Below are 107,312 nucleotides of genomic sequence, written 5' to 3'. Positions count from 1 at the left end.
CGCCCGCCTGTCCGACCGCTTCCGGGCGAAGGAGTACAAGGACCGGCTCCGAGCCATCGGCCTCGAAGACGGTGAGCGCCCCGAGTTCCTCCCGCCTGTCGAGCCCATCGAAGGCCACGAGGCGATACCGTCCAACGGTGGAGCCGAACCGACGGAATCCGCCGCAAACCCCGATTCCTAACCCCGTTCTCGGCGGCGGCATCGGTGGGTTTAAGCGAACCCAATCCTGAGCATTTCATGTATGAATAGGCGGGACTTTCTGAAGGCTGCCAGCGGCGTTGCCGGAGGCGCTGCAGCAGCGAGCACGGCGGCGTCTGCTGCCGGGCAGGAGGAGACAACGACGACCTCCGGAACGTCCGGCACCGCCACGGGGACCGGCACAGGTACCGGGACAGGTACTGGAACCGGCACCTCTGGTGGCGGCGGCGGAGGTACAGAGACCGTCCAGGTCGGGCCCGGCGGCGAATACGTGTACACACCCGGGACGGACAGCCCCCTGTACATCACGCCCGGGACGACCGTCGAGTTCGTCTGGGAGTCCGACAACCACAACGTGAGTCCGACGAGCGTCCCCGAAGGCGCATCGTGGGAGGGACACACGCCCATCGAGAACACCGGGTTCTCGTTCAGTTCGACGTTCGAGACCCTGGGCACCTACGAGTACCAGTGTGACCCCCACGCCGGCCTCGGGATGGTCGGTTCCATCGTGGTCAACGAGACCGGCCAGGCACCGTCCAGCGGTGGTGGCGGCGGCGAAGCGGACCCCGAACACATGGGCGTCCCGTTCCAGGCACACTGGGTCGGCATCGCGACCATCCTCGCGATCATCGCCTCGCTCATGTTCACGTTCTACGTCATCAAGTACGGCGAATCCGCACACACCAGCAGCCCAGGGAGGAAGTAAACAATGTCAACGAAAGGAAGCAACTACGGTGACATCCACCGCTACGAACCGGCTCGCGAGAGCACGGCCGCAGCAGTCGCCATCGTGCTCCTCACCGTCATCGAGATCGTGTTCGTCGGTCTGTTCACGTTCGGTCTCGTCAACGGGTGGGGCCTCGACGAAGTCGGGAACATGTATCTCGGGTTCCTGCTCGCGATCATCTTCGTCGACCTCGCGTTCATCCTGATGCTGTACCGCAAGGAGTTCCTCCCCGACGTGATGATCGTCAAGAAGCGTCGTCGCAAGTGGGAGGACCTCTACATCCGCGAGGAGGACGCCGATGGCGTCAGTATCGGCGGTGCATCCGCCATGGACACACTCAAGCGTGCTGTCTACCCCTACTACAAGAAATAAACCATGCCAGTCGACGAAGACAAATATCCGGTCGAATCGGACCGTCGCCGCTTCGTAAAGGGCGTCGTGGGCGGTGCGACACTTGCAGGGATTACCACTGCAGGGTCCGCCGCGGTCAACTCCGCGACAGCCCCGAGCGGCCAGGGTGGTGGGACAACCACCTTCCGTGCGGTCGAGAACACGGACGGTCCCGCGCCGCGCGGGATGCCACAGATTCCCATCGAACTCGAACCCATCGATGGCGAAGACGACTACTACATCAAGGGCGTCTGGCCCGAGGTGTCCACCGAGACCCAGCAGGGTCGGGAGGTCAAGGTCGCCAAGCAGGACATCGCTGGCGTTACCTACTCCTCGGAGTGGTTCCAGTACTGTGGCGTCCAGACGTACACTGGCGTGTACCCCGACGCACAGGAGGAGAACTCCGACCTGACGAACTACTTCCGGTACACTGAGAGCTCCCAGTACGAGTGGCAGAGCTCCGACGTCAGCGGCGGCGACCGGATGAAGCTCAGCGACTTCGAGGACTACGAGACCTGGGAGAACGGCGTCGGCACGCCCGGCATCGGGAAACCGGCGACCGGCACCTGGCGCTCCGAGGGGCTCGAACCGGCGGAGACGATGCCGGTCGAGATCATCCGCTCGAAGCGCATCGAGCAGATGGCCAAGGAGAACCCCGACAGCTGGCTCGCCGCCAGTACGGACCAGGGTGTGATGGCACACCTGAACAAGTGTACGCACTTCTGCTGCGTCCCCGGGTTCAAGAAGGAGGGCTCGGCGAAGTTCGCCGCGGCAGACGCGATCTACTGCCAGTGCCACCAGTCGGTGTACGACCCGTTCAACATCGTCGAGAAATCGTTCGTGGCACTGCCACGGCCGGGGAGGGACTGACCCATGAGTCTCGAGAAGAAGGACGAATACGACCACGGCGGGTGGATGCAGACGAAGGACCTCACCCCCGTGGAGAAGACGTATCTGACCGTCCTCATCTGGATGGACCAGCGTCTCCGGCTCGTGGACTACCTGGAGCTCGTCGAGAACCTCTACTACAAGGTCAACTTCCAGATGCCGAAGAGCCACACGGAGCAGTACAACCTCGACAACAAGTTCTGGTACTGGTACCCACTGTACGCGTTAGGGAGTTTCTCGACGATAGCGTACGTCGTCGCGGCACTCTCCGGCGCACTGCTCGGGTTCTACTACTCCCCGGCGACGACGGGCGACCCGTCGACCGCGTACAACAGCATCGTGTTCATCATGACCGACCTGAACTTCGGGTTCATGCTCCGGTCCATCCACCGGTGGTCCGCCCAGGTGATGGTCGCGGCAGTGTTCCTGCACATGCTCCGTGTGTACTTCACGGGCGCGTACAAGGAACCGCGCGAGCTCAACTGGATCCTCGGCATCATCCTCATCTCCCTGACGATGGTGTTCGGGTACACCGGCTACCTGCTCCCGTGGGACCAGCTGGCGTACTGGGCTGGCCAGATCGGCGTCGAGATGTCGCTGTCCATCCCGCTCGCGGGTGAGTGGGTCGCACAGCTCCTGTTCGGCGGCTTCTCGCTGAGCCAGTCGACGCTCCAGCGCATGTACATCATCCACGTGTTCGTGCTGCCGTTCGTGGTGACGACCCTCATCGCCATCCACATCGGCATCGTCTGGATGCAGGGAATCGCGGAACCGCACTAATCGAGAATCATGGCAGACGAAAACAACGAACCTATGACAGACGGCAGCGGTACCGGCATCGTCGCGCCGGACGACGAGGTCCCGACGTGGCGTGAGCGCAAGGAGCGCACGCAGGGCCTCTCTCGGCTGACCTACGAGTACTTCGAGCGCGCGCGCCGCGAGGACCAGGACCTCCGCATGGAGTCCGACTACGTCGAGCGTGACGTGCTCGCGTTCCCGACGTGGCCCCACGAGATGATCCGCAACCTCGCCCTGACGAGCTTCTTCGTCGGGATGATCATCTTCCTCTCGGCCACGCTTCCGCCGCACATCGGCCCGCCGGCGGACCCATCGACGACGCCGGCGATCATCCTGCCCGACTGGTATCTCTACTGGTCGTTCGGCCTGTTGAAGCTCGGCCCGCTCAACCCCGAGCTGAGCATCCTCGGCGGCGACAAGCTGGTGTCCGACCGTACCTACGGTGTTCTCGCGAACGTCGTGGTCGTCGGGTTCATCTCCATCGTGCCCTTCCTGAACAAGGGGAGCGCACGGCGGCCCGTGGAACAGCCGTTCTGGGCAGCGGTCGGTGTGATGGGCGTGGTGTTCGCGTTCACCATCTCCGCGCTGTCGGTCAAGAACCTGCTCCCGATGGACTCCCACCTGCTGTTCGACCTGACGTTCCTCATCCCGCCCATCGCGGGCCTCATCGCGTACGCGGTGTTCAAGTCGATGCAGGAGGGGTACATGTACAGCCTCAACCGGCGCTACTACCGCCTGCGCCCGCCGAAGTAACTTCGCCCGTTCTCTCCTCTCATGGACGATACAGACGAAACACAGTCGCCAGACTCGGCTGGCCCACGCGGTCGCGAGGTCGAGGTGCCACTGCGGGTGTACAAGACGGTGACCGTGGTCGCCACGCTGCTCGCGATGGCCGGCGTCATCTCGGGGTTCATCCTGCTCGATTCGGCGACCAACCGCGCGACGGCCGAACTCTCGGAGGTGAACGTCGTGCTCGCGCTGGTCGGCCTGGGACTCATCGTCTTCGGCGCAGCAGTGTACGCCTTCTCGACACGGTTCCGGACCGCGGGAATGGGAAAGTCTAAAGACGACTCCTCCGAAGATTCAGACAATGGCTGACGAATTTGGCAAGGGCCTCGCCATCGGCACTGGCGCTGGCCTCATCTGGATGGTGCTCGCCGGATGGTACAACACGCCGAGCTTCGAGGGCGCACAGCTGACGGGGGCGGGACCGGAGAACCCCGGCGCGTACGACGCCCTCGGTATCATGGTCAAGAACGGCCTGTTCTGGTTCGCCGTCCTCGGGATGTTGACCTTCTGGGTCGTCCTCCCGGCCGCGAAGGGACTGCGCGCAGAACTGGCAGACTAGGTCGCGGTCGACGTACTTCTCTCCTCTCTGTCGCTCGTCGCCAGCGGCGGGACTGTACAGATAGTGCAGGACACATAGCACAGTACGCACAGCGCAATACGTACAGCACAGCACGCACAGCGCAGCACGAATCGTGTGGCACCGATAGCGCCGCACGGCCAGCCGACAAGCACGGTCATGCGACGAGGGAGTTAGCGGGTCCGAGTGTCGGCGCGGGTCGAGCGGCCGGCTCCGACACGGCGAGGGTTACTCGGGCTCCGTGTGTCGACTGGAGCCGGAGAGATGGACGCGGCCGAACGCGAGTCTCCGAACAGTGACTCCCGTCGCACCGGGTGTGACAGACGACGCCCGGTTTCGGTCCTACCGGTGGCTGTTCGGGGGTGACGGACAGAAGGAAGATGCGACTGGAAGCGCCGGTTCAGATGATGGCCGTCCAGACGCCCTTCACGAGGAAGAACAGGGACTGGTAGCCAGCGTAGGCGAGGACGAACGCGGACGCGCCGAGTGCGCCCTTCGGGGCGCGCGGCTTCGCGTCCTTGCGGACGTCGACTTCGCGGACCTCGAACTCGAAGAAGTCGGCGAGGAACATGCCGACGACGAGCATCGAGAGGACGACGCCGCCGTGTGGTTCGATGGTCGTGTAGTAGAACGTCGCGAGGATGAGCACGACGTTCATGGCCTCGTGGGGCATCCAGCGCGAGAGCGATTCAGTGTCCTCCTGAGCAGCCTGCTTCACGTCGCGCCGATACGCGAGGAAGCGCGTGCCCATGTTGAGCACGACGAGCACCAGCAGCAGGTACTCGATGGCCAGGACCCCGCCGACGACCTCCTGGGCGAGCACCTGGTCGAGGGGTCCGAACATCGTATCTGGGTCCATGGTCGTCACTCTGTCCCCGTTCCATTAGAGTTTTTCCAAAGCGCCCTACCACCGACCGGCACTCGCAGGGGTACAGAGCACCGTGAGGGTGGGGCCGGCAGAGAGCGAGACGGTCACGTCGGGCCCGACCTCGCAGAACGCACGGTCGTCGATTCGGAGCAACACGGCTCCCTCGTCGCGCTCGACCGAGAGCACGAGGTCGTCGTCGTCGACGATCCAGTGGTCGGACTGGATGGCGAACGGCGATATCGGGACGGCGACACCGGTTCCCGTGCCGGGTTCGAGCGTGGGCCCGCCCGCGGCCTTCGCGTAGCCGTGGCTCCCGGTCGGGGTGGCGACGACGACGCCGTCGGCCCGGAACTTCGAGACGAGGTGGCCCCCGGAGCGGACGGCGTACTCGGAGATTCGGGCGGGTTCGGCGGTCACGAGCATGACGTCGAACAGTGCAACTGCACTGTCGCCATCGACAGACACGTCGAAGCACCGGCGCGATTCGGCCGTGGTCTCGCCCGCGACCGCGGCGGCTATCGCCTCGTCGTGAGCGTGGGCCGGGACCGACCTGAGGCCGGCACCGGCATCGATTGGCAGGACTGGAACGTCGACGCCACCGCGGACGAGGTCGAGTACTGCGGCCTCGCCGACCGCGACGACAAACGTCGGCGACGCTTCGGCGAGGGTCGCCGGGTCCTCACGGAGGACGGTCGCGCCGGTGTCGGCGACGGCCGCTTCCACCGCGGCGACGCGCTCTGTGTCCGACTCGCCCGCGACTCCGACCACCGGCGACTGCTCCTCGTCGCCCGCCACGCTGTCCATGTGTCGTACTCGCGTCCCCGCCGACAAAAAAGGCTCCACTCCGTCGCCACGGGAGGTGGCCTACTCCTGCTCGTTGTAGGGCCAGTCACCGGTGATGCGCATCCCTTCGGCGAGGTCTTCGGCTTCGAGGTCGGCCGCGATGTCGTCGGGGTCGCGGTGGGCGACGTCGAACTCGTCGCTGGCGAGGTGGACAGTGAGTTCGCCGAGCAGGATGGCCTGTTCGCGCAGGTCGCGTTTCTCCAGTTTGTCGAGCGTGTCCGCGTGCGTGTGGCCCCAGCCGCGGCCCGTGCCGCTGGTCTCGCCGTAGGCGTGGTAGCCCGGGACGCCCCACTGCGTGAACGGCCAGTGGTCGCTGTGTGGGCCCTGATTCGGGACCGCCTTGAGGGGGTGGTCGAGTCGGTCAGCGACCGCGTCGAGCGCCTCCTCGAGTTCCGGGAACCCGTGGGTATAGAAGCCGAGGTCGCGCGCCTGGACGACGCCGTCGTTGTTGAGGATGGCCTTGATGTCCGCGAAGTCGGCGCGGTCGGCTTCGTACTCGGAGCCGACGAGGCCGACCTCTTCCGCGCCGAAACAGACGAATCGCACGCGCGTGTCGAGTTCGTCCTCGCGGTCGGCGAGCAGTCGCGCGAGTTCGACGACCATGGCGGTTCCCGCTCCGTTGTCCATCGCACCCGTGGCGATGTCGTGGGCGTCGACGTGACTCGTGACGAGGACTTCCTCGTCAGTGTCCGGGCCGAGTTCGGCGTGAACGTTCTGGCTCGTCGCGTCCTCGATGGTCGCCTCGACCGAGACGGACACCTCGTCCCCGTCGTACTTCCGGGCGAGCTGCGCGCCGGTCTCCGCGGAGACGCCCACTGCGGGAATCTCGCCGATGGGGTCAGCCTGGGTCCCGACGGAGCCGGTCGGCGGCAGGCAGCCCTCGACGTGGTTGCGGTAGACGAACGCGGCCGCCCCCGCCTCGACCGCGTGGTAGTACTTCTCGCGGCGGTGGAGGTAGCGGTCGTAGTGGTCCGGGATGTCCGAGCGGACCATGACGACCTTCCCCTCGCAGTCGGCGTCCTCGAAGTCACCTGGCAGGCCGTAGCCGAGGTCGAGGAGGTCTCCGGTCGCTGTCTCGGCCGGACTGCGGGGCAACGCGATGCACTCGTGCTGGAGCGAGAACGTCTCGGCGTCGGCTTCGATAGCACTGCTGCCACGTTCCCACCCCTGGATGTCGAACTCGTCGAGGTGCGCGTCGCGCGCGCCAGCCCCCTCGAGTGCGTCACGGGTTGCCTCGGCGGCGGCTCGCTCTCCTGTAGACCCTGCCATCCGGTCCCCGATGTCGACGAGGGCTTCGAGATGGTCCCATCCCGTGTCACTGACGAACGTACGACCAATCCAGGTAGACATGGTCTGCCGTGTGGCCCCGTGACGCGTAAGGATTGCGACTCCGGCGCATGGCTAACGATTTTTCATTTGAAAGCGGGATACCGTGGGTGATTATCGAAACTCTGCTCCAGAGTATAAGTACTCTGCCGATTATTTCACACCGAAACCGGATTGGGGCGATGTTTTATTACCTATTGGCCCAATCATCCGATAGACCCTCAGGTGGTTCTAATGTCAAGTGAGGCCCAAAATCTCGTTCGTGTTATGTCCCCGGGCGGCTCAGCCGTCGGTGACCGCCAGCTCTCGGAACAAGAGGCGAAGTCCCTCTACGAGACAATGGTACTCGCCCGGACATTCGACGAGAAAGCGATCAGCCTCCACCGGCAGGGGCGCATCGGCACCTACGCCCCCATGCGGGGCCAGGAGGCTGCCCAGATCGGTGCGGCCGCGGCCCTCGCCGACCGTGACTACCTGTTCCCCACGTATCGCGACCACGGGATGTACGTCCAGCGCGGCATCGGCCTCCGTGAGGTCCTGCTCCACCTGCTCGGCGACGGGCAGTACATCGACCGCGAGGACCCGGAGGGACTCACCACCTTCCCCATCACCATCCCCATCGCGACCCAGTTGCCCCACGCCGCGGGCATCGGGATGGCCGCCCAGCTCAAGGGCGACGACGTCGCCTCCCTGGTCTCCTTCGGTGACGGCGCGACCTCCGAAGGCGACTTCCACGAAGGACTGAACTTCGCCGGCGTGTTCAACGCGCCGACGGTGTTCTTCTGCCAGAACAACGGCTACGCCATCTCGGTCCCGCGCGAACGCCAGACCGCGAGCGCGACCATCGCCCAGAAGGCCCAGGCGTACGGTTTCGAGGGCGTCCGCGTCGACGGGAACGACGTGTTCGCCGTCCACGAGGTCGTCTCCGAGGCGCTGGAGAAGGCCAAGAACGGCGGCGGTCCGACGCTCATCGAGGCGGTCACCTACCGTCGCGGTGCCCACACCACGACCGACGACCCCTCGAAGTACCGCGACGAGGACGACGCTGCGGACTGGCTGCAGGAGGACCCCCTCGACCGCTCGCGGACCTACCTCGAAGAGGAGTTCGGCTGGTCCGAGGAGGACGAGGCGGCCGTCACCCAGTGGGCCAAAGAGGAGGTCGCCGCGGCCGTGAAGGCCGCCGAGGAACACACGGGCTACGAGCCCGAGGAGATGTTCGAGCACGCGTACGCGGAGATGCCCGACCACCTCCGCCGCCAGCGCCGGGAGATGGTCGACGAACCGCGCGTCGACCACTGAGCCGGCCGACTACAACAGACCTTCTTCTCGCATCGCTGCAATCACGTCGTCGACGAGTTCGTCGACGGACTCGTACGGAAAAGAGTGGTAGTCGCCGAGCCTGACCGCGAGCTCCATCGCGGTGTAGCGCTCGTCACCGACCTCGAATCGCGTCTGTGGGCCGCCGGGAATCGCCGGGACGAGGTCGAACGGGTCCGCGACGGGATACGTCGCCGGTTCCAGCGCGGCCGTCAGCTGGGCGCGCAGTTCGCGTTCGACCTCGTCGTCCATACGTCGGGTCGGTCGTGGGGGCGGAAAAACGTTCCCCGCCGGCCCGGTTCAGTCCTCGGTGAACTCCTCGAGCAGGGTCTCGAGACTGTAGCTCTGCAGGCCGCGCGGGTCCTCCCACAGCGTGTCGATGACGTAGGTCGAGTTCGTCCGCTGGACCTCGGGCACCTCCTCGAAGTCACGGATGATGCGCCCGACCATGTCGCTGTCGCGCAGGCGTGCGATGGCGATGAAGTCGGTCTCACCCATCGTCGAGAACACCTGTGTGACCCCCTCTATCTCGCGAAGCTGGTCGGAGACCACCTCGTGGGGGCCGCTGTAGTCGGCCAGCACCTCGATGATGATGGTGACGCTCAGGCCGAACGCCTCCTTGTCGATGTCGTAGAGTTCGTTTTCGACCACGCCGGCCTCCTTGAGGTTGTTCAGCCGATAGTGGATGGTCGACACCGGGATGCCCGTCTCCTCGTGAAGTCGCTCGGGACTCCCCGTCCCCAGTTCGGCGATCGCTTTGAGCAAGCGCACGTCGCGTTCGTCCATTGTGAGAGGGGTCTCGCGCCACCGTAATGAACATTCGGCACAAAAGAAATCGATTCTATTTCGATATTCAAACGATATATTGTAGTTATATTTCACTGCTCTCTATCTTCTCGCCATTCAAACCAATTATTCTGTTCCTGTTGCGGAAGTCTTTAATATCGACAATCGACCGTAGTTGCAGATACGAACATGTTTCACGCGAACCTTTGGAGACGACTTTCAGATACGAGCGGAATGTTCCTCATTCTGGCAACGCTCTGGGGCACCTCCTTCGTCGCCATCGAGGTCGGTCTGCATCACTTCCCACCAATCCTCTTCGCCGCATTGCGGTACGACGTGGCCGGACTCATCGTCCTCGGCTACGCCCTCTACTCGACCGACCGCTGGCGGCCCCGCGAGCGCGACGAGTGGCTCCAGACCGCGGTGACCGCGGTCTTCGTCTTCGCCGCCTACCACGCACTCCTCTACATCGGGGAACAGCACATCTCCGGCGCGGTCGCCGCGGTCGTCATCAGCCTCTCGCCCATCCTGACCGCGGGCTTCGGCAGCGTCCTCAAGGTCGACGACCCGCTCCAGCCCCTCGGTGCCATCGGGTTCCTCTGTGGCATCGCCGGCGTCGTGGTCGTCGTCCAGCCCGAACCGGGGACTGCACTGTCGACCAGCCTCCTCGGCGTACTCCTCGTGTTCATCGCGGGGACGAGCTTCGCCCTCGGGACGGTCCTGACGCGCCCGCTGGACTCCGGGCTCCCCGTCCAGACCATGGAGGGCTGGTCGATGCTGCTCGGTGCCGGCCTGCTCCACGTCGTGAGCCTCGGCCGGGGCGAGTCCTTTACGGCCATCGAATGGACCGGCCCCGCCGTGGTGTCCCTCACCTACCTCACGCTGGTCTCGGGTGTCGTCGCGTTCCTGCTCTACTTCGAACTGCTCGACCGCCTCGGACCGACCGAGATCAACCTCGTCGGCTACCTCGAACCCGTCGTCGCGACCGTCGCGACCTGGCTCCTCTTCGGCGACCTCGTCGACAGCACGACCCTGTTCGGGTTCACCATCATCTTCGCCGGCTTCGCGCTCATCAAGCGCCACGCGCTCTCCGGGTACCTCCGGCGGCGGCTGCCGACGGACCGGTTGCCCTGAGACGCAGCCGCGATTGGAAATCTCCAGTTGCGGAAACGCGGGCGTGAGAGCCGGTGTATCGGCCGGATTCGGCCAGCTTTTACGTGTGCGGTACGGCAGTCTCTGGCATGACCTCTTTCGACTTCGATTACGACCTCCTCGTCGAACTCATGGAGACCCACGGAGCGCCCGGGTACGAAGACGCCGTCCGCGACATCGTCCGTCGCGAGCTCGACCCGGAGGTAGACGCCATCGAGAGCGACGGGATGGGAAACGTCGTCGGCACCATCGGCGGCGACAGCGACTACAGCGTCCTCGTCGCGGCCCACATGGACGAGATCGGCTTCATGGTCAGACACGTCGACGAGAACGGCTTCGTCACCATCGACGCGCTCGGCGGCTGGGACCCACAGATCCTCCGCGCCGAGCGGGTGAACATCCGCACCGAGGACGGCGACCTCCCTGGCGTCATCGGCTCGGTCCCGCCCCACACCGGCGGCGAGGACGACGACGAGGAGCGCACGGTCCACGACGTGACGGTCGACCTCGGGCTCCCGGCCGACGAGGTGGACGAACTGGTCTCGGTGGGTGACCTCGTGACGATGTCCCAGCAGACCGAGGTTCTCGGCGACTGCATCTCCGGGAAGTCCATCGACAATCGCGTCTCAGTGTTCATCATGCTCGAACTCGCCCGGCGAATCGACGACCCCGACGTAACGATCCACTTCGCCGCGACGGTCCAGGAAGAGGTCGGGCTCCGGGGGGCAGAGGCGCTGGGCGTCGACGTGGACCCGGACCTCGCCATCGCGCTCGACACCACCGTCGCCAACGACATCACCGGCTTCAAGAAGTGGGACCACATCACCCGGCTCGGCGACGGTGCCGGCATCAAACTCAAGGACTCCTCGGTCATCACGAACCCGAAGGTCCACCGCCGGCTCCGCGCGGTCGCCGAAGACGAAGACATCGAACACCAGTTCGAGGTTCTCCCCTCGGGCGGGACCGACACCGGTGGCCTGCAGTACTCCCACGGCGCACTCCCGGTCGGCGCGGTCTCCATCCCGACGCGGTACCTCCACACCCCGACCGAGGTCGCCCACGCCGAGGATATCGCCGCGTGCATCGACCTGACCGCAGCGTTCCTCGAAACTGAAGACGGTGAACACGACTACACCCTGTGAGCCGTATCGAAGATTTCACTACAACCGACTCCAAAGCGGTCAGTATGAGCCGCGACACAGAGGACGCGCCCGTCTCTCGCCGGCAGTTTCTGAAGGGCGCCGCAGGGGCAGCAGCCGTCGCAGCCACGGCTGACACGGCCAGTGCACAGGAGACCAAGACGGTGACCGTCGGTCCGGGCGGAAACTACGTCTACACCCCCGGTACCGAGGAGCCACTCTACGTTGCCGCAGGTGGCACCGTGGAGTTCGTCTGGGAGTCCGACAACCACAACGTCAACCCAACCAGCGTCCCCGAGGGCGCGTCCTGGGAGGGCCACACGCCCATCGAGAACACCGGGTTCTCGTTCACGTCGACGTTCGACACCAAGGGCACCTACGAGTACCAGTGTGACCCCCACGCCGGCCTCGGAATGAAGGGTGAAATCGTCGTGAACGACACCGGCCAGGCCCCGTCCAGCGGCGGTGGCGGCGGTGGCCCGGTGCTCCCCGACTCGGCGAAGGCAATCGGCGTGGCGACCCTCGGCGCGATGCTGTCGGTGCTCTCGCTCGCCTTCGTCTTCCTCAAGTACGGCGGCGACTACGAGACCCCCGAATAAGCGAGAACGGTACCTTTTCGACGGCGGGTCCTGAACCCGCGCCTAATGTATATCATCATCGTCGGTGCGGGCAACATCGGGACGCCCCTCATCGAGATCGCGACCCGTGACGAGAACGAGGTCGTGGTCATCGAGCAGAACGAGTCGAAGGCGGATGCCGCCGCGCGGCAGTTCGACTGTCTGGTCATCAACGCGGACGCGACGGTCGCGGAGACGCTCGACGAGGCCGGCATCGAGCGCGCCGACGCCATCATCTCGACGACCGACCAGGACGCGACGAACATCATGGTCTCGCTGCTCGCCAAGGAGCGCGAGGTGCCGGCGGTCGTCAGCGTGGTCCACAACCCCGAGCACATGAACCTCTTCGAACGCGTCGGCGTCACGACGATGGAGAACCCACAGCGACTCATCTCCGAATATCTCTACCGGGCGGTCAAGCGCCCCTCCATCAAGGACTACATGAAGGTCGGCGACACCGCCGAGGTGTTCGAGATAACCGTCGACGAAGAGGCACCCATCGCGGGCTACACCCTCGAGGTGGCGAACCGGGAGGGTGTGCTGGACCACGGCATCCTCATCGTCGCCATCGAGCGGAACGGCAACGGCGACCCCATCACCCCGCGGGGCGACACCGTCGTGCAGCCCGGAGACCTCCTCACGGTGTACTCCCAGCACGGTGCGACCCCGGACGTGACCGACATCTTCGGGCACTACGAGGACCACGACCTCGAATAGATGGCCCGCACTCGCACCGTTGCTGGCGTCCCGGCCGACCTCGCGATCATCCTCCGGGACGTGGGTACGCTCCTCCTCATGCAGGCCGGGCTGATGGGGCTGACCGTCCTCGTCGCCCTGGGTTTCGGTGAGTTCTACCCGGCGCTCGGCTTCCTCACCGCCGCGGGCGTCACCGCCCTCCTCGGCGGCCTGAGCCGTCGCGTCTTCACGGACGCTCCCGACCCGATGATGAAACACGGGATGGTCATCGCCGCGGGCGGCTGGTTCGCGACGGCCGTCTTCGGCGCACTGGCGTTCTTCCTCGTCGCCTGGGTGACTCCCGAGACCGTGATGAACGGCTACGTCCCGGCCGCGACCGACACGAGCGACTGGTCGGTGGTCACCGCGGGTGGGCTCGCGACGAAGTCCAGTCTCGGGTACTTCCGGAACCCGCTGCACGCCATGTTCGAGTCGATGAGCGGCTGGACGGGGAGCGGGCTGACGATGGCCATCCACGAACCGTCGCTGCCACACTCGGTCCAGTGGTGGCGCTCGCTCATCCAGTACGTCGGCGGGGTCGGCGTCATCGTCCTCACTGTCTCCATCCTCTCGCGGCCCGGGAGCGGGAGCTACGCGCTGTACCGCTCTGAAGCCCGTGAGGAGAAGATACACCCGAGCGTCGTCTCCACGGTCAGGACCGTCTGGAAGATTTTCGTCAGCTACACGCTGCTCTCCATCCTGGCGCTGTTCCTCGTCATCTGGCTGGCCGAGGGCTACCCCGTCGGGAAGGCGTTCTGGCACGCGCTCAATCACGCGATGACGGCGCTCTCGACCGGCGGGTTCTCCGTGACGGACAACTCGATGGAGTCGTACAACTCGCCGCTCATCGAGTCCGTCCTCCTGCCAGTGATGACACTCGGGGCTATCGCGTTCCCCATCCACTACGCCATCCTCTCCGACGGGCGCTGGCGCGAGCTGTTCGAGGACCTCCAGACGCGCTGGCTGTTCCTGCTGCTGGGCGGGGGAATCGTCGTCCTCGCTGCACAGAACGTGTTCGTGGGCCTCGCGTCGGCGGGGTACGGCGCGACCGTCCCGTCCCCGCTACCCACCCTCTCGACGGCCCAGTTCGACGCCATCAGGGACGCGACGTTCCAGTGGGTGAGCGCGCTCTCGTGTACCGGCTTCCAGTCCTCGCCCATCGGCAAGTGGTCCGACGGCGGAAAGCTGTTGCTCTCGGGCGCGATGACGATGGGTGGGGCCGCCGGGTCGACCGTCGGCGGCATCAAGATAATCCGCGGCTACACCGTCTCGAAGGGCATCCAGTGGCAGTTCTCCCGGGTGTTCCTGCCGTCGAATGCCGTGGTCAACGTCGACATCGGCGACCGGACACTCGGGCGCGAGGAGATGGACCGCGAGTTCTCCGAGGCGGCCATCGTCAGCATGCTCTGGCTCATCCTGCTGCTCGCGACGAGCCTGGTGCTGGTCAACGTCGCCGGACCGGACTTCAGCTACGCGGACGCGCTGTTCGAGGTGGCGAGCGCCCAGGGCAACGTCGGCCTCTCGACGGGCATCACCGGTCCCGACATGCCGGTTCTCGCCGAGGCGATGTTCCTCCTGAACATGTGGGTCGGCCGGCTGGAGATCATCCCGGTGCTGGTGTTCTTCCGGTCGGCACTCAAGGGGCTGAATCCCTGAACAAGGGGCGGACAGGCGGCACCGATTGTACTGGGTCTGTGGTGTCGTCCGCCGGGGTGCCGCACACCCGCGAACCGCCGGACGGCCGTCGTCAGGTCACGCCACGATTGGCCGCGGCTTCCGGGATAAACAGTTGGTCGGCGGTCTCGCGGTCTCAGTCGTCGGCGTAGAGCAGGACGCGACCGCACTCGGGGCAGCACTTGGCGGTCGTCGTCTGCCAGCCGCCCAACCCGAAGAGCCCGCCGTCCTCGGTATCAGGCTTGACGACCAGTTCTTTCGTGCCGGTTCCGACCGTTCCGTCGACGAGTTCGGTACTGCAATCGGGACACTGTGAGGGCGGCATCACCCACGGCTGGTAGGCCAGTGCTATTCAAACTATGGTCGATAGCCGCGGGTGAAAATCGTGTGGAGACGAGTCGCTGACGAGGAGGCTGTGCGTGGTCAGGCGAAGGTCTTGGAGACGTCCGGGTCGTCCTCTTCTTCGGCCTGGATCTTGTCCCACGCGGCTTCGAAGTCGGCCATCGTGATGACGCGGCGGTCGTCACGGATGGCGAACATCCCGGCCTCGGTACAGATCGCTTTCACGTCGGCACCGGAGGCGTTCTCGGCGACCCCTGCCAGTTCGGCGAAGTCGACGTCGTCGGAGACGTTCATGTCGCGGGTGTGGATCTTGAAGATGATCTCGCGGCCCTCGGCGTCGGGCTTGGGAACCTCGATGAGGCGGTCGAACCGGCCCGGGCGCAGGATGGCGCGGTCGAGCATGTCGAAGCGGTTCGTCGCCGCGATGATGCGGATCTCACCACGGTCCTCGAAGCCGTCCATCTCGGAGAGCAGCTGCATCATCGTGCGCTGGACCTCGGCGTCGCCGGAGGTCTTGGACTCCGTGCGCTTGCTCGCGATGGCGTCGATCTCGTCGATGAAGATGACGGCGGGCTCGTGGTCGCGGGCGACCTGGAACAGGTCGCGCACGAGTTTCGCGCCCTCACCGATGAACTTGTGGACGAGTTCGGAGCCGGCCATCTTGATGAAGGTCGCGTCGGTCTGGTTCGCGACGGCCTTCGCCAGCATCGTCTTCCCGGTCCCCGGCGGGCCGTAGAGGAGGACGCCGGACGGCGGGTCGATGCCGACCTCCTCGAAGGCTTCGGGCTTCTCGAGGGGCATCTCGACGGTCTCGCGGACCTCCTGCATCTGTTCTTCGAGCCCACCGATGTCCTCGTAGGTCACATCGGGGCTCTTCGTGACTTCCATCACGCGAGCGCGCACGTCGGTCTCGTTGCTGAGGGTCTTCACGATAGAGAGGGAGTTGTTGACCGCGACCCGCATGTCGGGTTCGATCTGCTCGCGCATCTCCTCGGTGACCTCGGTGAGCGCCTCCTGGTTGTTGCCGTGTTGCTTGATGATGACGCCCTCATCCGTGAGTTCCTGGATGGTGGCGACGAACAGCGGCGACTGCTTGAGCTTCTTGTTCTCGTGGGTGAGACGCTCCAGTTTCTGCTGGTACTTGTTGTTCTCTGCGTTGGCGTCGAGGAGCTTATCACGCATCTCGTCGTTCTGCGACTCGAGCACGTCAAGACGCTCCTGGAGAGCTTCTATTTTCTCCTGCTGGGACGCCTCCTCCTCGTCATAGGGAAGGTCGACGTCGTCCACAGTGTCGGTCATCACAGTGGCATTAGGTTCTGAATCTTAAGAGGCTTCGGGTGAGACACCGAAGCGGTCATCAACTTGTCGGCCGCCGCTGTGTCCGGTGATTCTGGAACGGTGTCCTGTCCAGTAACCGCCACAGAGAAATTACCGATAGGAATAAAATAATACAGCAAGTATTATTAGAGAGTATCCAGAAAGGGAGAGTACGATGAGCGCAACCGAACTGGAACAGACCGATCAACCCGCGGGGAGCTGGGACGACGTTCGCGACCTCCCCCCGAGTGCGAAGCTGGTGGCGAAAGTGCTGGAGTACAACGACACGCTGACCCAGAGTCAGCTCGCGGAGGAGACACTGCTCCCGCCACGGACGGTCCGCTACGCCCTCAACCGTCTCGAGGAAGAGGACGTGGTCCACTCCCGGTTCTCGTTCTCCGACGCCCGCAAGCGACTGTATACGCTGAACATCGAGTAAGCGGCACCACTCGTCGGCGACACCCCGCATCGTCGACCTCGACCGCGGCCCGCACGCGTCTACCCATTCGCGCCGCCGCGGTGTTGCCGTTCCATAGCGAATCCTTCCCGCTCTCCTGTTTTCGACACCGCGACCGGCCGGTCCGTCTCTTCACTTTCACCCCACTCGCGGAACGTCTTTACGGCATCGGGCGATAGTCCCAGCTATGACACGAGTGATCCACACTGGGGACACCCACCTCGGGTATCGCCAGTACCACTCCCCGGCTCGTCGGGAGGACTTCCTCGATGCGTTCCGACGGGTCGTCGCCGACGCTATCGACGACGAGGTCGACGCCGTGGTCCACGCGGGCGACCTCTTTCACGACCGTCGCCCCGGCCTGCAGGACCTGCAGGGGACGGTCGCCGCCCTCCGTGAACTCGCCGACGCCGACATCCCGTTCCTCGCCGTGGTCGGGAACCACGAGGGGAAACGCGACGGGCAGTGGCTCGACCTCTTCGCCGACATCGGCCTCGCGACCCGCCTCGGCCGCGAGCCATACCTGCTGGGAGACACCGCGTTCTACGGGCTCGACTTCGTCCCGCGCTCGCGCCGTGACGACCTGGAGTACGACTTCGCGCCCCACGACACGGAACACGCCATGCTCGTCACCCACGGCCTGTTCGAACCCTTCGCGCACGCCGACTGGGACACCGAACGCCTCATCGAGGAATCGTCGGTCGACTTCGACGCGCTCCTGCTCGGGGACAACCACGCCCCCGGCGTCGAACAGATTGACGATACCTGGGTCACCTACTGCGGGTCGACCGAGCGCGTGAGCGCGAGCGAGCGCGACGACCGCGGCTACAACATCGTCACCGCCGACGACGAGGTGACCATCACCCGCCGGGGCATCCCAGACAACCGCCCCTTCCGATTCGTCGACGTGGACCTCGCGCCGGGCGAGGGCGTCGAGCGCGTGCGCGAAGCGGTCCGCGAGCACGACTGCGAGGACGCGGTCGTCATCGTCTCCGTCACCGGCGACGGCGACCCCGTCTCGCCCGCTGCCGTCGAGGAGTTCGCCATCGACCGCGGCGCGCTGGTCGCCCGCGTCACCGACCGCCGCGAGTTCGACGAGGACGGCGGTGTGGAGGTCTCGTTCGCCGACCCCGACGAGGCGGTCCGCGAGCGGGTCCGCGAACTCGGCTTGAGTCAGGCGGCCCGCGACGTGGACGAGACGGTCCGGGCGAGCAAGGTTGCCGACTCCAACGTCCGCGACGAGGTGAAAGACCGCGTGCAGGCGCTGGTCGACGACGACCTCGGGGCGTTCGAGGCGGTCGGGGCTGCCGACGATGCGACACCGGCCGATGCTTCGACCGACGCCGCCGAATCCGAATCCGAATCCAAATCCGAGCCTGCACCCGCCGAATCCGAATCCGCACCCACCGAACCCGAATCCGCACCCGCCGAATCCGAACCCGCACCCGCCGAGGCGGAGGCGACCGTCGGCGGCGACGACGACGGGCAGGCATCCATGGAGGACTTCGAATGAAGGTCGAACGCGTCCGCCTCTCGAACTTCAAGTGCTACGGCGACGCCGACCTCACGCTCGACCGCGGGGTCACCGTCGTCCACGGCGTCAACGGCAGCGGGAAGTCCAGCCTGCTCGAAGCCTGCTTCTTCGCGCTCTACGGCTCGAAGGCACTCACCGGCACGATGGACGACGTGGTCCGGACCGGTGCCGAGGACGCCGAGGTCGAACTCTGGTTCACCCACGCCGGGTCTGAGTACCACATCGAGCGCCGCATCCGCTACACGACCGACCGCGCCCAGACCGCGAAGTGCGTCCTCGAGGCACCCGAGGGAACGTTCGAAGGTGCGCGGGCAGTCCGCCGGAAGGTGACGGAACTGCTCCGGATGGACGCCGACGCCTTCGTCAACTGCGCCTACGTCCGCCAGGGCGAGGTCAACAAGCTCATCCACGCCTCGCCGTCGGACCGCCAGGACATGATAGACGACCTGCTCCAGTTAGGGAAGCTGGAGGAGTACCGCGAACGCGCCAGCGAGGCCCGTCTCGGCGTCAACGACGTGCTCGACAACGTGCGCGGTCGCTACGAAGGGCTGGAAGACCAGATCGCCGAGAAGGAAGCGAAGGACCTGCACGCGACGCTCAACACCATCGAGACCGACCTGTCCGAGACGAAATCGAAGATCGAGAACTACGAACAGCAGGTGGAGACGGCGAAACAGACCAAACAGGAGGCCGAGGACATCCTCGCCGAGTACGAGGAGAAACGCGAGAAACTCGAGTCGGTCGCGGACGACATCGAGACGCTCCAGTCGAGCATCGCCGAGACCGAGCGCGAACGCGACGAACTCAAAGCCGAACGCCGGGAGCTACGCGAGGAACTGACCGCGGCCCGCGACCGCCGGGACGACCTCGTGGCCGATACCGACCTCGACGCGGAGCCGGACGACGACGCCGTGGCGGCGCGCATCGACGAGGTCACCGCGGACCTCGACGACCTCAAAGAGCGCGTGAACGACCTCGGGAACGAACTCTCGAACCACCGCGAGCGCGCCGACCGGCTCGAGGGGGAGGCCGAGGACCTCGAAGCGAAGGCAGCGCAGAAACGAGAGCAGGCGACCGAACTCGCCGACGAGATAGAGGCGGACGAGGACGCCATCGCGGACCGACGCGAGAAGCTCGACACCCTGGAATCGGACGTGGCTGCCGCGAAGGAGGCGTTCGAGGACGCACCGGTCGACTTCGGCGAGGCCGAGGACCATCGCGACGACCTCCGGAGCGAGCGCGAGGACCTGCGCGAGGAGCGAAACGAGACCCAGACCCAGGTCGAGTTGCTCCGGAACCGCATCGAGGAGGCCGAAGAACTGCTGGCCGAGGGCAAGTGTCCCGAGTGTGGCCAGCCCGTCGAGGACTCACCCCACGTCGACACCATCGAGGACGACCGTGAGGAACTCGACGCGAAACGAGCCGAACTCGAGTCGGTGGAATCGGACCTCGAGGACCTCGCAGAACGCATCGAAGCGGCCGAGGCACTGGTCGACGCCGAGGACGAGGCGACCCAGCTTCGCCAGCGCATCGACCAGATCACCCAGCTCGTCGAGGAGCGGGAATCGTCGCTCGCCGACAAGCGCGACCGTCGCGAGACGTTGCGCTCCGAGGCGGACGAGTTCGACAGCGAGGCCGACGAGAAACGCGAGAACGCCGAGGCCGAACGCGAGGCACTGGAGACCAGCCGCGAAGCCCTCGGCGAAGCGAACGCGGAGAAGGCCACGGTCGCCCAGCGAAAGGAGACGCTGGAATCGCTCGCGGATACCCTTGACGCCATCACCGAGACCGAGAGCGAGATAGAACGCCTCGGCGAGAAGCACGACCTGCTCGGCGAGCAGAACGACGAGCGCCGCCAGACCCTCGCGGACAAGCGCGAGCGCAAGACCGAACTCGAGGACGCGGTCGACGACTCGCAGGTCGAGAACGCCCGGAACGAGAAGAAACGCGCCGCGACGTACATCGAACAGGTCGAAACGAAGCTGGCGGAACTCGCGGAGTCCCGCGACGACCTGCAGGACCGGGCTGGCCGCGTTCGGGGTGAGATCGAGGAGCTCGAGGACCTGCGCGAGAAGCGCGACGCCCTCGGCGAGCGCCTCGACGCACTCGAATCGCTGTACGCCGAGGCGCAGGACCTCCAGGAGATGTACAAGGACCTGCGGGCCGACCTGCGCCAGCGCAACGTCGAGACGCTCGAACGCATGCTGAACGAGACGTTCGACCTGGTGTACCAGAACGACTCGTACTCCCACATCGAGCTCTCCGGCGAGTACGAACTCACCGTCTACCAGAAGGACGGCGAGACGCTCGACCCCGAACAGCTCTCGGGTGGCGAGCGCGCCCTGTTCAACCTGAGCCTCCGGTGTGCCATCTACCGGCTGCTCTCGGAGGGCGTCGAAGGGGCGGCCCCGATGCCCCCACTCATACTCGACGAACCCACCGTGTTCCTCGACTCCGGCCACGTCACGCAGTTGCTGACGCTGGTCGAGACGATGCGGACGGAGTACGGCGTCGAGCAGATCATCGTCGTCAGCCACGACGAGGAACTCGTGGGCGCGGCGGACTCACTGGTCCACGTCGAGAAGGACCCGACGACCAACCGGTCGACGGTCTCTCGTGGTGAGCAACCGCTGGCAGAACTGTACTAATCCTGGGTGCCGCGGAGTGCTGCGACCCCCTCTCGCGCGAGGTCGGTCGCGTCGTACCCGCGCTCACCTGCGATGGTCGCTTCTTCGACCAGCCCGGCCGCACGGAACTCGGTGAGCAGGCCGAGCATGTCGCTCTCGCAGAGGTCGTAGGTGGCGAGCAGGTCGCGGACCGCGATGGGACCGCCGTCGACGAGTTCGACCAGCAGGCCGAGCGAGCGGTCGTCGTGGGTCGCCGTGAGAATCCGGCGAACCGCGGGGGAGACAGCTCCCGCGGCCGTCTCCAGCGGTGTCTCGCCTTCTGCCGGTTCCAGCCGGTCGTTCTCGACGTATCGTTCCTCACCGGTCGCCGGGTCGCGCACGAGGCTGGCCTCACTCGACCGTTTCACGAGGAGGTAGCGGTCGCCCGAATCGTCGCGCACGGTTCGCATGGCTTCGGGTTGGAGAAGGAGGCGTTAGTCGTTGTCGACTGCGTCTTCGGTGTCGGTATCGGCAGTCTCACCGTCCCCACGTCCGAACGTCCGCGTCTGGTAGCGATACAGCCCGTAGAGGAAGAACACGACGCCGCCGAGGAAGAGACGGCCACCGAGCTCCCAGTTGCCCCGGAACAGGATATACATCCCGCCCAGGCTCACGCCGAGGATAGCAGCATTGAACACGAGCACCATCGCCCAGAACTCGTACTTCAGCTCGCTGGGAGCGTCGGCCTCGTCCGGAACCGACGGTGGCTGCGGGGCTTCGGGAATCCGAACCGACGGGGTGAGTTCACCCTCGTAGTCCCGAAGGTCGTCCTCCGGGTCGTACTCGTCCGGTTCGTGCTCGCTACGCTCGTTGAACACTACTTCTAGATAGTTCGGGTTGGGACAAAAGGGTTCTGTGATAGTTCGAGACTGTGCCGATTCGTCTCCCTGTTATGGAGACTGCTATCTCCCTATGTCAGAGACCGTCGTCTCTCTATGTCAGAGACTCTCGTCTCCCTATGCCACGTCTCGCAGCGCAAACGTCTTGGTGGCCTCGAGCCACGCAAGCGGGTTCTCGGCGTCGTAGAATACGACGCTATCCTCCGTCTCGTATGTCTCGATGGATTCCGTTCCATCTGCTGCGCTCTGGTCGGGCGTCGATCCGTCACCGTTACTTGCGTGGTCGGACAAGCCCATTCACCTCGCCCCTTGCTAAGTCGTACCACTGTAAAGGTCTTTTTGCCGGGGCAACGACACCATCCGGAGACGGCAGTGGGATACCGACAGTTCCAGGCGGGCCACGCCGGCCGTCCGCGATGAACCATCCTTTTAATCGGTGGCCGCTAATCCGTCTGCAATGACCGGACAACAGGCGTCCTTCGAGGACTTCGGGGAGTCGTCAGGGGACGCGGGTGCGCAGGCTGACGGTGGTGACGATGCCTACGACCTCGTCGCGGAGGCCGAGGCCGTCACGACACCGGGACTGGAGAACTCAGACATCGTCGAGAGCGACGAGGCACTGTTCCCCGACCCCGAGGGGACCATCGAGCTGGCCGTCATGCAGGTCGACTACACCGTCGAGGGCTCCGGCGACCACGAGGAGCCGGTGATCCACGTCTTCGGCCGGCGTCCCGACGGCACCGCCGAGCACGTCATGGTGTTCGGCTTCCAGCCGTACTTCTACGCGCCGACCGACTCCCTCGACGAGGAAGCACTCGAGAACGAGGCAGTAATCACGGACTGGCACGAGACGAACGACGAGGGCGAACCCTTCGAGAGCATCCGCGGCGAGCACCTGACGAAGATATTCGGGCGCACGCCCCGGGACGTCGGGAACATCCGTGACCGCTTCGACCACTACGAGGCCGACATCCTGTTCCCGAACCGGTTCCTCATCGACAAGGACATCCTGAGCGGGATTCGCCTCCCCGAGCGCCGCGGCCGCAGTGGCGTCCTCCGGGTCCCGCATCAGGAGGTCGAGGCAGCCGAGGTCACCGCGGAACCGCGCGTGAACACCTTCGACATCGAGGTCGACGACCGCAACGGCTTCCCCGAGGACGGCGAGGAACCCATCGTCTGTCTCACCTCCCACGACTCCGTCGACGACGAATACGTCGTCTGGCTCAACGTCGCCCACGAGGGTGACGCCCAGATTCCCGAGGAACTGCCGAACTACGAGCCCATCGAGGGCGACCTCGACGTGCGCGTCGAGACGTTCGACGGCGAGAGCCAACAGGAGGCAGAGATGGCGATGCTCGAAGCCTTCGTCGACTACATCGACGAGACCGACCCCGACGTGCTGACCGGGTGGAACTTCGAGGACTTCGACGCGCCGTACTTCCTCGACCGCCTCGACGTGCTGGACTCCGCGATGCACGAGTACGACCTGGACTCGAATCGCCTCTCGCGCGTGAACGAGGTCTGGCGCTCGGGCTGGGGCGGCCCGGACATCAAGGGCCGCGTCGTCTTCGACCTGCTGTACGCCTACAAGAGCACGCAGTTCTCCGAACTCGAATCCTACCGGCTCGACGCCGTCGGCGAACTCGAACTCGACGTGGGGAAAGAGCGCTACACCGGCGACATCGGCGACCTCTGGGAGCAGAACCCCGAGAAACTCCTCGAATACAACCTTCGTGACGTGGAGATCTGTGTCGAACTCGACCGCAAGCAGGACATCGTCGCCTTCTGGGACGAGGTCCGCACCTTCGTCGGCTGTAAGTTAGAGGACGCCCCGACCGCGGGCGACGCGGTCGACATGTACGTGCTCCACAAGGTCCACGGCAGCTGGGCGCTGCCCTCGAAGGGCAAACAGGAGTCCGAGGACTACGAGGGCGGCGCTGTCTTCGACCCCATCACCGGCGTCAAGGAGATGGTGACCGTGCTCGACCTGAAGTCGCTCTACCCGATGTGCATGGTGACCATCAACGCGAGCCCCGAGACGAAGGTCGACCCCGACAGCTTCGAGGGACCGACCTACAAGGCCCCCAACGGGACCCATTTCCGGAAGGACGAGGACGGGATGATCCGGGAGATGGTCGACGAACTGCTCGGCGAGCGCGAGCACAAGAAGTCGCTGCGCAACGAGCACGAGCCGGGCAGCGAGGATTACGGACGGTACGACCAGCAACAGGCCGCGGTGAAGGTCATCATGAACTCGCTGTATGGGGTCCTGGGCTGGGACCGGTTCCGCCTCTACGACAAGGAGATGGGAGCCGCCGTGACCGCGACAGGGCGCGAGGTCATCCGACACACCGAGAAAGCCGCCAACGAGATAGACTATCAGGTCGCGTATGGTGACACCGACTCCGTCATGCTCGAACTCGGAAGCGACGTCTCGGTGGAGGAGGCCATCGAGCAGTCCTTCCGGATAGAGGAGCACATCAACGCCTCCTACGACGAGTTCGCGCGCGAGGAACTCGATGTCGACATCGAGGGTGGCGAGGGGCACCGCTTCCAGATAGAGTTCGAGAAACTGTATCGCCGATTCTTCCAGGCGGGCAAGAAGAAGCGGTATGCGGGCCACATCGTCTGGAAGGAGGGCAAGGACGTCGACGACATCGACATCACCGGGTTCGAGTACAAGCGCTCCGACATCGCGGCCATCACGAAGGAGGTCCAGCACCACGTCATCGACCAGATCGTCCGCGGTGCCAGTGAGGACGACATCACGGAGTACCTCCACGACATCATCGAGGACTTCCAGGCCGGTGAGATGAGCTACGACGACATCGCCATCCCGGGCGGTATCGGGAAGCGCCTCGACGACTACGACACCGACACAGCGCACGTGCGAGGCGCGAAGTACGCGAACATGTTGCTGGGGACGAACTTCGACCGCGGGTCGAAGCCGAAGCGCCTCTACCTCAAGAAGGTCCACCCCGAGTACTTCCGGAAGCTGGAGGACGCCGGAGAGTTCGACCCGCAGCGCAACCACCTCTACGGCGAGTTCAAGCGCGACCCGGACGTCATCTGCTTCGAGTACGCCGACCAGGTGCCCGAGGCGTTCGAGGTCGACTACGACAAGATGCTCGAGAAGACCCTGAAGGGCCCCATCGCCCGCGTCATCGAAGCCCTCGGTATCTCCTGGGACGAAGTGAAATCCGGCCAACAACAGACTGGCCTCGGAAACTTCATGTAGGGCACGGGGTCGACCGGGTTTCGGTCGACCGAAACTGTGCCACAGTTTACCAACCGAGAAAAATATTTCTGCATTCGAGAATCGAAAGCGGGGCATTACGCAAGCATTATGGGGCCGACCCCCTTTCGCTAGAACGATAAGAGGTAGCTCAGAATGGCACGACTAGAACTCACAAACCTTCACGCGAAGGTCGCAGAAGACGACGGTGAGAAGATTCTCGATGGCGTCGACCTTGAGGTTCGTTCGGGCGAAATCCACGCCCTGATGGGCCCCAACGGCTCCGGGAAGTCCACGACCGCGAAGGTCATCGCTGGCCACCCCGCCTACGAGGTAACGGACGGGAAGGTCCTGCTCCACCTCGAGGAGGGTGACTTCGGCGAGGACTTCGAGATTCCGGAAGACAAGCGCACCTGGAACCTGCTCGACATGGAGCCCAACGAGCGTGCCGCACTCGGCATCTTCCTTGGCTTCCAGTACCCGGCAGAGATCGAGGGCGTCACGATGACGAACTTCCTGCGCACGGCGCTCAACGCCAAACTCGACGAGCGCGAGGAGCTCTTCGAGGACGACGACGGCGAGGAGGAAGAGGAGGAAGAGGCGGGCTACGACACCTCCCCGATGGAGGGTCCCGCCGACGAGGGCGACATCGGCGTCGCCGAGTTCCAGCAGCTCCTCCAGAAGAAGATGGAGCAACTCGACATGGACGAGCGGTTCGCCCAGCGCTACCTCAACGCCGGCTTCTCCGGCGGGGAGAAGAAGCAGAACGAGGTCCTCCAGGCCGCCATCCTCGAGCCGAGCATCGCCGTGCTCGACGAGATCGACTCCGGGCTGGACATCGACCGCCTGCAGGACGTCTCCCACGGCATCAACGCCCTGCGCGACGAGGTCGGCACGGGCATCCTGCAGATCACTCACTACCAGCGTATCCTCGACTACGTCGAACCGGACCACGTCCACATCATGCTCGACGGCCAGGTCGTCATGAGCGAGGGTCCCGAACTCGCCGAGAAGCTCGAAGAGCACGGATACGACTGGGTCCGCGAGGAGGTCTACGAGACCGCGTAACCGGTTCTGGCTAGCACAGGGTAGATACGTACCCACCAGTAATCAACAACCAATCAAATCATGAGTTCAGATCAAGACCACCTCAAAGAGACAGACACCGAGGCCCGTTTCGAGTTCAAGAAGGAACAGAAGTCTGCGTTCCAGACCGAGAAGGGTCTCACGGCGGAGACCATTCGGCTCATCTCCGAAGACAAGGACGAGCCCGAGTGGATGCGCGAGCGCCGCGTTCGCGCCCTGAAACAGTACCAGAAGATGCCGATGCCGACGGACTGGCCCGGACAGCCGGACCTCTCCGAACTCGACATCGGCGAGATCGTCCCCTACATCCGCCCCGACGTGGAGACGCGTGGCGGCGCGGACAACTGGGACGACCTCCCGGACGAGATCAAGGACACGTTCGAGAAGCTGGGCATCCCGGAAGCCGAGCGCAAGGCGCTCTCCGGCGTCGGGGCCCAGTACGAGTCCGAGATCGTCTACCAGAACATGCAGGAGCAGTGGGAGGAGAAGGGCGTCATCTTCTGTGACATGGACAAGGCCGTCCAGGAGCACGAAGACCTCGTCAAGGAGTACTTCATGACGAAGTGCGTTCCCCCGTCGGACAACAAGTTCGCCGCGCTCCACGGTGCCGTCTGGTCCGGCGGTTCGTTCGTGTACGTCCCCGAGGACGTCACGGTCAACATGCCGGTGCAGGCGTACTTCCGCATGAACAGCGAGGGAATGGGCCAGTTCGAGCACACCCTCATCATCGCCGAGGAGGGCTCGGAGGTCCACTACATCGAGGGCTGTTCCGCCCCGAAGTACGGCAGCCACAACCTCCACTCCGGCTGTGTGGAGGTCTTCGTCGGCGAGGACGCCCACGTCCAGTACTCGACGGTCCAGAACTGGTCGAAGAACACCTTCAACCTCAACACGAAGCGTGCCATCGTCGAGAAGAACGGCACGATGGAGTGGGTCTCCGGCAGCATGGGCTCGAAAGCTACCATGCTCTACCCGGCGACCATCCTGAAGGGCCGCGGCGCGACGGACAACCACATCACCATCGCGTTCGCCGGCAAGGGCCAGAACATCGACACCGGCGCGAAGGTCTACCACAACGCGCCCGACACGAAGTCGACCATCGAGTCCAAGTCCATCAGTAAGGACGGCGGCCGCACGAACTACCGTGGCCTCGTCCACATCGCCAACGGCGCCGAGAACTCCTCGACGTCGGTCGAGTGTGACGCGCTGATGTTCGACAACGAGTCCACCTCCGACACCATGCCGTACATGGAGATTCAGGAGTCGAAGGTGGACGTCGCCCACGAGGCAACCGTGGGTAAGATCGGTGACGAGGACGTCTTCTACCTCCAGTCCCGCGGACTGGACGACGACGACGCCAAGCAGATGATCGTCGCCGGCTTCATCGAGCCCATCACGGAGGAACTGCCCATCGAGTACGCGGTCGAACTCAACCGCCTCATCGAACTCGAGATGGAGGGTAGCCTCGGGTAATCCCGAGAATTGACATGAGCACACAGGTACACGCCAATCTCACACGAGACCAGGTGGAGCAGATTTCGACCGAACTGGGCGAGCCCGAGTGGCTCCTCGAGACGCGTCTCGACGCGCTCGAGGCCCTCGAATCGCTCGACATGCCGAGCGTCATCCGGACACCCGGGCGCGACTGGACGAACCTCGCGAACCTCGACTTCGAGGGCTTCGTCGACCCGCTGAACGCAGCGCAGGACAAAGAGCGCGTCAGCGCCGAGGGCGTCTCCGTCCTCGAATGGTCCGAGGCCGTCGACCAGCACGAGGAGCTCCTCAAGGAGCACTTCGGCAGCGTCATCGACCCGCAGGAGAACTACCTCACCGCACTGTCGACCGCGCTGTTCACCGACGGGACCGTCGTCTACGTCCCCGAGAAGGTCGACGCCGAGGACGTGAAGATCCGGACGCACATGAACAGCCAGTCGCTGTTCAACTACACGCTCGTCGTCACGGAGAAGAACGCCTCCGTCACCATCCTCGAGCGCCAGTCCACTGGCGAGGAGCGCGAGGGCGAGCGCTACTACAGCGGGCTGGTCGAGGTCGCCGCAGGCGAGAACTCCCACGTCCAGTACGGGAGCCTCCAGAACCTCGACGAGGAGACGTACAACTACACGCTCAAGCGCGGCACCGCCGGCACCTACGCCACGGTCAACTGGATCGAGGGCAACATCGGGTCCCGTCTCACCAAGTCCAGCGTCGAGACGACGCTCGACGGTGACAGCTCCGAGACCCACATCGTTGGCGCGTTCTTCGGCCACAACGACCAGCACTTCGACGTGAACAGTCGGGTCTGGCACAAGGCCGAGCACACGACCGCCGACCTCGTCACCCGCGGCGTCCTCGACGACACCGCCCGCTCGGTGTACGAGGGCGTCCAGGACGTCGGCCGCGACGCCTGGGACACGTCGAGCTACCAGCGCGAGAACACGCTGATGCTCTCCGACAAGTCCGAGGCCGACGCCTCGCCGAAGCTCATCATCAACAACCACGACACCGAAGCCTCCCACTCGGCCACCGTCGGCCAGGTGGACGCCGAGGAGATGTTCTACATGACCTCGCGCGGTGTCGACCCGAAGTCCGCCAAGAACATGCTCGTCGAGGGCTTCTTCGTGCCGGTCCTCGAGGAGGTCGCCGTGGACGAACTCCGCGACGACCTCGAAGAGCTCATCACCGAGCGCCTGCGCGGGTAAACGCGGACGCGGTTCTTTCTCTCTCTTTCCGTTCTCAGCCTCCCGAGCGACTGCTTTGTTCCGGGCCGAAACCTTTTCTCGCGGTCCCGTGAACGCGACCCCATGACTCGACTCGCGGCACTGCTGGTCGCCGTCGTCGACGCGCTCCCGTTCGCCGTGCTGCTCGGGGCTGTGACGTACTTCGGCGGGCAGTCGTCGCTGGGGGCTACCCGGGCTGGCGCGATGGCCGGGGTCGTAACCGTCGCGTCGGTCCTGCTGTTCGGGCTGGTGAGCTACGCGAAGTATCGCGGCTCGGGTGAACGGTTCTGGTTGGGGAAGATGACGATAGAACTCCTCTGGCTCGTGGGACAGTAGCCAACGGCGTCAGTCCCAGTGGCTCTTGTCGCCGCGCAGCCAGACGTAGTCGCAGCCGTCGAGGAAGAACGTCACGCCGCCGTCCTCGACGTGATAGTCGCCGGGGCCGAGTTCCTGGGTCGTATCGGCGTCTGGCACCTCCCACTGGAGAACCGACTCACGGGGCTCGTCGGCGAAGCTGTGGGCGAAGATGAACGCCGTGTCGTCGGTGTCGAGCCGGTGGACGAACACGTCCTTGTGGCCGGACTCGGCGATGTGGAAGGAGCCGTCAGCCAGTTCGAGGTTGTCCTGTCGGGCCGCGACGATGCGCTGGATGCGCGAGAGAAGCGAGTCGGGATGCTCGCGCTGGGCGGCGACGTTGATGCGCTCGTAGCTGAACTCACCGTGGGCGATGGGCGGGTTGTAGCAGTCCTCGCGGTCGGCGTCGGAGAAACCGCCGTTCTGGCTGTCGTCCCACTGCATCGGGGTGCGGACGGACTCGCGCTCGTCGAGCCAGAGGTCAGAGCCCATGCCGATCTCGTCGCCCGAGAGGATGACGGGCGTGTCGGGGTACGAAAAGAGGAGGCTGTGGGCCATCGCGATGCGGTCGTGGTCGCCGTCGTAGAGGTCGGCGAGCCGAAGGCGATGGCCACGACCGAAGATCCACGAGGAGTCGTCGTCCGGCCCGAAGTACTCGCGGGCGTGTTCGAGCGCCTCGTTGGGGAGTTTGAGCAGGTTCCATTCGTCGTGGTTGCGCAGGAAGTTCGCCCAGTGGCCCACGTCGGAGATGTCGGGGAGGATGTCGTCGGCCCGGTGGAGCGGCCAGGTGTCCCCGACGCCGACCGCGTAGGTCATGTGCGCGTTGAGGACGAAGTTGAACAGCAGGTCGAAGGTGTCGCCGTCGCCGAAGTAGTGGTCGAGGTGCTCGGGTTCGTCGTCCGCCTCGGCGAGCAGGATGGCGTGGTCCTTCTCCTCCTTGACGACCTCGCGCATCTCCTTGAACAACCAGATTCCCTCCTCGGTCCCGTTGTGGCCCTTCTGCATCAACATGGGGTGGGCGGCGTCGACCCGGAAGCCGTCTGCGCCCTTGTCGAGCCAGAACCGCAGGATGTCGTGAATCTCGTCGCGCACTCTGGGATTCGCGACGTTCAGGTCGGGCTGGTGGTGGTAGAACTGGTGGAAGTAGTGCTTGCCCGCCACGTCGTCGTAGGACCAGACCCCGTCCTCGTACTCCGGGAAGATGTTGATGGTGTTGTAGGCGTCCTCGACGTGGCTGGTCCAGAGGTAGTAGTCGTGATATTCGGATTCGGGGTCCTCGCGAGCGTCCTGGAACCAGCCGTGGTCGGTGGACGTGTGGTTGAACACGACGTCGGTGAGCACGCGGATACCGCGCTCGTGGGCCCGGTCGGTGAACTCCTCGAAGTCGGAGAGAGAGCCGAGTCGGTCGTCGACCCCCCGGTAGTCAGCCACGTCGTACCCGTTGTCCCGGAGGGGGCTCGGGTAGAAGGGACGGAGCCAGATGCAGTCGACGCCGAGGTCGTCGAGGTAGTCCAGCTTCTCGATGAGGCCCTGGAAATCACCCCATCCGTCGCCGTTCGAGTCGTTGAACGTCTTCACGTCGAGTGTGTAGACGGTCGCGTCTTCGTACCAGTCCTGTCCAGTCATTGTGCGTACTGACCGGAGCCGGCAGGTTGAGAGTTACGCTCTCGACAGTGTGGCTTACTCACAGGCCACATTCCGGCCACACACCGGCGATACCTCGACCAGAAAGCAGCCACTGACGGCCGACTGGCCGCGTTCGACAGTCAGCAAGAGTTAGGTAGCCCCGTCCCCGCCTTTTCGATATGAGTCTGGGCCAGCGTGTCTCGACCGACCACCAGCTCGCGCGCCTCCTCCAGATCGGCGCGGTGCTCGAAGAGGTCGTCGAGTCGCGTGCCTACCACCATCTCGACTCCTTCGGTGACGAGTCCGAGCAGGTCGACGAGGAGATCCGCGACCTGCTGGAACACGCCGCCGAGGAGTCAGCCGAGCACCGCGACCGCCTCGAGGCACTCATCGAGGACCTCGACGCCGAAACCGTCCCCTACGAGGAGATAAACACCCTCGTCGAGGCCAAGTACGCACAGACGAAACCCGAGGACTTCGACGGGCTACTGTACGACCAGCTCTGCAACGAGGAGACGGCGTACAAGTTCTACGACGACCTCATCGAAGCCATCGAGGCGAGCGACAGCGACTTCAGCATCGACCGCGACCGCGTCCTCGACACCCTCCGGAGCATCCGCGAGGAAGAGGCTGAGGGCGTCGAGGAGGTCGCCACGATAATGGAGGACCGCGAATGACGGGCACTGGCGGACCGCGAACCACGGGGGCAGACCGATGAATACGGCAGACCAATACCTCAAGGCGATCTACCTGGTGCAGCGAATGAACGACGGCCCGGCAGCGACGGGCGCACTTGCCGATATGCTCGACGTCTCACCCGCCAGCGTCAACGAGATGATCGGCAAACTCGAAGACCGTGGCCTCGTCGACCACGAGAAGTACAAGGGGGCGAAACTCACCGACGACGGTATCCTCCGTGCGGAGGACGCCCTGCAGACGTACTGCATCATCGAGCGCTTCCTCGCGAACGTCCTCGAGGTCGAGAACTTCCGGGAGGAGGCCCACGCACTGGAGGCCGTCATCGACGACACGGTGGCCGACCGACTCGACACCATCATCGACCGCCGCTCGGAGTGCCCCGACTGCTTCGACGCCGAGGCCGACAAGTGCTGTCACCTCGAACTCGAGGTCAGCGAAACCGCCGACTGAGAACCACTTTCTCCTTCAGAGCCTGTCCATCTCGTCGGGTGCCCAGGGAACTGCTGGGCGGAGCGATGCGAGTCGCCGACGGAGTCGAACCATGGGCGACGCAGACGACCGGCCGAGCGACGAACTGCGACGACCGGGACTAGCCGAACCGACAGAAATCGACAGCGACGGGAACTGGAACCGGCCGCGAATCCCGCCGCCGTTTCGAGCACTGCGGCCACTGCGTCCCGCCGACCGCAGCCGATACCAGCCGGCGAGCGCGATGAGGACCAGACCGGTCACGACCAGGTAGTACAGCACAGCGCCGAGTAGCGAGTCATCGAAGACGGTCACCTGCACGCTCACCTTGAGCAAGAGCGCACCGACCAGCAGGAGGAGCCTGTTGACCGGCCCGTACAGTCCGGTGAACTCGGCTCCCCGTTCGACCCGCCGGAGCCTCTCAGAGATCATTGTCATCTCACTCACGTTGTGCTCGACGTCACTTCAAAGCCCGTCAGACGGCCGTTAGACGAGTTCTCAGCGTGTCTGAACGTCTCGGTTCGTGGAATGTCTCGGGACAGGGAACGGTGTGGTCGAGCGCATCCCGAATCCCGGGTTGCCGGCCGGTCGGTCGTCGGTGCCAGTGGCCATCACTACTGATAGGAACGCCAACAGGTTCGATTCTCAGAAATCGTGATGAAATTCTACACAACATTTTACTACACATGCGATATTGTAGGCAGTATGCTTGGGATGTTGCGACGTGTCATTCCGCGGTTCATCCGACGGAACTACGCACTGAAGTTCGCCATCGCACTGGTGGTCCTCGGGGTCTCCGTGGGTGGTGTGGGTATCGCGGCCACCGACCAGATGAGCGAACAGATACAGGCAGACGCGAACGAAGAGTACGCGACGCTCGCAGAACAGGAGGCACGCGCCCTGTACGCGTGGAACCAGCAGCAACGCCAGGTCGTCGAGTCGGTCGCGCGCGGCACGCCCACGGGCGACTCGACCGAGAACATCACGAAGTACCTCGAACTGGAGAAGGAGGGGTTCACCGGGTCCGACGCGGGTGACTCGGCGAACCTCCACTACATCGACCTCTCCGCCGGGGAGGTCGTCGCGAGCACGAAGTTCGGGCTCGCGGGGACCTCCGTCTCGGAGCTGAACGGCTCGTGGACCGAGGAGCTCTCCGGTGGCACCGAGACCGTCATGACCGGTGCCTACTCCAGCCAGAGCACCTACGGGTCGAACGTCCCCCGGTACGCCTTCGTCACCACGACGGACCTGCCAGCGGACATGGCGCTGGTGTACGCCGTCCCGCTGCAGGAGTACGTCGGTAACCTGCAGGGCAGCGATGGGAGCGGCACGACCCTCGTCGTCGACCGCTCCGGCTCGGTCGTCTTCGAGGAGACCGGGTCACACCTCCTCACGACCTACGGCGAGGACACCAGCGCGGTCCAGAACGGGCTCGGGCTCGACCCGGGAGAGAGCGGCGCACTCCAGGCCGGGCCGCCGACCGGAGCCGTCCTGACCGACGGCACCGCCTCCGGCGTGAACGGCACCTCCTACGTGGTCGGCTACTCACCCGTCGCCAAGACGGACTGGGTCGTCCTCGTCCACACGCCCACCACGGAGGCCTACGGCTTCGTCGAGAGCGTCTCCCAGTACGGCCTGTACGCGACGGTCGCCGGCGTCGTCCTCATCGGACTCGTCGGCGCGGTCCTCGGCCGCAACACCGCGAAGTCGGTCGACCGTCTCCGGTCCAAGGCCGAGCAGATGGAGAACGGCAACCTGAACGTGGAGTTCGAGACCGGCCGCATCGACAACATCGGCCGCCTCTACGACGGCTTCGCCGAGATGCGCGACGCCCTTCGCGACCAGATCTCCGAGGCGAGAGACGCCAGGGACGCGGCCGAAAGCGCCCAGGCGAAAGCCGAGCGCATGAACACCCATCTGGAGCGCAAGGCGGACGAGTACAGCACCGTCATGGCGGTCTGCGCCGACGGCGACCTCACGGCCCGGATGGACCCCGAGAGCGAGAACGAGGCCATGGCCGACATCGCCGCGGCCTTCAACGAGATGGTCGCCGAGATCGAGGCGACCACCGCCGAGGTCAAGACGTTCGCCCAGGAGGTCGCGACCGCCAGCGAGGAGGTCACCGCCAGCTCCGAGGAGGTCCGCGGGGCCAGCGAACAGGTCACCGAATCCATCCAGGAGATCTCCGACGGGGCCGACCGCCAGAACGAGGAGTTCCAGGCCGTCTCCCACGAGATGGAGAGTCTCTCCACCACCACCGAAGAGATAGCCGCCTCCTCGAACGAGGTCGCCGACCTCGCCGAACGAACCGCCGAGACGGGACGCGACGGCCGCGAAGCCGCCCAGGCAGCCAGGTCCGGGATGAACGACATCGAATCCCAGTCCGCCGCCGCCGTCTCCGACATCGCCGACCTCGCAGACGAGATGGACGAGATCGACGAGCTCGCCGAGTTCATCTCCAGCCTCGCGAAGGAGACCAACATGCTCGCGCTGAACGCCAACATCGAGGCCTCCCGCGGCGGCGAGGAGTCCGGTGACGGCTTCGCCGTCGTCGCCCAGCAGGTCAAAGAACTCGCCGCCGACACCAAGGAGGCTGCCGAAGACATCGAATCCCGCCTCGACCGCATCCAGGCCCAGACCAGCCAGACCGTCGAGGGCGTCGAAGCCACTCGCCGCCAGATCGTCGAGACCACCGAAGCCGTCGACAACGCCGTCGACGCCCTCGACGAGATTTCGGGCTACGCGACCGAGACCAACACCGGCATCCAGGAGATCTCGGCCGCCACCGAGGAACAGGCCGCCTCCACCGAGGAAGTCGTCGCGATGGTCGACGAGGCAGCGACCATCTCCGAGGAGACCACCGCCGAAGCCGAGAACGTCGCCGCCGCCGCCGAAGAACAGACCACCGCCCTCACCGAAGTCAGTGCCAGCGCCAGCTCGCTCAGCGAACAGGCCTCCCGCCTGAGCGAAGCCCTCGACCGCTTCGACACCGAGGTCCCCGACGTCGCCGATGCCGGTGTCTCCAGTGAGTCTCCGGACGCCGCCGACGAGTTCGTGTTCGGCGACACCGACGACCCCGAGATCGTCGACGAACTCGAACCGGATCCCTCCGACGACTGACCCAGTCGTACTCCTCTAACTGTCGTCTCCTGGTTTTTAGTCGATGACGGCGCAGACCCGCCATGGAGTGCCCCACCTGCGGGAAACCACTCGCCACCGAACGAGGGATGCGCCAGCACCACACGAAAGTCCACGGCGTCTCCCTCCCGAACCGGACGTGTTCGGGATGTGGCGACCGCTTCTACGACCCGAAGTCGCGCCGCGAGTTCTGCGACGACTGCAACCCCAACGCGGGCGAACACAACGGGAACTGGCGCGACGCGACGGCGGAGTCGGTGTGCGTACTGTGCGATTCGAGCTTCGAATACTATCCCTCGGAGAAGGAGGGCGTGTACTGCCTCGAGTGTGTTGAGGATGCGAGCGGGTTGCTGCCGGAGAATCCAATGGACGATGTCGAGGCAACCGTCGTCGACTGCGAGTACTGTGGAGAGTCGTTTCCGGCACCACCGTCGCGCACCACTGGAAAATCGCACGGTACGTTCTGTTCGACCCGATGCTACGGGGACTGGCTCTCCGCGAACGTCGTCGGCGAGTCGCATCACCAGTGGGAGGGTGGCCCACTCGTTTACGGGAACGGCTGGTGGCAGGTCCGAGAGCTGGCACTCGAACGCGATGCCTACACCTGCCAGTGCTGTGGGAAGGGTGTCGACGACCTCGGCCAGAATCCCGACGTGCATCACATCGAACGCGTCCGAGAGTTCGATGACCCGAGCGATGCACACGAGCTGGAGAACGTCGTCACACTCTGTCGCCCCTGCCATCGCAAGGTCGAAACCGGTGTGGTAGCCACACCCGTCCCGTCCGACGAAAAGTAATCTTATTGTACGCTGATTTCCAATGCACGACCGCAGCGCGAAGTCCCGTGGTGTAGTGGCCAATCATAATGGCCTTTGGAGGCGCTTGGTTCGTTCCATTCGCTGAAGTGAGCCATTGACGGCGGTTCGAATCCGCCCGGGACTATACATACGTATTCTGCCAAGTATTCGCCCCGTCAGTTCTATCAGTAGGCGTTGGTACCGAAGCCAGCAGAACTAATTGCTGCGGACAGAACCCTTCAGCAGTGAAGCGTCGTGCCCTCCTGGCTGCGCTGGGAACTGGATTGGCTGGCTGTTCGTCGTCGGCCGGAACAGGGACGACGGACAGACAGACGACGCCGGCACGGACGAACCGAGAAACGACGCGGTCGGCGACCACGGAGACCATCGATTCGACTGCCACCGAACCAGGGACGGAGACGACGACAGCCGAACCAGCAGCGGACACCGTTGACGTCGGCGTCGTCTACATCCCCTTCGCCGGGGACAAGTTCGGGAAGTGCACGACCGTCTCGCATCCCGAGGTGGGAACGTACGGCGACCCGATTCCGCAGGGCGTCTCCAGTCAGCACGCGGCGTGGCTCGCCGACGCTGGCGTCTCCACCGTCATGTTCAACTTCGGCGAGTCGAGGAAGGACTACGACCGGCTTCGGACGTTCCTGCAGGCCGACCTCGGCCCGCTGTCGGTCGAACCGTTCTACGTCATCAGTCAGGCGCTCCGGCGTGACAGGGATATCGAGGCCGATTTCGCGTTCCTCCGGGAGACACTGCTCTCGACGGATCGATGCCACAGGCGGGACGGTCGTCCGGTCGTGACGTTCTGGGACTTCGACTTCCTCGCATGGGGTGGAAGCGAGGACTCGAAGGAGGCGAAAGCACTGGTCGAAGAGTACGGTGGGCCCGCGGGGTTCGTCGACTACCTGCGAGAACAGCTCACCGTCGGCGGGACCGAACCGTTCCTCGTCGGCGACTTCTTCGACCACGCCGTCGGTGGGTTCCCGGACGACTACGCCGAACTGAACAGGCACCTCGACGGGGCGACGAACTGGATAACCGCGTTCGGGGCGGACGGAACCGGAGAGTGGCCAGCGGCCCGGGACCGGGTCGCAGAGAGCTTCGCGGCGACCCGGTCGTTCTGTGACGAACACGACATGGCGTACCACCCGATGGCGTTTCCGGGGTTCGACGACCGACACAACTCGTGCTGGGGGTCGGGTCGGTACATCCCGCGGGCCCCAGCACACCTGCGGGAGCTGCTGGAACTCGCACGGGAGTACAGCACAGGGCGCGTGAACGTCGCAAGCTTCAACGACTGGACGGAGGGCCACCAGATCGAGCCAGGGCGATTCCGAGGCACAGCATACGGCACGGACTACCTCGATGTCGTCGCCGAGTTCACGGGCCCGTAATCGACGCGGACAGGGTGGTGGTACCGACCCCCAAAACGGTGCGCAAGCGGACTACTTTTCCGTGGATGGCCGGAACTAGCGAACATGGGTTTTGGTAGCTACGACGAGTCCGAACAACAGGACCAGAACAACGACATCGACGAAGACGATGCGGTCAGTGTCCACGAACACGACCACGACGGGACGGTCGAGTTCGAACCCGACATGTCCAACGAGGAGCTCGTCGACCAGCTCCAGGACATGAAGGGCGGCGACAGCGACGACTGAACGGGCAGGTACTCCGCAGTGGGTCAGGGGTGCGGTGAGTTCGGAGTTCGGGGCCCACGCTGGAGGCGAGCGTCGGTGCAGTCGGTCTTTTCTGGAGGGCATCTCAGCTCGGTTCGTGCCGACCAGCCACGGCTAGTTCTCGTAGAAGCTGTCCGCGCCGTGGTCGTCCTGCCACGCGAACGCGAAGAGTCGGCGAGCCGGGAGTCTATCGAGGGTCCGGCCATCAGCACTCTCGCCGGTCGCACCGTCCCAGGTCGTGCCGTCCCCGGCGAACTGGCCGTCCTCGGCGGGCTCGAAGGAGTAGCCGGGGTCGGCGAAGGCGTGGATTCCGTCGGCAGTCGCGAAGACCACGACTGCCGTGTCGCCGACAGTCGCCGTCGCCACGCCGTCGGCGGCGTCGACGCGGGGGAGCGGGAACCCGAGCGCGTCGTCGCCATCCTCGACGCCGAGGACGACCGTCTTCGCCTCGATGTCGTCGTCGCGGTCCCACTCTCGCCCGCCGGTGCCGCGGTGAGCACCGAGGCCGAACCCGTCCATCTCGAAGTACTGGTCGTACGGGTCGGCGTCGTACGCCGGTTCCGCGGCGTCACCGCCCTTCTGACCGGCCTCGGTCTGGCCGCCAGGGCGGGCGAGGACCTCCCCGTCGGGGTGACGCTCGCGGAATCGGGCCATCGGGAGCATCGCGGCCGGGAGCACCCTGAGGTCGGTCCCCTCGTACTCGCCGGCGATGGCCGTCCCGAGGCTCTGTTTCCACTCGGACTCGGTCTCGCGGTCGTACATCACGAGGTCGTCGTCCGCGAGCTTGCCCGAGACGCCGAAGGTGAGCGTCCGGCCGTCGACCACGCGGTCGTAGACGACGGCGCTGCCACAGAGCGGACACCAGGTGACGGCGATGGGGTCGCCGTCGCGGGCCGTGTTCACGATCTCGTGGTAGTGGAGGTACCGGATGGGATAGGCGCGTGGTGTCTCGCCGTCGACGACGACGACCTCGTCGCTACCGTCGCCATCGTACTCACCCACGGGGAGGAACTCGGGGGCATCGACGCTCGGGATGGCGTCCGGCGGGAGGACCTGTCTCACGTTCATACGCCTGGGTGCGCGGGGAGGTCTGAAAAGGACACCGGGGGCGTGCGGGAAGCGCGCCACCGCGGACGGGACGGGTGTCCTGGCTGCCCGGGCGGCCGCCGTCAGTCCGAGAGTTCGAAGTAGATGCGTTCCTCGCCGCTTCCGCGGGTTTCGCGCCCGGTGACGGTGACGCTCCCGATGTCGCCCGTGTTCGAGACGTGGGTGCCGGCACAGGCCGTCCGGTCGAAGGGCTCGTCGTCGGCTGTTTCACCCGCAATCTCGACGATGCGTAGCTCCGTGATAGAGTCCGGGAGCAGGTCGATACGAGTGCGCTGGGTGTCGAGGCGGTCTTCTGCCTCCTCGCGGTCGAGTTCGTACCACCGGACCGGTCGTTCGTCGTCGACCAGCTCGTTCAGGCGGTCCTCGATGGCGTCGAGGTCCGCGGTGTCGAAACGGTCGTAGGCGCAGTCGAGGCGGGCCCGGTCGGCGTACACCTGGTTGCCGGTCGTCTCGGCGTCGAACTCGTCGAGGAGGAGCGCGGAGAGCAGGTGCTGGGCAGTGTGGTAGCGCATGTGCGCGTGGCGGCGATCCCAGTCCAGTTCCCCGGTGACGGTCGTGCCGGGTTCCGGCGGGGTCCCGTCGACGGTGTGGTAGATGGTGTCCTTCTTCTGGACGTCGGTGACCGTCCACGTCTCGCCGTCCCCTGTCAGGGTCCCGGTGTCGTGTGGCTGGCCCCCACCCGTCGGATAGAACGCGGTCCGGTCGAGAACGACCCGGTCGTCGAGCACGCGTTCGACCGTCGCGTCGAACTGTCGAATCGTCGAATCGTCGAGGAAGAGCGGCTTCGTCATCGTGCGGTCGAAAGCGGCCGAGAAACTTAATTTACGGTGTCGTAACGCCTAAGAGTCGAACAGACCTTTGTACGGGTAACAATGACTACGCAACGCTTTTCGCGGGGTGATTCTCTGTGGGTGTCGAAATAAAGGAATCCCGCGTCACCGACCAGGAGTTCGAGGCGATGAAAGAGTTCGTCTACGACTACCTCCTCGCCAGCGTCGAGAACGAGGACGAGGGCGGCCGGATGCGCTGGTATCCGTGGCACTCTGCTGAATATCGCCACAACCACATCCTGAACGTCGTCGACCTCGCGACCAAGATCGCTCGTCGTGAGGGTGCCGACGTGGACGTAACGCGCGTCGCAGCACTGTTCCACGACATCGCGAAACTCGACGCCGACCAGGACGTCCACGCCGAGGAGGGTGCCCGGGTCGCCCGGACCTACCTCGAATCACAGGGTGAGTTCCCGGCCTCGTTCATCGACCAGGTGTGTCGAGCCGTCGAGGACCACTCCTACCAGGGCGACCTCTCGGACCTCCCGCTGGAGACCCAGTGCCTCATCGAGGCGGACATCCTCGACAAGGTCGGGGCCAACGGGACCGCACTCATGCTGTTGCGGATGGGATACGAAGCCCGGACCCACATGGACTCGGCAGAGATGGTCGACCGCGTGCTCGAACGCGGCAAGGACGCCGCCAAGCGCATCGAATCCGACGCCGCAGAGAGCATCGCCCACCAGCGACTCAAGCGAGTGAAGTGGTTCCGCGAGTGGCTCGAAGAGGAGGTCTCGGAGATGGAACACGACGACCTCGACGTCGAGTTCTAGGCCGGCGTCACCGCGGTCTCACACCGGGTCAGAACAGTCCGACGAGCGTCCCGCTCGCGTCGGCGAGGAAGTAGAGCCCGAACCCGGCCAGCACCACCGCGCTCGCACCGGCGACCACTGGTGCGAAGCGGTCGACCCGCTTCCCGACGGAGACGAGCGTCGCGGGAAACCCGGCGACCCACACCAGGATACCGAGGAAGAAGCCGACGATGAGGGTTGGACTGCCCGCCTGGACGACGAGTGTGCCGGCGAGTTCCTGGCCGACGTAGGGGACGTTCGCGAACACGTCGATGGCCTTGTCGTCGAGCATGTGCACGCCGACGGTGAGCCAGAAGACGATCTGGTACGGGTTCGTGAGCGCGAGGACGAACGCCTTCTGGAAGCCTTTCTGGTCTTCGTCGGTCTCGGCGTCGACGAACGAACTCGCGGAGCGGGCGTCCTCGAACGCGCCGTAGGCGAAGTAGAGCATGAGAACCCCGCCGGTAGCCACCATCAGCCCCTGGAGCAACGCCGACTCGTCGACGATGGCGACGACACCGAGGTACGCCAGCACGAAGAAGCAGGCGTCGGCGGTGAACGCACCGAGGCCCGCCCGAACACCGGCGAGCCAGCCCCGCACGACGCTCTCCTCGGCGATGATGGCGTTCATCGGCCCCGGTGGCGAGGCGAGGGCAAAGCCGAACACCAGCCCGATGAGGCCGGTCGTCACGAGAGTCATGACGGTCATTCCGTCAGGCTGATTGAAAAGCACACCGTCTGCGGGTCGTCCTGCTGGTTGCCCGGGTCACAGCAGCGACACGACCGCGTCAGCGACCGCCACGAACTGGCCCGCGACCAGCCCGACCAGCGTCTCCCAGACGGAGAACCCGGTCACGATGCTCTGGAGCGTGTCGATGCCGAAGAACGCGAACAGCCCCGCCGAGAAGGCGTGGGCGAGACGGGCGTCGAAGGCGTTCGAGAACCGGTAGAACAGCAGCGCGTTCGCGATGCTGACCGGGATGATGGCGAGCATCTCACCGGCCCAGATGGCCGACGTGGCCCCGTACTCGATGGCCAGTCCGATGGTGACGAGCTGGGTCTTGTCCCCGAACTCCCCGGCGGCCATCATCCCGAAGATGGGGAGCCAGCCGCCGAAGTACTGCGGGACCTCGCGGCCGAAGAGTTCGAGGGACCCGTCACCGCCGGGCGTCGAGAACCCGCCGTCGGTTTCGACGCCGCCGGGTCGGTCGGGGCTGCCGTCACCCGTGGTCGCCTCCCCGCCCGACTCAGGCATGGACCGGGAGAGCAGGACGGCGAACAGGCAGAAGAGCAGGCCGCTGATGACACTCAACACGACCGGCGGGAGCGCCTGCTTCACCGCGTTCCCGAACGCGATCTCGAGGGCGGTCCAGCCAGCGAACGCGGTCCCGGCGGCCGAGACGACGACGGCGGGGTGATAGCGCGTCGAGAGCCCGGCGATGATGAACTGCACCTTCTCCCCGGGCAGGACGGCGAGCTGTGCGACGAACGCGATAGCGACGATTTCGAGGTACTCCATCGATGTCGAATCGGTTCAGCGAACGGCTCGGTGACGCAGTGGACGAAGCGGTGACGTGGCTCAGGCTCCGCCGGCGGCGCGTTCGGTCTCGCGACCGACCGGCTTGACGCGAATCGAACTCGCGACCGCGTCCGGGAGGCTCTGTTCGTGCCCGTCGACGGCGACGGTGATCATCCCGAACGGCGCGACGTCGACGATCTCGACGACGGTCCCCGGGACGATGCCGGCCTCCTTGAGGTAGCGTAACTCCTCCTCGTCGCGGTCGCTGACCCGGGCGATCTCGACCCGGGCACCTTCGTCGTGTTCCGAGAGGGCCGTCAGGCCGCCTTCCTCTGGTGGCGAGAGGTCGGCGCTCGGAATCGGGTCACCGTGTGGGTCGACGGTCGGGTTGCCCAGCACGTCGGCGACGCGGCGCTCGAACTCCTCGGAGATGTGGTGTTCGAGCACGTCCGCCTCTTCGTGGACCTCCGACCAGTCGTAGTCCAGGTGCTCGGTGAGATACGCTTCGAGCAGTCGGTGATGCCGAAGCACCTCCAGTGCCACGGTGACACCCTCGTCGGTGAGTTCGACCCCCTTGTACTTCTCGCGGTCGACCAGCCCGCGGTCGTCGAGCTTCTCGACCATACTCGTGACCGTCGGTGGCGTGACGCCGAGGTACTCGGCGATCTGTGATGTCGTGACCGGCGTCCCCTCGTGTTCCTGGAGGTAGTAGATGGCCTTCAGGTAGTCCTCCATGACGTCACTGAGCATTCGTACGTGGGATTAGACCCGTCTAAACCTAAAGTTCTGCGGTAAGCGGACCACCCCGCCGGTGCGGGCCCGTCTGCCAACCCACGCCAGCGTTCTCATACCCTCGGTATGATGGGTACCTTTTATTGGGTCCCGGTCGTGAATCTACAATTGATGAGTAGCACCGGCAACTACCGGTTCGAGTGCCCGGAGTGCGCCGAGAACATCGAGGTCAACGAGTCGATGAAAGAGGCCATCGTGGCCAGTGGCTGCATCATCTGTGGGAACCCGGTCTCGGACGGCTCGTTCGAGCAGTAACTCCCACGTCGAGACGCCGCTCGTGCTACTCCTCGATGTTCCGCGACTGTTTCCCGGTTAGACGTATCGATTCCAGACGGTTGATGCTGAAGTCGAGTTCCTCTTTCGTCTCGTCCCAGATGTCGAACTCCGGCGTCCGGGCATCCCCGAGCGTGGCGACGATCTCGGGAGTCAACTCCTCGCGCGGAATCTCGACGAGGTCACCCGTCGCGATCACGCTCTCGGAGTGCGTGCCGTCCTCGTCGTAGACGACGAGCCGCGCGGGACACGGTTCGTCGACGTAGTCTGTCTTGGTGCTGCCTTCACGGAACCCGAGTCTGAGATAGAACTCGCACGCGTCGGCGTCGTAGCCGTAAGAGACCGGAAAGGAGTACGGAACGTCATCGTCGGCGACGGAGAGGACACCGGTCCCTTCCGTCCCGAGGAACGTGTCCATCTCGTCGCGCGTCATATCGACGGTATCGTTGCCTGCCATCGCTCTCGTCGGTATCTCTGGGAGACGGCTACGTAAATGTGCGGGACTACGTCGGCTCGGGTCAACTCGCCAGGATGGTGCCGAGCAGCTTCGACTGTGCAGCAGCCAGGTGCTCAGACAGTGTCGATCGGGAGATGCCGAGTTCGTCGGCCACCTCGCCGCCGTTGGCACGCTTGGGGTGCTCGAAGTAGCCCATCTCGTGGGCGGTCTCCAGCACCTCCTGCTGGCGGGTTGTCAACTCGCCACGGTCGACGAACACGAGGCTCTCCTCCGACGCGTTCCCCTCCGAGCGAAGCAGGCGCTGCACGTCGAGGCTCGGGTACGCCCCGCGCAGGTCACCGATGACGTCTTGCAGCGTCTCCATGTCCGGCGCGTGGAAGGTGACGAACAGTGCCTCCGCTCGCGCGTGCACGTCCACCACGGGACAGTCGAAGCGCTCGACGCATTCGCACGGACAGAAACGGCCGTGTTCGCGCTCGAACCGGTAGGCGCTCTTCGAGCCGTACGCGAACACTTCGGTCAGTTCGTCGGCGAGGTCGGCCTCCTCGACCACCGCCTCGTCGTCGAGCATGAACTCCTCGGTGACGCGGCCCCCCTCGACCGGGTTCACGGATTTCGAGACCGAGTAACTCGCGGTACCGGTCGCTTCGGTCGCACCCGCGACGGGACACCCCTCGGGGGACTCGATTCGGACCTCCGCACGGATGCCTTCGCCCATGACTGCCCTCTGAACGTCGGTCCCCTTAACGACTGGGTCGTCCGAATGCGGTTTCGTGGTCGCGGGGGCGCTGTCCGGGGGTACTTAAACTACCCCTCATATCGTGGGTAGCGTTCCGTACCCCTCCAGTCGGTACATACAGGTAGAGAAACACCCCATGTCCGTCGAGACTTCCACGTTCGAAGACCCCCGTTCGGTCGGTAGCGCAGACCTGAGAGACGTCGACGCGGATTCGCTCCTCACGGCGTTGAACGACGGCGATTGTCGAGCCATCCTCAAGTCGGTTCGCGAACAGCCGCGGTCGGCGAGCGAGCTGTCGGAGTGCTGTGACCTGCCGCTCTCGACGACCTACCGCAAGCTCGAACTCATGACCGACGGTGCGCTCCTGGAAGAACAGACCCGTATCCGGGCCGACGGAGCCCACGCCAAGGAGTACGAACCGCAGTTCGAGAACCTCACCATCTCGGTCGGCTTCGACGACGAGGACGGTGTGGCGGTCGAACCCGCAGCGGACTGATTTTCGACGGACTTCGCCAGCGATTCCGCTCAGATACCCTTGCCCATCAGGTGCGAGCGAAGGACGTCGTCGTCCTTGTTCCCGGTGCCGGTGTTCATGAGAACGATGGTGTCGTCCTCGCCGAACTCGCCGCGCTGGGAGAGTTCCCACGCGCCGGAGGCGGCGGCGGCACAGGTCGCGCCCATCTCGAGCCCCTCGTTCTGGGCGACCGTGATGGCAGCGTCGAGGATGTCCGAGTCGCTGGTGGCGACGGCACCGCCGTCGGATTCACGGAGCGCCTCCAGGATCCACGGGCTCGCGCCGGGGTTCGGAATCTCGATGCCGCCACAGATGGTGTCCGGATGCTCCCACGGTTCGTGTTCGTCCCGGCCGTCGTCGAAGGCGGTGACGATGGGGGCACAGCCCTCGGCCTGTGCCGCGTAGAACCCCGGAATCCCGTCCGTGAGGTCGAGGTCGCGGAACTCGGTCGCGGCCTTGTACATGCCGATGAGGCCCACGCCACCGCCGGTCGGGTAGACGACCGCGTCGGGGACCTCCCAGTCGAGTTGCTCGACGATCTCGTAGTACATCGTCTTCTTGCCCTCGTGGCGGTACGGCGTCTGGAACGTCTGGAGGGAGTACCAGTGTGCGTTCTCCTCGTCGGCCATCGCGTCCTCGTAGGCCGCGCCCGCCTCGGAGATACGGCCACCGACGACGGTCATGTCGCCGCCGTGGACGTTCACCATCGCCTTGTTCGTAAAGCCTGCCCGGGCCGGCAGGAAGACGTGGGAGTCGAGGTCGGCGCGGGCCGCGTAGGCCGCGGCAGCCTGCCCGGCGTTCCCCGCGGAAGCGAGTGCCACGTCGGACGCGTCGTGCTGGACCGCGGCGGTGACGGCTACGGACTGCCCGCGGTCCTTGAACGTCCCCGTCGGGTTCCGACCCTCGTCCTTGAGGTACACCTGCCCGACGCCGAGTTCGTCGGCGAGGTCGGGGCAGGGCACCAGTGGGGTCGCCCCCTCGTCCATCGAGACGGCGGCCGAGCGCGTGAACGGCAGCAGTTCCTCGTAGCGCCACTGCGAGTCGAACCGGCGGGATTCGAGTTCGTCGCGCCAGAGTTCGAGCGAGTCGTAGTCGTACGCCGGGTCGAGGATGCCCCCACACTCGGGGCACCGGTGGGTGGCCACGTCGGCGTCGAATCGGTCGCCACACGACACACAGTCGAGTCCGACGAAGGCGTCGGTCGTCTCCATACGCCCGGCTTCGGTGGGCGGTAACTAATCGCTGTCCATCGCCCGCTCCCGCGCGACCAAACTGCCGAGGGCAGGGGGGTTTTCACCCCCACTACCCTATCGGTCCGTATGCACGACGACGAGGTCATCGTGGTCGGGGGCGGGCTCGCCGGGTTGGTTGCCGCCCGCCACCTGGCGGACGCGGGGGCAGCCGTCACGCTATTCGAGCGAGAGCCAGCAGTCGGCGGCCGCGTTCGGTCGACACACGAACAGGGGTTCACGTACGACCGCGGATTCCAGGTCCTGTTCACTGCCTACCCGGCAGCACAGCGCGAACTCGATTACGACGCGCTCGACCTCCGCTCGTTCACGCCCGGGGCCTGTATCTGTCGCGAGGGCCATCGCTCCATCCTCTCTGACCCGTTCCGCGACCCCGGCTCGCTGACGGAGTCCATCTTCAACCGCGACGTGACCGTCACGGACAAGCTCAACACGTTGCGACTGAAGCGCGAGTTGCAGAGTCGGTCGACCGACTCGCTCTTCCAGGGACCGGACAGGTCCATCGAAGCCTACCTGAACTCGCGGGGGTTCTCGCGGAAGTACCTCGAGAACTTCGCCGCGCCGTTCTACGGCGGCATCACGCTCGACCGGTCGCTGTCGACCTCGAAGCACGTGTTCGAGTACACCTTCAAGATGCTCTCGGCGGGCAACACCGTCGTTCCGGCCGGTGGCATGGGAGCCATCTCGGCCCAACTGCGTGACCGTGCCGAAGCGGCCGGCGCGACCATCCAGACCGACCGACCGGTCGAGGCTGTCGAGACCGATGGCGATGGGGTGAGCGTCGACCTCGGGGGCGAGACCGTCACCGCCGACGCCGTCGTGGTCGCGACCGACCCGGCCGCCGCATCGTCACTCACCGACGTCGAGGCCATCCCGACCGACGCCCACAGCTGTGTCACACAGTGGTACGCGCTCGAGGACACGGGCGACCTCGACGCTGGCAAGCGACTCATGCTCAACGCCGAGTCCGACGCCCCGAACCAGCTAGTCGACCACACCATCGTCGCGCCCGAGTACGCTCCCGATGGGACGCGGCTGTTGAGTGCGACCTTCCTCGGCGAGCGCGAGGAGTCCGACGAGGAACTCGCGGTGCTGGCACACGACACCCTCGCGTCGTGGTACCCCGAGCGCCAGTTCGCCAGCTTCGAACTGCGACACACCGACCGTATCGAGTTCGCGCAGTTCGAGCAGCCGCCGGGCTTCGCGGAAAACCTTCCAGCGGTGCGAGCGCCCGCTGGCCCCGTCTACCTCGCCGGGGACTACACGCGCTGGTCGTCCATCCAGGGCGCGCTGGAGAGCGGGAAGGTGGCAGCCGACGCGGTCCGCGAGGACCGGCAGTAGAGCTCTTCTCCGTTACAACAGTCGCCTGAACTCCCCGAGCGGCGGGAACCGGAGCGTCTCGTCGCCGGTCTCGTCACGAACGATGGGATGGAACCCATCGGGGGTCGCGACGAACGGTGTCTGGAAGTCCGACCCGCGCATCCGATTGACCGTCATCCCCGCCGCCAGCGTCGTGAACGACGGGAGGACGAGCACGTCATTCCCCCGGTGGACGCCGGGACCATAGAGGAAACAGGGGTACGTCCGTCCCTCGATGTCGATGGTCGGATGGTCGTGCCCGACGACGTAGCGCGTCACTCGCTCGCCACCCGCGTCCGGTTCCTCGTGGCCGTGACAGACGACGGTCCCGTCCGGAAGCCGGTAGGAGTCGTGGACGGGCAGGTCGGTGACCCGGTCGAGTTGCGTGTCGTGGTTCCCCCGCACGAGCACCAGCTCGGCCCGGTCGGTCACCAGGTCGGTGAGCCCGTCGAGCGCGTCGCGAGCCGGCACGGGAACCGTCGTGAACGTGTGGAGTACGTCGCCGGCGAAGACCACCGTCTCGGGGTCGAAGCTGTCGAGCAACGCGGAGAGCCGGTCGGCCATCTCCGTGCCTTCGTTCAGGGGAAAGTCGACGCTGGACGCATGGGCCTTGCCGAGATGGAGGTCGGAGAGAACGAGCGCATCGGCGGCAGGGAGGTAGGCCGCCCGGTCGGCGAATCCGAGGTCAGTCGCCGCCATCGACCTTGCCGCCGTCGGCGCGAATCGGCTCGTTCACGCCGAGGGCGTCTTCGAGGTCGTACTCCTCGCCGGTCGCGACGAACAGCACCTCTTCGAGCACGCCGAGGAGTTCCGGCAGGACGTGGACCACCCCCCAGGTGATGCCCACGAGCGCGAACACCGAGAGGATCTGCGAGAGGACGCTGTGTGCGAACCAGAACGAGGCGTGGCTCCGCTCGACGCCCGCGAGCGCCGCGAACTGGACGACCGGGTCCTGCAGGAACCAGCCCTTTCCGGCCGCGATGGCGACGAACACGTTCCGGATGAGGTTGAGCACCCAGATGACGCCGATGGCCAGCCCGAAGGACTTCAGCTTGCGCGTGAGCGGTGCCTTGACCGCGACGATGAGTCCGGCGAAGATGGCCATCGACCCGATGCCGGTGCAGGCGTAGACGATGTAGGTCGCGAACTCGGAGAAGACGAACATGTTGAGGTAGCCGTACTCCGGACCGGTGGTGAACTCGGGGTTGTAGCCCAGGAGCTGGATACCCCAGTACGTCTCCCTGGCGACCTCCTCGATGAGCACCCGGCGGACGAACGGAATCGCCTGCGTCGGATGGTAGATGAGACCCATCACGCCGACGGCCTTCGAGAGGACCACGAGGCGCTCACGGCCCTTGAGCAGGAGGTAGCCGGTGTACACCGAGGCGGGGACCGCAAAGAGCGCGAGGCCGCCCTCGACGAAACTGCGGACCTCGAACGCGAAGTGCGGGAAGACGGCGAGCCAGAACCCACCGAACAGGACCCACGTCCCGGCGAGCCAGTAGATGGCCAGCGTCCGGTCGTATCTGTCGAGTACCGCGCCGACGAGGAACGCCGCGATGACGACCCACGCGAGCAGGTCCGTCGCAGGCATGCCGAACACCGTCGGCAGGGCGGCGGGAAGGGGGAGCATGTACGGGAGAACGGAGAGAATGCATAAAATCTTGTTGCCATCCTGTCGCTCAGTTACCGGGGCGTTACCGGCCCTCGCTGCCGTTTTCGTCCGGACTCAGTCCGCGGCGTGCTCTTTCGCCGTGGTGTACGCCTCACGAACTCGCCTGAAGGACTCCTCGGAGCCGCCGTGGTCGGGGTGGGTCTCCATGACGCGCTCTCGGTACGCGGCCCGGACCTCCTCCGTCGACGCCGACGGTGGCAGCCCCAGCGCCCTGAAGGCCTGCGTGATGACGTCGCCCTCGTCGGGTTCGTCGATCTCCCAGTCGATGTCGGGTACCTCGAACGGGAGGCGTGCCCCCAGGTGATGGCCGTGCATCTCGTGTTCACAGAGCACCGCGTAGGTGTCGGTCTGCTGGATGCGGAAGAAGGCGTGGGCGTCGAAGGTCACCGCGACGTCTCGGGCCGGGAGGTAGAAGGCGACGGTGTCCCCCGCGACCGGATGGTCCTCGACGAACTGCTCGCCGATGGCGTCGAGATACCAGCGGATCTCCTCGCGGCGGCGGGCCTCGCTTGACAGGTTCCGGTTGCCGGCACGCGTGTACCCTGCCGGCTCCGGAAAGAGGTACTCACCCGCCACGAACATCGTCGCGGAGAGCACCGCGAACAACGCCCCCAGCGAGAGACCGGCCAGCAACCACGACGGGAGCGTCGTCACCCATCCGAACCCGGTGTCTACCACTGGCAGTACCACGGGAGAATGTATGTCACGGTCGGTAAAGAGTTCGTTGGAGGAAGCGACTTCTTCGCCGACGACCTATCAGTTCGACATGGATATCGAACGCCGCTCCCGTCCGGTTCCCACTGCGCCCGAGAAGACGACCGTCGAACCCGCAGAACCGACAGCCGAAACGCCTGCCACGTCGACCACCGGGATGACCCGCCAGGGCGACCGACCGCGGTCCCGGTACCTCGACCTCCGACACGTCCGAGTGCACTACCTCGCTGCCGGCGAGGCGACGGCCCCGCCGGTCGTCCTCCTCCACGGCGGCGGCCTCGACGAGGCGAGCCTCTCGTGGCGACACCTCACCCCTGGCCTCGCCGACTCGCACTACGTCCTCGCACCCGACTTGCCGGGGTACGGTGCCAGCGGCCCGGCCAGCGACCAGCCCTCGTTGGCCTACTACGGGGACGTGCTCGCCGAGTTCCTCGATGAACTGTTCCTCGACCGCGTCTCCCTCGTCGGTATCTCGATGGGTGGCGGCGTCGCCCTCCAGTTCGCCACCGACCACCCCGACCGCGTTGAGAAACTCGTCCTCGTGGACAGCTACGGGTTCGGCACGAGCGTGCCGGGTGGCCGACTTGGCTACTGGTTCACCCGCGCCGAGCGCCTGAACCGCGCCATCTGGTGGGCCTTCCGCCACAGCGAGCGTCTCGGTCGCCTCTCCATCCGCAGCATGGTCGTCGACCCCGACCCTGAACTCGAAGCCGACGTGATCGCCGCCCTTCGCCGGCCAGCGGTGGGTGCGGACTGGCGCGCGTTCCAGCGCCACGAGGTCACGCCGACCGGGCTCCGAACCGCGTTCCTCGACCGCCTCCCGACCCTCGACGTGCCGACCCTGCTCGTCCACGGGGAACGCGACCCGGTGGTTCCCGTCGACTGGGCCATCCGTGCCCACGCCCTGCTCCCCGACGCCGAGCTGTTCGTGCTGCCCGGCTGTGGGCACATGCCCCCGCGTGAACGCCCCGCGGCGTTCGAGGACCGGGTCCGGGCCTTCCTCGGGTGACGAGGCCGCGGTTACTTCCCCCGTTATCGTCATCGCACCCGTATCATCACTGATGACGCTCTCCGAACAACTCTATTCGCTGTTGCTGGTGGCCTGGCTCTCGTTCGCGCTCTACGGCCTCTTCGCGTACCAGCGCGGGACCTGGGCGTGGACCGACATCCGCGTCGGGCTCGTCGGAACCGTCCTCTGGACGGCGTACGCGTCGACCAAGCTCGTCGACGGCGTCCTCGTCCAGGGCGTGGTCCTCTCGGCGGGGCTGGCGCTGGTCGCGCTCTATCTCCGAAACCAGCGCGAGAACGCGGCCGCTGCGCCGCCCGCACTGGAGGCGGCACCCGAACCGGAACCGGAGCCGACTGCGGACTGACCCGCTTTTCGGCGTCATCGCGTCGCCACTCGGCGACCGTCGTCTCAGGAGAACCGAGTCGTCGCTGGTGAGTGACGAGGGCGGCCCCGGTGACGGCGTTACCCGATGTACCGGAGGTCGTCGTCGCTCGGCACGTTCGCCTGCTGCTGCTTCTCCATCTCCTGGATCTTTCCGATGACCTCCTCCATCTCCTCTGCGCGCTCTTCGAGCGAGGCGTAGTCGAGGTCCATCTCGAAGCGCTCCTCGAGGACTTCGAGGACCGCCTGTGCGCTCTTGGGGTCGACGAGGTAGCCGGAGGTCTCGCCCATGAGACACGCGGCGTCGAGGTCACGGCGACGGCCGAGCCCGAGCACGAGGCCGGAGACACCGACGATGCCGCCCGCGGGTTCGTCCTCACGGAACTCGACACCGAGGTCCACGAGGTCGTCTTTCATCTCGTCGTTCGTCGCGGCACCGAGCACCGCGTACTCCTCGATGAGTTCGCCGGTCGGGACGCCGCCGAGGGCGTACGCCTCCGCACAGCCGAACTCCTCGGCGAGGTCGAGAACGGCGCTCGCGAGTCGGTAGTGCCCGTCGTTGCTCTGGGCCTGGTGGTCGCCGGTCAGGACGAGCAGGTCGCGCCCATCCGTCTCGACCGCGTGGAACTCCAGATGCGTGAGTTCGGCGATGCCGTCTTCGTCCACGTCGACCTGTGGCGGCAGGTCGTGCGAGTAGACACGACGGACGAGTTCACCGTCGTGCTGGTCGAGGATGTGCTCGGCCGCGAGCTTGCCGACGTGGCCGACGCCGGGCAGTCCCTCGACGAACACCGGGTCCGAAAGCTCCGCTTCAGCGACGTGCTCGATGTCGAGTGGGTCCATACGGCCTACTCGTGTGCGGCGCGCTTAAGAGCGCGTCGGTACTCGCCGTATGGGTCCGCCGGGTCGAACGGGGCCGGCGCGCTGTTGACAGCATCGGCTCCGCACTCGGGACAGGCGTCAGAAAGCGTGTAAACCGGGCGTTCGTGGCAATCGCGCCACGCCGAACACACCCGGATGTCGGATTTCATTCGTCGTCGGACCGTCGCTCGCGGTGGTACTCGCCCGTGCCGCCGCGACTCTCGATCTCCGCTTTCGCGCGTGCTGCGGCCTCCTCCAGCTCGGACTCGGCCGTCTTGTAGTTCGGAGCCTTGACCTTGATGCGGTACTCCGGCGAGCCGACGTAGGTCACGTCGAGTTCGACCTCGTCGGGCACCTCACCGTTCCCTTCGGCGGCCTTCAGCGCCTCCTTCACATCGTCGACGCCGTCCGGGTTCGGACAGCGCAGGTCGATGTAGCCGGTGACGTTCACGTACGGGACGGAGACGTTCTCGCGGGCGGTCCCCACGACCTTCTCGACCTCCTCTTCGGTCAGGTCGGTGGCTTCCAGCGCGGCCGGGCCGTGGATGGCTGCCTGCTCGAAGCCCTCGTAGAGGCTGCCGTACTCGCCGAGCAGTTCGTTCGCGACCGAGGCGTACTGCTCGTCGCTCACGTCCTCGCCGAACGCCAGCAGCATCCAGTTGTCGGCCTTCTGCTCGTTCTTCCACTCCTGGATCTTATCGGAGCGCTGGTGGTTGTTGACGTCCTTGATGGAGAGGTCTATCTGCTGGGAGTCCTCGTCGACGTCGAGTACCTTGCAGACGACGGTCTGGCCCTCACGGACGTGGTCGCGGACGTTCTTGATCCATCCGCTGGCGACCTCGCTGATGTGGACGAGGCCACGCTTGTCCTCGTACTCCTCGAGGTCGACGAAGACGCCGAAGTTCTCGATCTCGTCGACTTTGCCGACGACGAGCTCACCGGAGTCGGGCCAGCCGCTGTACTTCATCGTGATTCGACCGTCTCGATGATGTCGTGGGGAATCTCGGCCTTCCCGCCGGTCGGCGTGGCGAGCGTCGTCCCGCAGACCGCACAGTTGACGACGGTCGAGGCTTTCCCGAACACGACCTGTTCGTTCTCACAATCGCTGCACTTGACGTTGTAGAAACTTCCTGCCATGGTTTTACTCCTGGAACTCGAGTCGGCCTGTTCGCCATCCCTCGCGGAGATGGGCCTTGCCACACTCGCCGCAGCGGTACTTCAGGTCCGTCTTCTTGGTGGGCTTGTCGCCACCGGGGACCTTCGAGAAGCGACCCGCGTTACCGATGGTCTTCTTCCCTTCGCGCTGTTTACGCTGGTCTTTCTTCATACCGGTCGTGCGACCGGTCCGGACTTTCTCCACTTCGTGCTCGTGGTGTTCGTTACAATGTGGGCAGTACGTGTTGAAGCGTCGGGGCATCTGCATAGATATCGGCCTTACGGTCGATTTGGCCACGGGCCTTTAAAACGCATTTGGTTCGGTCCGGTGAGCGCCGTGCGTGAGTTTCACTCGGTCGCCGCCCGATCGTCGCCGTCGGGGGTCTCGGAGGACCCGCCGCCGGTTCCCTCCGGGAGCCGTCCCTGGAAGGCCTCGCCGAGCTGGTCGCGCCACGCTTCGGTCTCTGCGAGGTCAGCCGCCAGGTCGTCGAGACGGTCGGCCATCGAATCGAGGTCCGCGGACAGCGCGGTCGTCGACTCGGCCAGGTCGTCGTCGACGGTTTCGACCCGGGACCGCACCGTGTCGAGGTCCGTCGCGAGGTCGTCGAGGCGACCGTCCATGGTGGCCAGTCGCTCGTCTATCTGGTCGAACCGACCATCCGCCGTCTCGAACCGGGCGTCCATGGCGTCGAGCCGGTCGTCGATTCGGTCGATGGCGTCGTCGACGCCCGCGAGCCGGTCGTCGACCGTCGTCAGTCGCCCGTCGACCGTCTTGAGTCGCTCCTCGACCGTGTCCAGTCGACTCGCGACGGTCGAGAGCTTGGCTTCCGCGGCGTCGAACCGGGCACCCACGTCCGCGTGCCCGGCACTCGCCTCGTCCAGCCGGTCGGTCGCCGCCGCGAGGTCGTCGCGGACGCGCCCGATGTCCGCCTTGAGTTCGACGACGATGTCGCTCGCGGTCCCGTGTTCGTCGATGAGCGCCTCGAGCCCGTCCGCGTACGCGGAGAAGTCCTCGAGCCGTGACTGCAGGTGGCGGAACCGGACCTCGTCGCTGCGCGCGATAGCGGGCGCGATGTGGTCCCGGAGCGTGTCGAGCTGGTCGGTCTCCACCGCGCCCGAGTCGAGCGCGTCGACCAGCGCGGTCACGACCGTCTCCTCGTCGACCACCGGCGCGATGACCGGTTGCTCGTCGGTGACGGTCTCCTCGGCCGCCTGTCCGTCGCTGTCGGCGAGGCTCGCCCGCGTCCGCGCGCTCGTCGGTTCCACCGGGTCGACCATGTCGATGATCGGCGCTTCGAGGACCGATTCGACCGAGGTCGGGTCGCCGCTGTGGACGACGTAGCTCGTCGTCACGGTCTCCCCCGCGTCGACGATATCGACGAGCGCGAGTCGGCTCCCGCCATCTTCCAGCAGCCAGTCACCGTGGCCCGCGCCGTCGAGGTTCAGACTCTCCAGCGGGAACTCCGCCCCCAGTGGTTCGACCAGTCGAATCGCCGCGGCCCCCTCGCGCTCGGAGGTGACCTGGTAGCGGACCGTCATCCGCTTGTCGCCCGGTGCGATTCCCTTCTCGACCGTGATGCCATCCTGCGAGACCGTCGTGGTGTTGCTTAGTGTCCCTGTGTGTCGCATACCCAACCCCTTATTATCGAACATTCTACCCACTGCTACTTTAATTTCACTACTGTTAGTGTCCGAACATGCCTGTGGGCGAGGGTCGGTCCACGCGTATCGGCGGCTTCGATACGCTTAATTGGACGGTGTGCAAACGCCCGGCTATGAAGCGCCTCATCATCCACGGGGACCCCGGCATCCGGAAGGACGCCATCATCAGCTACGACGGTGGGGAGGAGGTCCGTTGTTTCTCCATCAGCCGCAACGGCGAATGGCACGGCCCAGACGAGGTCCAGCTGTGGTGTGTCGTCGGTGACGAGTCGGAGAAACAGGACTTCGATGAGCGGAAGTACATCCCGCACCATCTGGAGGTCGACCGCGTCGACGCCGAGACCATCGACGTCATCAAGGCCAAAGGCGAGCTGTCCGTCTGACTCACTCGGCTCTTCCTGCTGCTTCGTCGGACGCGTCCGCCGAGACCGCTGACTGGTCGACCGCGTAGACCGTCACGTCACCGAACTGCTTCGCGACCGTGATTCCGGGTGCGTCGGCCAGTCCCGACACGTCGTAGTGTTCGCGCTCGTGCGGGCCGACGTAGATGTACTGCACGTCGTACTTCGCCAGCACGGCCGCCCGGGTCACCGTGTTCTCCTGGTACACCGATTCTCCTTCGTACACCGCCGCAACGTCGGCCATGCGCTCGTCCCACCCCTCCTCGGTGTGGTAGTTCGAGGCGTGGCCCCAGCCCGCGATGGTCGGTAACCCGGTCAGACTGGACACGCCACTGACGAGCGGGGTCGCTGGCCGGTTGACGCTGTAGAGGTGGACGGTGGTCGGGCGCTCGACGACGACCGGGCGACCCTCCGTCGCGTCCAGCCACTCGATGGCGGCGTACTGGTCGGGGTAGTTGGACTGGGTCCACTGCTTGGCGTCCAGGGTGTTCGCATCGTGGGTCTCGAAGTGCGAGGAGAGCGCGAGGCCGCCGTAGATGCTCGTCGAGAGCACGAGGAGCGCCGCGAACGCGACCGCGGCGACACGGGAGAGCCGCGCCAGGTCCGGTCCGCGACTGGCGGTCAGCCGGTCGCCGATGCTCCAGTCGGGCCACTGGCGGGCGACCACGTCCGTCAGCATGACGCCGACCGCGGTGCCCCACAGTATCCACACCTGCATGTAGAACTTGAACACCGTATTGAACCGGCCACTACCGGCGCGCTCGGAGACGTAGACGAACTCCACCATCGTGACCAGCCCGACTGCAGCGACCACGAGGACCGTCTCGTAGCCGAGGTCGCGGTCGAGCCGGAGCAACAGCCAGCCGAGGACGAGCGCGGGCGTGACAACGGCGAGGACGACCGCGTCGAGCGCCCACGCGACCCCGGCGAACACGGCGAAGCCGACGCCCGTAAGCGCCACGACGCGCGTCTCCTCGTCCAGGTCGGAGACGACCGCCCCGACACCGACGAGCAGTGTCGCGCCGTAGATACCGAGACGCTGGACGGTCGGGCCGGTCGCGAGCGCGAGGACGACTGCGAGGCCGTACAGCACCGCACCCGGGACGAGGTCGCCGTCACGAAGCTGCGTGAGCGCGGCGACCCCGAGAAGGGCGACGACGACGGTCGGTATCGGGATCCAGCCAACCAGTGCGTTCCCCACCGCGGCCAGCGCGATGAGCGCGACCGGCGCACCGAAGCCGAGGTCGAGTCGCCTGCCGGGGGCGATTCGCGGCGCGAAGTATGCGAGTGTCACCAGCAGGAACGCCCCGTGGACGAGCACCAGCCCCGCGAGCCCGCTGCGGTCGGGGAGGAAGGCGAGCGACTGGCCGCTCGTCGCGCCAGAGAAGAACGGGATGGCGAACAGGAACCCGCCGACGCCGACCGCGACGCCGACGATTCCGGCCGCGAGCAGTCGCGTGGCTTCGGCGGCGGCCGGCGACCCGTCGATAGCTGCTTCGACCCGGTTCCAGGCGCGGGCCGGGAACACGCTCGCCGGGTGTGCCCCCGCGAAGATGACTGCCAGCGTCGTGATGCCAGCCACGGAGGGGTAGCTCCACGTGTTCACGATGGCGAGCCAGCCCGCGAGCACGGGTGCGCACACGAAGAGGTACACTCGTCGCCGCCACACCTGCGCCTGCGGCGTGAGCCAGTAGGCGAGGCCGACGGCCGCCGTGAGCAAGAGCAGGTGTGTGCTCGTCATGTGCGCGTGGAGGTCGCCGTTGAGGAACGAGAACAGTGGGAACTCGTTGATCGTGCCCGGGATGACCCGCGAGGCGGGCCAGTAGTTGAAGCTGTCCGGGCCGGAGGCGAGACTGAACTTGCTCCAGGTGGCACCGAACGCTTCGACGCTCTCCATCCCGGGCCGGTCCGGGTTCGTGTCGACCGGCGTCTTCATACTGGCCGGAAGCAGCCACACCACGGTCCGGGCGAGCGTCGTGAGGTTGCTCGCGAACCCGACGAAGAAGACCGCCAGCCCCCCGGCCGCGAGCCGGGGCAGGTCGCGCTCGGCCGCGATGTTCCAGGCGAGCCCGAACGCACCGGTGACGAGCGCGCCGTAGAACGTCGCCAGCGAGAGGTTGTAGCTGTAGCGTGCCGCGATGCCGGTCAGGGTCGTCAGCTGAGCACTCACGAGGTGGCCGCCGTAGTAGTACTGGACGCGGTCACCGGCGTACCAGAAGTCCTCCGGGGGCAGACTCGGTGCCCGGAGGAGCGTCTTCAGCAGGCCGAAGTCGAGGTACTTCTCGCCGCCACCGGCGACGACCGCGGGCTGTGCGTTCCGGATGAGGACGACGAGCCCGAACCCGATGGTGAACACGGCCAAGCCCACGCCGACCTGCCGCCAATCAGGGTCGATTCCGCGCGAGAACGCGTACGCGGAGCCGCCACCGAGGACGAGTAACGTCGCGACGATGCCGGGCCAGCCGAACGCGACCTGCCCGACCCAGTAGCTCGTGACGCCGAGGACTGCGAGGGCGAGCGGGAGGGCGAGGGTTCCACCGCGGTCGGAGAGGGGCGAGAAGACGAGCGCGGAGAGCGGGGCGGCGACGACGGTCAATCCGACCATCATCGCGAGCCAGAGGACGACCAGCCCAATTTCCATACCGGTGATACGAGTGGTCGTCGGGTAAGGGCTTTTCCCTTCGACCCACCGGCTGGAAGCGAACCCTTTTACTCCCCGCGGCGACCCTTCACGAAGTAATGCAACGGTCAGTCGGAGTCGTCGTCCCCGCCTACGACCCCGTTGTCGACAGACTCGTCGACTACCTGTCCGCCCTCGATGACCGACTGGACCCCGAGACCCTCCTCGTGGAACTCGACGCACCCGATAGCGAGACGCTCGCCGCGCTCGAAGACGCCCCGTGTACCGTCCACGCCGTCGACGCCCGGCGTGGGAAAGGCGCGGCCATCACCTGCGGCTTCGAGCACCTCGACACCGACGTGCTCGCCTTCGCCGACGCAGACGGTGCGACCCCCGCCGACTCCATCGCGGACGTGGTCGAACCCGTCGTGGACAACCGCGCTGCCCTCTCGGTCGGCTCCAGACGCCACCCCGACGCGGACGTCCGGTCGCACCAGACGGTCGCCCGCCGCTACCTCGGCGACGGGTTCGCGTTCCTCGCCCGGACCTTCCTCAACGTCGACCTGTACGACTTCCAGTGCGGCGCGAAGGCCATCGACCGCGAGGCCTGGGAGCAGGTGCGCGGCCACCTCTACGAGGCCGGCTTCGCGTGGGACCTCGAACTCATCGCGATGACGAACGCCCGGGGCTACCGCGTCGCGGAGGTCCCGGTCACGTGGGAGGACCAGCCAGAGTCGACCGTCTCGCCCGTCGGGACGACCATCGAACTCGCGCTCTCGCTCGTGAAATCGCGCCATCGCGCCAAACGCATCAGCGGGGACCGACTCCACTCGTTCATCTGGAACCGCCGCTCGAACCGCCACCCACTGGTCGACCGCCTCGCCAGGGAGTCAGATGAGTGACGACACCGGCCTCCGGGACACCGTCGACGACCACGTCGACTCGCTGACCTCAGGCGTCCGTTTCGGCAAGTTCGCCTCGGTCGGTGTGGTCGGGGCGATGTTCGACGTGACGACCGCGACAGCCCTCAACGAGCTGAACGTCTTCCCCGAACTCGCCGTGTTCATCGGCATCGAGGTCGCCGTCATCGTCATGTTCCTGCTCAACGACAACTGGACGTTCTCCGAGCAGGGCGCGGGCGGTATCCTCCCGACTCTCAAGCGACTCGCCCGGTCGAACGTCGTCCGGGCCGGCGGCATCCTCGTCCAGCTGGGCACCTTCTGGGTCGTCTTCCGCGTCATCGCGCTGGACCTCGACCTGCTCGGCATCGACGCCTGGTTCGTCTTCGCGAAGGTCACCGGCATCGGCGTCGGGATGGTCGTGAACTACGTCGCCGAGAGCCTGTTCACCTGGCGCGTCCAGCACGACTGAGCGAGCCGTATTTTTCGGGCAGAGGAACCGTGGAAATCGCCGCAGAGCGACAGGCAGAAACTCACACACGGCGCTGTAATCACAACCCTTAACTAGTGCACCGGGTTATGCAAAGATAGCGGGATGGGATAGCCAGGAGATTCCGGCGGGCTCATAACCCGCAGATCGGTAGTTCAAATCTACCTCCCGCTACTTTTCGAGATTCAAACGGTGAGCGAGACGTACGTCGAGCGGATCCTGAATCTCGAAAGTAGAAACGAGAAGATTTGAACCAGCGAGCGGTGCGCGGTTCGGAGCGTAGCGAGAACCGCGACGCGAACGGTGAAACCGTAAGCGAACCGAGTGAGGTTCAAATCTACCTCCCGACGCAGCTCCCCGACCAGCAGCCCGAGATTTTTCACTGAACCAACGGTAGTACTTCGCATGGACCGCCGTCGACGCAAGACGATGCTCGGGTTGGCGATGGTAGTCCTCGGCATCGTTCAGGCAGCGCTCTTCGCGAGTCAGAGCGAGTGGGTCCCGACGGCGTTCGGACTCCTTTACTCTACTATCGGTCTCGTCTACCTATGGGCTGAGGTGTACGCTGTCGAGTAGCCCACGACTGGCTCCGAATCTTAACGAATGTCGCTGACGGAATCGACCTCCAACTCATAACCCTTATCCGTGGGACGGGGATATGCAGAAGTAGCGGGATGGGATAGCCAGGAGATTCCGGCGGGCTCATAACCCGCAGATCGGTAGTTCAAATCTACCTCCCGCTACTTTTGCGACGAACAACGACGAGGAGCAAAGCGACGAGTCCGTGAGTCGCAAAGTAGAAACGAGGAGATTTGAACCAGCGAGCGAAGCGTCAGCGGAGCGAGTGAGGTTCAAATCTACCTCCCGCCATCCGTCCACGAACACCGACGAGAACCGAAAGTCTATACTCCTGTTCTGGCCCTGACTCAGTCCTCCCGTTCGCCCAGCACCGCCTCGACCGCCCCGGTTCCGTCCTCGACGAACCCGCCGTGGTAGCAGAGGGTTCGCTCGAACGAGAACTCCGAGAGCGTCTCGATGGAGTCGACTGCGAGGTCCTCGTCGAGTGGGACTCGCGGGCCATCGATGTCACCGTCGGGAGCGTGAAGGGCGTCGGCAGAGAGGAGCAGTGACGCCTCCTCGAAGTAGAGTGAGATGTGCCCGGGGGCGTGCCCGGGCGTGAACACGACCGCCATCGGCCCGGCAGTCGTCCGGAACCGGTCGCCGTCGGAGAGTTCGACGTCGACCGGGACCGGCGGATATCGCTCGTCGTCCAGCTTGATGGGGTGCTCCCGGCCGTCGACGTAGGGGGCGCACTCGCGGTGGGCGAAGACGACGGGGTCGGCATGCTCGATGACTGCCGTGAGACCGCCGGCGTGGTCGACGTCCTGGTGCGTCAGGAGCACTGCCCAGATGTCGTCCCAGTCGAACCCGGCCGCAGCGAGCGCTGCGTCGAGCTGGTCGACGGTTGGTGGCAGCCCCGTGTCGACGAGGATGAGGCCGCAATCCGTCTCGACCGCGGCTGGGCTGATGGTGAGTTCCTGGTCCTGCACCTCGAGTGTCAACGGCAAGGCGTGGACGCCCTCTGTTATTTTCACGGCGGAAAGATTGGACAACAGACACATAAACGGTTGTGATTCGTGCTAGTGTGGGACAGGCAAACCCGTCGAAGAGCGACGTGACGGTGGTCAGTCGTCCGCCGAGACTTCGGCTTCGGCCACAGTCTCCCCCTCGACGAGGTGGCAGGCGGCGGTATGGTCCTCTTCGACGCGCTCGGTCGCCGGCGCCTCCTGCGCGCATGGTGTCCAGAACGCGTCTGCGAGCAGGTCGGTCGCGGCGTCGGTGTTCTTTGCCAGCACCATGTCGATAGCGTCCGAGAGCGTCGACTCCGCGTCGGCCTCGGCGAGTTCACCGGGCAGGTCGAACTCGGCGCGGAGGGCACGCCGAAGGTCGTCCTGTGAGAGCGCGGTCTCTGACTCACTCCCGGACCGGGCGAGTGCCAGCTCGACCACACCGTCGCGGTCGATGCCGCCGTTCTCGACCTGCTGGCGGAAGTCGAGGAGGCGACGCCACTCCTCCTGCGGGAGGTCGACCTCGTCGGGCTGGATGACAACCGGGCAGCGGGTGTGGAACCGGCAGCCCGAGGGTGGGTTCTCGGGGCTGGGCACGTCGCCGGTGAGTTCCATCCCGAGGCCGCGCTTGCGCGGGTCCGGCTCCGGAATCGACCCGAGCAGCGCCTTCGTGTAGGGGTGCTGTGGGTTCTGGAACAGCTCCTCGGTGGGAGCGACCTCGACGATCTCGCCGAGGTACATCACGGCGACGCGGTCACAGATCTCGCGGATGACTCCCATGTCGTGGCTGATGAACAGCATCGACAGGCCGAACCGGTCCTGCAGGTTGCGCATGAGCGAGAGGATCTCGGCCTGGATGGACACGTCGAGCGCGGACACTGGCTCGTCGGCTACGACGAACTCGGGGTTGACCACGAGCGCGCGGGCGAGGGCGATGCGCTGTTTCTGGCCGCCCGAGAACTCGTGGGGGTAGCGGTCGAAGTCCGACGCAGCGATCCCGACCCGGTCGAGGAGGTCCTCGACGATGGCGCGCCGGCGCTCGGGGTCGTCCATCCCGTGGACGATGAGCGGTTCTGCGACGGACTCGCCGACGGACATTCGCGGGTCGAACGAGCTCGTCGGGTCCTGGAATATCATCTGCCCGGACCGCCGGAACCGCTTCAGCTGGGTGTCCGAGAAGCCGAGCACGTCGCGGTCGTCGCGGTCTGCGTCTGAGTGACGCCGCCCCGTCCCGAAGAGCCCGGCGACTGACGAGCGCCCGCCGTCGTCGCCCGGTACGTCACCGTGGAACAGCACCTCGCCGTCCGTGGGTTCTTCCAGTCGGAGGAGGGAGGTCGCGGCCGTCGACTTTCCGCAGCCAGACTCGCCGACGAGACCGAGGGTCTCCCCGCGGTAGAGCGTGAAGTCGATGCCGTCGACCGCCTTCACGCGGCCGACCTCGCGGCGCAGGAGTCCTTTCGTGATGGGGTAGTGCTTCTTCAGGCCGCGGACGGTCAGCAGCGGGTCGCCCTCTCGTGTCGGCTGTTGCTGGTCGCTCACTGTGTGTCACCTCGGCTGGTCTCGGACTCGCAATCCGCCGCATCGTCGACCTCGGTTCCGCCATCGGTCCGGCCGGTTCCCCAGCCGGTGTTCGCGTCGTCGCTCCAGCCCTCGCTCTCGGCCGCGCCACCGGAGCCGTTTCGGACGGTGCTGGCGTCGTAGCCTGCCTGGTAGTAGACGCAGGCGGCCTCGTGGGTCTGGCTGCCGTCGGCGACGGGCACGAGGGGCGGGTGGTCGCCCTCCCGGCAGGCGTCGATGGCGTGCGGGCACCGGTTCGCGAACCGGCAGCCGTCGGGTGGATGCTTCGGGTCCGGCAGGGTCCCGGGAATCCCCTCCGCGCCGGTTCGCCGGCCGGGGAGGCAGTCGAGCAGCGCCTTGGTGTACGGATGTGACGGGTTCTCGAATATCTCGTACACGCCACCGGTCTCCATCACCTTGCCAGCGTACATCACGACGACGCGGTCGGCGACCTCCGCGACGACGCCGAGGTCGTGCGTGATGAGCAACATCGCCATGCCGTACTCGTCCTGCAGGTCCCGCAGCAGGCGGAGAATCTGGGCCTGGATGGTCACGTCGAGCGCGGTCGTCGGTTCGTCCGCGATGAGCAGGTCCGGGTTCGCGGCGATGGCCATCGCGATGACGACGCGCTGTTTCTGCCCGCCGGAGAACTCGTGGGGATAGTCGTCGATGCGCTCGCCGGCCGTCGGGATGCCGACCCGGTCGAGCAGGTCGATGGCCCGGGTCCGGGCGGCCGCTTTCGAAACGTCCTCGTGGAGTCGAATCGCCTCGATTATCTGCCGACCGACGGTGTATACCGGGTTCAGCGACCCCTGCGGGTTCTGGAACACGTGGGCGATACGGTCCCCGCGAAGCTGGCGGAGTCGCTTCGTCGGAATCCGCGAGAGGTCGTCGCCCTCGAAGCTGACCCGGGACGCCTCGACGCTCCCCGGCGGCTCGCGGACGAGTCGCGTGATGGACTCGCTGGTCACCGTCTTCCCTGAGCCGGACTCACCGACGATACAGACCGTCTCGCCGCGGTCGACGTCGAAGGAGACCCCGTCGACCGCGTGGACGGTCCCGCCGTCGGTATCGAACGTGACCGAGAGGTCGCGGACCTCGAGCAGCGACATCAGGCACCACCTCGCGGGTCCAGCACGTCACGAAGCGCGTCTCCCAGCACGCTGAACGAGAGCACCGTCACGGCGAGGAAGACGACCGGGATGGTCGACATCCACCAGCCGTCGGGGAGGAACTTCAGCGAGATGCTGACGGTCTCGCCCCAGGAGATGAGCATGATGTCGTTCAGGTTCAGGAAGGCGATGGCTGCCTCCGCGAGGATGAGCTGTGGGATCTGCCGTGTCACCGACGTGAGGACGGTGTTCGACACGTTCGGGAGGACGTGGTGGAACATGATCCGCGTCTTGCCGGCACCGGCGCTCTCTGCCGCGGTGATGTAGTCCTCTTCGCGGCGCTGGAGGACCTCCGAGCGCACGAGGCGGGCGGCCCCACCCCACGAGAGCAGGCCGAAGACGAGGACGAGGACGAACAGACTGCGCCCGAACACGTGGACCGTAATCATGTAGACCACGATGGCGGGCACCGTCTGCTGGATGTCGACGTAACTCATGAGCAGGTCGTCGACGATGCCACCGACGTAGCCCGCGACCGTGCCGGTCAGCGTCGCGAGCGGGACGATGAGCACCGACGAGATGAGCGCGACCTGGAGGGCGATACGCATCCCGTCGAACACCAGTTTGACCATGCTCTTTCCGTAGCGGTTCGTGCCGAGCGGTTCGGCCCAGGAGCCGTAACAGCCACCGGAGACGGCCGCGGCCCCCTCGCAGCTCGTGGCGACGACGCCGGTCGCGAGCGGGTCGAAGCCGAGGAAGCCGTAGAGGACCGTCTGAACCAAAGCGAAGCCGGCGACGAACAGGACCGCGAACGCGCCGCCGACCACCGCGAGCCCCCGGAACGTCTCGCTACCCAGCCCGAGGTTGGTTCGAACGGCCCAGGCGGCGACCGCGACGAGGCCGGCGAGAACACCGGCCCCCGCTGCGAGTGTCAGTGGTGCAATCGGGAAGACCGAGAACAGGACGGCCAGTGGCGTCGAGACGAGGAGCGAGACCAGTCCGAACCGGGCGATCGCCCCGGTTATCGGCGCGATGGCTGCCAGTTCGCGGTCACGGTCGAGCTTCGCCAACAGTACCCAGCTGCCGAGCAGCGTCACGCCGAGGAGGACGAGCAGCGTGAACAGGTCGATGCGACCGAGCGGGGTTCCGAACGAGACCGGCGGCTGCGAGGTGGCCGAGACGTCCGTCGAGGGACGGCCGACGATTATCGTGCCGACCACACCGAAGACGAAGAAACAGACGAGGTACCCGAGCGCGAACGTCGCCGACTTGTTCTTGCGGAGTTCGGCCGCATATCGCTTCGTCCGCGCCATGTCGTCGACGAGCGGCGCGACGATGTAGAAGCCGAACACGAGCAAGGAGAGCATGAACACCCAGTCGATGCCACGGACGTCCCAGGTGAAGGGGTCCTGTACCCCCTGTTGCAGCCCGACGTTGTGGAAGAGTGGGTCGGGGGCGGCCACGAACACGTCGTACAACAGAAGCAGGAGAATCGCGGCGACGCTCAGCAGGAACAGCCAGCTCCGGCGGGTCAGGACCCCACCTGTCGGTTCGACCGCGTCCCAGTCGATGGTCTCGAACTGGGCGCGGTCGGACCCGCTACGTGTCGCCATCTCTCTGCACCTCCGATGTCGAGGGACCGGGGCGAACCGTCATTCGTGAGCCAGACATATTGCCCGAACCGTAAAAAGGTACTAAAATGTCAAACTGATATTTAACATTGGAACCACCCAACAGCAGTCGATTTCCAGTGAGCGAGCCAGCTTCGACACCTGTTTTTATTAGTTCAGTGGGTGACCGGTGAACCGAACGATGCTCTCCACCCGCGCGACAGCACACACAGGAGGCGGCCACCCATGAGTATGGGACGAAAGCTCCTCCGGCGGGGTGCCTTCGCACTCTTCTCGACGTATCTCGTCATCAGTATCGCCTTCGGCGTCATCGCGCTCACCAACGACCCGAACGTCGGCTCGGTGGCCTACGGCGCGATGACGACCGGGCAGGACGTGGACAAGGCCATCGCGGCCTACCGCGAGGCCCGCAACCTGAACGACCCGCTCGTCCAGCGCTGGGCGAAGTGGCTCGTCGGCATCTCGACCGGTGACTGGGGAATCTCCTACAGCACCGGGCAACCGGTCCTCGACGTCATCGGCGACCGGGCGGGGATGACACTCGCCTATCTCGTGCCCTCTATCCTCCTCGCCGCGGTGTTCGGTATCAGCTTCGGGGTGTTCGCCGCGTTCCGCCAACACACGTTCAGCGACAGGCTGGTCACGACCGTCGCCTACCTCGGGCTCGGCGTCCCGAACTTCTGGCTGGCGTACATCCTCGTCGACGCCATCGTCAACCAGCACAACATCATCGGGTTCCCCTACCCCATCGAGTCCAGCCAACTGTTCCACCTCGGGTTCACGCTTCACTGGGGCGTCCTGCCCGGGCCCGAACTCACGACCACGCAACAGTACTACCTGCTCCCCATCGCCACCCTGACCACGGCCCTGTTCGCGGGACAGTTGCGCTACGCGCGCGCGGAGTCGCTCGAATACATCGACACCGAGTTCGTGAAGATCGCCCGCGCGAAGGGTGCCGGTCCCATCCGGGTCGCCCGCCACGTCATCCGCAACGCCGCGATTCCGCTGGTCTCGCTTTTCTTCACGGACATGCTGAGCGTCCTCGTCCTCAGCGTGTTCGTCATCGAGTCCGTGTTCAACATCGACGGTCTCGCCGCGCTCATGCTCCAGGCGGTGAGCGCGCGGGACATGCCGCTCATCCTCGGCGTGACGATGGTGGTCGCGTTCGTGGGTATCGTCGGCAACTTCGTCCAGGACATCGCCTACACGGTGCTCGACCCAAGGGTCGGGAACGACGCGGAGTGAAACGGATAGAACAGTGACAGTCGGTCGACTCAGTCGTCGCCGTCTTCGTCGATGATGACGACCTCGCCGTCGACGACGTCGACGTTGATGAGCGTCTTCACGTCGTAGGGCGACTCCTCGATCTTGTTCTCGCCGCCGACCTTCTTGATGACCGCGACGCAGTCGACCACGTCCGCGCCGATCTCGTCGAGCGCGCCGAGGACCGCGGCGAGGGTGCCACCGGTCGAGAGCACGTCGTCGAGCACGAGCACGCGGTCGCCCTCGTGGACGTCGTTGATGAACATCTCGTTCTCGGAGTAGCCGGTCTGCTGGGCGAGGGACACCTCACCCTCGAGGCCGTACTCGCGCTTCCGGATGACCGTCAGCGGGATGTCGGTCATCAGGGAGACGGCCGTGGATATGTGGATCCCCATCGCGGCCGGTGTGACGATCTTGTCGACCTCTTCGAGTTCGGCCTTCCGGATGATGCGGATGACGATCTCGCGAAGGAGTCCGGGGTCGAGCTGCGGGACGCCGTCGCTGATGGGGTGGACGAAGTAGTGGTATCCGTTCTTCTCGATGATCGGCGCGTCGAGGAGGGATTCCTTGAGTTGGTCCATGTCGTAGGTCGGGGGAACCAGCAATAAAAGCTGACGATTATTGCGCCGTCTCTACGAGACGGTCTTGCTGCTCAGGATGGACGAGCTGTCGCCCTTGCGCCAGATGACCTGGACCGAGTCGCCGGTCGAAACGTCTGCAGTACCACCCTGAAGGACGAGTTGGTTGCCGCCCGTGATTTCACCGCCAGCCCAGTCGTCGGCACCGACCGCCCACGACCCCTGTTGCCCGTCGTTCCACGCAATCGTCCCGTTGACGAACACCTCGATGTTCCCCGATTTCACGTCGTCACCACCGGTGTGGGTCAGGTTGACGTACTCGGTCCCCGAGCCGTCAACAGCGAAGTCGTACCCGACGACGACGTTCGGTGATTTCTGTGTCACCTGCGAGCCGATATCGAGGACGAACGCCCCGACGGCAGCAGACAGCACGACCGTCACGGCCACCATCAGCACGACACCGATGACCGGCGAGAGTGCGTCGTCGTCGGTTACGAGGGCCCGGAGTTGCATCTGGTCCTAATCGGTGACACGGTGGTATAAACGGAACGGCCAAGCAGGTCGCGAGTTCCCGCGAGGAATCGAATCAGCGCGTCATTCGAGGTCGAGTTCGGGCGGGACCTCGAGGTCGCCCAACCGCATGTTCTGCTCGTAGTAGATGTGTATCGCGGCGGAGACGGTGAACGAGACGGAGATGAGCATCGCCCAGGCCACGTCGGGCAGCACGGTGAACGGGTAGACGTTGCCCCAGACCGCGGCACAGAGCGCACAGCTGACGGCCCCGAGCGAGAGGTAGTACTCGCGCCAGGGGAGTTCGCTGCCGGGGACGATCTCGAGGTAGATCGAGAGGTCTTTCGTGCGCGTGGTGGGTTCGATGAGCCCCGAGTCGGAGTCGTACTCGATGATGTTCGCCTCCGCCATCCGGGGGAGGTGGGTCTGCTGGAGGGTCGTGTAGACGCGCTTGCGCTGTTCGGAGGTGACCTCTTCGCAGGGAGTGCGGTACTCCCAGGCGGCGACCTGGGTCGCGAGGTCGCCGAGTTCGACCGGTTCGCCCCGTCGTTTGAGGTACTGGAGGACGAAGCGGCGTCGCTGGTTGCGGAGAACGTCGAATATCTCGCCCTTGGAGAGCCGGCCGTCGATGACGGTCGTCTGACTACTCATGGCCACCTCGACACACCGATGTCACGCTCGCCCGTCTGTAATCACAGCCGCGGTGCATCGTATCCTATCGTGCATCGGGGTCGTACATAACGTTTCGTACTGCGCTGAACGTGAGCGACCGCTTTAAGAAGACATAAGTCGGGTTCGTCGTACGTTTCGAGTAGCTATGACACCGGACCTTGCGGTCCTCCTCGCCCTCGTGGGCCTGCCGTTCCTCGGCGCGGCCGCCGTCCCGTTCGTCTTTCGCGTCCTCGGTGAACGGACGGCGTACTTCGCTGCGGCCGTCGCGCTCGTGTGTCTCGGGCTGGTCTCTCAGCTCTACGGCACGCACGGCAGTGCCGGGGTGGAGTGGATACCGACACTCGACGTATCCCTGCGGTTCTACGTCGACGGACTCTCGCTGCTCATCGCCACGCTCGCCACCGGGGTGGGGGTCGCCATCCTCACCTACTCGGGTGGGTACATGCACGGCGAACCCGGGCAGCCGAAGTACTACGCCACGCTGCTGGCGTTCATGGGGTCGATGCTGGGCGTCGCGCTCGCCGCCGACCTCATCACCCTGTTCCTGTTCTGGGAGCTGACGAGCCTGACCTCGTTCCTGCTCATCGGGCACTACACCGACCAGGAATCCTCGCAGTACGCCGCCCGCAAATCCATGCTCATCACGGTCGCAGGTGGCCTGTTCATGCTGGTCGGCTTCGTCATCCTGCACACGGTCAGTGCCGACGCGCTCGGCCAGGCGACGTGGGCGCTGTTCGGCGGCGAGAACGCCATGCTGGGCAGCGCGGAGAACGCCGAGGCGATGCGTGCCGCGATGGAAGAGAAAGGAATCTTCTGGCTCGTCCTCGCGCTCATCGGCATCGGCGCGGCGGCCAAGTCCGCGCAGGTGCCCCTGCACATCTGGCTGCCGAACGCGATGGAGGCCCCGACGCCGGTCTCGGCCTTCCTGCACTCCGCGACGATGGTCAAGGCCGGCGTCTACCTCGTCGGCCGGATGCGCCCGCTGTTCATGCCCGAGGGCGCACACCCGGGTAGTCTCGAACTGTGGACGCTCGCGTTCGCGACGCTGGGCCTGCTGACGATGACCGTCACGGCCATCCTCGCGGTGTCGGCGACCGACATCAAGGAGCTGCTCGCGTACTCGACGGCCTCACATCTGGGCCTCATCGTCGCCGGCTTCGGCTTCGCGGGCCACCTCGGCGCCGAGACCGGCGCGTTCCACATCCTGAACCACGCGCTGTTCAAGGCGACCCTGTTCCTCGTCGCGGGTATCATCGCGCACGAGGCCGGGACGCGGAAGATAGCCGAACTCGGCGGCCTGCGCGAGGACCTGCCGTTCACCGCGGTCATCGCAGCCGTCGCCGCGCTCGGGATGGCCGGCATCCCGCCGTTCAACGGCTTCTACTCCAAGGAGTTCCTCTTCCACGGTGCGTGGGAGACCGGGGCCGCCTCGGGCGGCATCTTCTGGCTCATCCCCGTCGTCGCCGTCTTCGGGAGCGTCTTCACGTTCCTCTACTCCATCCGCTTCCTGATGCTGTTCTTCGGGGAGAAGCCCGACGAGCTGGGGCACGTCCACTCGCCCCCGCTGGCGATGCTCGCGCCGCCGGCCGTCCTCGCGACGCTGGCGGGACTCGTCGGCATCGTCGGCGTCACGTCGACGTTCGAGGTCTACCTCGGCCCGCTCGGTGGCTTCATCAACTCGTTCGTCGGCGAGGTCATCCACGCGGTCGAACCGCTGGGTGCCGAGTCCGAGACGTTCCACTACTACCTGCCGACGAAGGCGAGTCCGTGGGCCGGCATGAGTGCGGCGACCATCGCGCTCGGCCTCGTCGCCTACCCACAGTACGACCGCCTGCACCACGGTATCCGGTCGCTCCTGAAAGGGCCGGTCCGGGCGAACTGGTGGTACGACAACGCCACCGAGGCGCTCAACCCCAACAGTGACCGCCTTCGGGACCTCGTCCAGAACGGCCTCCTTCGCACGTACGCGACGTGGACCGTCGCGGCGTTCGCGACCCTCACCATCCTCGGCTACGTGGCCGCCGGCGTCTCACCGAACATGCCGACGGGGCTCGGGTCGGCCCTCCCGCTCGTCCTGGTCGGGACGGTCCTCGTGGTCACGGCGATGCTGTTCAGCAACGCCTCGCTGCGGACCGCGACCGGCGTCGCTAGCGTCCTCGTCGCCGCCGTCGGTGGACTGTTCGCCTGGGCGGTGCTGGTCCAGGGCGTGAGCCTGACGACCTCGGTGCCCGTCGTGCTCGTGCTCTCGCTGGCCGTCGTGGCCGCGCTCGCGGTGAGCCGCGCGCCCTCGCACATCGCCGGGGTGCTCACGCTCTCCATCCTCGGGTTCATGGTGGCGATATTCTTCATCCTCGCCAACGCGCCCGACCTCGCGCTGACGCAACTGGTCGTCGAGACGCTCGTGCTGGTCATCTTCCTGCTCGTCCTCGACAAGCTCCCCGCGTTCTACGGCAAGTGGAGCCGGGTGCGCGTGCTCCGGGACGGGGCGCTCTCGCTCGTCGTCGGCGCGACGGTGTTCGTCACCGTCCTCCTGACGACCGCGAACCAGCCCGACACCATCGCGACCACGCTGGCTGCGGCATCCTACCCCGAGGCGGGTGGGACGAACATCGTCAACGTCATCTTGGTCGACTTCCGCGCATTCGATACGATGGGAGAGATAGCTGTCGTCGCGATGGCCGCACTGTCGGTCGTGACTCTGGTCGCCCTGCGCGAACGGGGTGAGACCGAATGAGCTACAGCGACGACACGACGGTCATCGCCCGGACGGTGGCACGCATCGTCGTGCCCATCATCCTGGTGACGGCGATCGCCCTGCTGTTTCAGGGACACAATCTCCCCGGTGGGGGCTTCATCGCGGGCGTGCTCACCGCCGCCGCGTTCGCCCTCATCTACGTCATCTTCGGGCTGGAGTACCTGCAGGACACCCTGTTCGTCCGTGACGTGCGGCCCTCACTCGGCATCGACCGGCCGGCCATCGTCACCGACTTCCGGAGCACGTTCGCCATCGGCCTGCTCGTCGCCGTCCTCAGCGGCATCGGGGCCATCGCGTTCGGCGACGCCTTCCTCAACCAGGTCGACGACACGTACCACGGCGAGGGCCTCGGCGTCGTCGGCGAGTTCGTGTTCGGCACGCTGTTCGAGATACACTGGGCGACCGCCTTCGCGTTCGACCTCGGGGTGTACCTCGTGGTCGTCGGTGGCCTCCTCACGATCCTCTCGGTGGTGGGTGGCGAATGACGGAGTTCGTCCTCGCCACGGTGCTCGGGCTCCTGTTCGCGCTCGGGACGTTCCTCATCATGCGTCGCGACATCGTTCGCGTCGTCTGGGGCGTGAGCATCATCTCACAGGCCGCGAACATGTACCTCGTCACGATGGGCGTGATGGATGGGGCCGTCCCGGTCCTCGGCCACCACGGCGAAGGGGCCGCGGGCGTCACCGACCCGCTGGTCCAGGCGCTCGTGCTGACCGCCATCGTCATCGGGTTCGGGACGACCGCGTTCGCGCTCGTCCTGACCTACCGCGTCTACCAGGAGAACGGGACCATCGACCTCGTGCAACTCGGTCAGGGAGGTGAAACCGACGATGTCTGAATACCCACTCGCCGTCATCGCACCGATACTCGTCCCGCTCGTGACCGCCATCCTCGCGCTGGTCGCGCACCGGACGAAGCGGCCCCAGCAGGCCATCAGCCTGCTCGGTGGCGTGGGCTACGTCGCCGCGGTCGCGTACCTGTTCCAGCAGGTCCAGACCGATTCGGACGCGATAATCACCTATCAGCTGTCGAACTGGGGCGCCCCGTTCGGCATCTCGCTGGTCGCGGACGACCTCGCGGTGTTCATGCTCGCGCTCGCGGCCGTCGTCTCGCTGGCGGCGCTCGCGTTCTCGGTACTCTACCTCGACGAGTCCGCCGAACGCGTCTCCTACCACCCGCTGTTCCACTTCATGCTGGTGGGCGTGAGCGGGTCGTTCCTCACCGGCGACATCTTCAACCTGTTCGTCTGGTTCGAGGTGATGCTCATGTCGAGCTACGTGCTCGTCGTGTTCTACTCCGGCCCGCAACACACCAAGGCCGCGCTCCAGTACGTCACCCTCAACCTCGTCGGGAGCGCGCTCATGCTGGTCGCCATCGGCGGCCTCTACGCGACGACCGGGACGCTGAACATGGCCGACCTGGCCCGCAGACTGGCGAACCCGGCCGAGTTCGGCATCGTCAGCATCGCGCCGGTCCTCGGCCTCTCGGCGGTCCTGTTCGTCGTCTTCGCGCTCAAGGCCGGTATCGTGCCGTTCCAGTGGTGGGTGCCCGCGGCGTACCGCGCCGCCCCCGCCCCCGTCGCGGCCGTCCTCGCAGGCGTCGTGAAGAAGGTCGGCGTGTACGCCATCATCCGGTTGTACTTCACCATCTTCGCGAACGCGGACACCGGCGCGCTCGACCTCGGGCTACCCGGGCTCGCGGGCGACTCGGTGCTCGCGTTCTTCGGGCCCGTCCTGTTCGTGATGGCCGGCGCGAGCATCCTCGTCGGCGGTATCGGGGCGGTCAACCGTGACAACGTCGACGACCTGCTCGCGTACTCCAGCATCGGCCAGGTCGGGTTCATCGTGCTCGCGCTCGCGTTCGCCGCGACGGCCATCGCCGGCGGCTCGGCGGACCAGCCACTGTCCGCTCCCGCGCCGTTCGGGAACCTCGCGGTCCTCGGCATCGCGGCCGCGCTCGTGTACTCGCTGAACCACGCACTGGCGAAGGGCGCGCTGTTCCTCGTCAGCGGGGCCATCAACACCGCCATCGGGACCATCGAGTTCGACAGGCTCGGCGGGCTGGCGAACCGGCTGCCGTTCCTCTCGGCCGCGTTCTTCCTCGCGGGGCTCGGGCTGGTCGGGATTCCGCCGTTCCTCGGCTTCTTCGGGAAGTTCCTCGTGTTCGACGCGGCGGTCAACGCCGGGTCTGGCGCCGGGGTCGCACTCGCGCTCGCCGGGGCGATACTCACCATCGCGTACTTCACCCGGGCGTGGAACCGCGGCTTCTGGGGGGTCCCCTCCGAGGCCGTCGACGTGGCCACGCGCCCGACCGGGCAGGTCGCCATCGTCCTCGCGCTCGCGCTCTCGGTCTTGCTGGTCGGCGCGGCGTTCGACCCGGTCGTCGCGGCGGCCATCGACGCGGCACAGGCCGCGACGAACACCGACGCCTACATCGAGGCCGTCCACCTCACCGACGGTCTCGGTAGCGGGAACGGAGGTGGCCACTGATGTCCGAGAACGAATCGACCCAGCTCGACACCGGTGCGGAACCTGGAAAGACGCGCAAGTGGCCGACCATCGGCGTCGTCCTGGCCATCCTCTGGCTGTTCGTCCGCGGTGTCCACTTCATCGACGAACCGTGGCTCGCGGCGGGCGAGTTCATCCTCGGCCTCGTCGTCGGGATGCCCATCGCCTACCTGTTCCGCCGGTTCTTCGCCCGGACGTACGGCGTGAGCCGGACGGTCCGCGTCGTCCCGGCCGCGGCCGCCTACGTCGGACTGTTCCTCTGGGAACTCATCACGGCGAACTACGACGTGGCCAGGCGCGTGCTCTCGCCGAGCATGCCCATCCACCCGGACGTCATCGAGGTGCCGCTGCGCGTCGAGACCGACGTGGCGGTCACCACCATCGCGAACTCCATCACCCTCACCCCAGGGACGCTCACCATGGACTACGACGAAGACAGAAACGCGCTGTACGTCCACGCCATCGCGGCGCGGGACCACGAATCGATCGTCAAACCCATCCGGCGCTGGGAGGACTACGCGCTCGTCATCTTCAACGAACGCCGCAGTCCCGGCTCGCCGGTGCCCGACCCGGAGACGCCGGGTGGGGATTCACCCGTCGCCTCGAAACAGCGCTCCGGAGGTGAGCAGGATGACTGAGGCCGCAGCCCCCGAGTGGCTCGGACTCGTCCTGCAATTCGGGCTCATCCTCGCCAGCGGCGTGACGCTTTTGTGTGCCTACCGGGTCATCCGGGGGCCATCGACGCCCGACCGCGTGGTCGCACTCGACACCATCGGGACGAACGTCGTCGCGATCGCCGTGCTGTGGGCGATGGTCCAGAACCGCGGGCTGTTCATCGACGTGAGCCTCGTGCTCGCCATCATCGGCTTCATCAGCACCATCGCGGTCGCTCGCTACGTGACCGAGGGGGACATCATCGAATAACCATGGCGCTCGCAGAAACCATCCAGTACGGCGTCGTCGCAGCGCTCGTCCTCGTGGGCAGTTTCTTCCTGCTCGTGGGGACCATCGGCCTCATCCGGCTGCCGAACGTGTACAACCGGATGCACGCCACCAGCAAGTCGACCACCCTCGGCGCGGCCTCGATGTTCCTCGCCGGGTTCGTCTACTTCGGCGGCCAGGGCGTCGGCCTCGAATCGCTCGTTGGCATCCTGTTCCTGTTCCTGACCGCCCCGACCGGCGCGCACATGATATCCCGGTCGGCCCGCAAGATGGGCATCGACTTCATGGAGGAGGTCGGGTGGCCCATCGAAGGAGCCGGTATCGACACCGACCGCGCCGGAGACGGCGAGTCGCCCGGGACGGCCGACGACTGACCGCCCGCGCGTTTCCCGCACTCATCCTTCGACGGAGTAGTACCCGGCGAGAATGCCGAAGAACAGCACCGTGGTGAGCCAGTCCGAGGGCGCGTACCCGACCGTGAACTCGGTCAGGATACGGATTCCGGAGACTACCAGGACTGCGCCGACCCCACGAAGCGCCAGCTTCGTCGTGTCGACCCCACTCATGCTGGGCCTCCCCGTAGACGGTCACCATCACAGGTGGGAACTTCGCCATGGCCGGGCTGTCCATGGTCGTACCAGCTCCCGAACGCGCCTCCCTCGCTCATACCAGTTCCTGTCGATTCACGTCCAACTAACTGTTCTTGCTGTGTCGCCTTTCCTACAATCTTGTCGTCGCGACCGTTCGTGCCGCCGACTGCACACAAGACACTTTATACTCTGTTTCTGATGTGTTTCCATGGACCGACGCAGTGTTATCGCAGCTGGCCTCGCCAGCACCGTCGGACTCTCCGGCTGCCTACAGGCTGGCATCGGCGGTGACTCCGGACCGAACTGCGCCGAGGCCGAGGTCGTCGACGCAACGGTCGTCCCAGCGGAGACCGACACTGCGACGTCCGGAACAGCCGGGACGGACACAACCACACCCGCGCCGGCGGCGACGGACGACTACGTCGTCGTGGCCGTCCGGAACGACACCGGGTCACCCGCCACCGTCACCGGGTACGTCGACTCGATAGACGGCAGAGAAGAGTTCTCGCGAGAAGTCCCCGCCGAGTCGGGGAAGACAGAACTTCGGTTCGGGCCGTTCGCACACCATGGTATCGACGAGTACGAGTTCGGTATCGAGGGGTGTTGAGGTCGGCGGGTCGCTGCTGCCGATTGCTGGTGTGTCGTCACCCGCAGGCCGATTCGCGGCACCCCCTCACGGGAGCACCTGGTCGTACACCTGCAACTCGATACCGTAGAAGCCTTCCAGTCCCCGGATAGCGACAGCGTCCGCTCCGTAGAGGTGTTCTTCCCGATACGGGCCAAGCGCATTCTCCATCACGTCGCCCAGTAGCGTCGAGAACGCGTTCGCACCCGAATCGTGACAGGTGACTGCGCCCCCGTGCCGGACGCCGAACCTGAAGACGAGTTGTGACTCCTCGCGCAACTCGCCGTAGTTCACCACCGCAGTCGACCCGCCGGCCGACCCGCTCGGCCCCGCGACGTCGAGCATCGCGATGCGCTCCTCGGGGTGACAGGCGTCGGCCGTCTGGAGCCACGCCGGTGGGTTCTCGACGGTGAACTCGGGGTCGCGGTCGGCGGGAATCGAGAGACAGCCCGCTCCGACCGTCGCGAGTGAGCAGACACCTGCGAGGACCGCCCGGCGATTCATATCGAGAACTGCTCTCGGAACTGTCAAAAGTACTGTCGAAGCTGCAACGAGAGTTTCACCCGACGGACTCCACCCGTCAGGACAGCGTCGCCGCCAGCGCCTTCGCGACCTCCAGCCCGAGGTCCTCCTTCTCGCCCCGATATTCAGAATAGGCCTGTTGGTGCACCAGCAGCGCCCGCGTCTCGTCGCTGCCCATGACGCTCGCATCGTTGGCCACCACGAACGCCAGTCCAGCCCGGTCCAGCGTCTGCCGGGCGGCCTCGACCATCTTCTCGTCCTCCCCACTCGTTTCGGTCTTGAAGCCGACGATGCGCATCTCCGAATACTCCTCGCGAACCGTGTCGATGAGCTTCGGTGTCGGCGTGAGCGACAGGGTGAGTTCCTCCTGCCCGGAGCGAATCTTCTCGTCGCTCTGCTCGACGGTGTAGTCGCTGATGGCCGCGACCGAGACCAGCGCGTCAGCGGTCTCGCAGGCGTCGAGCGTCGCATCCAGCATCTCGCCCGCGCTCTCGACCGAGACGAGGTCGGCGTAGGGTACGTCCGAAACATCGGAGCCACTGGTCAGCGGGTGCGGCCCGACCGTCGCGTGGACCAGCGTCACGTCGGCACCCAGGACGTAGGCGGCTCGTGCCACCGCGCGGCCCATCTTCCCCGAAGACCGGTTCGTCAGGAGGCGGACCGGGTCCACGGATTCGGCGGTCGCGCCGCTGGTGACGACGACCTCCATGCCAGCGAGGGGCGACTCACCCGACGCGCGGGCGACCGCGAGGGCGATGGCGTCCTCGGTGGCTATCTTCGCCTTCTCCTCCTCGATGCGGGGAGCCACGAAGTCGACGCCCCACGACTCCAGCTTCTCGATAGCTTCCAGAACCCCAGGATGGTCGTACATCGGCTCGTGCATCGCGGGGGCGACCACGACCGGAACGCCGGCCCCGATGGCGGTCGTCGCGCAGGTCGTCACGGGCGTGTCGTCCACGGCGTGGGCGATCTTCCCAACCGTGTTGGCGGTGGCGGGTGCCACGAGGAGCACGTCTGCCCACTCGTCCCTCCCACACAACGCGACGTGTTCGACCTTGCCCGTGATCTCTGTGACCACCTCGTTGTCGGTCGCGAACTCGACCGACCAGGGGTGGATGATGCCCTGCGCACTGTTCGTCATCACTCCCCTGACCTCGGCCCCCCGTCGACGCAACTCGTGGGCCAGCTCGACCGTCTTCACGGCCGCGATGGAGCCCGTCACGCCGAGGGCGACGTTCACACCGTCGAGCATGCTCATGGCTCCCGGTTCGGGCGCATGGGTTACGGGTGTGTCGGTCGCGTGTCGCGAACCGAGGTCACAAACATCTTCGTTCCCACCTCGCTACGCATCAAGTTCAGTCGTCATGAGATTCTGGGAACGGTGTCGCCTCGACAATACCGTCGGTCGCTAGACCGTATATCGAATCTCCGGTTGCGACGAGGTTCGAATCGAACGCGTACGTCGTATTTTGCCACCGCTTGTCGCCCGTCTCCGCCGAGAGGACGACCACCCCCCCTGGCGACGCACCGACGAGCACCGAATCCGGGGTACAGAGGGGTGCGGAGAGCGTTGTCGCTCGTTCCTTCCTTTCGTCACCAGTGGGAATCTGTGTCCGCCACACCTGCTCCCCCGTTGTCGCGTCCAGAGCGGTGACCGTCCCGGTCTTCTCATCAGGGACGTAGACCGTCTCATCCCTGTACGCGGGGACCGTGTAGGGGTCGGTCGTCTTCGACTGCGTACGCCATACTCGCTCTCCGGTGTCTTTTGTAAGGGCGTGGAGAACGCCGCTGTTGTCTCGAACGAAGACGTGTGTGCCGAGGACGGGAGTGGTGTACGTCTCGCCAACGACGCCGGTGCGCCACCGAACGTTTCCACTCGATTTCTCGATTGCAACGACTTCGCCCCCCTCCGAATTCGCATCGACGAGATAGACCGCCTCGTTCGAACTGCTAACTCCCGTAATCAATCGGTTGCCCTCGACTGCCCATCGCTGGTCACCGGACTCGACCGAGTAGGATTGCAGACCGCCGTCGATGCCGGGTATATAGACGAGCATCTCATCCACGAGGGTCCCGGTGTGCGGTGATGCCGTCGGGGTCTTCCCGACGACCTCCCACGCATCGATATCGACCCATAGCAGGCCAGCATTGGTGTGCACACCGAGTCGTCCACACCCGAGTACCGGTCCGACTCTCGCCGCATGATCCAGCGAGAGAGCGTCTGTATGACCCGTCGATATGTGGGTCCGGTAGATCGTCCTGTCTTGAAACTGGTGCCAGAAAACGTGTTCGTCTGTGGCTACTGCCGCTCCGGTACCGTAGAGTGATTCCACCGTACCGTCGTGAGACACGAGGCGTAGTTCCTCTCCGACGGATATCTCGGTCTGCCCTGTGCGCTGGGGTGAACCCTGGAATGTTGGCCAGACCGTGGAGTCCTGACACTGTTCGAACGGGAGCGAATCTGGAGCCGAGTTGGACGAGAGGAACGAGGTGGGAGAGACACACCCCGAGAGGCTGCTTGCGCCGAGGAGGGCCAGTAGGCCCCGGCGGGACACGGAAGCCATTGTGGTGATGTTTTTTGGCTATTGAACTAAGGTCTTTATTATCAATTACACAAACATCAGGCGAGTAAAACCTCGCAGTCGGCTGGTTTCTGAACTAAATATTCTCGAGTGGTTCCGAATCAGATACTGTCGCTCAATCCAGATTCTCTGGGTCGACGCTCGGGTGCATCCGCGGCTCGTCGTCCAGCGGCTCGGCGTAGGCGCGGTTCGCGTCACGGGCGGCCGAGTCGCGAGCCAGACGCTCCTCGTCGTCTATCTCCTCACAGCCCGGCGGCACGTCACGGTCGCGGCCAGTGAAGTAGCCCCGCGGCGTCACCCAGTCGTGGTAGAAGTTCACGTCGGACTCGTGGACGATGGTCAGGCCGACGGTCGCGCCGTGGCCGGCGCAGACGATGGCCTGGTGGTACTGGTCTGCGAGGCGGCCGGCGGCGTAGATACCCTCGACGTTCGTCCGGCCCGCGTGGTCGACCTCCAGGAACGTCTTGCTCCCGCGCTGTTCGGCCTCGACACCGAGGCCGTCGAGGTAGGAGGAATCAGCCCACGAGGCGGCGACGATTCGCCCCGCAGTGAGTTCGGCGTCGTCGTCCACCGTCACGGTGAACCCGGAGTCGAGGGCACCAGCCACGTCGGTGACCCGGCCGGTGAGGAACTCACAGCCGGCGTTGCCCGCCTGGGCGCGGGTCTGCTGGTGGAACCGGCGCGCATCCACGCCCTCGGGGAAGCCGGGGAAGTTCTCCAGGTGGGCGTTGCGGTAGAGGATCGGTTCGCCGTCGTTGACGACCAGCGTGTCGAGTCCGGCACGGGCGGTGAAGATACCGACACTGAGGCCGGCGACGCCACCGCCGACGATACAGACGTCACAGTCCATAGCCGAACGTCGGCCACACTCCTACAAAAGTCGTGCTCTTCACTGGATTCGGCGGGCCACGAGCGTCCCCATGCAGATGAACGACACCAGGCCGAACACGCCGTTGAAATCCTGGGTCTCGGGGTGTTCGACCGGCGTCGCGAACGGGTCGAAGAGCGAGAGGAACTCGACCGAGTCCTCCTGGTTGTCGATGACGGTGCTACCCTGGGTCGCCGACGTGTCCGCAGTGTCTTCGTCGCGTGCTTCGCTCCCCGTCGAGTCACCGGGTTTCTCGTCGGCAGCCGCGGTGTCGGTCCCGCCGTCGCTCGCCTGTTTGGACTCACGTCCGTCGGCGGTCGACTGGCTGTCGGCGTCGTCACCGGACGAGTCTTCACTTGACGACTCGCCAGTGGACTCCGATTCGGTGGACGTTTCCTGGGGTGTCGACGTTCCCTCGTCGGTGGTGTTCGAGTCGGTCTCGGTCTGTTTCTCGCCGCCGTCTTTCGTGTTCTCGCTATCCCCAGCATCGGTGGACCCGTCGCTCCCGGTGTCCGTCGTTTCGTCTTCGCCTGACCCACCGTCGCCTCCCGTCCCGGAGTCGTCGCTGGACTCGTCCTCACCGTCACCGGGCTGGAGCCCGCCGGAGTCACCGTCGTCGGAGTCACTGTCGTCGGAATTGTCACCGTCGTCGGCGTTGTCGCTGTCGTCGCTGCCGGTGCCATCCTCGGTGTCGTCTGAGCCGTCATCACCATCCGAATCGTCACCGCCATCCGAACCATCACCGTCATCTGAGCCGTCACTGTCGTCCGACTCGTCGCCGCCGTCAGTCCCGTCCCCGTCGTCGGCTTCCTCGACCACGAGCGTCGTCTCCGTCATCGCCTGGTTCCGGCTCCGGTCGCTGACCCGTCCCGAGACCGTCACCTCTCCAGCACTGGCGTTGGCTGGCACCTGCAATGTCACGGCCGTGGTGACGGTCTGGCCGGGGTCGAGCGACTCCCACAGCCAGACGATTCCACGGTCGCCGAACCGGGCGCCAGCGTCGGTGTGGTCGACCACCTGCCAGTCGACCGGGGCTTGCTCACCCGGCCGCCTGAGGTGCGCCTCGGCGCGGACCGACTCCGCCACGGCACTCCCCTCGTTCGTGACGGTCAGTTCGACGGTCACCGTCTCGCCCGGGCTCGCGTTGCCGGCCGTGACGGATATCGAATAGCTCACCGCTGCGTTCTCGGTCGTTCTTGTACCCACGTCTGTGGCTCCGGCAACCGGTGTCACCACGAGCGCGCAGACGAGACACCCGAGCAGCACCGCCGTCCCCCTTCGGTTGATTCCCATGGTCTCCTTCCACGGGTTTTCTAACCGAAATATAATGAATCTTTTCACTAGGAAACAAGTGGAATGAGGTCCGTTGCTTGAGAAATAATGGGTGCGGACCGAGTGACTGCGACGACGGAAAGGCTTACGTGGTGAGTGAGAGTACCACGGCTGTGGAACGAGTCGAGGTTACGACGGTCATCTACCTGCCCCCCGAGGAGGTCTACGAGTTCCTGCTCGATTTCCCCCGGTACGCTCGCTACTCGAAGTACCTGAAGAAGGTTACCCAGGATGGCGACGGCTCGCCCGGCACCCGCTACGACCTTCACTTCGCGTGGTGGAAGCTCACCTACACGGCACGGTCGGAGGTGACCGGCGTCGACCCGCCGAACGTCATCGACTGGAAGATCATCAAGGACATCGACGCGACCGGACAGTGGTCGGTCGAGTCCGTTCCCGAGAAGGCACCCGACGAGGACACGCCCGCCTCGGCGGTCACCTTCCTCGTCACCTACGACCCCGACTCGGCGCACGCCGGGAACATCGACATCCCGCGGTTCGTCTCGCTGGCGTGGGTCATCGAGAAGGTCAAGCCCAAGATAAAGAAGGAGGCGCGGCGCATCGTCGAGCGCATCGTCGCCGACCTCGAAGGGCAGCGCCGCGCCGTCGACCTGGAGATTTCGACAGCGGCGGAGTAACCGAATAACAATCCTCTTGTTCTCCCCCTGTCAACCGCCGTCTATCCAACGAGACCAGTCTCTATGCGTGTAATCGTCATCGGAGCCGGAGAGGTGGGTTCGAACATCGCCGCGAGCCTGTCCGAAAGTCACGAAGTCGTCGTCATCGACACGGACGGTGACCGCGTCGAATCACTCACCTACGAACTCGACGTGTTGCCCATCGAAGGCGACGGGACGTCGCTGTCGACCCTCAAGGAGGCGGGCATCGAGGAGACCGACATGCTCATCGCCAGTACGGACCGCGACGAGGCGAACATCGTCGCGTGTTCGACCGCCAAGACCTGCGGCGACCCGTTCACCATCGCCCGGGTGAAGAAGACCGACTTCCTCAACACCTGGCAGGGGTCGAAAGGTGCCTTCGGCGTCGACTTCATGGTCTGTACCGACCTGCTGACCGCCCAGTCCGTCGTCCGCATCGCGGGTCTTCCCGGCGCGCAGGACGTCGACTCCTTCGCGAACGGGCGCGTCCGCATGGCGCAGTTCGAGATAGAGGAGGAATCGACGGTCGCCAACCAGACCGTCCAGAACGCCGACCGGTTCGAGTCGCTGACGTTCGCGGCCATCATCCGCAACGGCGACGTGACCATCCCACGCGGTGAGACGGTCATCGAACCCGGCGACCAGGTCATCGTCATCGGGAGTCCCGAAAGCGTCCGCAAGTTCGCGACCTCGCTCACCCCCGGGAGTACGCTCGACTCCGCCGACGAGGTGTTCATCATCGGCGGCGGCGAGATCGGCTACCAGGTCGCTCGACTGTTCGAGGCACGCGGGGTCACGCCCCGGCTCATCGAGCACGACCCCGAGCGCGCCCGCGTCCTCGCGGACGAACTGCCCGGCACCATCGTCCTCGAGAACGACGCGACGAACATGGACTTCCTCGTCGAGGAGAACATCCACGACGCCGACCTCGTCGTCTCCGCGCTGGAGTCCGACGAGAAGAACCTCCTCGTCTCGCTGCTCACGAAACGGCTCGGCGCGCGCCGGACCGTCGCCATCGTCGAGAACGGCAACTACGTCGAGCTGTTCGAGGCGGTCGGCGTCGACGTGGCCGTGAACCCCCGCGAGGTGACCGCCGAGGAGATAACGCGGTTCACCCGCGAGGAGCACACCGAGAACGTCGCCATCATCGAATCCGACCGGGCAGAGGTCCTCGAGATAGAGATCGACGGCGAGAGCCTGCTGGCGGGTCGCTCCATCCGCGACGTTGCGGGTGAGTTGCCCCGCGGCGTCGTCATCGGGGCCATCACCCGCGGCGACAAGCTCATCACGCCACGTGGGAACACCGTCGTCGAACCAGGTGACCACATCGTCGTCTTCCTCGACGCGACCGTCCTCGACGACGTGGCCCCGAAACTATGAGACTGAAGGTCGACTGGCGCGCGAGTACGAGCCTGGTCGGGCGGGTCGTGAAGTACCTCGCCGTCGCACTCATCGTTCCCATCGTCACCGGCTTCCTGTACGGTGACCAGTTCGTCCCGTACATCCTGCCCTTCTTCGTCACCGCTACCGTCGCCGTGGTCGCCGGGTCGGCCATGGAGCGGCTCGACCCCGACCCCGACCTCGGGGCCCGTGAGGGGTTCCTGATGGTCGCGATGACGTGGTTCGCGGTGTCGCTGGTTGGGTCCATCCCCTACATGCTGGAGGGGTTGACCTACCAGAACGGACAGTTCTTCTACCTCATCGATTCCACCCTGCACCACCCCTCGAACGCGTTCTTCGAGACCATGAGCGGGTTCACGACGACCGGGGCGACCGTCATGGGCGACATCTCCTTCGAGACGCACTCGCGGGGGCTGATGATGTGGCGACAGCAGTCCCAGTGGCTCGGCGGCATGGGTATCGTCGTCCTCGCAGTCGCCATCCTCCCCGAGCTCTCGGTCGGTGGTGCACAGCTGATGGACGCCGAGGCACCCGGCCCCGGCATCGAGAAACTGACGCCGCGCATCGCCGAGACGGCCCGCGCCCTGTGGGTCATCTACGCCGGCATCACGCTGCTGGAGATGGCGCTCCTCTACGGGCTGCACCTGCTCGGCATGGCCCCGAACATGACCGTCTACAACGCCATCGCCCACGGCTTCACCACGATGGCGACCGGCGGGTTCTCGCCGGAGGCGCGCTCCATCGAGGCGTTCGCGGAGATCGTCCAGTGGGTGTTCATCCCGTTCATGATGGCTGCCGGGACGAACTTCGCGCTGTTCTGGCACCTCTCGACCGGGGACATCAAACCGCTGCTCGAAGACGCCGAGTTCCGGTTCTACGCCGGCGTCATCGCCGTCCTCTCGGCCGTCCTCGGGGCGTTCCTCTTCCTGGACCCCGGACTGACGACTGCCGCCGAGACGGGCCTGTACGAGGGCGTGAACCCGACCTTCCTCGGCTACACGTTCCCCGTCACAGGTGACATCGAGGCCGCCCTGCGCCATGCAACGTTCCAGATCGTCTCCATCGTCACGACCACCGGGTACGCGACGATGGACTTCAACGCCTGGGGCGGGCCGGCGCAGTACGTCCTCGTCATCGCGATGTTCATCGGCGGCTCGGCCGGGTCGACCGGTGGTGCCATCAAGATAATCCGGTGGCTCATCATCCTCAAGTCCATCCGCCGCGAGCTGTTCTCGACGGTGCACCCGAACGCGGTCCGCCCGGTCCGCCTGCGCGGTCGGTCGCTGGACGAGCGCGCTCTACGCGGCATCTACGCGTTCACGCTGTTGTACCTCGCGTTGTTCTTCCTCTCGACGCTGGTACTGGTCGCCGACGCCTCGATTCGCGGCCCGGAGACCCTCACCGTCATCGAGGCGATGACCGCGGTGGCCGCCACGCTCGGGAACATCGGGCCGGGGCTGCAGATGGTCGGCCCGATGGGCAGCTACCTCTCGTTCACGCCGGAGGCGAAGCTGTTCATGGTCGCACTGATGTGGATCGGTCGCCTGGAGATATTCCCGGTGCTGGTGTTGCTGACGCGGTCGTACTGGCGGTCGTAGTCCGAGCGACTGCAGCACAATCGAACGCCGTCGCTCTTTCTCCCCTGATTGCTCGCGTTGTGAGAAGACGTGTGGTGTCGGTCAGGCGGTCAGCCCAGCGCGATGAACAGCGCCAGCGGGAGGCCGAAAAGCAGCACCGTCATGAGCGCGAGGATGGCACCGTAGCCGCCCAGAACGCCGGCCGCCGACTTCCACGACGGGTGGTCGAGGTCGATAGGGAGTTCCATACCGTCATGAACTTTCGCGGGGTGCTTAGTTTCACCGGTCGTTCGCCATCCGAGATCAGCGCTTGCCGTACCGGTACTCGTCGGTGACGTCTTCGAGCTGGGTCTTCCCTTCTGGGACCCGCTGGGCGGTGATGAGCTCGCGCGGGGCGTCCGGCGAGTCCACCGACTTGTCGACGCTGTAGCCGACGTAGGTGCAGTCGTCCTCGGTGAACGTGACGACGGAGTAGCCCCAGTGGTGGCTGTCGAAGAACTCGATGTGCGGGTTCTGGAGTGTCACCGCCTTCCGGAGGATGCGCTCGGTCGGTTTCGCCAGTGGGCCCTCGGTCAGGCCGACCGCCTCGGCGACGTTCAGACTCGTCAGCGCGGGCGTCATGAACTCGACGCCGACGCGCTTGTCCTCGTCGACGGGACCGACCAGTTTGTGGTCCAGGGCATCCCGGTACTCGGTCTGCTGGTAGCCCGCGATGTAGCAGTGCATGTCGCCGGTGATGGTGACGAAGTTCTCCACGTCGCGGGCGGCGAGCGCGTTCATCAGGTACTGGCGCTCCCGCCGGTAGCCGTCCCAGCCGCCCTGCACCGGGTAGAGGGTCGCGGGGCCAGCACCGACTTTGAACGGGAGCGTGAGCACCTCGTCGGACCAGAGCGTCCAGGTCGAGTGCTCCTGGGTCTCCTCGACCTGCTCGAGGAACCACTCCATCTGGGCCGGGCCGAGCATGGTCCGGTCCGGCGGTTCCCGCTCGGGGGCAGTCGCGCGTTCGGTCGGCAACAGCAGGTCGCGCTCTTCGGTCCGGAACAGGCGTTCGTCGGTCATCACCAGCGAGACGAGGTCACCGAAGTCGAACCGTCGCCAGAGCCGGAAGCGGTCCTGGAGCCGGTCGGCACCGTGGTCGTACTCGATGCGGGCGGGCATGTACTCCCACCAGGCGTGCATCGCGTCGGCGGCGAGCCGGGTCATGAATTCCGGGTCGTCGCCGCGGGGATGGTCGGCCGCCGGGGCGTCCGTCTCGTAGTCCCAGTGCACGTCGTTGGCGATCTCGTGGTCGTCCCACGCCGGGATGATGGTGTGCTGTTCCAGCGCCTCCTGCAGGTACCCGTCGGACTTGTAGACGCGGTAGAGGTAGCGGTAGTCCTCCAGCGATTCGACGAGGCTGTAGCCGCTCGGGAAGTCCTTCTCTCTCCCCGGATACTCCGGGGCGAACCGGCTCTTGAAGTGGCCATCCGCCGATTCGTAGATGAAGTCGCCGACGTGGACGATGAAGTCGATGTCCTCCTGGGCGATGTAGTGGTACGCCGGGTAGTAGCCGTTGAGGTAGTTCTGGCAGGTCAGCACCGCCAGCGAGAGTTCCTCGGGAGACTCGTCCGGTGCCGGAAGGGTGCGACAGCGTCCGACCCGGCTCGCGGTGGTCCCGTAGACGAACCGGTAGAAGTACTCGCTGAAGGAATCGAGCACCCCGTCGAGGTCGACCTTCACCGTGTAGTCGTGGGCCTCGATGGCCGCGCTGTCGTCGATGATGCCGCGGTGGACGACCTCGGTGAACGCCTCGTCGTCCGCGACCTCGACGGCTAGCGGGAGGTCGTGGTCGAACACGTCCGGGTCGATCCGGGTCCAGAGGATGACGCCCTCGCTCGTCGGGCCGCCGCTGGCGATGGACTGGGGGAACGTCTCGTCTGCGTCCGCGTCCGGGTCGAACTCGAAGACGCTCGGGTCGTCCGGCTCCTTCGGGTCGCGGGCGAACGCGAGGTCGTGTCGCGACAGCAGCGACAGTAACTCGTCGTGGTCGGTCGAGTTCGGCGCGTGCCGGTTGAACCGGCTCCCGCCCCCCTCGTCCCCGTCGTCGCCCGGACCCACGCGCCCGGCGTCCTCGTCGGTCATTGGGCAGTTGGTTACCTCCCCGGGGTGTTGAAGCTATCGCGGCCAGCGTGAACGTCACAGTCGGCCACCCGGTTCCCCGGAACCAGCCCGTTCGTGCACAACTGCGACCTGTTCCGGACCGTTTTTGAGCACGGCCACGTAATCCGCCGGTAATGACGCGAATCGTCGTCGTCGACAATCACGGGCAGTTCACCCACCTGGAGCACCGCGCGCTCCGGGACATGGGTGTCGAGAGCGAGGTCGTAGACAACGAGACACCGCCGAGCGAGGTCGAGGCAGACGGTATCGTCCTCTCCGGGGGTCCCGAGATGGACCGCCGCGGGAAGTCCGGCGAGTACCTCGACGCGGACGTGCCGGTCCTCGGCATCTGTCTCGGCATGCAGATAATCGCGAAGGAACTCGGCGGCGAGGTCGGCTCCGGCGACTACGGTGGCTACGCCGACGTGACCGTCGACATCCTCGACGAGGACGACCCCCTCATCGGGTCGCTCTACCCCGAGACGCGTGTGTGGGCGAGCCACGCCGACGAGGTGAAGGCGGTCCCCGAGGGCTTCTCAATCACCGCCAAGAGCGACGTCTGTGGCGTCGAAGCCATGTCCGACCCCGACCGCGACCTCTACGGCGTGCAGTGGCACCCCGAGGTGTCCCACACCGCCGAGGGCGAGGAGGTCTTCGAGAATTTCGTCTCCCTCTGCGAGCAGTAGCGCTCCCTCTCGGCCGCAGTCGGAGTAGTTTTATTCGACCACGGGAACGGATAGACCATAATGACGGCAACCCAGGGCGACCTGGCCAGCATGTCCCGGTACATCTTCCGGGCCCCGCGCTGGTACAAGAGTCTCGCCTTCGCGATGGTGGTCGCCGCAGTGACGGGGATCGGGGTCTTCGAGAACACGTTCTGGCTGGAGGACCTGTGGCAGGGCGTCTTCTTCATCGGCATCCCGACGTTCGCGGCGTCGGTGCTGACGAGCGTCGTCGACCAGCGCCTCGGCGGCCAGCTCACCCCGAACCGCGCCTCGCTGCTCGCCCTGCTGTGTGAGGTCCTGGTCGTTGCCATCCTGGCGGTCGGTGGCCTCGTCGCGCTCCTGACCGACCTCGGCCAGAACTTCGTCTTCGACGTGCTGTACGTCGGTCTCGCCTCCATCTTCGCGTTCCGGTTGCTCATCGTCGCCGCCATCTCACAGCACTCCATCCCGAAGGCGGCGATCCCCGCGAGCATCCAGACCGCGGCCGCGGCGATCTTGCTGTTCGTCTACAGCGGGACCCTCCGGTATATGGACGCCGGCGGCCCCATCCTCGACGCCTACCTCTCCCGCCCGGAACAGGCCCCGACCTCGCTCGGGCCGATCCTCCCCGGCGACTTCGTCATCCTCGCGCTGCTCTGTCTCCTGTACGGGACCGCGGTCTGGCTCTTCCTCGTCATCATCGACCGGCCGTGGAAACAGAGCCTCGGTGTCTCGGTGCTCGACTTCCTCGGCGGCTTCATCGGCCACATCGCCGACGGAACCCGCGAACTGGAGGACTTCTTCGAGAAGCTGGGCGAGGAAGCGCTCGTCCCGGTCACCGTCCTCGCCTTCGAGCGCGAGGACGGCACGGAGAAGGCCCGGTTCGTCCTCCCGATGATCCACCCCGGTCCGATGGGCGAGATCGGTGGCGGGAACCTCCCAAAGCGTGTCGCCGAATCGGCAGACGGCCTCGCGTTTCCGCCCCACGCGACCGCGGGCCACGACTTCAACCTCGTCACCGAGCGCGAGGTCGACACCATCCTCGAGACCGCCCAGGACGCCCACGACCGGCTCGAGTTCGGGACGACCGCGACCGAGAGCGTCCGCACCCAGGTCGGTGACGCCAAGATGCTGGCGCAGGCGTTCGGCGACGACATCCTGCTCGTGAGCACGCACTCGCCCCGGTTCGCCGACGACGTGGACTACGCGGTCGGCCTCTCTGCCGCCGCCGAGGCACGTTCTGGTGGCTTCGACGAGGTGTTACTGGTCGACGCGCACAACTGCAACAACGGCCTCAAAGGGGACGACCTCGGCCACGTCACACCCGGTAGCGAGCGCTCGTTCGACATGATGCAGGCCGCGGCGAAGGCCGCCGAGGAGCTTCACGACGCCCCCCAGCACCCTGTCGAGGTCGGCACCGCCTGGGCGGAGACCGACTGGATTCCCGAGGACGGCATCGGGCCGCTCGGCGTCCGCGTCGCCTGTGTCACCGTCGCCGACCAGACCACCGCCTACGTGCTCGTCGACGGGAACAACATGGAGCCGGGACTCCGCGAACGACTCATCGACGCGCTCCCCGACGACGTCGACGCGGCAGAAGTGATGACGACGGACACCCACATCGTGAACCGGGTGGAGTCCTCGAACCAGGTGGGCGAGGCCCTCGACCAGAACGAACTCGTCGAGCTGGTCACCGGGTTGACGACGGAGGCGCTCGCGGACCGCGAGCCCGTCTCGGTCGGGATGTCGTCGGACCGCGCCCGCGTCACTGTCTTCGGGAACGATAGAACGGAGACGCTCGCCAGTCACGCGAACGCGATGGTCTCGATGGGCGGGGCGCTCGCGGTGTTGATGGCGATGGCCGCGATGGGCCTGAGTATGGTCGTCTTCTTGCTCTCCTAGGACTCGTCCTCGGCGAACAGGTCGTCGACCGCACTGCGCGCCGCGAGTGCGGCGTCTTCGGCGACCTGCTCAGACTTCGCCTCCGCACTCGGGACGTTCAGGTACACGTCCACGTCGAGGACGCCCTCCTCGAACGTGACGGTCACGTCCATGTCGGTGACGTCTGACTGCTTGAACCGCGAGAGGATGAGTCCCTCGGCCGCTTCCGCGGCCGTACGAACGACTTCTTCGTCGGTGGGCATGCGCGCTTATGCGCCGCCTGCGCCGCCCATGCCGCCGCCCATACCGCCGAGCATCTCCTGCAGTTCCTGCTGGAGCGACTCGAACTGCTCCTGGACGCGCTCTTCCTGCTTCTCGAGGGTCTCGACGCGGATCTCCAGGCTGGAGACCTTCTCGTCGAGGGCGTCCTTGGCCTCGGCGTAGTCCGTCGCGACGAAGAGCTCGCCGACCTCACGGAACATCTTCGTGTCCTCGTCGATGTTCTCGAGCTCGTCGAGTGCGGTCTGGGCCTCTGTCAGCTGGGAGTCCGCGGACTGCTTCTGCTGGGCGACCTGCTGTGCGGTCTCCTGAAGGTCCTGCAGCTCCTCGATTTTCTCCTGTGCTTCCGGCGGAAGGTTTCCTTGCATACCCCGACCGATGGCTTCTGGCTTGAAAAACCCCCGCTTTTCAGCTAAGAACGAGCCGAGACGGAGAATCCTCTGCGATGGGGGAAGACGGCGGAGAGACCGTCGCTTCGACCCGAATTCGAGAGGGTCGCCGGTTCGACCCTCGCGGCCACGGCCCGCACACAACGCTTAATATGTTGTTCGAGATATATCTACAGAATGCCAACACGGCGTTTGTCTGTGTTCGACGTCGTCGCGGACCTCGTCCCCGGTGTCGTCTTCCTGTTGTTCCTCTCGCCAGTCTACACTGCCGCATCCTTCCCCACCCGGTTCTTTCCGGAGTTGAATTCGACGCTGCTCCTGGTCGCCGTCGGCTACCCCGTCGGCCGGGTCCTCCACGCGGTTGCCTCCCGAGGGTGGGCGGCGGCCACCATGGCCCACATCGGCTGGCGGACAGCCTCGTGGCCCCTCGGTGGCTCTCCACAGCTTTCCAGGCTCCGCGATTCGAAGGAGACAGGTCAGGGGAACGACCTCACCAGAACGTTCACCCTGCGCGACCGGCTCGCCGAGGTCGAGAGAGACGAGGGCTCGGCCGAGGCGACCTCCATCGAGCACGAGGTCCTGCGGCAGCTCTCCCGGGAGCTGCACCGGCTCGTCCGCGAGGACGGTGAGTCGAGCGACGACGGGTCCCGGGCTGCTGCCTGGGAAAGCGACGACGAGTACCTCGAACACCTCGGCCACAGTATCCTTCACGGGGAATCGACCCTCTACCACCGATACACCGTCCTCGCCACCTTCTATCGGAACCTCTGGACCGCCGTCCTCCTGGGGTCGGTCGGGTTCGTCCTCTCGATAGTCGTGAGGGAACTCCTGGTCCAGCCGGTCGCTCGCACGTCCCTCGTCGTCTCCCTGGGGAGGTACGACCTCATCGCGAGCTATCCCGCGCTGGTGGGCGGTGCACTCGTCGGTGGGGCGCTCGTGGTCGCGGTCGTCCTCCAGGTGTTGAGCGTCCGCTGGCTGGAGTACCGATACCGGCGACTCCGGGCGATGGTCAACGACCTGTATCTCGCGCTCGACGCGACGCCCAGCCAGCGCGCCGTGGACCCGCCGCAGAATCAGTAGCCGGACCCGAGGTCGTGTATCTTCTCGGCGACCTCGACCAGTCGAATCCACGTGTTGATACCGGCACGGAGCGCCACGAGGTCTGCGGCCTCGACCTCGACCGTGACGGTGTCGCCGGTCCGCGAGAGCGTCGTCGAAGAACGGTCGCCCTCGATCTCGCCGACCTCCTGGGCGACGCTGCGCTCGACGATCTGCGCGATCGCGTCGCTGTCGTACTCGAATTCGAGGCTGGTCGCGTGTGAGAACGAGGACATCGAGCCGACGCTATTCGACGTCGACGGTCTTGATGTCGGTACTGCGCTCTTTCAGCAGCACGCGGTGTCCACAGTAGGGACAGCGGACGCCGCCGTAGGAGTCGAGCGTCACGTCACGCTTGCACCGCGAGCACTTGTAGCTCATTCGTCTTCTTCGGAGAGTGCGGCGCGAATCGACCGGCGAACGGTGCGGCCTGCGGGGGTCTCGGGGCGGTAGGTACCGCCGGTGAACTTCTCACCGGTCTCCTCGTTGACCCAGATGCCCGTGCCGAGGCGCTTGACGTTGTCGCCGTCGACCTTGGAGTTGCGCATCTCGTCTTCGATCTCCGCGACGCGGCGTCGGGAGACACGCCCGTAGCGAGCGCCGAATCGGCCGGCGCTCCCCGTCTTTCCTTTCTTCTTGGCCATGATACCCGTTCGTACCGTCAGCGGGCAAATAAACCTGTTGAGTTCGCCCGCCCGCTCACTCCAGTGACGGGGCGGCGACGACCTCGTAGACGATGAGGATGAACGCCAGACAGAGGCCGAGTACGGTGAACTGGACCCACTCGACCGGTGGGACCACGTCTGGCAGGGTGATCGCTCGCAGTCCACGCTCCAGCAACAGTCCCGTCAGGACCACGGACGGGATGGTCGTGAGGACCGCATCAGCTCGGCGCATCGTGTGTAATGAGATGTAATTAGCGAGGATGAAATGCCTTGGGGTTCTGTCGGGAATCGCACCTATCTCGGTCGCGACCACGGCCGGAGATAGAGCACGACGAGGACGGCGAAGACGGCGACGGCGAGCAGGCCGCCACCGAGGAACGCCAGCTCGGGCGACAGGAGCGGCTGGGTGGCGGGCTGACTCGCGGGCTGGGAGGCCGCGTCACCGGCAAGACTGGCCATCTCCGTGATGGGTTCCGGGCGGGCCAGTTCGTCGAGGACCCGCGCCAACGTGAGGGTGGCAACTCCCAGGAACACGACCACCGCGAGCACGCGCGCGAGCAGGTCACGGAAGATGGACCGGTCGTCGCGTGAGCTGGCCATCACGAGGACCGCCCTGGCACAGGGGGCGTAGACGTTCATGGCAGACCCCTTCTCGGAGTACCAGGTGTCGACGACCTCGATGAGGCCGGCGTTCTCCATGTTCGTGAGGTGGTAGTGGACGTTCTGGAGCGTGGTTCCGGTGACCTCGCGGAGGTCCGCCGGTGTATGGGGCTCCTCGTAGAGCGCTTCGAGGATGGTCCGCGCGGTCGCGCTGGAGAGCGTGGCGAACACCTCGTCGGCCGTCTCGTCGGTCAGTCCGACGAGTTTGGACTGGCCCGGCTCGTGTTCGACGGCGCGTTTTATCGGGAAGATACGGCCCATTGACTGGAATATACGGTGTCGGGATGTATTCGGATTTCGTTGCATCAAACCGGCGCTTTACCGGTGTGGTTCGTGGGTGAAATCGGGTGGCAGACCGGCCTCAGGGGTGCTAGAAGAAGAACCCGAAGAGGCGGGCGAACAGGTGGAACGGGTTGGAGTCGAACCGGACCGGGGCCAGGTCGAAGTCGTACCACGGCGCAAGTCCAGGGGCGTTCGACGCCGAGACCGCGGCGGTCGCGTGCTCGTCCGCGGGGACGAGGATGGCGATGCCGCCGTCACCGTCCGCGGCGGACGGCAGTTTCTCCGGGAGCGGTTCGGCGGTCGGGAGTTCACACGGGGCGCGCACACAGACGATGTACGGCTCGGTCGGGATGGGTTCGTCGGGGCGCTCGCGCTCCCCGGACTCGTTCTGCGAGTCGACCGGGTCGTCACGGACGCCGGTCTGTTGCATCAGGGGCACGTCGTCGACGAAGTCGTTGATGGGCTCCATGACGACGCCGTCACGCCAGTTCGGCTCGGGGTCGGTCGGCCGAACTGGGTCGGTGCCGTCGGGGTCCGGCGGGAACTCGTCCGGGTTCACCGGCTCCGCGACGCCGTCTTTGGTGGCGTTCTCGTCGTGGTCGCCGTTACAGGGACTGTCGACGCCGACCATGCAGATGCCGACGGTCTGGTCCCCGTCGGCCGCGACCGGGCCGGCACCCAGCGCAAGTGCACAGACCAGCGCGACTGTGAGGAACGATACGAATCTGAATCGGTGGTTCATCGCAACCGTACAGAGGGCAGCTACACATAACTTGTTTGTCAAGTATGAAAGCGGCGTTTGACGCATCCGGCGTGGACTTCGGCGGAACCACCCAGCCGACCGGGGAGTCGAGAACGGTCGAACTACTGATACTTCTCTGGGGCGCTGACGCCCGCAGCGAGCACGTTCTCGCGGAGGTAGGCGAACAGCCGGTCGCGCACCTGCTCGCCGAGGTCGGCCATCCCGAGGGCCATCACGGCTCCCGCGCTCCCGTCGGTGGTCACGAGCAGGTAGGCGGCGGTCGCCTCGGGGTCGAGGTCCGCGCGGAAGACGCCGACGTCCATCCCCTCGCGGATGACCCCCGCCAGCGTCTCGTGAACCCGCTCCTCGTACGACTTGAGCAGGTCGTGGAACCGGTCGTTGAACGGGGCGTGAGCGAGCAGTTCCATCACGGCGACGTTGATACCGCGGTCGACCTCGTCGGTGGGGTCACCCAGTAACGCATCACACAGCGCGAACAGCCGGGTGACAGGGTCGGCGTCGGCCGCGGCCGAGAGTCGTTTCGAGTCGCGCCTGACGCTCCACTCCAGGAAGGCGACCACGAGGTCGTCCTTGGAGTCGTAGTGGTAGTACAGGCCGGCCTCCGAGACCGATGCCTCGGCAGCCACCTTCTTCGTGGTCAGTCCGGCGTAGCCGTGCTTGGCGAGCGCCCGCAGGACCGCCTCCATGATGTCGACCTGTGACTCACTCAGCTCTTCCTCCGCGCCGGCGGCCGCCTGCTCGTCGTCCGAATCGGCCTCGCCCGTGGGCATGTCGCGTGCTTTCCGCCGAGCGAGTAAATACTCGGCGGGTGCTGAGTACTCACCAGAGTCGAATCAGGAGCGCCACTCGAAAACGGCCTGAAACCCCGAATTCGAGTGATTTCGGCCTTACAGCTACCGGCTACGCTATCTTCTTTGCTAGTCTGGCTCTAGCATGGTATCGACGCCTCCCCTGCCTGAACAGTCGACCGACCGGACCGTCCGAACCGTGAGCCGGCGACGACTGCTCGCGCTGGCAGGTGCCGGCGCGAGTTTCGGCGCGTGGGCCCGCCCGGTCGCTGCTGGGCACCCGACGGTCGTGCCCGCTGGGTCCGGCCGCATCCGGCTCGTCGGCACCGGCCAGCGGTACGTCCTCGAGGGCGACATCGAAGGCCCCATCGAGGTCGTCGGGCGCGGCGTCTCGCTCGACGGGAACGGGTACACCATCACCCCGCGGGAGAACAGGGTCGGCATCGACGTCGACCGGTCCCGTGGTGTCAGACTGGCGAACCTCCGCATCGTCGGCGGGGGAACCGCCATCCGTCTCCGTGACTCCCAAGGTGTCAGGGTCAGGGACGCCTGGATTCGGCGCTCGGGCGTCGGTGTCGACATGGAGGACGCCGCCGGGCGTCTCGACAACCTGACCATCGTCGGCACCCGGAACAGTGGTATCCGACTGAAAGACACCCGCGCCGTCGTCACCGCGACGACCGTCCAGGAGTGTGGCCGCCGTGGCCGCTCCTCGGGCATCGTCGCGGACACGGAGCGCGACATCCAGTTCCGGCGCTGTCTCTCTCGCGGCAGCGGCAGGCACGGGTTCGTCCTCGACGGCGACGACGAAGCCACCCTGACCGTCGTTCGCTGCGGCGCGATGGAGAACCGTGGCGACGGCTTCGACGTCGAGGACTTCACCGAGACGGAACTCCGGTGCAGCGTCGCCCTCTCGAACGGCGGGTCGGGCTTCGACATCGACGACATCGGGGCACTCGCGGTCGCCCGGACCAGTGCGATTCGGAACGACGACCACGGCTTCGACATCCGCACGCGCAACCCCGCACGGCTGGTCAGCACCACCGCGTTCCGGAACCAGGACGACGACTACCGCCTGACCGGACCGGTCTTCCAGACGGTGGCTGACGAACCGGTACGGGGCCGGTGTTCGCCCGCGGCGACCATCCGATTACTGCGTCGGCAGGCGGTCGACGCCGAGACTGCCGGCGTCCTCGGCTCGAAACCGGGCACCGGCTGGCTCGACGAGTTCGAGACCGGGCCGGGTGACCAGGACGGCCGGGGTCGTGGGCGGGCGGGCGGTCAGGGGCGCAGGCGTGCGGGTGGGCGCGGCCGCGGGCGCAGTCGTGGCCGCGGTCGTCGCAACAGGGCCTGAACGCCCTGGCCGTCGCAGCCCGGCCGCCGCGGCGTGAGGGACTGCCCGAACGCAGGGCTTGTTAACCATCGCGTTCTACACCCGCGCAATGCAGATCGGTTCCCGTCGCTGTATCATCAACCCAGTGAGTGGAAGTGGCGACCACGCCGAGTACGTGAAACGGCTCCTCCGGGCCCGCGGCTTCGACACTGTCGAGACGAGAGGGCCGGGCGACGCCAGGCGACTCGGCCAGCAAGCCGGCGAGGACGGCGTCTCCGAACTCGCGGTGTGTGGCGGCGACGGGACCATCAACGAGGTGCTTCGCGGCCTCAAGGACGCCGGCCACCTCGGGTCGGTCACGCTGAGCGCGGTCCCCGCCGGTACGGCGAACATCCTCGCGCGAAACATCGGCATCGAGACCATCCAGCAGGGCGTCGAGATCGCAGACACCGGGGAGCGGCGCACAGTCGACCTCGGGATGGCCGGCGACGAACCGTTCGCCGTCTCCTGTATCGCTGGACTGCCAGCCGAAGCCAGCGTGGCTGCCTCCAGCGACCTCAAGCGGCGGTTCGGGACGCTCGCGTTCCTGGTCACCGGCGCACAGGAGGCGATGGCGTTCGATGGGCTCGACATCCGGGTCGACGCGACCGCCGACCACGGCGAGCAGTCCTGGGACGGCGAAGCGCTCTGTCTGCTGGTCGGGAACACCCGCCAGTTCGTCGGCGAGGGCGGTCAGGGCGACATGGAGGACGGGCTGTTCGACGTCGCCGTCGTCGAGCAGATGCCGACGCGGTCGATGGTCGCCGAAGCCATCGGGCACCGTCTCCTCGGGCAGGATACGCCCGGCGTGACGCACATCTCGGCCAGCGAACTCACGGTCGCCGGACACGAGGGCCCCATCACGTTCAGCCGCGACGGCGAACTGAGCGAGCACAGCGAACTCACGCTTTCGGTCCGCCCCGAGGCCCTCGAACTGCGGGTCGGGCCGGGGTACGACCCGTCACCGTCGGCGCGCTGAGCCGGGTCGAGGGACGAACGTTCCAGCATCCTTAATATTCGCGGGTCGGTTCTCTCGGCTCCGAGCGTTCTCACCATGTCCCCGTCAGACGACTCTCCCACCCCGGACAGCGCCGAGCGCTTCACCAGCACCGAATGGTACTACGCCCGCTATCGCCCCCGGTACGGTACCGACGCCATCGAGTACCTCGTCGACCGGTTCGGCGTCGACGAGACGAGCCGCGTCCTCGACCTCGGCTGTGGTGCGGGCCAGATCGCCATCCCGCTCGCCGAACACGCCGGCGAGGTGGTCGGGATGGACCCGAACGAGGCGATGCTCCGCGAGGCCCGCGAACAGGCTGTGGCGGCCGGCTGCGAGAACGTCGAGTGGGTGCAGGGGTCCGATGCGGACCTGCCCGCCGACATCGGAACGGTTCGCCTCACGACGATGGGTCGGTCCTTCCACTGGATGGACCAGCCTCGCACCCTCGACCACCTGTTCGAGCTGACCGAACCGGGCGGTGGCGTCGCGCTCGTCACCGACGGCGAGTGGCTCACCCACGGGGTCGACGACGACTGGCAGGCGGGCGTTCACGCGCTCGCCGGCGAGTACCTCGACGACCTCCCCGAGCGAACCGGCCCCATCGAGGAGTACGACGACCCATGGGACGACTTGCTCGCCGAGCACGGCTTCACCGACGTCGAGACCGAGACCGTCGCGTACGAACGCAAGTGGGACGAAGACGGCGTCGTCGGCTACGTCTTCTCGCTCTCGTTCTGCTCGCCGGCCCGCTTCGGCGACCGGAAAGACGCCTTCGAGGCCGACCTGCGCGAGTACCTGCAGGGCCTCGACGGGGAGACGTTCGTGCAACACGGCGAGGTCGAGGTCATCTCGGGGCGACGGTAGCGACGGGGCGACAGCCGGCCATCGCGGTCCTGCAGAGGCAGCCAGCCACCTGCCCTAGCGAAACGTTCTCAAAGACGACTCACTTACCTTCCGTCGTGAATCGGGAGAAAGCTATCCCGGTGGTCCTCGCCCTCGTCTGCGTGTTCGCGCTCGCGTTCGCGGCCGCGACGCTCGTCGAGCCCCACGAACCCGGGGGCGGTGGCTCCTCCATCGTCACCCCGAACGACGACACCGCGACCGACCGGAACGGGGAGGACGGGACGAGTCCCGCACGACCCCTGACCGACCCGGGCCGCATCGTCTTCTCGATGAGCTTTTGCATCCCGTTCCTGCTGAGCGGCGAGTTCTTCGCCATCGTCGTGGTCCTCACGGCCGCCATCTGGCTGTACGTCCAGCACTCGAAAGACGGGCTGGCGGCCACCGGGCTGGTCGGGACCATCGCGTTCCCCGGCTTCTTCCTGTGGCTCCTCCTGACGAACTGTGCCACCCAGAACGAGCCCGACCAGCTCTCGGTCATCCCCTCGACGGTCGCAGAACAGACCGAGGGCGTCTCCTCCTCGCTCGGGCTGAGCCAGAACCCCGGGAACGTGAGCCCGGAGGTCGCCCTTCTCATCGCCGCGCTGGTGGTGGGTATCGTGCTCGTGTTCGCCTGGTTCGCCCTCCGGGGCGACGACGAGGACCGGGAGAACGACGAGGAGGTGTACGAGGCGGGGCTGGCATCGCGTTCCCCGCGACACCGCATGGCCGCCATCGGTGCCGCCGCGGGGCGAGCCGCGGACCGGCTGGAGACCAGTACCGCGGTCGACAACGAGGTGTACCGGGCCTGGCGGGAGATGACGAGGCATCTGGACGTGCCCGAGCCCGAATCGAGCACACCCGCAGAGTTCGCGGAGGCTGCCATCGCGGCCGGGATGACCCGCGACCAGGTCACGGAACTCACTGCGCTGTTCGAGGAGGTCCGCTACGGCGGCGAAGACCCGACGACAGACCGCGAGAGCCGGGCCATCGAGGCACTGCGGGCCATCGAGTCGGCTCACGCATCAGGTGCGAAACCGACGGCTGACGACGACGACTGACCGAGAACTCGCCGGCTCCGGTGCGAACCGATGAGTCAAGTCATGGCTTGACAATCCGGCACCCCTAAGTGTCGTTTCCAGCTAGAGGCTCACGTGAAACAAAGGAACGTGGGCATCGTGGTCGTCGCGGTGTGCTGTGTCCTCGCCATCGCCATCGCGGCGGGGACGCTCACCGAGACGACCCAGCCCGGGGGGAGTGGGGGCTCCGTCTCCAACGTGAACGCCGACGGGGTGACGACGGAGACCACCACCCAACCGGGGCAGCGGGTCAACCAGACGACAGCACAACAGCAGCCGCCGCTCCGGCAGGACTGTCCGTCCCGGACGCTCCCGTGGTGGGCCGGTGTCGGTCTCGTCGCGGTCACGGCGTCGGTCACCATCGGGTCCTACCGGCGGTACGACGGCGTGGTCGCCGTGGCCATGCTCTTGCTGATGGCCGTCATCGTCGCGTCGGTGGCCCCGTTCTTCTTCATCTGTCCCTCCTCGGACACCCCACAGACCCAGCAACAGGGCGCACCCGGGGACACGCCGGACGACTCCGGCACGGGTGACGGTGCTGGTGAGGGCTCGGGGAGCGGTGACGACGAGCAGCGACAACAGCCGTTCGACGTTCCGCTCTTGCTCCTGCTCGGTGGGGCGGGCATCCTCGCCGTGGTACTGGTCGGCGCATGGAGCGTGTCCGGCGACGACGACGACGAGGACGAGGTCGTCGAGGTGAGCGAGGACGCGGCGCAGGCGGACGATGCCCCGGTCGACACGCAGGCCATCTCGACCGCCGCGGGCCGGGCCGCAGACCGAATCGAATCCAGTTCGGACGTCGACAACGAGATCTACCGTGCGTGGGTCGAGATGACCCGACACCTGCCGGTCGACCATCCCGAAACGAGCACGCCGCGGGAGTTCGAGCGTGCCGCGGTCGACGCCGGCTTCGACCGGGCGGACGTCCAGACGCTGACCGACCTGTTCGAGTCGGTCCGGTACGGTGCCGCCGACGCGACGCCCGAGCGCGAAGCCCGTGCAGTCGAAGCACTCAGGCGGCTCGAAGCCCACAACGAGGGTGAGACGCGATGAAGCTCAGAACCATCCTCTCGGTGCTCGGGGTCGCCGTCGCCGCCCTGGCGTTCGCCCTGGTCCTGTTCCCCGAGGTCGCCGCTGGGATGTCGATGAACGAGGCGATACTCGTCGTACTCGGCGTCGCAGCACTCCTCCAGGGCGTCCGAATCGGCGTCTCGCGCACCCGGAACCGGTACGTGCAGGCCGAGACGCCGGACCCGGAGCAGTCACAGGAGCTCCCCACGCCGGGAGACGACTTCGACGAGTTGCTCCACGTCGCGAGTACGGACCTCCGCCGGATCGACAGTCGTGAGCAGACGACGACCCGACTGGAGCGCGCCGCGGTCGCGACCATCGCCCGCACGCAGGGCTGTTCGCAGTCGGAGGCGAAACGACGAATCGAGGCCGGTGAGTGGACCGACGACCCGTACGCCGCCGCGTTCTTCACCGGCACGCTCGAGGGCGGATCGCTGTTCTCGCGGGTCGACCTGCTCAGTGGCCGCCAGACGCGGTATCACCGGTGGGCCGTCCACGCGGCCACCGAGATCGCACGGATGTCGGAGGAGTACGACAGATGAGTTCGACAGTGACGCGAGAGACCGACGACTCGACGGGGCGCGACGACAGCACGACGCCGGACGGGGCGACAGGCGCGGGAACCGACGCGGGAGCAGGTGGGTCGGCAACCGACGCGGTCCAGACCCAGCGCGTCATCACCGACACGACCGAGGCGACCAACCACTGGCGCGGCATCGCCGCGGTGACGCTGGTCGCGGGCGCAGTCGGCGTCATCACGCGACAGCCCGCCCTGTTGCTCTCGGCGGTCGTCGGCGTGGGCTACCTCGCGTACGCCCGGATCACCGAGGCCCCGGCCGTGACGCTCAGTATCACCCGAGAACTCAGCGACCCGGACCCGTCCCTCGGCGACGAGGTGACCGTGACGGTCCGCGTGACGAACGACGGGAGTCGAACCCTGCCCGACGTGCGCCTCGTCGACGGCGTGCCCGAGGAACTCTCCGTGAAGTCCGGGTCCGCCCGCCTCGGCACCGCCCTGCGCCCCGGCGAGTCGGACTCGTTCTCCTACACCGTGACCGCCAAGCGCGGCACCCACGAGTTCAAGACGTGCGACGCCATCGTCCGCGGCTGGTCCGGCGCTGAGGAGACCCACACCCGCTTCCGGACCGGCGGCGACATGGTGTGTACGCCCTCGCTGGAGGCGACGATTCCGGTCCCGCTGCGCAAGCAGACCTCGCAGTACGCCGGGCGCGTGAACACCGACATCGGCGGTGACGGCGTCGAGTTCCACTCGACCCGGGAGTACCGCCGCGGCGACCCGCTCTCGCGGGTCGACTGGAAGCGCTACGCGCGGACCGGCGACCTCGCGACCCTGCTGTTCCGCGAGGAGCGCGCCGCGACCGTGATGTGCCTGCTCGACCTGCGCAAGGAGGCCTACGTCCGCCGGGACGACGAGGGCCTCCATGCAGCAGACCTCGGCATCGAGGCTGCCGGCCACGTGTTCACCGCGCTGCTCGACACGGGCGACCGGGTCGGCCTCACCGCCCTCGCCCCACAGTCGGTCTGGCTCCGCCCCGGCCTCGGGAACGAACACCGCGCGAAGGTCGAGGAGCTGTTCGCCCATCACCCCGCACTCTCCTCGGAGCAGCCCGCGGGCTACCGCTCCATCACGCTCGGTGTCCGGAACCTCAGAAAACGGCTCCCGGGCGACGCCCAGCTCGTGTTCTTCAGCCCGCTGTGTGATGACGATGCGGTGCAGGCCGCCCGCCTGCTCCACGCCCACGGACACAAGGTGACCATCATCAGCCCGGACGCCACCGCGACGGAGACCATCGGCCAGCGCATCGCCCGGGTGGAACGCCGCGCCCGCATCACCGAACTGCGCCAGGGTGGCATCCGCGTCATCGACTGGGACCCGGACGAAGGGCTCGTGAACGCCCTCGCCCGTGGCTCACGGAGGTGGACCTGATGGCGACCGAAATCGACCGGCGACCGGTCCGCCTGTCGGCCGTGGTGGCACTGGGTGCTGGCGCGTTTGCCGCGCTCGCGGCCATCCTGACCGCCTCGGTGGGCGTCGTCGGCGCGGCCCTCGGCATGCTCGCGCTCGCCCCCGGCGTGGTCCTCGGCTCCCGCCGACTGGTCCACGTCGGCGCGGTCGGCCTGCTCGGCGGGCTCGTCTTCGCCGGTGCGACCGGTGGCGCACCATCCGCCGAACTGCTCATGCTCGTCGGGACGACCGCGACGGTGCTGGCCTGGGACGTCGGCCAGAACGCCATCGGGCTCGGAGAGCAACTGGGGCGCGAGGCAGACACGACCCGGGCCGAACTGGCGCACATCGGTGGGTCTGCCGTGGTCGGGGTCGCGACCGGTGGTGTGGCGTTCGCGGTCTACCAGGTCGCGACCGAGGGACAGCCGATTTCGGCGCTCGCGCTGTTGCTGGTGGCCGTGGTTATCCTGACGACGGCGCTGCGGCAGTAAGAGCGTCGAATTCACGGGGGAGACGGTCAGCTCGGGTTGCTGCCCCGGTCGACGTATAAATCATCCCTCTCCGAGCGGGGAGCGCGGCGGTGTCACCGGGCGATGCGGGGCTCGGACGGTCGAGCAACCCGTGAGAGACCGACGACGAAGCGTCCCTCACCGAAAGAAGGTGTTCTCCTCGGTGAAACTCGGCTGATGCTGGTGACTCACTCCGAGTCGGTCTTGATGTCTGCGGAGAGTCCCTGGGCCATCTCGATGTCCTTCGAGTTGTTGAGCGTCCACGCCGTCCGTTCGGTGACGGCCTCGATGACCTCACGAGCGGACGGGTAGCCGTTGCCGGACTTCTTCACGCCGCCGAACGGCAGGTGGACTTCGGCTCCGATGCAGGGAAGGTTGCCGTAGGCGAGGCCGACCTCGGCGTTGTCCCGGAAGTAGTTGATCTGGCGGTAGTCCTCGGAGATGATGGCACCGGCGAGACCGTAGTCGGTGTCGTTCTGGATCGCGACTGCCTCCTCGACGTCGCCGGAGTACTTCAGGAGGGCGACGTGGGGACCGAACACCTCCTCGTGCGTGCACCGGAGGTCCTCCCAGGCGTCGGCCTCGTAGACGAACGGCCCGATCCAGTGACCCGCTTCGTGGCCGTCGGGTATCTCCTCGTCGTCCAGCTCGGTGCGGTCGACGAGGACGTTCACGCCTTCGTCCTCGGCCAGCTGGTTGTACTTCGTCACCTTCTCCTTGTGGTCCGCCTCGATGAGCGGCCCCATGAACGTGTCATCGTCGAGCGGGTCGCCGACCGAGACCTGTTCCGCGAGTTCGACGAACCGCTCTTTGAACTCGTCGTAGACGTCCTCGTGGACGACGATGCGCTCGGAGGAGACACAGCGCTGGCCCGTCGTCTTGAACGAACTCATCAGCGCCGAGTGGACGGCGACGTCGAGGTCCGCTTCCTCGGTGATGACGATGTTGTTCTTCCCGCCCATCTCACAGGCGGCGAGCTTGCCCGGCTGTGACGCGGTCTTCTGGGCGACCTCGTGGCCGACCTCCGCGGAGCCCGTGAACAGGACGGTATCGACGCGTTCGTCGTCGACGATGGCTGCGCCGACGTCGCCGAAGCCCTGCACCATGTTGAACACGCCGTCGGGGATGCCAGCGTCCTCGAACATCTCCGCGATGATCTGGCCACACCAGGGTGTCTGCTCGGCGGGCTTCCAGACGACGGTGTTGCCCTCGACGAGCGCGACGGCCATGTGCCAGAACGGGATGGCGACCGGGAAGTTCCACGGCGTGATGCAGCCGACGACGCCCCGCGGCTTGCGGCGCATGTAGGCGTCCTTGCTCGGAATCTCCGAGGGAATCACGTCGCCCTTCGGGTGGCGGGCGTCACCGGCTGCCCACTCGACCATGTGGTACGCCTCGATGACGTCGGCGCGGCCCTCGGAGATCTCCTTCCCGCACTCCTTGGTGACGACCTCGGCCAGCTCCTCGGTGCGCTCGCGGAGCTCGTGGTAGATCTCCCAGAGGTACTCCGCGCGGTCGATGTGGGACAGTTCACGCCACTCCTCGGTCGCCGCCTCGGCCGCGGCGCACGCCGCATCGAGGTCGGACTCGGTGCCGCGAGCGAACGTGCCAAGCGCCTCAGCCGTCGCCGGGTTCTCGCTCGTGAACGTCTGGTCTCCGTCTCCGGCCGTCCACTCCCCATCGATATAATGCTCGTACGTCTGCTCGGTCTGTCGTGAAGCCATGTCGCATCCCAGGGAGACATGTAAGTAATAACACCCCCCTCCCATGGTGGACAGGGGTCGAGACCGAAGCGTCAGTCCACGGTCGGAACCGGCACCGAATCCAGCACCTTCGCGATGACCTCGCGCTTGCTCACGTTGTTGACCATCGCGTCCGGCGTCAGCACGAGCCGGTGCGCGAGCACGGGCTGGGCGACGCGCTTGATGTCGTCGGGTGTGACGTACTCGCGGCCCACCATCGTTGCGTAGGCCCGCGAGGACTCGAACAGGCGCTGGGTCCCGCGCGGGGAGACACCAATCTCGACGCGGCCGTCCTGCCGGGTCTCGCGGCAGAGCTTCGCCATGTACGTCAGCAGGTCGTCGTCGACCCGGACGTTCTCGGGGACCTGCCGGAGGTCGGCGACCTCCTCGTCGGTGAGGACGCGCTCGACGCTCGGGGACTGCTCGACGCGGCCGGCCCGGCGCTGGAGGAGTTCGACCTCGCCGGCCTCGTCGGGGTAGCCGATGGAGGACTTCACGATGAAGCGGTCGACCTGCGCCTCGGGGAGCGGGAACGTCCCCTCCTGCTCGACGGGGTTCTGCGTCGCGATGACGAAGAACGGCTGGGGGAGCATCCGCGTCTCGCCGTCGACGGTCACCTGGCCCTCCTCCATCGCTTCCAGCAGTGCGGCCTGGGTCTTCGGCGGGGCGCGGTTGATCTCGTCGGCGAGGACGATGTTCGCGAAGATGGGACCCGCCTGGAACTCGAACTCGCGGGTCTCTTCGTTGAACACGTGCGTCCCGGTGACGTCGGCGGGGAGGAGGTCGGGGGTGAACTGGATGCGGGAGAAATCCAATCCGAGGGCGGAAGCCATCGACCGTGCGGTCAGCGTCTTGCCGGTCCCGGGCACGTCCTCCAGGAGCACGTGGCCACGACCGACGACACCGAGCAGTACGGTTTCGAGGAACTCTCGGTCGGCGATGACCGCGTTCCCGATGGCGTCGAGGACACGGTTACAGTCCTCGTTCGCTTGGTGTACGTCCATGTTCTCGTCCCCGTGCTGCTGGAATAAATTCTTGGCGGTTGTCACCTCCCTACGCGATAAATCGAAATTCATAATAAAGGCAGACGGCAACGTGGAGATGAGCCGAGATAGCCTAGCCCGGCCAAGGCGGTAGATTCGAAATCTACTGTCCTCACGGACACGGGAGTTCAAATCTCCCTCTCGGCGTTCTCCAATCACAAACCGACGAGCGTTGCGAGCAGCTTGCCTGCGAGCAGTCGCGAGTCGCACGTGATTGGAGACGAAGATAATGTAGATTTGAACCAGACGAGTCGCAGCCCGCGAAGCCGAACGAAGTGAGGCGAGCAGGACCGTCTCGGCGAGGTTCAAATCTCCCTCTCGGCGCTTCTTCGGAGACAACATCGACGAGCGACGCGTAGCGGCGCGAGTCGTTCAGTCTCCGGAGACCGGAACAGAGGAGTTTGAACGTTCGAACGGAGCGAACGAAGCGCGGTTCGGACCGAAGGGAGAACCGCGACGCGAACGGTGAAACCGTGAGCGAAGTGAGCGGGAGTGAGTGGAGTTCAAATCTCCCTCTCGGCGCTTCTCCAATCACTACCCGAGCGCCCCAGTTCCATCCACGCCCGACACCGCGCAGGGAGTGTAAGCCCCGGCAGAAATTGACAGAAGACTTATTATGTGCGTGTGTCAATTCGCACCGATGAAGCCCTCCTGTTCTCGTCGTCGTGCCCTCCGCTACTGTAGTGGACTCCTCATCACGGGCGGTGCCGGGTGTCTCACGGCTATCGACACCGGTACTAAGTCCCCGACGGGAACACGGACAGCCACTCCCGACCCGGCAGGCGATAGATGTGCGTCGTACACCCCGGAAGGGACCAGTTCGGCGGGGTACGACATCGGTCTCATGAACGACGACAACGACACGCACACCGTCACGCTCCGGGTCGACCTCGAGGCCAGTGGAGGGGCGGACCCGATACTCGAACGGGAGTACACGCTCGGCCCGGGGGAGACGAACACCGAGACGTGTATTCCATTCACGGAACCGGGGACGTACACGGTTTCCGTGGCGGTGTCGGAGGGTCGAACGGCGACGTTCGAGTGGAAGGTCGAGCGAGTGTCTGGAACCATCGAGAAGGCGCTGTTCGTCACGGTCGAGGACGACTCGACCATCTCGTTCGACTGGTTCTACGTGTAGGTGGCCCGTCGGTACACCCCACATCGCCCACGTCTGTCGCTCTCGGGGAGATAAACTTAAAGTCATCAGGTGACAACTGTCACCTAACACCATGTCACACTTCACCGGGGCGGCGCTGGTCATGGGTGGCTTCCTCGCCGCCATCTTCGTATTGGTCAGTGTGCGCGAGAAGGCCAGCTACACGCCGAAGTTCGGGGCGAGGGAGGGCCCGGGGTGGCACGAACTCTTGAACAACCAGCTGGTCTGGACCCTCGGTTTCTTCTTCATCCTCGGGGGAATCGGGGCGGGTGCGGTCGCCTACGTCGGCGCTGACGCGGCCGGCAGGGCGACGCTCCAGTGGTTGCTCGTCGTCGCCACCGGCGGGCTGTTCGCCGGCTGGATCGTCTTCGGCACCTATCGCTCCAGCAAGAACCGCGGGCTCACGAGCGCGACCGCCGCGATGGTGAGCGCGTGGGCCTTCGGGGTCCTGTTCGTCCTGGTCATCGCCGTGAAACTCATCGTCGGGTGAGGATGTCCTCGAACACGGCGCGTTCGACCCTCGATGCACTCCCGAGTGAGCGCGTGCTGTGGCTCGGGTTGCTCTGTGCGCTGGAGCTACTCGCGGTCGTGGCCTACTTCCGGTTCACCAGCAGCGAACTCGTCTCGGTGCGCTATGCGCTGTACCCGTTCGTCTGGATAAACGTCGGCGTGCTCGCGGTGGTCGCCACGGACCCGATTCCGACCGCACGGAGATATCGGCTCCTCGGGGTCGCGGTCGCCGTGGGCTACTTCCTGCTGCTCGCGTGGTTCGCCGGGCTAATCTCGCTGGCACCGGCGGGTCACGAGCATGCCGCCAGCGGGTTCTCGGTCGCCATGCCCTCGCCGGGGTGGGGTCCGACGATTTCGTACACCGGTGCGGTGTTCCAGTTCGCGCTGGTCCCGTTCCGGGTCGTCGGCTACCTCTCGCTCGCGTACCTCGTCTACGCCACCGTCCTCGAGTCGCTGTCGGCGAGTGCAACCGGGCTCGTCGGGCTGTTCTCCTGCGTGAGCTGTGCGTTCCCGCTCATCTCGTCGCTGGCGTCGGGGACGGCGGGGTCGGCCGCCGCGCTGGCGACCGTCTACGCCTTCGGCGTCGACCTCTCGACGCTGGTGTTCGTGGTGGCCGTCGCCTTGCTGTACTGGCGGCCGGGGGTGCCCAGTCGTGGCGGCGCGTGAGTTCTCGCGGCTGGCCTCGGCGGCGACACTGGGGGCCGCACTCGTGCTGTTCGTCGACCCCGCGCTGGCCCACGTCGGGTCCCTCGGGGGGACGCTCACCTCGGTTCCCATCCCGTTCTGGCTGGTCGT

General features: G+C 65.9%; 121 protein-coding genes and 4 tRNA genes (2 of these 125 running past the window's edge). 69 read left to right on the top strand and 56 right to left on the bottom strand.

From position 1 onward, the window contains the following. The 8 genes in view from ACSC1S_RS05220 to ACSC1S_RS05185 are tightly spaced (at most 60 nt apart) and all read left to right on the top strand, a layout consistent with a single transcriptional unit that may run on beyond the window. Positions 1-181, top strand: partial view of a DUF7319 domain-containing protein gene (locus tag ACSC1S_RS05220; RefSeq protein ID WP_435363439.1) — the final stretch only. The gene continues 662 nt to the left of window position 1, outside the view; 181 of the gene's 843 nt are visible here — the last part of the coding sequence; its start codon lies beyond the left edge, outside the window; the stop codon is at positions 179-181. 60 nt (positions 182-241) lie between these two features. Then, positions 242-904: a plastocyanin/azurin family copper-binding protein gene (locus tag ACSC1S_RS05215; protein ID WP_435363438.1), complete on the top strand. Its 663-nt coding sequence runs from the start codon at positions 242-244 to the stop codon at positions 902-904. A 3-nt stretch (positions 905-907) separates the two neighbouring features. Next, entirely contained in the window at positions 908-1,297 is a 390-nt protein-coding gene (locus ACSC1S_RS05210) for a DUF7318 family protein (protein WP_435363437.1), read from the top strand. 3 nt (positions 1,298-1,300) lie between these two features. Continuing rightward, complete coding sequence (locus ACSC1S_RS05205) at positions 1,301-2,185, top strand: ubiquinol-cytochrome c reductase iron-sulfur subunit (protein ID WP_435363436.1); 885 nt, start codon at positions 1,301-1,303, stop codon at positions 2,183-2,185. Between the two features lie 3 nt (positions 2,186-2,188). Beyond that, on the top strand, positions 2,189-2,983 hold the full coding sequence (locus tag ACSC1S_RS05200; protein WP_435317843.1) for a cytochrome b: 795 nt from the start codon (positions 2,189-2,191) through the stop codon (positions 2,981-2,983). 9 nt (positions 2,984-2,992) lie between these two features. Next, positions 2,993-3,754, top strand: coding sequence for a cytochrome b family protein (locus ACSC1S_RS05195; protein ID WP_435317842.1), 762 nt, complete (start codon positions 2,993-2,995; stop codon positions 3,752-3,754). A 21-nt stretch (positions 3,755-3,775) separates the two neighbouring features. Continuing rightward, the gene (locus tag ACSC1S_RS05190; RefSeq protein WP_435317841.1) at positions 3,776-4,099 is read left to right on the top strand and encodes a DUF7315 family membrane protein; all 324 of its coding nucleotides are present in this window, start codon (positions 3,776-3,778) and stop codon (positions 4,097-4,099) included. Next, a complete protein-coding gene (locus tag ACSC1S_RS05185; RefSeq protein WP_261650772.1) occupies positions 4,092-4,349 on the top strand; it encodes a DUF7314 family protein in 258 nt (85 codons plus the stop codon). The genes ACSC1S_RS05190 and ACSC1S_RS05185 overlap by 8 nt, the downstream gene beginning before the upstream one ends. Before the next feature lie 418 nt (positions 4,350-4,767). Here the strand turns inward: ACSC1S_RS05185 and ACSC1S_RS05180 are convergent, their stop codons facing one another. The 3 genes from ACSC1S_RS05180 to ACSC1S_RS05170 are packed head-to-tail and all read right to left on the bottom strand — an operon-like array spanning position 4,768 to position 7,428. Further along, on the bottom strand, positions 4,768-5,226 hold the full coding sequence (locus ACSC1S_RS05180; RefSeq protein WP_435317840.1) for a DUF7313 family protein: 459 nt from the start codon (positions 5,224-5,226) through the stop codon (positions 4,768-4,770). Between the two features lie 45 nt (positions 5,227-5,271). Next, entirely contained in the window at positions 5,272-6,039 is a 768-nt protein-coding gene (locus ACSC1S_RS05175) for an NAD(+)/NADH kinase (protein WP_435363435.1), read from the bottom strand. Positions 6,040-6,099: 60 nt separating this feature from the next. Next, on the bottom strand, positions 6,100-7,428 hold the full coding sequence (locus ACSC1S_RS05170) for a M28 family peptidase (RefSeq protein ID WP_435363434.1): 1,329 nt from the start codon (positions 7,426-7,428) through the stop codon (positions 6,100-6,102). Between the two features lie 243 nt (positions 7,429-7,671). Here ACSC1S_RS05170 and pdhA point away from each other — a divergent pair, with 243 nt between their 5' ends. Next, complete coding sequence (gene pdhA / locus ACSC1S_RS05165; RefSeq protein ID WP_435363433.1) at positions 7,672-8,703, top strand: pyruvate dehydrogenase (acetyl-transferring) E1 component subunit alpha; 1,032 nt, start codon at positions 7,672-7,674, stop codon at positions 8,701-8,703. A gap of 9 nt (positions 8,704-8,712) precedes the next feature. Here pdhA and ACSC1S_RS05160 read toward each other — a convergent pair whose 3' ends face one another. Both ACSC1S_RS05160 and ACSC1S_RS05155 read right to left on the bottom strand, forming a co-directional pair. Further along, on the bottom strand, positions 8,713-8,973 hold the full coding sequence (locus tag ACSC1S_RS05160) for an MTH865 family protein (RefSeq protein WP_435317836.1): 261 nt from the start codon (positions 8,971-8,973) through the stop codon (positions 8,713-8,715). Positions 8,974-9,021: 48 nt separating this feature from the next. Next, the gene (locus ACSC1S_RS05155) at positions 9,022-9,507 is read right to left on the bottom strand and encodes an Lrp/AsnC family transcriptional regulator (RefSeq protein WP_435317835.1); all 486 of its coding nucleotides are present in this window, start codon (positions 9,505-9,507) and stop codon (positions 9,022-9,024) included. Between the two features lie 234 nt (positions 9,508-9,741). Here ACSC1S_RS05155 and ACSC1S_RS05150 point away from each other — a divergent pair, with 234 nt between their 5' ends. The 5 genes from ACSC1S_RS05150 to ACSC1S_RS05130 all read left to right on the top strand — a co-directional run bounded on the left by ACSC1S_RS05150 (position 9,742) and on the right by ACSC1S_RS05130 (position 14,806). Beyond that, entirely contained in the window at positions 9,742-10,641 is a 900-nt protein-coding gene (locus ACSC1S_RS05150) for a DMT family transporter (protein ID WP_435363432.1), read from the top strand. A gap of 107 nt (positions 10,642-10,748) precedes the next feature. Next, entirely contained in the window at positions 10,749-11,801 is a 1,053-nt protein-coding gene (locus ACSC1S_RS05145; protein WP_435363431.1) for a M42 family metallopeptidase, read from the top strand. Positions 11,802-11,845: 44 nt separating this feature from the next. Continuing rightward, positions 11,846-12,397, top strand: a complete 552-nt coding sequence (locus tag ACSC1S_RS05140) for a plastocyanin/azurin family copper-binding protein (protein WP_435363430.1) — start codon at positions 11,846-11,848, stop codon at positions 12,395-12,397. A gap of 45 nt (positions 12,398-12,442) precedes the next feature. Continuing rightward, the gene (locus ACSC1S_RS05135; protein WP_435363429.1) at positions 12,443-13,132 is read left to right on the top strand and encodes a potassium channel family protein; all 690 of its coding nucleotides are present in this window, start codon (positions 12,443-12,445) and stop codon (positions 13,130-13,132) included. Beyond that, positions 13,133-14,806: a TrkH family potassium uptake protein gene (locus ACSC1S_RS05130; protein WP_435363428.1), complete on the top strand. Its 1,674-nt coding sequence runs from the start codon at positions 13,133-13,135 to the stop codon at positions 14,804-14,806. Positions 14,807-14,960: 154 nt separating this feature from the next. On the opposite strand, the gene ACSC1S_RS05125 is transcribed toward ACSC1S_RS05130, so the two are convergent. Together ACSC1S_RS05125 and pan1 are read right to left on the bottom strand one after the other, a co-directional pair. Continuing rightward, positions 14,961-15,149 (bottom strand): hypothetical protein, encoded by a 189-nt coding sequence (locus tag ACSC1S_RS05125; RefSeq protein ID WP_435363427.1) that lies wholly within the window; start codon positions 15,147-15,149, stop codon positions 14,961-14,963. A 98-nt stretch (positions 15,150-15,247) separates the two neighbouring features. Continuing rightward, on the bottom strand, positions 15,248-16,465 hold the full coding sequence (gene pan1, locus ACSC1S_RS05120) for a proteasome-activating nucleotidase Pan1 (protein WP_435317826.1): 1,218 nt from the start codon (positions 16,463-16,465) through the stop codon (positions 15,248-15,250). A 193-nt stretch (positions 16,466-16,658) separates the two neighbouring features. Between pan1 and ACSC1S_RS05115 the strand changes: the two genes are divergently transcribed. From ACSC1S_RS05115 to rad50, 3 genes are all read left to right on the top strand, one after another. Beyond that, positions 16,659-16,922 (top strand): MarR family transcriptional regulator, encoded by a 264-nt coding sequence (locus ACSC1S_RS05115; RefSeq protein WP_435317825.1) that lies wholly within the window; start codon positions 16,659-16,661, stop codon positions 16,920-16,922. A gap of 205 nt (positions 16,923-17,127) precedes the next feature. Beyond that, positions 17,128-18,453 (top strand): DNA double-strand break repair protein Mre11, encoded by a 1,326-nt coding sequence (gene mre11 / locus ACSC1S_RS05110; RefSeq protein ID WP_435363426.1) that lies wholly within the window; start codon positions 17,128-17,130, stop codon positions 18,451-18,453. Continuing rightward, positions 18,450-21,122 carry a DNA double-strand break repair ATPase Rad50 gene (gene rad50 / locus ACSC1S_RS05105; RefSeq protein WP_435363425.1) on the top strand — a complete coding sequence of 891 codons (2,673 nt, stop codon included), beginning with the start codon at positions 18,450-18,452 and terminating at the stop codon, positions 21,120-21,122. The genes mre11 and rad50 overlap by 4 nt, the downstream gene beginning before the upstream one ends. On the opposite strand, the gene ACSC1S_RS05100 is transcribed toward rad50, so the two are convergent. The 3 genes from ACSC1S_RS05100 to ACSC1S_RS05090 form a co-directional block, all read right to left on the bottom strand. Further along, the gene (locus ACSC1S_RS05100) at positions 21,119-21,550 is read right to left on the bottom strand and encodes a DUF7346 family protein (RefSeq protein ID WP_435363424.1); all 432 of its coding nucleotides are present in this window, start codon (positions 21,548-21,550) and stop codon (positions 21,119-21,121) included. The two genes, rad50 and ACSC1S_RS05100, sit on opposite strands and share 4 nt — an antisense overlap. A gap of 24 nt (positions 21,551-21,574) precedes the next feature. After that, complete coding sequence (locus ACSC1S_RS05095) at positions 21,575-21,958, bottom strand: DUF7322 domain-containing protein (protein WP_435363423.1); 384 nt, start codon at positions 21,956-21,958, stop codon at positions 21,575-21,577. Between the two features lie 138 nt (positions 21,959-22,096). Next, the gene (locus ACSC1S_RS05090) at positions 22,097-22,276 is read right to left on the bottom strand and encodes a DUF7331 family protein (RefSeq protein WP_261650754.1); all 180 of its coding nucleotides are present in this window, start codon (positions 22,274-22,276) and stop codon (positions 22,097-22,099) included. A gap of 160 nt (positions 22,277-22,436) precedes the next feature. Here ACSC1S_RS05090 and ACSC1S_RS05085 point away from each other — a divergent pair, with 160 nt between their 5' ends. From ACSC1S_RS05085 to ACSC1S_RS05065, 5 genes are all read left to right on the top strand, one after another. After that, positions 22,437-25,217 carry a DNA-directed DNA polymerase gene (locus tag ACSC1S_RS05085; RefSeq protein ID WP_435363422.1) on the top strand — a complete coding sequence of 927 codons (2,781 nt, stop codon included), beginning with the start codon at positions 22,437-22,439 and terminating at the stop codon, positions 25,215-25,217. Positions 25,218-25,370: 153 nt separating this feature from the next. Then, positions 25,371-26,282 (top strand): ABC transporter ATP-binding protein, encoded by a 912-nt coding sequence (locus ACSC1S_RS05080; protein WP_435363421.1) that lies wholly within the window; start codon positions 25,371-25,373, stop codon positions 26,280-26,282. Between the two features lie 60 nt (positions 26,283-26,342). Then, complete coding sequence (gene sufB, locus ACSC1S_RS05075) at positions 26,343-27,773, top strand: Fe-S cluster assembly protein SufB (RefSeq protein ID WP_435317815.1); 1,431 nt, start codon at positions 26,343-26,345, stop codon at positions 27,771-27,773. Between the two features lie 14 nt (positions 27,774-27,787). Next, positions 27,788-28,999 carry a Fe-S cluster assembly protein SufD gene (sufD, locus tag ACSC1S_RS05070; RefSeq protein WP_435363420.1) on the top strand — a complete coding sequence of 404 codons (1,212 nt, stop codon included), beginning with the start codon at positions 27,788-27,790 and terminating at the stop codon, positions 28,997-28,999. A 102-nt stretch (positions 29,000-29,101) separates the two neighbouring features. Continuing rightward, positions 29,102-29,353 carry a hypothetical protein gene (locus ACSC1S_RS05065; protein ID WP_435363419.1) on the top strand — a complete coding sequence of 84 codons (252 nt, stop codon included), beginning with the start codon at positions 29,102-29,104 and terminating at the stop codon, positions 29,351-29,353. A gap of 9 nt (positions 29,354-29,362) precedes the next feature. On the opposite strand, the gene ACSC1S_RS05060 is transcribed toward ACSC1S_RS05065, so the two are convergent. After that, positions 29,363-30,997, bottom strand: coding sequence for an alpha-amylase family protein (locus tag ACSC1S_RS05060; RefSeq protein ID WP_435363418.1), 1,635 nt, complete (start codon positions 30,995-30,997; stop codon positions 29,363-29,365). 179 nt (positions 30,998-31,176) lie between these two features. On the opposite strand from ACSC1S_RS05060, the gene ACSC1S_RS05055 reads away from it, so the two are divergent. Beyond that, positions 31,177-31,674 (top strand): ferritin-like domain-containing protein, encoded by a 498-nt coding sequence (locus tag ACSC1S_RS05055; RefSeq protein ID WP_261650747.1) that lies wholly within the window; start codon positions 31,177-31,179, stop codon positions 31,672-31,674. Positions 31,675-31,711: 37 nt separating this feature from the next. Further along, complete coding sequence (locus ACSC1S_RS05050) at positions 31,712-32,146, top strand: metal-dependent transcriptional regulator (protein WP_435317810.1); 435 nt, start codon at positions 31,712-31,714, stop codon at positions 32,144-32,146. 15 nt (positions 32,147-32,161) lie between these two features. Here ACSC1S_RS05050 and ACSC1S_RS05045 read toward each other — a convergent pair whose 3' ends face one another. Then, entirely contained in the window at positions 32,162-32,602 is a 441-nt protein-coding gene (locus tag ACSC1S_RS05045) for a hypothetical protein (protein WP_435363417.1), read from the bottom strand. A gap of 267 nt (positions 32,603-32,869) precedes the next feature. Between ACSC1S_RS05045 and ACSC1S_RS05040 the strand changes: the two genes are divergently transcribed. The 5 genes from ACSC1S_RS05040 to ACSC1S_RS05020 all read left to right on the top strand — a co-directional run bounded on the left by ACSC1S_RS05040 (position 32,870) and on the right by ACSC1S_RS05020 (position 37,775). Next, complete coding sequence (locus ACSC1S_RS05040) at positions 32,870-35,284, top strand: methyl-accepting chemotaxis protein (protein ID WP_435363416.1); 2,415 nt, start codon at positions 32,870-32,872, stop codon at positions 35,282-35,284. Positions 35,285-35,346: 62 nt separating this feature from the next. Then, positions 35,347-36,099, top strand: a complete 753-nt coding sequence (locus ACSC1S_RS05035) for an HNH endonuclease (protein WP_435363415.1) — start codon at positions 35,347-35,349, stop codon at positions 36,097-36,099. A gap of 41 nt (positions 36,100-36,140) precedes the next feature. Further along, positions 36,141-36,244 (top strand) — tRNA-Gln (locus tag ACSC1S_RS05030). A 100-nt stretch (positions 36,245-36,344) separates the two neighbouring features. Further along, a complete protein-coding gene (locus ACSC1S_RS05025; protein WP_435363414.1) occupies positions 36,345-37,508 on the top strand; it encodes a glycoside hydrolase family 71/99 protein in 1,164 nt (387 codons plus the stop codon). Positions 37,509-37,592: 84 nt separating this feature from the next. Next, positions 37,593-37,775, top strand: coding sequence for a DUF5786 family protein (locus tag ACSC1S_RS05020; RefSeq protein ID WP_261650741.1), 183 nt, complete (start codon positions 37,593-37,595; stop codon positions 37,773-37,775). 132 nt (positions 37,776-37,907) lie between these two features. Here the strand turns inward: ACSC1S_RS05020 and ACSC1S_RS05015 are convergent, their stop codons facing one another. Both ACSC1S_RS05015 and ACSC1S_RS05010 read right to left on the bottom strand, forming a co-directional pair. Then, positions 37,908-38,861 carry a DUF3179 domain-containing protein gene (locus ACSC1S_RS05015; RefSeq protein WP_435363413.1) on the bottom strand — a complete coding sequence of 318 codons (954 nt, stop codon included), beginning with the start codon at positions 38,859-38,861 and terminating at the stop codon, positions 37,908-37,910. Between the two features lie 101 nt (positions 38,862-38,962). Further along, the gene (locus ACSC1S_RS05010; RefSeq protein ID WP_435363412.1) at positions 38,963-39,691 is read right to left on the bottom strand and encodes an alanine--tRNA ligase-related protein; all 729 of its coding nucleotides are present in this window, start codon (positions 39,689-39,691) and stop codon (positions 38,963-38,965) included. A gap of 116 nt (positions 39,692-39,807) precedes the next feature. On the opposite strand from ACSC1S_RS05010, the gene ACSC1S_RS05005 reads away from it, so the two are divergent. Then, on the top strand, positions 39,808-40,503 hold the full coding sequence (locus tag ACSC1S_RS05005; RefSeq protein WP_435317803.1) for an HD domain-containing protein: 696 nt from the start codon (positions 39,808-39,810) through the stop codon (positions 40,501-40,503). A 28-nt stretch (positions 40,504-40,531) separates the two neighbouring features. Here the strand turns inward: ACSC1S_RS05005 and ACSC1S_RS05000 are convergent, their stop codons facing one another. The 3 genes from ACSC1S_RS05000 to ACSC1S_RS04990 form a co-directional block, all read right to left on the bottom strand. Next, on the bottom strand, positions 40,532-41,221 hold the full coding sequence (locus ACSC1S_RS05000) for a LysE family translocator (RefSeq protein WP_435363411.1): 690 nt from the start codon (positions 41,219-41,221) through the stop codon (positions 40,532-40,534). Positions 41,222-41,287: 66 nt separating this feature from the next. Beyond that, positions 41,288-42,040, bottom strand: a complete 753-nt coding sequence (locus tag ACSC1S_RS04995) for a TMEM165/GDT1 family protein (protein WP_435363410.1) — start codon at positions 42,038-42,040, stop codon at positions 41,288-41,290. Between the two features lie 60 nt (positions 42,041-42,100). Beyond that, positions 42,101-42,790, bottom strand: coding sequence for a metal-dependent transcriptional regulator (locus tag ACSC1S_RS04990; RefSeq protein WP_435317800.1), 690 nt, complete (start codon positions 42,788-42,790; stop codon positions 42,101-42,103). Positions 42,791-42,943: 153 nt separating this feature from the next. Between ACSC1S_RS04990 and ACSC1S_RS04985 the strand changes: the two genes are divergently transcribed. Then, positions 42,944-43,087 carry a DUF7560 family zinc ribbon protein gene (locus ACSC1S_RS04985; RefSeq protein WP_261650734.1) on the top strand — a complete coding sequence of 48 codons (144 nt, stop codon included), beginning with the start codon at positions 42,944-42,946 and terminating at the stop codon, positions 43,085-43,087. A gap of 25 nt (positions 43,088-43,112) precedes the next feature. Here the strand turns inward: ACSC1S_RS04985 and ACSC1S_RS04980 are convergent, their stop codons facing one another. Then, entirely contained in the window at positions 43,113-43,562 is a 450-nt protein-coding gene (locus ACSC1S_RS04980; RefSeq protein ID WP_435363409.1) for a pyridoxamine 5'-phosphate oxidase family protein, read from the bottom strand. Positions 43,563-43,623: 61 nt separating this feature from the next. Continuing rightward, positions 43,624-44,280 (bottom strand): helix-turn-helix domain-containing protein, encoded by a 657-nt coding sequence (locus ACSC1S_RS04975; protein WP_435363408.1) that lies wholly within the window; start codon positions 44,278-44,280, stop codon positions 43,624-43,626. Positions 44,281-44,437: 157 nt separating this feature from the next. On the opposite strand from ACSC1S_RS04975, the gene ACSC1S_RS04970 reads away from it, so the two are divergent. Beyond that, positions 44,438-44,797 carry a helix-turn-helix domain-containing protein gene (locus tag ACSC1S_RS04970; protein ID WP_435363407.1) on the top strand — a complete coding sequence of 120 codons (360 nt, stop codon included), beginning with the start codon at positions 44,438-44,440 and terminating at the stop codon, positions 44,795-44,797. 29 nt (positions 44,798-44,826) lie between these two features. On the opposite strand, the gene ACSC1S_RS04965 is transcribed toward ACSC1S_RS04970, so the two are convergent. Then, positions 44,827-46,026 carry a threonine synthase gene (locus ACSC1S_RS04965; RefSeq protein WP_435363406.1) on the bottom strand — a complete coding sequence of 400 codons (1,200 nt, stop codon included), beginning with the start codon at positions 46,024-46,026 and terminating at the stop codon, positions 44,827-44,829. 108 nt (positions 46,027-46,134) lie between these two features. On the opposite strand from ACSC1S_RS04965, the gene ACSC1S_RS04960 reads away from it, so the two are divergent. Then, a complete protein-coding gene (locus tag ACSC1S_RS04960; protein ID WP_435363405.1) occupies positions 46,135-47,406 on the top strand; it encodes an NAD(P)/FAD-dependent oxidoreductase in 1,272 nt (423 codons plus the stop codon). A 12-nt stretch (positions 47,407-47,418) separates the two neighbouring features. Here the strand turns inward: ACSC1S_RS04960 and ACSC1S_RS04955 are convergent, their stop codons facing one another. The 3 genes from ACSC1S_RS04955 to ACSC1S_RS04945 form a co-directional block, all read right to left on the bottom strand. Then, on the bottom strand, positions 47,419-48,123 hold the full coding sequence (locus tag ACSC1S_RS04955) for a metallophosphoesterase (RefSeq protein ID WP_435363404.1): 705 nt from the start codon (positions 48,121-48,123) through the stop codon (positions 47,419-47,421). Beyond that, complete coding sequence (gene artA, locus ACSC1S_RS04950) at positions 48,110-49,057, bottom strand: archaeosortase A (protein ID WP_435363403.1); 948 nt, start codon at positions 49,055-49,057, stop codon at positions 48,110-48,112. The genes ACSC1S_RS04955 and artA overlap by 14 nt, the downstream gene beginning before the upstream one ends. 96 nt (positions 49,058-49,153) lie before the next feature. After that, a complete protein-coding gene (locus tag ACSC1S_RS04945; RefSeq protein ID WP_435363402.1) occupies positions 49,154-49,777 on the bottom strand; it encodes a J domain-containing protein in 624 nt (207 codons plus the stop codon). An 88-nt stretch (positions 49,778-49,865) separates the two neighbouring features. Between ACSC1S_RS04945 and ACSC1S_RS04940 the strand changes: the two genes are divergently transcribed. Both ACSC1S_RS04940 and ACSC1S_RS04935 read left to right on the top strand, forming a co-directional pair. After that, on the top strand, positions 49,866-50,822 hold the full coding sequence (locus tag ACSC1S_RS04940; RefSeq protein ID WP_435363401.1) for an alpha/beta fold hydrolase: 957 nt from the start codon (positions 49,866-49,868) through the stop codon (positions 50,820-50,822). A gap of 52 nt (positions 50,823-50,874) precedes the next feature. Further along, positions 50,875-51,186 (top strand): hypothetical protein, encoded by a 312-nt coding sequence (locus ACSC1S_RS04935; protein ID WP_435363400.1) that lies wholly within the window; start codon positions 50,875-50,877, stop codon positions 51,184-51,186. Between the two features lie 98 nt (positions 51,187-51,284). Here the strand turns inward: ACSC1S_RS04935 and ACSC1S_RS04930 are convergent, their stop codons facing one another. From ACSC1S_RS04930 to ACSC1S_RS04905, 6 genes are all read right to left on the bottom strand, one after another. Next, positions 51,285-52,046: a proteasome assembly chaperone family protein gene (locus tag ACSC1S_RS04930; protein WP_435317788.1), complete on the bottom strand. Its 762-nt coding sequence runs from the start codon at positions 52,044-52,046 to the stop codon at positions 51,285-51,287. A 5-nt stretch (positions 52,047-52,051) separates the two neighbouring features. Continuing rightward, positions 52,052-52,234: an RNA-protein complex protein Nop10 gene (locus ACSC1S_RS04925; RefSeq protein ID WP_261650722.1), complete on the bottom strand. Its 183-nt coding sequence runs from the start codon at positions 52,232-52,234 to the stop codon at positions 52,052-52,054. Next, the gene (locus tag ACSC1S_RS04920) at positions 52,231-53,031 is read right to left on the bottom strand and encodes a translation initiation factor IF-2 subunit alpha (RefSeq protein WP_435363399.1); all 801 of its coding nucleotides are present in this window, start codon (positions 53,029-53,031) and stop codon (positions 52,231-52,233) included. The genes ACSC1S_RS04925 and ACSC1S_RS04920 overlap by 4 nt, the downstream gene beginning before the upstream one ends. Then, positions 53,028-53,201, bottom strand: a complete 174-nt coding sequence (locus ACSC1S_RS04915; protein ID WP_261650720.1) for a 30S ribosomal protein S27e — start codon at positions 53,199-53,201, stop codon at positions 53,028-53,030. The genes ACSC1S_RS04920 and ACSC1S_RS04915 overlap by 4 nt, the downstream gene beginning before the upstream one ends. Positions 53,202-53,205: 4 nt before the next feature. Continuing rightward, the gene (locus ACSC1S_RS04910; RefSeq protein ID WP_435317786.1) at positions 53,206-53,487 is read right to left on the bottom strand and encodes a 50S ribosomal protein L44e; all 282 of its coding nucleotides are present in this window, start codon (positions 53,485-53,487) and stop codon (positions 53,206-53,208) included. An 80-nt stretch (positions 53,488-53,567) separates the two neighbouring features. Continuing rightward, positions 53,568-54,848 carry a hypothetical protein gene (locus ACSC1S_RS04905; protein WP_435363398.1) on the bottom strand — a complete coding sequence of 427 codons (1,281 nt, stop codon included), beginning with the start codon at positions 54,846-54,848 and terminating at the stop codon, positions 53,568-53,570. Between the two features lie 146 nt (positions 54,849-54,994). On the opposite strand from ACSC1S_RS04905, the gene ACSC1S_RS04900 reads away from it, so the two are divergent. Beyond that, positions 54,995-55,264 carry an HAH_0734 family protein gene (locus ACSC1S_RS04900; protein WP_435363397.1) on the top strand — a complete coding sequence of 90 codons (270 nt, stop codon included), beginning with the start codon at positions 54,995-54,997 and terminating at the stop codon, positions 55,262-55,264. Position 55,265: 1 nt separating this feature from the next. Here the strand turns inward: ACSC1S_RS04900 and ACSC1S_RS04895 are convergent, their stop codons facing one another. Continuing rightward, positions 55,266-57,923: a DUF2298 domain-containing protein gene (locus ACSC1S_RS04895; RefSeq protein WP_435363396.1), complete on the bottom strand. Its 2,658-nt coding sequence runs from the start codon at positions 57,921-57,923 to the stop codon at positions 55,266-55,268. A gap of 98 nt (positions 57,924-58,021) precedes the next feature. On the opposite strand from ACSC1S_RS04895, the gene ACSC1S_RS04890 reads away from it, so the two are divergent. From ACSC1S_RS04890 to ACSC1S_RS04870, 5 genes are all read left to right on the top strand, one after another. Next, positions 58,022-58,804, top strand: coding sequence for a glycosyltransferase (locus tag ACSC1S_RS04890; RefSeq protein ID WP_435363395.1), 783 nt, complete (start codon positions 58,022-58,024; stop codon positions 58,802-58,804). Then, positions 58,797-59,273, top strand: a complete 477-nt coding sequence (locus tag ACSC1S_RS04885; RefSeq protein WP_435363394.1) for a GtrA family protein — start codon at positions 58,797-58,799, stop codon at positions 59,271-59,273. The genes ACSC1S_RS04890 and ACSC1S_RS04885 overlap by 8 nt, the downstream gene beginning before the upstream one ends. A gap of 117 nt (positions 59,274-59,390) precedes the next feature. Next, positions 59,391-59,465 (top strand) — tRNA-Met (locus tag ACSC1S_RS04880). A gap of 231 nt (positions 59,466-59,696) precedes the next feature. After that, complete coding sequence (locus tag ACSC1S_RS04875; RefSeq protein ID WP_435363393.1) at positions 59,697-59,867, top strand: hypothetical protein; 171 nt, start codon at positions 59,697-59,699, stop codon at positions 59,865-59,867. Between the two features lie 92 nt (positions 59,868-59,959). After that, positions 59,960-60,034: transfer RNA gene (locus ACSC1S_RS04870), tRNA-Met, on the top strand. Positions 60,035-60,217: 183 nt separating this feature from the next. On the opposite strand, the gene ACSC1S_RS04865 is transcribed toward ACSC1S_RS04870, so the two are convergent. From ACSC1S_RS04865 to ACSC1S_RS04850, 4 genes are all read right to left on the bottom strand, one after another. Further along, entirely contained in the window at positions 60,218-60,886 is a 669-nt protein-coding gene (locus tag ACSC1S_RS04865) for an MBL fold metallo-hydrolase (RefSeq protein ID WP_435363392.1), read from the bottom strand. A 90-nt stretch (positions 60,887-60,976) separates the two neighbouring features. Further along, positions 60,977-62,398, bottom strand: a complete 1,422-nt coding sequence (locus ACSC1S_RS04860) for an ABC transporter ATP-binding protein (protein WP_435363391.1) — start codon at positions 62,396-62,398, stop codon at positions 60,977-60,979. Further along, a complete protein-coding gene (locus ACSC1S_RS04855; RefSeq protein WP_435363390.1) occupies positions 62,395-63,528 on the bottom strand; it encodes an ABC transporter ATP-binding protein in 1,134 nt (377 codons plus the stop codon). The genes ACSC1S_RS04860 and ACSC1S_RS04855 overlap by 4 nt, the downstream gene beginning before the upstream one ends. Further along, the gene (locus ACSC1S_RS04850; RefSeq protein WP_435363389.1) at positions 63,528-65,141 is read right to left on the bottom strand and encodes an ABC transporter permease; all 1,614 of its coding nucleotides are present in this window, start codon (positions 65,139-65,141) and stop codon (positions 63,528-63,530) included. Before ACSC1S_RS04850 ends, ACSC1S_RS04855 begins: the two co-directional genes overlap by 1 nt. A gap of 243 nt (positions 65,142-65,384) precedes the next feature. Here ACSC1S_RS04850 and ACSC1S_RS04845 point away from each other — a divergent pair, with 243 nt between their 5' ends. After that, positions 65,385-66,404, top strand: coding sequence for an ABC transporter permease (locus ACSC1S_RS04845; RefSeq protein WP_435363388.1), 1,020 nt, complete (start codon positions 65,385-65,387; stop codon positions 66,402-66,404). A gap of 29 nt (positions 66,405-66,433) precedes the next feature. Here the strand turns inward: ACSC1S_RS04845 and hpt are convergent, their stop codons facing one another. The 3 genes from hpt to ACSC1S_RS04830 form a co-directional block, all read right to left on the bottom strand. Continuing rightward, on the bottom strand, positions 66,434-67,003 hold the full coding sequence (gene hpt / locus ACSC1S_RS04840) for a hypoxanthine/guanine phosphoribosyltransferase (RefSeq protein WP_435317771.1): 570 nt from the start codon (positions 67,001-67,003) through the stop codon (positions 66,434-66,436). Positions 67,004-67,054: 51 nt separating this feature from the next. Further along, positions 67,055-67,513: an archaellin/type IV pilin N-terminal domain-containing protein gene (locus ACSC1S_RS04835; RefSeq protein ID WP_435363387.1), complete on the bottom strand. Its 459-nt coding sequence runs from the start codon at positions 67,511-67,513 to the stop codon at positions 67,055-67,057. Positions 67,514-67,594: 81 nt separating this feature from the next. Continuing rightward, positions 67,595-68,161, bottom strand: a complete 567-nt coding sequence (locus tag ACSC1S_RS04830) for a DUF7344 domain-containing protein (protein WP_435363386.1) — start codon at positions 68,159-68,161, stop codon at positions 67,595-67,597. 166 nt (positions 68,162-68,327) lie between these two features. On the opposite strand from ACSC1S_RS04830, the gene mbhE reads away from it, so the two are divergent. From mbhE to mnhG, 7 genes are read left to right on the top strand one after another with little or no spacing between them, the layout of a single operon-like run. Beyond that, entirely contained in the window at positions 68,328-70,916 is a 2,589-nt protein-coding gene (gene mbhE, locus ACSC1S_RS04825) for a hydrogen gas-evolving membrane-bound hydrogenase subunit E (protein WP_435363385.1), read from the top strand. Then, positions 70,913-71,422: an MnhB domain-containing protein gene (locus ACSC1S_RS04820; RefSeq protein ID WP_435363384.1), complete on the top strand. Its 510-nt coding sequence runs from the start codon at positions 70,913-70,915 to the stop codon at positions 71,420-71,422. Before mbhE ends, ACSC1S_RS04820 begins: the two co-directional genes overlap by 4 nt. After that, a complete protein-coding gene (locus ACSC1S_RS04815) occupies positions 71,419-71,775 on the top strand; it encodes a sodium:proton antiporter (protein WP_261650702.1) in 357 nt (118 codons plus the stop codon). Before ACSC1S_RS04820 ends, ACSC1S_RS04815 begins: the two co-directional genes overlap by 4 nt. Further along, entirely contained in the window at positions 71,768-73,426 is a 1,659-nt protein-coding gene (locus ACSC1S_RS04810) for a complex I subunit 5 family protein (protein WP_435363383.1), read from the top strand. The genes ACSC1S_RS04815 and ACSC1S_RS04810 overlap by 8 nt, the downstream gene beginning before the upstream one ends. Then, positions 73,426-74,082, top strand: a complete 657-nt coding sequence (locus tag ACSC1S_RS04805) for a Na+/H+ antiporter subunit E (RefSeq protein ID WP_435363382.1) — start codon at positions 73,426-73,428, stop codon at positions 74,080-74,082. Before ACSC1S_RS04810 ends, ACSC1S_RS04805 begins: the two co-directional genes overlap by 1 nt. After that, entirely contained in the window at positions 74,075-74,368 is a 294-nt protein-coding gene (locus ACSC1S_RS04800; protein WP_435317763.1) for an MrpF/PhaF family protein, read from the top strand. The genes ACSC1S_RS04805 and ACSC1S_RS04800 overlap by 8 nt, the downstream gene beginning before the upstream one ends. 2 nt (positions 74,369-74,370) lie before the next feature. Next, the gene (gene mnhG, locus ACSC1S_RS04795; RefSeq protein ID WP_435363381.1) at positions 74,371-74,760 is read left to right on the top strand and encodes a monovalent cation/H(+) antiporter subunit G; all 390 of its coding nucleotides are present in this window, start codon (positions 74,371-74,373) and stop codon (positions 74,758-74,760) included. 21 nt (positions 74,761-74,781) lie between these two features. Here mnhG and ACSC1S_RS04790 read toward each other — a convergent pair whose 3' ends face one another. Further along, positions 74,782-74,952 carry a hypothetical protein gene (locus ACSC1S_RS04790; RefSeq protein ID WP_435363380.1) on the bottom strand — a complete coding sequence of 57 codons (171 nt, stop codon included), beginning with the start codon at positions 74,950-74,952 and terminating at the stop codon, positions 74,782-74,784. Positions 74,953-75,184: 232 nt separating this feature from the next. On the opposite strand from ACSC1S_RS04790, the gene ACSC1S_RS04785 reads away from it, so the two are divergent. Beyond that, complete coding sequence (locus tag ACSC1S_RS04785; RefSeq protein ID WP_435363379.1) at positions 75,185-75,583, top strand: hypothetical protein; 399 nt, start codon at positions 75,185-75,187, stop codon at positions 75,581-75,583. Positions 75,584-75,649: 66 nt separating this feature from the next. Here ACSC1S_RS04785 and ACSC1S_RS04780 read toward each other — a convergent pair whose 3' ends face one another. The 5 genes from ACSC1S_RS04780 to ACSC1S_RS04760 form a co-directional block, all read right to left on the bottom strand. Beyond that, positions 75,650-76,105 carry a hypothetical protein gene (locus tag ACSC1S_RS04780; RefSeq protein ID WP_435363378.1) on the bottom strand — a complete coding sequence of 152 codons (456 nt, stop codon included), beginning with the start codon at positions 76,103-76,105 and terminating at the stop codon, positions 75,650-75,652. 76 nt (positions 76,106-76,181) lie between these two features. After that, complete coding sequence (gene coaBC, locus ACSC1S_RS04775; protein ID WP_435364586.1) at positions 76,182-77,375, bottom strand: bifunctional phosphopantothenoylcysteine decarboxylase/phosphopantothenate--cysteine ligase CoaBC; 1,194 nt, start codon at positions 77,373-77,375, stop codon at positions 76,182-76,184. Between the two features lie 103 nt (positions 77,376-77,478). Further along, positions 77,479-78,456 (bottom strand): PQQ-binding-like beta-propeller repeat protein, encoded by a 978-nt coding sequence (locus ACSC1S_RS04770; protein ID WP_435363377.1) that lies wholly within the window; start codon positions 78,454-78,456, stop codon positions 77,479-77,481. A gap of 364 nt (positions 78,457-78,820) precedes the next feature. Further along, the gene (locus ACSC1S_RS04765; RefSeq protein ID WP_435363376.1) at positions 78,821-79,555 is read right to left on the bottom strand and encodes an NAD(P)/FAD-dependent oxidoreductase; all 735 of its coding nucleotides are present in this window, start codon (positions 79,553-79,555) and stop codon (positions 78,821-78,823) included. Positions 79,556-79,594: 39 nt separating this feature from the next. Beyond that, positions 79,595-80,866, bottom strand: a complete 1,272-nt coding sequence (locus tag ACSC1S_RS04760; protein ID WP_435363375.1) for a hypothetical protein — start codon at positions 80,864-80,866, stop codon at positions 79,595-79,597. A 152-nt stretch (positions 80,867-81,018) separates the two neighbouring features. On the opposite strand from ACSC1S_RS04760, the gene ACSC1S_RS04755 reads away from it, so the two are divergent. The 3 genes from ACSC1S_RS04755 to ACSC1S_RS04745 all read left to right on the top strand — a co-directional run bounded on the left by ACSC1S_RS04755 (position 81,019) and on the right by ACSC1S_RS04745 (position 84,563). After that, positions 81,019-81,543: a type II toxin-antitoxin system RatA family toxin gene (locus ACSC1S_RS04755; protein WP_435363374.1), complete on the top strand. Its 525-nt coding sequence runs from the start codon at positions 81,019-81,021 to the stop codon at positions 81,541-81,543. Positions 81,544-81,606: 63 nt separating this feature from the next. Beyond that, a complete protein-coding gene (gene trkA / locus ACSC1S_RS04750; RefSeq protein WP_435363373.1) occupies positions 81,607-82,944 on the top strand; it encodes a Trk system potassium transporter TrkA in 1,338 nt (445 codons plus the stop codon). After that, positions 82,941-84,563, top strand: a complete 1,623-nt coding sequence (locus ACSC1S_RS04745) for a TrkH family potassium uptake protein (RefSeq protein ID WP_435317756.1) — start codon at positions 82,941-82,943, stop codon at positions 84,561-84,563. The genes trkA and ACSC1S_RS04745 overlap by 4 nt, the downstream gene beginning before the upstream one ends. A gap of 89 nt (positions 84,564-84,652) precedes the next feature. Here ACSC1S_RS04745 and ACSC1S_RS04740 read toward each other — a convergent pair whose 3' ends face one another. Both ACSC1S_RS04740 and ACSC1S_RS04735 read right to left on the bottom strand, forming a co-directional pair. Continuing rightward, positions 84,653-84,790 carry a hypothetical protein gene (locus ACSC1S_RS04740; RefSeq protein ID WP_261650687.1) on the bottom strand — a complete coding sequence of 46 codons (138 nt, stop codon included), beginning with the start codon at positions 84,788-84,790 and terminating at the stop codon, positions 84,653-84,655. Positions 84,791-84,845: 55 nt separating this feature from the next. After that, a complete protein-coding gene (locus ACSC1S_RS04735; RefSeq protein ID WP_435317755.1) occupies positions 84,846-86,663 on the bottom strand; it encodes an alkaline phosphatase D family protein in 1,818 nt (605 codons plus the stop codon). A 152-nt stretch (positions 86,664-86,815) separates the two neighbouring features. On the opposite strand from ACSC1S_RS04735, the gene ACSC1S_RS04730 reads away from it, so the two are divergent. Together ACSC1S_RS04730 and ACSC1S_RS04725 are read left to right on the top strand one after the other, a co-directional pair. Further along, entirely contained in the window at positions 86,816-87,367 is a 552-nt protein-coding gene (locus ACSC1S_RS04730; protein WP_435317754.1) for a GMP synthase subunit A, read from the top strand. Between the two features lie 60 nt (positions 87,368-87,427). Further along, positions 87,428-89,287 carry a DUF2070 family protein gene (locus tag ACSC1S_RS04725; protein WP_435363372.1) on the top strand — a complete coding sequence of 620 codons (1,860 nt, stop codon included), beginning with the start codon at positions 87,428-87,430 and terminating at the stop codon, positions 89,285-89,287. On the opposite strand, the gene ACSC1S_RS04720 is transcribed toward ACSC1S_RS04725, so the two are convergent. Together ACSC1S_RS04720 and ACSC1S_RS04715 are read right to left on the bottom strand one after the other, a co-directional pair. After that, positions 89,284-89,529, bottom strand: coding sequence for a DUF3194 domain-containing protein (locus ACSC1S_RS04720; RefSeq protein ID WP_435363371.1), 246 nt, complete (start codon positions 89,527-89,529; stop codon positions 89,284-89,286). The two genes, ACSC1S_RS04725 and ACSC1S_RS04720, sit on opposite strands and share 4 nt — an antisense overlap. 6 nt (positions 89,530-89,535) lie before the next feature. Further along, complete coding sequence (locus ACSC1S_RS04715) at positions 89,536-89,913, bottom strand: prefoldin subunit beta (protein ID WP_435363370.1); 378 nt, start codon at positions 89,911-89,913, stop codon at positions 89,536-89,538. Between the two features lie 198 nt (positions 89,914-90,111). Between ACSC1S_RS04715 and ACSC1S_RS04710 the strand changes: the two genes are divergently transcribed. After that, positions 90,112-91,014 carry a hypothetical protein gene (locus ACSC1S_RS04710; RefSeq protein ID WP_435363369.1) on the top strand — a complete coding sequence of 301 codons (903 nt, stop codon included), beginning with the start codon at positions 90,112-90,114 and terminating at the stop codon, positions 91,012-91,014. Here the strand turns inward: ACSC1S_RS04710 and ACSC1S_RS04705 are convergent. From ACSC1S_RS04705 to ACSC1S_RS04675, 7 genes are all read right to left on the bottom strand, one after another. Further along, complete coding sequence (locus ACSC1S_RS04705; RefSeq protein ID WP_435317749.1) at positions 91,008-91,268, bottom strand: KEOPS complex subunit Pcc1; 261 nt, start codon at positions 91,266-91,268, stop codon at positions 91,008-91,010. The genes ACSC1S_RS04710 and ACSC1S_RS04705 overlap by 7 nt on opposite strands. A gap of 10 nt (positions 91,269-91,278) precedes the next feature. Next, positions 91,279-91,413: a DNA-directed RNA polymerase subunit P gene (locus ACSC1S_RS04700; protein WP_261650679.1), complete on the bottom strand. Its 135-nt coding sequence runs from the start codon at positions 91,411-91,413 to the stop codon at positions 91,279-91,281. Beyond that, entirely contained in the window at positions 91,410-91,676 is a 267-nt protein-coding gene (locus ACSC1S_RS04695; protein ID WP_261650678.1) for a 50S ribosomal protein L37ae, read from the bottom strand. The genes ACSC1S_RS04700 and ACSC1S_RS04695 overlap by 4 nt, the downstream gene beginning before the upstream one ends. Before the next feature lie 55 nt (positions 91,677-91,731). Continuing rightward, positions 91,732-91,929 carry a hypothetical protein gene (locus tag ACSC1S_RS04690; protein WP_435317748.1) on the bottom strand — a complete coding sequence of 66 codons (198 nt, stop codon included), beginning with the start codon at positions 91,927-91,929 and terminating at the stop codon, positions 91,732-91,734. Positions 91,930-91,991: 62 nt separating this feature from the next. Next, positions 91,992-92,618 carry an ArsR/SmtB family transcription factor gene (locus ACSC1S_RS04685; protein ID WP_435317747.1) on the bottom strand — a complete coding sequence of 209 codons (627 nt, stop codon included), beginning with the start codon at positions 92,616-92,618 and terminating at the stop codon, positions 91,992-91,994. Positions 92,619-92,727: 109 nt separating this feature from the next. After that, positions 92,728-93,381 carry a hypothetical protein gene (locus tag ACSC1S_RS04680; RefSeq protein WP_435363368.1) on the bottom strand — a complete coding sequence of 218 codons (654 nt, stop codon included), beginning with the start codon at positions 93,379-93,381 and terminating at the stop codon, positions 92,728-92,730. Between the two features lie 122 nt (positions 93,382-93,503). Further along, positions 93,504-94,172 (bottom strand): TetR/AcrR family transcriptional regulator, encoded by a 669-nt coding sequence (locus tag ACSC1S_RS04675; protein ID WP_435363367.1) that lies wholly within the window; start codon positions 94,170-94,172, stop codon positions 93,504-93,506. Positions 94,173-94,335: 163 nt separating this feature from the next. On the opposite strand from ACSC1S_RS04675, the gene ACSC1S_RS04670 reads away from it, so the two are divergent. From ACSC1S_RS04670 to ACSC1S_RS04635, 8 genes are all read left to right on the top strand, one after another. Continuing rightward, entirely contained in the window at positions 94,336-95,544 is a 1,209-nt protein-coding gene (locus tag ACSC1S_RS04670; RefSeq protein WP_435363366.1) for a right-handed parallel beta-helix repeat-containing protein, read from the top strand. A gap of 88 nt (positions 95,545-95,632) precedes the next feature. Further along, complete coding sequence (locus ACSC1S_RS04665) at positions 95,633-96,541, top strand: diacylglycerol/lipid kinase family protein (protein WP_435363365.1); 909 nt, start codon at positions 95,633-95,635, stop codon at positions 96,539-96,541. A 75-nt stretch (positions 96,542-96,616) separates the two neighbouring features. Next, complete coding sequence (locus tag ACSC1S_RS04660) at positions 96,617-97,426, top strand: class I SAM-dependent methyltransferase (protein ID WP_435363364.1); 810 nt, start codon at positions 96,617-96,619, stop codon at positions 97,424-97,426. A 95-nt stretch (positions 97,427-97,521) separates the two neighbouring features. After that, a complete protein-coding gene (locus ACSC1S_RS04655; protein WP_435363363.1) occupies positions 97,522-98,502 on the top strand; it encodes a DUF4129 domain-containing protein in 981 nt (326 codons plus the stop codon). A 93-nt stretch (positions 98,503-98,595) separates the two neighbouring features. Next, a complete protein-coding gene (locus ACSC1S_RS04650; protein ID WP_435363362.1) occupies positions 98,596-99,573 on the top strand; it encodes a DUF4129 domain-containing protein in 978 nt (325 codons plus the stop codon). After that, positions 99,570-100,133, top strand: a complete 564-nt coding sequence (locus tag ACSC1S_RS04645) for a DUF7269 family protein (RefSeq protein ID WP_435363361.1) — start codon at positions 99,570-99,572, stop codon at positions 100,131-100,133. Before ACSC1S_RS04650 ends, ACSC1S_RS04645 begins: the two co-directional genes overlap by 4 nt. After that, entirely contained in the window at positions 100,130-101,539 is a 1,410-nt protein-coding gene (locus ACSC1S_RS04640) for a DUF58 domain-containing protein (RefSeq protein WP_435363360.1), read from the top strand. The genes ACSC1S_RS04645 and ACSC1S_RS04640 overlap by 4 nt, the downstream gene beginning before the upstream one ends. Beyond that, positions 101,539-102,048 carry a DUF7519 family protein gene (locus ACSC1S_RS04635; protein ID WP_435363359.1) on the top strand — a complete coding sequence of 170 codons (510 nt, stop codon included), beginning with the start codon at positions 101,539-101,541 and terminating at the stop codon, positions 102,046-102,048. The genes ACSC1S_RS04640 and ACSC1S_RS04635 overlap by 1 nt, the downstream gene beginning before the upstream one ends. 206 nt (positions 102,049-102,254) lie before the next feature. On the opposite strand, the gene ACSC1S_RS04630 is transcribed toward ACSC1S_RS04635, so the two are convergent. After that, positions 102,255-103,790 (bottom strand): aldehyde dehydrogenase family protein, encoded by a 1,536-nt coding sequence (locus ACSC1S_RS04630; protein ID WP_435363358.1) that lies wholly within the window; start codon positions 103,788-103,790, stop codon positions 102,255-102,257. A 71-nt stretch (positions 103,791-103,861) separates the two neighbouring features. Then, positions 103,862-104,812, bottom strand: a complete 951-nt coding sequence (locus ACSC1S_RS04625) for an AAA family ATPase (protein ID WP_435363357.1) — start codon at positions 104,810-104,812, stop codon at positions 103,862-103,864. Positions 104,813-104,913: 101 nt separating this feature from the next. On the opposite strand from ACSC1S_RS04625, the gene ACSC1S_RS04620 reads away from it, so the two are divergent. The 5 genes from ACSC1S_RS04620 to ACSC1S_RS04600 all read left to right on the top strand — a co-directional run. Further along, a tRNA-Ser gene (locus tag ACSC1S_RS04620) sits at positions 104,914-104,998 on the top strand. 493 nt (positions 104,999-105,491) lie between these two features. Further along, a complete protein-coding gene (locus tag ACSC1S_RS04615) occupies positions 105,492-105,989 on the top strand; it encodes an Ig-like domain-containing protein (protein WP_435363356.1) in 498 nt (165 codons plus the stop codon). 91 nt (positions 105,990-106,080) lie between these two features. Beyond that, complete coding sequence (locus ACSC1S_RS04610; RefSeq protein WP_435363355.1) at positions 106,081-106,497, top strand: hypothetical protein; 417 nt, start codon at positions 106,081-106,083, stop codon at positions 106,495-106,497. Between the two features lie 2 nt (positions 106,498-106,499). Next, on the top strand, positions 106,500-107,183 hold the full coding sequence (locus ACSC1S_RS04605) for a DUF7546 family protein (protein ID WP_435363354.1): 684 nt from the start codon (positions 106,500-106,502) through the stop codon (positions 107,181-107,183). Next, positions 107,170-107,312, top strand: the 5' portion of a protein-coding gene (locus ACSC1S_RS04600; protein WP_435363353.1) for a hypothetical protein. The gene runs 1,255 nt beyond the window's last position; 143 of the gene's 1,398 nt are visible here — the first part of the coding sequence; it begins with the start codon at positions 107,170-107,172; the stop codon falls past the right edge of the window. The genes ACSC1S_RS04605 and ACSC1S_RS04600 overlap by 14 nt, the downstream gene beginning before the upstream one ends.

It is taken from the genome of Haloarchaeobius pelagicus (assembly GCF_051207375.1).
Classification (GTDB): domain Archaea; phylum Halobacteriota; class Halobacteria; order Halobacteriales; family Natrialbaceae; genus Haloarchaeobius.
This window is presented reverse-complemented; position numbering and strand designations above follow the sequence as displayed.

What these genes read in the sequence shown, in the direction of transcription:
- pan1 (WP_435317826.1), bottom strand. Translation starts at nt 16,465, where the DNA reads ATGACCGACACTGTGGACGACGTCGACCTTCCCTATGACGAGGAGGAG.
- ACSC1S_RS04645 (WP_435363361.1), top strand. Translation starts at nt 99,570, where the DNA reads ATGAAGCTCAGAACCATCCTCTCGGTGCTCGGGGTCGCCGTCGCCGCC.
- ACSC1S_RS04730 (WP_435317754.1), top strand. Translation starts at nt 86,816, where the DNA reads ATGACGCGAATCGTCGTCGTCGACAATCACGGGCAGTTCACCCACCTG.
- ACSC1S_RS04805 (WP_435363382.1), top strand. Translation starts at nt 73,426, where the DNA reads ATGTCCGAGAACGAATCGACCCAGCTCGACACCGGTGCGGAACCTGGA.
- ACSC1S_RS05020 (WP_261650741.1), top strand. Translation starts at nt 37,593, where the DNA reads ATGGGTTTTGGTAGCTACGACGAGTCCGAACAACAGGACCAGAACAAC.
- ACSC1S_RS04630 (WP_435363358.1), bottom strand. Translation starts at nt 103,790, where the DNA reads ATGGCTTCACGACAGACCGAGCAGACGTACGAGCATTATATCGATGGG.
- ACSC1S_RS04765 (WP_435363376.1), bottom strand. Translation starts at nt 79,555, where the DNA reads ATGGACTGTGACGTCTGTATCGTCGGCGGTGGCGTCGCCGGCCTCAGT.
- ACSC1S_RS05060 (WP_435363418.1), bottom strand. Translation starts at nt 30,997, where the DNA reads ATGACTGGACAGGACTGGTACGAAGACGCGACCGTCTACACACTCGAC.
- ACSC1S_RS04640 (WP_435363360.1), top strand. Translation starts at nt 100,130, where the DNA reads ATGAGTTCGACAGTGACGCGAGAGACCGACGACTCGACGGGGCGCGAC.
- ACSC1S_RS05125 (WP_435363427.1), bottom strand. Translation starts at nt 15,149, where the DNA reads ATGCCGCCCTCACAGTGTCCCGATTGCAGTACCGAACTCGTCGACGGA.
- ACSC1S_RS04895 (WP_435363396.1), bottom strand. Translation starts at nt 57,923, where the DNA reads ATGGAAATTGGGCTGGTCGTCCTCTGGCTCGCGATGATGGTCGGATTG.
- ACSC1S_RS04680 (WP_435363368.1), bottom strand. Translation starts at nt 93,381, where the DNA reads ATGAACCACCGATTCAGATTCGTATCGTTCCTCACAGTCGCGCTGGTC.
- ACSC1S_RS04760 (WP_435363375.1), bottom strand. Translation starts at nt 80,866, where the DNA reads ATGGGAATCAACCGAAGGGGGACGGCGGTGCTGCTCGGGTGTCTCGTC.
- ACSC1S_RS04995 (WP_435363410.1), bottom strand. Translation starts at nt 42,040, where the DNA reads ATGGAGTACCTCGAAATCGTCGCTATCGCGTTCGTCGCACAGCTCGCC.
- ACSC1S_RS04855 (WP_435363390.1), bottom strand. Translation starts at nt 63,528, where the DNA reads ATGTCGCTGCTCGAGGTCCGCGACCTCTCGGTCACGTTCGATACCGAC.
- ACSC1S_RS04920 (WP_435363399.1), bottom strand. Translation starts at nt 53,031, where the DNA reads ATGAAGTACAGCGGCTGGCCCGACTCCGGTGAGCTCGTCGTCGGCAAA.
- ACSC1S_RS04800 (WP_435317763.1), top strand. Translation starts at nt 74,075, where the DNA reads ATGACTGAGGCCGCAGCCCCCGAGTGGCTCGGACTCGTCCTGCAATTC.
- ACSC1S_RS05045 (WP_435363417.1), bottom strand. Translation starts at nt 32,602, where the DNA reads ATGACAATGATCTCTGAGAGGCTCCGGCGGGTCGAACGGGGAGCCGAG.
- ACSC1S_RS04975 (WP_435363408.1), bottom strand. Translation starts at nt 44,280, where the DNA reads ATGGGCGAAGGCATCCGTGCGGAGGTCCGAATCGAGTCCCCCGAGGGG.
- ACSC1S_RS04960 (WP_435363405.1), top strand. Translation starts at nt 46,135, where the DNA reads ATGCACGACGACGAGGTCATCGTGGTCGGGGGCGGGCTCGCCGGGTTG.
- ACSC1S_RS04610 (WP_435363355.1), top strand. Translation starts at nt 106,081, where the DNA reads ATGTCACACTTCACCGGGGCGGCGCTGGTCATGGGTGGCTTCCTCGCC.
- ACSC1S_RS05160 (WP_435317836.1), bottom strand. Translation starts at nt 8,973, where the DNA reads ATGGACGACGAGGTCGAACGCGAACTGCGCGCCCAGCTGACGGCCGCG.
- ACSC1S_RS04910 (WP_435317786.1), bottom strand. Translation starts at nt 53,487, where the DNA reads ATGCAGATGCCCCGACGCTTCAACACGTACTGCCCACATTGTAACGAA.
- ACSC1S_RS05065 (WP_435363419.1), top strand. Translation starts at nt 29,102, where the DNA reads ATGACTCGACTCGCGGCACTGCTGGTCGCCGTCGTCGACGCGCTCCCG.
- ACSC1S_RS04615 (WP_435363356.1), top strand. Translation starts at nt 105,492, where the DNA reads ATGAAGCCCTCCTGTTCTCGTCGTCGTGCCCTCCGCTACTGTAGTGGA.
- sufD (WP_435363420.1), top strand. Translation starts at nt 27,788, where the DNA reads ATGAGCACACAGGTACACGCCAATCTCACACGAGACCAGGTGGAGCAG.
- ACSC1S_RS04930 (WP_435317788.1), bottom strand. Translation starts at nt 52,046, where the DNA reads ATGGACCCACTCGACATCGAGCACGTCGCTGAAGCGGAGCTTTCGGAC.
- ACSC1S_RS04660 (WP_435363364.1), top strand. Translation starts at nt 96,617, where the DNA reads ATGTCCCCGTCAGACGACTCTCCCACCCCGGACAGCGCCGAGCGCTTC.
- ACSC1S_RS05200 (WP_435317843.1), top strand. Translation starts at nt 2,189, where the DNA reads ATGAGTCTCGAGAAGAAGGACGAATACGACCACGGCGGGTGGATGCAG.
- ACSC1S_RS05010 (WP_435363412.1), bottom strand. Translation starts at nt 39,691, where the DNA reads ATGACGAAGCCGCTCTTCCTCGACGATTCGACGATTCGACAGTTCGAC.
- ACSC1S_RS05205 (WP_435363436.1), top strand. Translation starts at nt 1,301, where the DNA reads ATGCCAGTCGACGAAGACAAATATCCGGTCGAATCGGACCGTCGCCGC.
- ACSC1S_RS04845 (WP_435363388.1), top strand. Translation starts at nt 65,385, where the DNA reads ATGAGTATGGGACGAAAGCTCCTCCGGCGGGGTGCCTTCGCACTCTTC.
- ACSC1S_RS05080 (WP_435363421.1), top strand. Translation starts at nt 25,371, where the DNA reads ATGGCACGACTAGAACTCACAAACCTTCACGCGAAGGTCGCAGAAGAC.
- ACSC1S_RS05090 (WP_261650754.1), bottom strand. Translation starts at nt 22,276, where the DNA reads ATGGGCTTGTCCGACCACGCAAGTAACGGTGACGGATCGACGCCCGAC.
- ACSC1S_RS04780 (WP_435363378.1), bottom strand. Translation starts at nt 76,105, where the DNA reads ATGAATCGCCGGGCGGTCCTCGCAGGTGTCTGCTCACTCGCGACGGTC.
- pdhA (WP_435363433.1), top strand. Translation starts at nt 7,672, where the DNA reads ATGTCCCCGGGCGGCTCAGCCGTCGGTGACCGCCAGCTCTCGGAACAA.
- ACSC1S_RS04905 (WP_435363398.1), bottom strand. Translation starts at nt 54,848, where the DNA reads ATGCGACACACAGGGACACTAAGCAACACCACGACGGTCTCGCAGGAT.
- ACSC1S_RS05180 (WP_435317840.1), bottom strand. Translation starts at nt 5,226, where the DNA reads ATGGACCCAGATACGATGTTCGGACCCCTCGACCAGGTGCTCGCCCAG.
- ACSC1S_RS05130 (WP_435363428.1), top strand. Translation starts at nt 13,133, where the DNA reads ATGGCCCGCACTCGCACCGTTGCTGGCGTCCCGGCCGACCTCGCGATC.
- ACSC1S_RS04690 (WP_435317748.1), bottom strand. Translation starts at nt 91,929, where the DNA reads ATGCGCCGAGCTGATGCGGTCCTCACGACCATCCCGTCCGTGGTCCTG.
- ACSC1S_RS05170 (WP_435363434.1), bottom strand. Translation starts at nt 7,428, where the DNA reads ATGTCTACCTGGATTGGTCGTACGTTCGTCAGTGACACGGGATGGGAC.
- ACSC1S_RS04700 (WP_261650679.1), bottom strand. Translation starts at nt 91,413, where the DNA reads ATGAGCTACAAGTGCTCGCGGTGCAAGCGTGACGTGACGCTCGACTCC.
- ACSC1S_RS04665 (WP_435363365.1), top strand. Translation starts at nt 95,633, where the DNA reads ATGCAGATCGGTTCCCGTCGCTGTATCATCAACCCAGTGAGTGGAAGT.
- artA (WP_435363403.1), bottom strand. Translation starts at nt 49,057, where the DNA reads ATGCTCCCCCTTCCCGCCGCCCTGCCGACGGTGTTCGGCATGCCTGCG.
- mbhE (WP_435363385.1), top strand. Translation starts at nt 68,328, where the DNA reads ATGACACCGGACCTTGCGGTCCTCCTCGCCCTCGTGGGCCTGCCGTTC.
- ACSC1S_RS04745 (WP_435317756.1), top strand. Translation starts at nt 82,941, where the DNA reads ATGAGACTGAAGGTCGACTGGCGCGCGAGTACGAGCCTGGTCGGGCGG.
- ACSC1S_RS04715 (WP_435363370.1), bottom strand. Translation starts at nt 89,913, where the DNA reads ATGCAAGGAAACCTTCCGCCGGAAGCACAGGAGAAAATCGAGGAGCTG.
- ACSC1S_RS04940 (WP_435363401.1), top strand. Translation starts at nt 49,866, where the DNA reads ATGGATATCGAACGCCGCTCCCGTCCGGTTCCCACTGCGCCCGAGAAG.
- ACSC1S_RS04965 (WP_435363406.1), bottom strand. Translation starts at nt 46,026, where the DNA reads ATGGAGACGACCGACGCCTTCGTCGGACTCGACTGTGTGTCGTGTGGC.
- hpt (WP_435317771.1), bottom strand. Translation starts at nt 67,003, where the DNA reads ATGGACCAACTCAAGGAATCCCTCCTCGACGCGCCGATCATCGAGAAG.
- ACSC1S_RS04925 (WP_261650722.1), bottom strand. Translation starts at nt 52,234, where the DNA reads ATGAAATCCGACATCCGGGTGTGTTCGGCGTGGCGCGATTGCCACGAA.
- ACSC1S_RS04830 (WP_435363386.1), bottom strand. Translation starts at nt 68,161, where the DNA reads ATGAGTAGTCAGACGACCGTCATCGACGGCCGGCTCTCCAAGGGCGAG.
- ACSC1S_RS04625 (WP_435363357.1), bottom strand. Translation starts at nt 104,812, where the DNA reads ATGGACGTACACCAAGCGAACGAGGACTGTAACCGTGTCCTCGACGCC.
- ACSC1S_RS05100 (WP_435363424.1), bottom strand. Translation starts at nt 21,550, where the DNA reads ATGCGAACCGTGCGCGACGATTCGGGCGACCGCTACCTCCTCGTGAAA.
- ACSC1S_RS04835 (WP_435363387.1), bottom strand. Translation starts at nt 67,513, where the DNA reads ATGCAACTCCGGGCCCTCGTAACCGACGACGACGCACTCTCGCCGGTC.
- mre11 (WP_435363426.1), top strand. Translation starts at nt 17,128, where the DNA reads ATGACACGAGTGATCCACACTGGGGACACCCACCTCGGGTATCGCCAG.
- ACSC1S_RS05190 (WP_435317841.1), top strand. Translation starts at nt 3,776, where the DNA reads ATGGACGATACAGACGAAACACAGTCGCCAGACTCGGCTGGCCCACGC.
- trkA (WP_435363373.1), top strand. Translation starts at nt 81,607, where the DNA reads ATGCGTGTAATCGTCATCGGAGCCGGAGAGGTGGGTTCGAACATCGCC.
- coaBC (WP_435364586.1), bottom strand. Translation starts at nt 77,375, where the DNA reads ATGCTCGACGGTGTGAACGTCGCCCTCGGCGTGACGGGCTCCATCGCG.
- ACSC1S_RS04900 (WP_435363397.1), top strand. Translation starts at nt 54,995, where the DNA reads ATGAAGCGCCTCATCATCCACGGGGACCCCGGCATCCGGAAGGACGCC.
- ACSC1S_RS04605 (WP_435363354.1), top strand. Translation starts at nt 106,500, where the DNA reads ATGTCCTCGAACACGGCGCGTTCGACCCTCGATGCACTCCCGAGTGAG.
- mnhG (WP_435363381.1), top strand. Translation starts at nt 74,371, where the DNA reads ATGGCGCTCGCAGAAACCATCCAGTACGGCGTCGTCGCAGCGCTCGTC.
- ACSC1S_RS04980 (WP_435363409.1), bottom strand. Translation starts at nt 43,562, where the DNA reads ATGGCAGGCAACGATACCGTCGATATGACGCGCGACGAGATGGACACG.
- ACSC1S_RS04740 (WP_261650687.1), bottom strand. Translation starts at nt 84,790, where the DNA reads ATGGAACTCCCTATCGACCTCGACCACCCGTCGTGGAAGTCGGCGGCC.
- ACSC1S_RS04695 (WP_261650678.1), bottom strand. Translation starts at nt 91,676, where the DNA reads ATGGCCAAGAAGAAAGGAAAGACGGGGAGCGCCGGCCGATTCGGCGCT.
- ACSC1S_RS04685 (WP_435317747.1), bottom strand. Translation starts at nt 92,618, where the DNA reads ATGGGCCGTATCTTCCCGATAAAACGCGCCGTCGAACACGAGCCGGGC.
- ACSC1S_RS04815 (WP_261650702.1), top strand. Translation starts at nt 71,419, where the DNA reads ATGACGGAGTTCGTCCTCGCCACGGTGCTCGGGCTCCTGTTCGCGCTC.
- ACSC1S_RS04810 (WP_435363383.1), top strand. Translation starts at nt 71,768, where the DNA reads ATGTCTGAATACCCACTCGCCGTCATCGCACCGATACTCGTCCCGCTC.
- ACSC1S_RS04985 (WP_261650734.1), top strand. Translation starts at nt 42,944, where the DNA reads ATGAGTAGCACCGGCAACTACCGGTTCGAGTGCCCGGAGTGCGCCGAG.
- ACSC1S_RS04990 (WP_435317800.1), bottom strand. Translation starts at nt 42,790, where the DNA reads ATGCTCAGTGACGTCATGGAGGACTACCTGAAGGCCATCTACTACCTC.
- ACSC1S_RS05085 (WP_435363422.1), top strand. Translation starts at nt 22,437, where the DNA reads ATGACCGGACAACAGGCGTCCTTCGAGGACTTCGGGGAGTCGTCAGGG.
- sufB (WP_435317815.1), top strand. Translation starts at nt 26,343, where the DNA reads ATGAGTTCAGATCAAGACCACCTCAAAGAGACAGACACCGAGGCCCGT.
- ACSC1S_RS04820 (WP_435363384.1), top strand. Translation starts at nt 70,913, where the DNA reads ATGAGCTACAGCGACGACACGACGGTCATCGCCCGGACGGTGGCACGC.
- ACSC1S_RS04915 (WP_261650720.1), bottom strand. Translation starts at nt 53,201, where the DNA reads ATGGCAGGAAGTTTCTACAACGTCAAGTGCAGCGATTGTGAGAACGAA.
- rad50 (WP_435363425.1), top strand. Translation starts at nt 18,450, where the DNA reads ATGAAGGTCGAACGCGTCCGCCTCTCGAACTTCAAGTGCTACGGCGAC.
- ACSC1S_RS05040 (WP_435363416.1), top strand. Translation starts at nt 32,870, where the DNA reads ATGCTTGGGATGTTGCGACGTGTCATTCCGCGGTTCATCCGACGGAAC.
- ACSC1S_RS05140 (WP_435363430.1), top strand. Translation starts at nt 11,846, where the DNA reads ATGAGCCGCGACACAGAGGACGCGCCCGTCTCTCGCCGGCAGTTTCTG.
- ACSC1S_RS05055 (WP_261650747.1), top strand. Translation starts at nt 31,177, where the DNA reads ATGAGTCTGGGCCAGCGTGTCTCGACCGACCACCAGCTCGCGCGCCTC.
- ACSC1S_RS05135 (WP_435363429.1), top strand. Translation starts at nt 12,443, where the DNA reads ATGTATATCATCATCGTCGGTGCGGGCAACATCGGGACGCCCCTCATC.
- ACSC1S_RS04885 (WP_435363394.1), top strand. Translation starts at nt 58,797, where the DNA reads ATGAGTGACGACACCGGCCTCCGGGACACCGTCGACGACCACGTCGAC.
- ACSC1S_RS04875 (WP_435363393.1), top strand. Translation starts at nt 59,697, where the DNA reads ATGGACCGCCGTCGACGCAAGACGATGCTCGGGTTGGCGATGGTAGTC.
- ACSC1S_RS04725 (WP_435363372.1), top strand. Translation starts at nt 87,428, where the DNA reads ATGACGGCAACCCAGGGCGACCTGGCCAGCATGTCCCGGTACATCTTC.
- ACSC1S_RS04890 (WP_435363395.1), top strand. Translation starts at nt 58,022, where the DNA reads ATGCAACGGTCAGTCGGAGTCGTCGTCCCCGCCTACGACCCCGTTGTC.
- ACSC1S_RS05195 (WP_435317842.1), top strand. Translation starts at nt 2,993, where the DNA reads ATGGCAGACGAAAACAACGAACCTATGACAGACGGCAGCGGTACCGGC.
- ACSC1S_RS05150 (WP_435363432.1), top strand. Translation starts at nt 9,742, where the DNA reads ATGTTCCTCATTCTGGCAACGCTCTGGGGCACCTCCTTCGTCGCCATC.
- ACSC1S_RS04710 (WP_435363369.1), top strand. Translation starts at nt 90,112, where the DNA reads ATGCCAACACGGCGTTTGTCTGTGTTCGACGTCGTCGCGGACCTCGTC.
- ACSC1S_RS05035 (WP_435363415.1), top strand. Translation starts at nt 35,347, where the DNA reads ATGGAGTGCCCCACCTGCGGGAAACCACTCGCCACCGAACGAGGGATG.
- ACSC1S_RS04790 (WP_435363380.1), bottom strand. Translation starts at nt 74,952, where the DNA reads ATGAGTGGGGTCGACACGACGAAGCTGGCGCTTCGTGGGGTCGGCGCA.
- ACSC1S_RS04670 (WP_435363366.1), top strand. Translation starts at nt 94,336, where the DNA reads ATGGTATCGACGCCTCCCCTGCCTGAACAGTCGACCGACCGGACCGTC.
- ACSC1S_RS04675 (WP_435363367.1), bottom strand. Translation starts at nt 94,172, where the DNA reads ATGCCCACGGGCGAGGCCGATTCGGACGACGAGCAGGCGGCCGCCGGC.
- ACSC1S_RS04635 (WP_435363359.1), top strand. Translation starts at nt 101,539, where the DNA reads ATGGCGACCGAAATCGACCGGCGACCGGTCCGCCTGTCGGCCGTGGTG.
- ACSC1S_RS05015 (WP_435363413.1), bottom strand. Translation starts at nt 38,861, where the DNA reads ATGAACGTGAGACAGGTCCTCCCGCCGGACGCCATCCCGAGCGTCGAT.
- ACSC1S_RS05050 (WP_435317810.1), top strand. Translation starts at nt 31,712, where the DNA reads ATGAATACGGCAGACCAATACCTCAAGGCGATCTACCTGGTGCAGCGA.
- ACSC1S_RS04970 (WP_435363407.1), top strand. Translation starts at nt 44,438, where the DNA reads ATGTCCGTCGAGACTTCCACGTTCGAAGACCCCCGTTCGGTCGGTAGC.
- ACSC1S_RS05155 (WP_435317835.1), bottom strand. Translation starts at nt 9,507, where the DNA reads ATGGACGAACGCGACGTGCGCTTGCTCAAAGCGATCGCCGAACTGGGG.
- ACSC1S_RS05210 (WP_435363437.1), top strand. Translation starts at nt 908, where the DNA reads ATGTCAACGAAAGGAAGCAACTACGGTGACATCCACCGCTACGAACCG.
- ACSC1S_RS04735 (WP_435317755.1), bottom strand. Translation starts at nt 86,663, where the DNA reads ATGACCGACGAGGACGCCGGGCGCGTGGGTCCGGGCGACGACGGGGAC.
- ACSC1S_RS05115 (WP_435317825.1), top strand. Translation starts at nt 16,659, where the DNA reads ATGAGCGCAACCGAACTGGAACAGACCGATCAACCCGCGGGGAGCTGG.
- ACSC1S_RS04785 (WP_435363379.1), top strand. Translation starts at nt 75,185, where the DNA reads ATGGACCGACGCAGTGTTATCGCAGCTGGCCTCGCCAGCACCGTCGGA.
- ACSC1S_RS05175 (WP_435363435.1), bottom strand. Translation starts at nt 6,039, where the DNA reads ATGGACAGCGTGGCGGGCGACGAGGAGCAGTCGCCGGTGGTCGGAGTC.
- ACSC1S_RS05145 (WP_435363431.1), top strand. Translation starts at nt 10,749, where the DNA reads ATGACCTCTTTCGACTTCGATTACGACCTCCTCGTCGAACTCATGGAG.
- ACSC1S_RS05215 (WP_435363438.1), top strand. Translation starts at nt 242, where the DNA reads ATGAATAGGCGGGACTTTCTGAAGGCTGCCAGCGGCGTTGCCGGAGGC.
- ACSC1S_RS05000 (WP_435363411.1), bottom strand. Translation starts at nt 41,221, where the DNA reads ATGACTCTCGTGACGACCGGCCTCATCGGGCTGGTGTTCGGCTTTGCC.
- ACSC1S_RS04720 (WP_435363371.1), bottom strand. Translation starts at nt 89,529, where the DNA reads ATGCCCACCGACGAAGAAGTCGTTCGTACGGCCGCGGAAGCGGCCGAG.
- ACSC1S_RS05185 (WP_261650772.1), top strand. Translation starts at nt 4,092, where the DNA reads ATGGCTGACGAATTTGGCAAGGGCCTCGCCATCGGCACTGGCGCTGGC.
- ACSC1S_RS04850 (WP_435363389.1), bottom strand. Translation starts at nt 65,141, where the DNA reads ATGGCGACACGTAGCGGGTCCGACCGCGCCCAGTTCGAGACCATCGAC.
- ACSC1S_RS04705 (WP_435317749.1), bottom strand. Translation starts at nt 91,268, where the DNA reads ATGTCCTCGTTCTCACACGCGACCAGCCTCGAATTCGAGTACGACAGC.
- ACSC1S_RS04935 (WP_435363400.1), top strand. Translation starts at nt 50,875, where the DNA reads ATGACGCTCTCCGAACAACTCTATTCGCTGTTGCTGGTGGCCTGGCTC.
- ACSC1S_RS04955 (WP_435363404.1), bottom strand. Translation starts at nt 48,123, where the DNA reads ATGGCGGCGACTGACCTCGGATTCGCCGACCGGGCGGCCTACCTCCCT.